The sequence below is a fragment of the Rhizobium sp. WYCCWR 11128 genome, assembly GCF_013416305.1.
Classification (GTDB): domain Bacteria; phylum Pseudomonadota; class Alphaproteobacteria; order Rhizobiales; family Rhizobiaceae; genus Rhizobium; species Rhizobium indicum.
Genome location: NZ_JACCEZ010000001.1, coordinates 1354556 through 1466969, shown reverse-complemented (window position 1 = coordinate 1466969; position 112414 = coordinate 1354556). Strand labels below are relative to the sequence as shown.

The 112414-nt window shown below is 60.5% G+C and carries 109 protein-coding genes, 8 tRNA genes and 4 pseudogenes (2 of these 121 cut by a window edge); 75 read left to right on the top strand and 46 right to left on the bottom strand.

Going from position 1 to position 112414, the window contains the following annotated elements; all coding sequences use genetic code 11:
• Positions 1-122: the start of an ABC transporter permease gene (locus tag HX898_RS07170; protein WP_138390842.1), read on the bottom strand. Its footprint begins 703 nt before the window's first position; 122 of the gene's 825 nt are visible here — the first part of the coding sequence; its start codon is at positions 120-122; its stop codon lies off the left edge, out of view.
• A 121-nt stretch (positions 123-243) separates the two neighbouring features.
• Positions 244-1284 (bottom strand): ABC transporter substrate-binding protein, encoded by a 1041-nt coding sequence (locus tag HX898_RS07165; RefSeq protein ID WP_180194299.1) that lies wholly within the window; start codon positions 1282-1284, stop codon positions 244-246.
• Positions 1285-1478: 194 nt separating this feature from the next.
• On the opposite strand from HX898_RS07165, the pseudogene HX898_RS07160 reads away from it, so the two are divergent.
• A pseudogene (locus tag HX898_RS07160) lies at positions 1479-3433 on the top strand (adenine deaminase C-terminal domain-containing protein).
• A 109-nt stretch (positions 3434-3542) separates the two neighbouring features.
• Positions 3543-3842, top strand: a complete 300-nt coding sequence (locus HX898_RS07155) for a DUF6074 family protein (RefSeq protein ID WP_003538909.1) — start codon at positions 3543-3545, stop codon at positions 3840-3842.
• A gap of 41 nt (positions 3843-3883) precedes the next feature.
• Here HX898_RS07155 and HX898_RS07150 read toward each other — a convergent pair whose 3' ends face one another.
• The 9 genes from HX898_RS07150 to HX898_RS07110 all read right to left on the bottom strand — a co-directional run bounded on the left by HX898_RS07150 (position 3884) and on the right by HX898_RS07110 (position 13266).
• On the bottom strand, positions 3884-4390 hold the full coding sequence (locus HX898_RS07150) for a hypothetical protein (protein ID WP_062944655.1): 507 nt from the start codon (positions 4388-4390) through the stop codon (positions 3884-3886).
• A complete protein-coding gene (locus HX898_RS07145; protein ID WP_180194298.1) occupies positions 4387-5007 on the bottom strand; it encodes a hypothetical protein in 621 nt (206 codons plus the stop codon). The genes HX898_RS07150 and HX898_RS07145 overlap by 4 nt, the downstream gene beginning before the upstream one ends.
• The gene (locus HX898_RS07140) at positions 5004-5621 is read right to left on the bottom strand and encodes a hypothetical protein (protein WP_180194297.1); all 618 of its coding nucleotides are present in this window, start codon (positions 5619-5621) and stop codon (positions 5004-5006) included. Before HX898_RS07140 ends, HX898_RS07145 begins: the two co-directional genes overlap by 4 nt.
• Entirely contained in the window at positions 5618-6376 is a 759-nt protein-coding gene (locus tag HX898_RS07135; RefSeq protein ID WP_180194296.1) for an ABC transporter ATP-binding protein, read from the bottom strand. The genes HX898_RS07140 and HX898_RS07135 overlap by 4 nt, the downstream gene beginning before the upstream one ends.
• Entirely contained in the window at positions 6373-7437 is a 1065-nt protein-coding gene (locus HX898_RS07130; protein ID WP_138329852.1) for an iron ABC transporter permease, read from the bottom strand. The genes HX898_RS07135 and HX898_RS07130 overlap by 4 nt, the downstream gene beginning before the upstream one ends.
• 4 nt (positions 7438-7441) lie before the next feature.
• Positions 7442-8575 carry an ABC transporter substrate-binding protein gene (locus tag HX898_RS07125; protein ID WP_180194295.1) on the bottom strand — a complete coding sequence of 378 codons (1134 nt, stop codon included), beginning with the start codon at positions 8573-8575 and terminating at the stop codon, positions 7442-7444.
• A 56-nt stretch (positions 8576-8631) separates the two neighbouring features.
• Positions 8632-9723, bottom strand: coding sequence for a PHB depolymerase family esterase (locus HX898_RS07120; RefSeq protein WP_180194294.1), 1092 nt, complete (start codon positions 9721-9723; stop codon positions 8632-8634).
• A 335-nt stretch (positions 9724-10058) separates the two neighbouring features.
• Positions 10059-12176, bottom strand: coding sequence for a catalase (locus tag HX898_RS07115; RefSeq protein ID WP_180194293.1), 2118 nt, complete (start codon positions 12174-12176; stop codon positions 10059-10061).
• Between the two features lie 190 nt (positions 12177-12366).
• A complete protein-coding gene (locus tag HX898_RS07110; RefSeq protein WP_171598906.1) occupies positions 12367-13266 on the bottom strand; it encodes a hypothetical protein in 900 nt (299 codons plus the stop codon).
• On the opposite strand from HX898_RS07110, the gene HX898_RS07105 reads away from it, so the two are divergent.
• Together HX898_RS07105 and HX898_RS33145 are read left to right on the top strand one after the other, a co-directional pair.
• Positions 13163-13528 (top strand): hypothetical protein, encoded by a 366-nt coding sequence (locus HX898_RS07105; protein ID WP_180193657.1) that lies wholly within the window; start codon positions 13163-13165, stop codon positions 13526-13528. The two genes, HX898_RS07110 and HX898_RS07105, sit on opposite strands and share 104 nt — an antisense overlap.
• Positions 13529-13601: 73 nt before the next feature.
• Positions 13602-13781 carry a hypothetical protein gene (locus HX898_RS33145; protein WP_246697103.1) on the top strand — a complete coding sequence of 60 codons (180 nt, stop codon included), beginning with the start codon at positions 13602-13604 and terminating at the stop codon, positions 13779-13781.
• Between the two features lie 364 nt (positions 13782-14145).
• Here HX898_RS33145 and HX898_RS07100 read toward each other — a convergent pair whose 3' ends face one another.
• Together HX898_RS07100 and HX898_RS07095 are read right to left on the bottom strand one after the other, a co-directional pair.
• Entirely contained in the window at positions 14146-14400 is a 255-nt protein-coding gene (locus HX898_RS07100; RefSeq protein WP_017991185.1) for a hypothetical protein, read from the bottom strand.
• Between the two features lie 389 nt (positions 14401-14789).
• The gene (locus tag HX898_RS07095; RefSeq protein WP_246697888.1) at positions 14790-15536 is read right to left on the bottom strand and encodes a TylF/MycF family methyltransferase; all 747 of its coding nucleotides are present in this window, start codon (positions 15534-15536) and stop codon (positions 14790-14792) included.
• 636 nt (positions 15537-16172) lie between these two features.
• On the opposite strand from HX898_RS07095, the gene HX898_RS07090 reads away from it, so the two are divergent.
• Positions 16173-16475, top strand: coding sequence for an HNH endonuclease (locus tag HX898_RS07090; RefSeq protein WP_180194292.1), 303 nt, complete (start codon positions 16173-16175; stop codon positions 16473-16475).
• A gap of 556 nt (positions 16476-17031) precedes the next feature.
• Here the strand turns inward: HX898_RS07090 and HX898_RS07085 are convergent.
• Positions 17032-17106, bottom strand: a tRNA-Asn gene (locus HX898_RS07085).
• A 117-nt stretch (positions 17107-17223) separates the two neighbouring features.
• Here HX898_RS07085 and HX898_RS07080 point away from each other — a divergent pair.
• Both HX898_RS07080 and HX898_RS07075 read left to right on the top strand, forming a co-directional pair.
• Positions 17224-17541: a hypothetical protein gene (locus HX898_RS07080; RefSeq protein ID WP_138329838.1), complete on the top strand. Its 318-nt coding sequence runs from the start codon at positions 17224-17226 to the stop codon at positions 17539-17541.
• A gap of 97 nt (positions 17542-17638) precedes the next feature.
• Positions 17639-17962, top strand: coding sequence for a hypothetical protein (locus HX898_RS07075; protein ID WP_081250852.1), 324 nt, complete (start codon positions 17639-17641; stop codon positions 17960-17962).
• On the opposite strand, the gene HX898_RS07070 is transcribed toward HX898_RS07075, so the two are convergent.
• Positions 17959-18297: a KTSC domain-containing protein gene (locus HX898_RS07070; RefSeq protein ID WP_003538940.1), complete on the bottom strand. Its 339-nt coding sequence runs from the start codon at positions 18295-18297 to the stop codon at positions 17959-17961. The two genes, HX898_RS07075 and HX898_RS07070, sit on opposite strands and share 4 nt — an antisense overlap.
• Before the next feature lie 262 nt (positions 18298-18559).
• Between HX898_RS07070 and HX898_RS07065 the strand changes: the two genes are divergently transcribed.
• Positions 18560-18633: transfer RNA gene (locus tag HX898_RS07065), tRNA-Cys, on the top strand.
• A gap of 74 nt (positions 18634-18707) precedes the next feature.
• On the opposite strand, the pseudogene HX898_RS07060 reads toward HX898_RS07065, so the two are convergent.
• Positions 18708-19006: pseudogene (locus HX898_RS07060) on the bottom strand (hypothetical protein); the annotation flags it as partial.
• A 478-nt stretch (positions 19007-19484) separates the two neighbouring features.
• Between HX898_RS07060 and HX898_RS07055 the strand changes: the two are divergent.
• From HX898_RS07055 to exoR, 6 genes are all read left to right on the top strand, one after another.
• Positions 19485-20150 (top strand): protein-L-isoaspartate O-methyltransferase, encoded by a 666-nt coding sequence (locus tag HX898_RS07055; protein ID WP_180194291.1) that lies wholly within the window; start codon positions 19485-19487, stop codon positions 20148-20150.
• A 334-nt stretch (positions 20151-20484) separates the two neighbouring features.
• Positions 20485-21360, top strand: a complete 876-nt coding sequence (locus HX898_RS07050) for a DUF2497 domain-containing protein (RefSeq protein WP_138391126.1) — start codon at positions 20485-20487, stop codon at positions 21358-21360.
• Between the two features lie 116 nt (positions 21361-21476).
• Complete coding sequence (locus HX898_RS07045) at positions 21477-24320, top strand: valine--tRNA ligase (RefSeq protein WP_180194290.1); 2844 nt, start codon at positions 21477-21479, stop codon at positions 24318-24320.
• Positions 24321-24719: 399 nt separating this feature from the next.
• Entirely contained in the window at positions 24720-26000 is a 1281-nt protein-coding gene (locus HX898_RS07040) for an OmpP1/FadL family transporter (RefSeq protein WP_003538954.1), read from the top strand.
• A 230-nt stretch (positions 26001-26230) separates the two neighbouring features.
• Positions 26231-26701 carry a hypothetical protein gene (locus HX898_RS07035; protein ID WP_138329831.1) on the top strand — a complete coding sequence of 157 codons (471 nt, stop codon included), beginning with the start codon at positions 26231-26233 and terminating at the stop codon, positions 26699-26701.
• Positions 26702-26720: 19 nt separating this feature from the next.
• Positions 26721-27524: an exopolysaccharide production regulator ExoR gene (gene exoR / locus HX898_RS07030; RefSeq protein ID WP_138329830.1), complete on the top strand. Its 804-nt coding sequence runs from the start codon at positions 26721-26723 to the stop codon at positions 27522-27524.
• 45 nt (positions 27525-27569) lie between these two features.
• Here exoR and xth read toward each other — a convergent pair whose 3' ends face one another.
• On the bottom strand, positions 27570-28361 hold the full coding sequence (gene xth, locus HX898_RS07025) for an exodeoxyribonuclease III (protein ID WP_180194289.1): 792 nt from the start codon (positions 28359-28361) through the stop codon (positions 27570-27572).
• Positions 28362-28587: 226 nt separating this feature from the next.
• Positions 28588-28920 (bottom strand): iron-sulfur cluster insertion protein ErpA, encoded by a 333-nt coding sequence (gene erpA, locus HX898_RS07020; protein WP_180194288.1) that lies wholly within the window; start codon positions 28918-28920, stop codon positions 28588-28590.
• Positions 28921-29142: 222 nt separating this feature from the next.
• Between erpA and HX898_RS07015 the strand changes: the two genes are divergently transcribed.
• From HX898_RS07015 to HX898_RS06955, 13 genes are all read left to right on the top strand, one after another.
• Entirely contained in the window at positions 29143-30360 is a 1218-nt protein-coding gene (locus HX898_RS07015; RefSeq protein ID WP_138329827.1) for a deoxyguanosinetriphosphate triphosphohydrolase, read from the top strand.
• A gap of 65 nt (positions 30361-30425) precedes the next feature.
• Positions 30426-32183 carry an arginine--tRNA ligase gene (gene argS / locus HX898_RS07010; RefSeq protein WP_180194287.1) on the top strand — a complete coding sequence of 586 codons (1758 nt, stop codon included), beginning with the start codon at positions 30426-30428 and terminating at the stop codon, positions 32181-32183.
• 62 nt (positions 32184-32245) lie between these two features.
• On the top strand, positions 32246-35488 hold the full coding sequence (locus HX898_RS07005; RefSeq protein WP_246697887.1) for an SPOR domain-containing protein: 3243 nt from the start codon (positions 32246-32248) through the stop codon (positions 35486-35488).
• Between the two features lie 110 nt (positions 35489-35598).
• Positions 35599-36612: a beta-N-acetylhexosaminidase gene (nagZ, locus tag HX898_RS07000; protein ID WP_138329821.1), complete on the top strand. Its 1014-nt coding sequence runs from the start codon at positions 35599-35601 to the stop codon at positions 36610-36612.
• An 18-nt stretch (positions 36613-36630) separates the two neighbouring features.
• Complete coding sequence (locus HX898_RS06995) at positions 36631-37488, top strand: ScpA family protein (protein WP_020049690.1); 858 nt, start codon at positions 36631-36633, stop codon at positions 37486-37488.
• Positions 37485-38201, top strand: a complete 717-nt coding sequence (scpB, locus tag HX898_RS06990; protein WP_003538964.1) for an SMC-Scp complex subunit ScpB — start codon at positions 37485-37487, stop codon at positions 38199-38201. Before HX898_RS06995 ends, scpB begins: the two co-directional genes overlap by 4 nt.
• 182 nt (positions 38202-38383) lie before the next feature.
• The gene (locus tag HX898_RS06985; protein ID WP_017960199.1) at positions 38384-38575 is read left to right on the top strand and encodes a twin-arginine translocase TatA/TatE family subunit; all 192 of its coding nucleotides are present in this window, start codon (positions 38384-38386) and stop codon (positions 38573-38575) included.
• 51 nt (positions 38576-38626) lie between these two features.
• The gene (gene tatB / locus HX898_RS06980) at positions 38627-39238 is read left to right on the top strand and encodes a Sec-independent protein translocase protein TatB (protein WP_138391119.1); all 612 of its coding nucleotides are present in this window, start codon (positions 38627-38629) and stop codon (positions 39236-39238) included.
• Positions 39235-40062: a twin-arginine translocase subunit TatC gene (tatC, locus tag HX898_RS06975; protein WP_129420703.1), complete on the top strand. Its 828-nt coding sequence runs from the start codon at positions 39235-39237 to the stop codon at positions 40060-40062. The genes tatB and tatC overlap by 4 nt, the downstream gene beginning before the upstream one ends.
• A gap of 200 nt (positions 40063-40262) precedes the next feature.
• The gene (serS, locus tag HX898_RS06970) at positions 40263-41546 is read left to right on the top strand and encodes a serine--tRNA ligase (RefSeq protein WP_180194285.1); all 1284 of its coding nucleotides are present in this window, start codon (positions 40263-40265) and stop codon (positions 41544-41546) included.
• 4 nt (positions 41547-41550) lie between these two features.
• A complete protein-coding gene (gene surE / locus HX898_RS06965) occupies positions 41551-42324 on the top strand; it encodes a 5'/3'-nucleotidase SurE (protein ID WP_017991200.1) in 774 nt (257 codons plus the stop codon).
• Complete coding sequence (locus HX898_RS06960) at positions 42321-42974, top strand: protein-L-isoaspartate(D-aspartate) O-methyltransferase (protein ID WP_011651660.1); 654 nt, start codon at positions 42321-42323, stop codon at positions 42972-42974. The genes surE and HX898_RS06960 overlap by 4 nt, the downstream gene beginning before the upstream one ends.
• A gap of 242 nt (positions 42975-43216) precedes the next feature.
• Positions 43217-44818 (top strand): M23 family metallopeptidase, encoded by a 1602-nt coding sequence (locus HX898_RS06955; protein ID WP_180194284.1) that lies wholly within the window; start codon positions 43217-43219, stop codon positions 44816-44818.
• A gap of 54 nt (positions 44819-44872) precedes the next feature.
• On the opposite strand, the gene HX898_RS06950 is transcribed toward HX898_RS06955, so the two are convergent.
• The gene (locus HX898_RS06950) at positions 44873-45745 is read right to left on the bottom strand and encodes an ATP-binding protein (RefSeq protein WP_180194283.1); all 873 of its coding nucleotides are present in this window, start codon (positions 45743-45745) and stop codon (positions 44873-44875) included.
• A gap of 310 nt (positions 45746-46055) precedes the next feature.
• Here HX898_RS06950 and yajC point away from each other — a divergent pair, with 310 nt between their 5' ends.
• From yajC to HX898_RS06925, 5 genes are all read left to right on the top strand, one after another.
• Positions 46056-46403, top strand: a complete 348-nt coding sequence (gene yajC, locus HX898_RS06945; RefSeq protein ID WP_003539006.1) for a preprotein translocase subunit YajC — start codon at positions 46056-46058, stop codon at positions 46401-46403.
• Positions 46404-46448: 45 nt separating this feature from the next.
• A complete protein-coding gene (gene secDF, locus HX898_RS06940) occupies positions 46449-48989 on the top strand; it encodes a protein translocase subunit SecDF (protein ID WP_180194282.1) in 2541 nt (846 codons plus the stop codon).
• Positions 48990-48993: 4 nt separating this feature from the next.
• Complete coding sequence (locus HX898_RS06935) at positions 48994-49380, top strand: Mth938-like domain-containing protein (protein ID WP_180194281.1); 387 nt, start codon at positions 48994-48996, stop codon at positions 49378-49380.
• A 2-nt stretch (positions 49381-49382) separates the two neighbouring features.
• Positions 49383-50240, top strand: coding sequence for a phytoene/squalene synthase family protein (locus HX898_RS06930; protein WP_138391113.1), 858 nt, complete (start codon positions 49383-49385; stop codon positions 50238-50240).
• A gap of 71 nt (positions 50241-50311) precedes the next feature.
• Complete coding sequence (locus HX898_RS06925; protein ID WP_138391112.1) at positions 50312-50779, top strand: hypothetical protein; 468 nt, start codon at positions 50312-50314, stop codon at positions 50777-50779.
• Positions 50780-50882: 103 nt separating this feature from the next.
• Here HX898_RS06925 and trmFO read toward each other — a convergent pair whose 3' ends face one another.
• The 3 genes from trmFO to HX898_RS06910 form a co-directional block, all read right to left on the bottom strand.
• Positions 50883-52316 (bottom strand): methylenetetrahydrofolate--tRNA-(uracil(54)-C(5))-methyltransferase (FADH(2)-oxidizing) TrmFO, encoded by a 1434-nt coding sequence (gene trmFO / locus HX898_RS06920; RefSeq protein ID WP_180194280.1) that lies wholly within the window; start codon positions 52314-52316, stop codon positions 50883-50885.
• Positions 52317-52409: 93 nt separating this feature from the next.
• Positions 52410-52553 carry a DUF1127 domain-containing protein gene (locus tag HX898_RS06915; RefSeq protein ID WP_003539017.1) on the bottom strand — a complete coding sequence of 48 codons (144 nt, stop codon included), beginning with the start codon at positions 52551-52553 and terminating at the stop codon, positions 52410-52412.
• A gap of 294 nt (positions 52554-52847) precedes the next feature.
• Entirely contained in the window at positions 52848-52994 is a 147-nt protein-coding gene (locus HX898_RS06910) for a DUF1127 domain-containing protein (RefSeq protein ID WP_003558908.1), read from the bottom strand.
• A 467-nt stretch (positions 52995-53461) separates the two neighbouring features.
• On the opposite strand from HX898_RS06910, the gene HX898_RS33510 reads away from it, so the two are divergent.
• The 6 genes from HX898_RS33510 (at position 53462) to HX898_RS06885 (ending at position 58080) form a co-directional block, all read left to right on the top strand.
• The gene (locus HX898_RS33510) at positions 53462-53653 is read left to right on the top strand and encodes a hypothetical protein (protein ID WP_138391110.1); all 192 of its coding nucleotides are present in this window, start codon (positions 53462-53464) and stop codon (positions 53651-53653) included.
• A 213-nt stretch (positions 53654-53866) separates the two neighbouring features.
• Positions 53867-54970, top strand: a complete 1104-nt coding sequence (locus HX898_RS06905; protein WP_180194279.1) for a DUF2157 domain-containing protein — start codon at positions 53867-53869, stop codon at positions 54968-54970.
• Positions 54967-55557, top strand: coding sequence for a GDYXXLXY domain-containing protein (locus HX898_RS06900; RefSeq protein ID WP_180194278.1), 591 nt, complete (start codon positions 54967-54969; stop codon positions 55555-55557). Before HX898_RS06905 ends, HX898_RS06900 begins: the two co-directional genes overlap by 4 nt.
• A gap of 153 nt (positions 55558-55710) precedes the next feature.
• Positions 55711-55795: transfer RNA gene (locus HX898_RS06895), tRNA-Leu, on the top strand.
• Positions 55796-55995: 200 nt separating this feature from the next.
• Positions 55996-57480, top strand: coding sequence for a trigger factor (gene tig, locus HX898_RS06890; protein ID WP_138391107.1), 1485 nt, complete (start codon positions 55996-55998; stop codon positions 57478-57480).
• Positions 57481-57657: 177 nt separating this feature from the next.
• A complete protein-coding gene (locus HX898_RS06885; protein WP_138329798.1) occupies positions 57658-58080 on the top strand; it encodes a nuclear transport factor 2 family protein in 423 nt (140 codons plus the stop codon).
• A gap of 119 nt (positions 58081-58199) precedes the next feature.
• Here HX898_RS06885 and HX898_RS06880 read toward each other — a convergent pair whose 3' ends face one another.
• The 6 genes and pseudogenes from HX898_RS06880 to map all read right to left on the bottom strand — a co-directional run bounded on the left by HX898_RS06880 (position 58200) and on the right by map (position 65659).
• The gene (locus HX898_RS06880) at positions 58200-59969 is read right to left on the bottom strand and encodes a radical SAM protein (RefSeq protein ID WP_138329796.1); all 1770 of its coding nucleotides are present in this window, start codon (positions 59967-59969) and stop codon (positions 58200-58202) included.
• Between the two features lie 160 nt (positions 59970-60129).
• Positions 60130-60940, bottom strand: a pseudogene (locus HX898_RS06875) (endonuclease/exonuclease/phosphatase family protein).
• A gap of 58 nt (positions 60941-60998) precedes the next feature.
• Positions 60999-62405 (bottom strand): Si-specific NAD(P)(+) transhydrogenase, encoded by a 1407-nt coding sequence (sthA, locus tag HX898_RS06870; RefSeq protein WP_138329790.1) that lies wholly within the window; start codon positions 62403-62405, stop codon positions 60999-61001.
• Between the two features lie 219 nt (positions 62406-62624).
• Positions 62625-63812, bottom strand: a complete 1188-nt coding sequence (locus HX898_RS06865) for an alpha-hydroxy acid oxidase (protein ID WP_171598893.1) — start codon at positions 63810-63812, stop codon at positions 62625-62627.
• Between the two features lie 175 nt (positions 63813-63987).
• Positions 63988-64815, bottom strand: coding sequence for a DNA repair protein RadC (gene radC / locus HX898_RS06860; RefSeq protein ID WP_180194277.1), 828 nt, complete (start codon positions 64813-64815; stop codon positions 63988-63990).
• Between the two features lie 7 nt (positions 64816-64822).
• On the bottom strand, positions 64823-65659 hold the full coding sequence (gene map, locus HX898_RS06855) for a type I methionyl aminopeptidase (protein WP_062944698.1): 837 nt from the start codon (positions 65657-65659) through the stop codon (positions 64823-64825).
• A gap of 248 nt (positions 65660-65907) precedes the next feature.
• Between map and HX898_RS06850 the strand changes: the two genes are divergently transcribed.
• The 3 genes from HX898_RS06850 (at position 65908) to HX898_RS06840 (ending at position 67198) form a co-directional block, all read left to right on the top strand.
• The gene (locus HX898_RS06850) at positions 65908-66567 is read left to right on the top strand and encodes a TetR/AcrR family transcriptional regulator (RefSeq protein ID WP_065279742.1); all 660 of its coding nucleotides are present in this window, start codon (positions 65908-65910) and stop codon (positions 66565-66567) included.
• Positions 66568-66695: 128 nt separating this feature from the next.
• Positions 66696-66869, top strand: coding sequence for a hypothetical protein (locus HX898_RS06845; RefSeq protein ID WP_171598891.1), 174 nt, complete (start codon positions 66696-66698; stop codon positions 66867-66869).
• Entirely contained in the window at positions 66866-67198 is a 333-nt protein-coding gene (locus HX898_RS06840; RefSeq protein WP_138391103.1) for a DUF6105 family protein, read from the top strand. Before HX898_RS06845 ends, HX898_RS06840 begins: the two co-directional genes overlap by 4 nt.
• On the opposite strand, the gene ruvX is transcribed toward HX898_RS06840, so the two are convergent.
• Positions 67135-67629: a Holliday junction resolvase RuvX gene (ruvX, locus tag HX898_RS06835; RefSeq protein WP_064654283.1), complete on the bottom strand. Its 495-nt coding sequence runs from the start codon at positions 67627-67629 to the stop codon at positions 67135-67137. The two genes, HX898_RS06840 and ruvX, sit on opposite strands and share 64 nt — an antisense overlap.
• Positions 67630-67808: 179 nt before the next feature.
• Between ruvX and HX898_RS06830 the strand changes: the two genes are divergently transcribed.
• From HX898_RS06830 to HX898_RS06815, 4 genes are all read left to right on the top strand, one after another.
• Positions 67809-68513, top strand: a complete 705-nt coding sequence (locus tag HX898_RS06830; protein ID WP_011651680.1) for a metal-dependent hydrolase — start codon at positions 67809-67811, stop codon at positions 68511-68513.
• A gap of 69 nt (positions 68514-68582) precedes the next feature.
• Positions 68583-68870, top strand: a complete 288-nt coding sequence (gene gatC / locus HX898_RS06825; protein ID WP_003539052.1) for an Asp-tRNA(Asn)/Glu-tRNA(Gln) amidotransferase subunit GatC — start codon at positions 68583-68585, stop codon at positions 68868-68870.
• A gap of 56 nt (positions 68871-68926) precedes the next feature.
• On the top strand, positions 68927-70408 hold the full coding sequence (gene gatA / locus HX898_RS06820) for an Asp-tRNA(Asn)/Glu-tRNA(Gln) amidotransferase subunit GatA (protein WP_138329783.1): 1482 nt from the start codon (positions 68927-68929) through the stop codon (positions 70406-70408).
• Positions 70409-70515: 107 nt separating this feature from the next.
• Positions 70516-70791: a hypothetical protein gene (locus tag HX898_RS06815; RefSeq protein ID WP_171598889.1), complete on the top strand. Its 276-nt coding sequence runs from the start codon at positions 70516-70518 to the stop codon at positions 70789-70791.
• A gap of 50 nt (positions 70792-70841) precedes the next feature.
• On the opposite strand, the gene HX898_RS06810 is transcribed toward HX898_RS06815, so the two are convergent.
• Positions 70842-71099, bottom strand: a complete 258-nt coding sequence (locus HX898_RS06810) for a YjhX family toxin (protein WP_171598888.1) — start codon at positions 71097-71099, stop codon at positions 70842-70844.
• Positions 71100-71409: 310 nt separating this feature from the next.
• Here HX898_RS06810 and HX898_RS06805 point away from each other — a divergent pair, with 310 nt between their 5' ends.
• A complete protein-coding gene (locus tag HX898_RS06805) occupies positions 71410-71919 on the top strand; it encodes a GNAT family N-acetyltransferase (protein ID WP_138391100.1) in 510 nt (169 codons plus the stop codon).
• A 4-nt stretch (positions 71920-71923) separates the two neighbouring features.
• On the opposite strand, the gene HX898_RS06800 is transcribed toward HX898_RS06805, so the two are convergent.
• Positions 71924-72235 carry a DUF1294 domain-containing protein gene (locus HX898_RS06800; protein WP_138391099.1) on the bottom strand — a complete coding sequence of 104 codons (312 nt, stop codon included), beginning with the start codon at positions 72233-72235 and terminating at the stop codon, positions 71924-71926.
• Between the two features lie 129 nt (positions 72236-72364).
• On the opposite strand from HX898_RS06800, the gene gatB reads away from it, so the two are divergent.
• A complete protein-coding gene (gene gatB, locus HX898_RS06795; protein WP_171598887.1) occupies positions 72365-73867 on the top strand; it encodes an Asp-tRNA(Asn)/Glu-tRNA(Gln) amidotransferase subunit GatB in 1503 nt (500 codons plus the stop codon).
• A 3-nt stretch (positions 73868-73870) separates the two neighbouring features.
• Positions 73871-74371, top strand: a complete 501-nt coding sequence (locus HX898_RS06790; RefSeq protein WP_171598886.1) for a GNAT family N-acetyltransferase — start codon at positions 73871-73873, stop codon at positions 74369-74371.
• On the opposite strand, the gene HX898_RS06785 is transcribed toward HX898_RS06790, so the two are convergent.
• A complete protein-coding gene (locus tag HX898_RS06785) occupies positions 74368-74967 on the bottom strand; it encodes a hypothetical protein (protein WP_171598885.1) in 600 nt (199 codons plus the stop codon). The two genes, HX898_RS06790 and HX898_RS06785, sit on opposite strands and share 4 nt — an antisense overlap.
• Positions 74968-75025: 58 nt before the next feature.
• Here HX898_RS06785 and HX898_RS06780 point away from each other — a divergent pair, with 58 nt between their 5' ends.
• The 3 genes from HX898_RS06780 to HX898_RS06770 all read left to right on the top strand — a co-directional run bounded on the left by HX898_RS06780 (position 75026) and on the right by HX898_RS06770 (position 76542).
• Positions 75026-75490, top strand: a complete 465-nt coding sequence (locus tag HX898_RS06780) for a GNAT family N-acetyltransferase (protein WP_171598884.1) — start codon at positions 75026-75028, stop codon at positions 75488-75490.
• Between the two features lie 103 nt (positions 75491-75593).
• Complete coding sequence (locus HX898_RS06775) at positions 75594-75992, top strand: NADH:ubiquinone oxidoreductase subunit NDUFA12 (protein ID WP_171598883.1); 399 nt, start codon at positions 75594-75596, stop codon at positions 75990-75992.
• Positions 75993-76107: 115 nt separating this feature from the next.
• Positions 76108-76542: a DUF2155 domain-containing protein gene (locus HX898_RS06770; RefSeq protein WP_171598882.1), complete on the top strand. Its 435-nt coding sequence runs from the start codon at positions 76108-76110 to the stop codon at positions 76540-76542.
• A gap of 112 nt (positions 76543-76654) precedes the next feature.
• On the opposite strand, the gene aat is transcribed toward HX898_RS06770, so the two are convergent.
• The 5 genes from aat to HX898_RS06745 all read right to left on the bottom strand — a co-directional run bounded on the left by aat (position 76655) and on the right by HX898_RS06745 (position 80476).
• Entirely contained in the window at positions 76655-77269 is a 615-nt protein-coding gene (gene aat / locus HX898_RS06765) for a leucyl/phenylalanyl-tRNA--protein transferase (RefSeq protein WP_171598881.1), read from the bottom strand.
• Between the two features lie 7 nt (positions 77270-77276).
• Positions 77277-78632, bottom strand: a complete 1356-nt coding sequence (accC, locus tag HX898_RS06760) for an acetyl-CoA carboxylase biotin carboxylase subunit (RefSeq protein ID WP_171598880.1) — start codon at positions 78630-78632, stop codon at positions 77277-77279.
• 4 nt (positions 78633-78636) lie between these two features.
• The gene (gene accB, locus HX898_RS06755; protein WP_003558968.1) at positions 78637-79098 is read right to left on the bottom strand and encodes an acetyl-CoA carboxylase biotin carboxyl carrier protein; all 462 of its coding nucleotides are present in this window, start codon (positions 79096-79098) and stop codon (positions 78637-78639) included.
• A gap of 20 nt (positions 79099-79118) precedes the next feature.
• Positions 79119-79556: a type II 3-dehydroquinate dehydratase gene (gene aroQ, locus HX898_RS06750; protein ID WP_138391093.1), complete on the bottom strand. Its 438-nt coding sequence runs from the start codon at positions 79554-79556 to the stop codon at positions 79119-79121.
• A 161-nt stretch (positions 79557-79717) separates the two neighbouring features.
• On the bottom strand, positions 79718-80476 hold the full coding sequence (locus tag HX898_RS06745) for a DsbA family protein (protein WP_025394372.1): 759 nt from the start codon (positions 80474-80476) through the stop codon (positions 79718-79720).
• 211 nt (positions 80477-80687) lie between these two features.
• Between HX898_RS06745 and HX898_RS06740 the strand changes: the two genes are divergently transcribed.
• Entirely contained in the window at positions 80688-81845 is a 1158-nt protein-coding gene (locus HX898_RS06740) for an aminotransferase class I/II-fold pyridoxal phosphate-dependent enzyme (RefSeq protein ID WP_180194276.1), read from the top strand.
• 29 nt (positions 81846-81874) lie between these two features.
• Here the strand turns inward: HX898_RS06740 and HX898_RS06735 are convergent, their stop codons facing one another.
• A complete protein-coding gene (locus HX898_RS06735; RefSeq protein ID WP_180194275.1) occupies positions 81875-83215 on the bottom strand; it encodes a DUF2778 domain-containing protein in 1341 nt (446 codons plus the stop codon).
• A gap of 207 nt (positions 83216-83422) precedes the next feature.
• Positions 83423-85258: a class I poly(R)-hydroxyalkanoic acid synthase gene (gene phaC, locus HX898_RS06730; protein WP_246413144.1), complete on the bottom strand. Its 1836-nt coding sequence runs from the start codon at positions 85256-85258 to the stop codon at positions 83423-83425.
• A gap of 150 nt (positions 85259-85408) precedes the next feature.
• On the opposite strand from phaC, the gene HX898_RS06725 reads away from it, so the two are divergent.
• The 5 genes from HX898_RS06725 (at position 85409) to recJ (ending at position 90950) form a co-directional block, all read left to right on the top strand.
• Positions 85409-85822 (top strand): hypothetical protein, encoded by a 414-nt coding sequence (locus HX898_RS06725; RefSeq protein WP_138329761.1) that lies wholly within the window; start codon positions 85409-85411, stop codon positions 85820-85822.
• A gap of 210 nt (positions 85823-86032) precedes the next feature.
• Positions 86033-87262, top strand: coding sequence for an LL-diaminopimelate aminotransferase (locus HX898_RS06720; protein ID WP_312883788.1), 1230 nt, complete (start codon positions 86033-86035; stop codon positions 87260-87262).
• A 61-nt stretch (positions 87263-87323) separates the two neighbouring features.
• Positions 87324-88649 carry a homoserine dehydrogenase gene (locus HX898_RS06715; protein ID WP_171598877.1) on the top strand — a complete coding sequence of 442 codons (1326 nt, stop codon included), beginning with the start codon at positions 87324-87326 and terminating at the stop codon, positions 88647-88649.
• A 161-nt stretch (positions 88650-88810) separates the two neighbouring features.
• Complete coding sequence (locus HX898_RS06710) at positions 88811-89068, top strand: hypothetical protein (protein ID WP_138329757.1); 258 nt, start codon at positions 88811-88813, stop codon at positions 89066-89068.
• A gap of 79 nt (positions 89069-89147) precedes the next feature.
• The gene (recJ, locus tag HX898_RS06705; RefSeq protein ID WP_180194274.1) at positions 89148-90950 is read left to right on the top strand and encodes a single-stranded-DNA-specific exonuclease RecJ; all 1803 of its coding nucleotides are present in this window, start codon (positions 89148-89150) and stop codon (positions 90948-90950) included.
• Positions 90951-90999: 49 nt separating this feature from the next.
• Here recJ and HX898_RS06700 read toward each other — a convergent pair.
• Positions 91000-91074: transfer RNA gene (locus HX898_RS06700), tRNA-Glu, on the bottom strand.
• A gap of 355 nt (positions 91075-91429) precedes the next feature.
• Here HX898_RS06700 and HX898_RS06695 point away from each other — a divergent pair.
• The 7 genes from HX898_RS06695 (at position 91430) to HX898_RS06665 (ending at position 99506) form a co-directional block, all read left to right on the top strand.
• A complete protein-coding gene (locus HX898_RS06695; protein WP_180194273.1) occupies positions 91430-92791 on the top strand; it encodes a CapA family protein in 1362 nt (453 codons plus the stop codon).
• A gap of 99 nt (positions 92792-92890) precedes the next feature.
• Positions 92891-93904: an ABC transporter ATP-binding protein gene (locus tag HX898_RS06690; RefSeq protein ID WP_180194272.1), complete on the top strand. Its 1014-nt coding sequence runs from the start codon at positions 92891-92893 to the stop codon at positions 93902-93904.
• A complete protein-coding gene (locus HX898_RS06685) occupies positions 93901-94845 on the top strand; it encodes an ABC transporter ATP-binding protein (RefSeq protein WP_180194271.1) in 945 nt (314 codons plus the stop codon). Before HX898_RS06690 ends, HX898_RS06685 begins: the two co-directional genes overlap by 4 nt.
• Before the next feature lie 4 nt (positions 94846-94849).
• Complete coding sequence (locus tag HX898_RS06680) at positions 94850-95803, top strand: ABC transporter permease (RefSeq protein WP_180194270.1); 954 nt, start codon at positions 94850-94852, stop codon at positions 95801-95803.
• Positions 95800-96750 carry an ABC transporter permease gene (locus tag HX898_RS06675; RefSeq protein ID WP_138329746.1) on the top strand — a complete coding sequence of 317 codons (951 nt, stop codon included), beginning with the start codon at positions 95800-95802 and terminating at the stop codon, positions 96748-96750. Before HX898_RS06680 ends, HX898_RS06675 begins: the two co-directional genes overlap by 4 nt.
• A gap of 33 nt (positions 96751-96783) precedes the next feature.
• Positions 96784-98472, top strand: a complete 1689-nt coding sequence (locus tag HX898_RS06670; protein ID WP_138329744.1) for a peptide ABC transporter substrate-binding protein — start codon at positions 96784-96786, stop codon at positions 98470-98472.
• Positions 98473-98522: 50 nt separating this feature from the next.
• Positions 98523-99506 carry a D-2-hydroxyacid dehydrogenase family protein gene (locus HX898_RS06665; RefSeq protein ID WP_138329743.1) on the top strand — a complete coding sequence of 328 codons (984 nt, stop codon included), beginning with the start codon at positions 98523-98525 and terminating at the stop codon, positions 99504-99506.
• Positions 99507-99575: 69 nt separating this feature from the next.
• Here HX898_RS06665 and HX898_RS06660 read toward each other — a convergent pair whose 3' ends face one another.
• Positions 99576-100487, bottom strand: coding sequence for a LysR substrate-binding domain-containing protein (locus tag HX898_RS06660; protein ID WP_138329741.1), 912 nt, complete (start codon positions 100485-100487; stop codon positions 99576-99578).
• Between the two features lie 118 nt (positions 100488-100605).
• On the opposite strand from HX898_RS06660, the gene HX898_RS06655 reads away from it, so the two are divergent.
• From HX898_RS06655 to HX898_RS06630, 6 genes are all read left to right on the top strand, one after another.
• The gene (locus HX898_RS06655) at positions 100606-100809 is read left to right on the top strand and encodes a rubredoxin (RefSeq protein WP_138389288.1); all 204 of its coding nucleotides are present in this window, start codon (positions 100606-100608) and stop codon (positions 100807-100809) included.
• A 25-nt stretch (positions 100810-100834) separates the two neighbouring features.
• Positions 100835-102046, top strand: a complete 1212-nt coding sequence (locus HX898_RS06650; RefSeq protein WP_180194269.1) for an FAD-dependent oxidoreductase — start codon at positions 100835-100837, stop codon at positions 102044-102046.
• A 52-nt stretch (positions 102047-102098) separates the two neighbouring features.
• On the top strand, positions 102099-102839 hold the full coding sequence (locus tag HX898_RS06645) for a hypothetical protein (protein ID WP_180194268.1): 741 nt from the start codon (positions 102099-102101) through the stop codon (positions 102837-102839).
• Positions 102840-102874: 35 nt separating this feature from the next.
• Positions 102875-103606 carry a transporter substrate-binding domain-containing protein gene (locus tag HX898_RS06640; RefSeq protein WP_180194267.1) on the top strand — a complete coding sequence of 244 codons (732 nt, stop codon included), beginning with the start codon at positions 102875-102877 and terminating at the stop codon, positions 103604-103606.
• A gap of 58 nt (positions 103607-103664) precedes the next feature.
• The gene (locus tag HX898_RS06635; protein ID WP_246697886.1) at positions 103665-105353 is read left to right on the top strand and encodes a carboxylesterase family protein; all 1689 of its coding nucleotides are present in this window, start codon (positions 103665-103667) and stop codon (positions 105351-105353) included.
• A 235-nt stretch (positions 105354-105588) separates the two neighbouring features.
• Positions 105589-106740 (top strand): L-dopachrome tautomerase-related protein, encoded by a 1152-nt coding sequence (locus tag HX898_RS06630; protein ID WP_180194265.1) that lies wholly within the window; start codon positions 105589-105591, stop codon positions 106738-106740.
• A gap of 69 nt (positions 106741-106809) precedes the next feature.
• On the opposite strand, the gene HX898_RS06625 is transcribed toward HX898_RS06630, so the two are convergent.
• From HX898_RS06625 to gloA, 4 genes are all read right to left on the bottom strand, one after another.
• A tRNA-Glu gene (locus HX898_RS06625) sits at positions 106810-106884 on the bottom strand.
• Positions 106885-106958: 74 nt separating this feature from the next.
• Positions 106959-107033, bottom strand: a tRNA-Glu gene (locus HX898_RS06620).
• A gap of 197 nt (positions 107034-107230) precedes the next feature.
• Positions 107231-108307, bottom strand: a complete 1077-nt coding sequence (locus tag HX898_RS06615; RefSeq protein WP_180194264.1) for a D-Ala-D-Ala carboxypeptidase family metallohydrolase — start codon at positions 108305-108307, stop codon at positions 107231-107233.
• Between the two features lie 166 nt (positions 108308-108473).
• Complete coding sequence (gene gloA / locus HX898_RS06610) at positions 108474-108914, bottom strand: lactoylglutathione lyase (protein ID WP_180194263.1); 441 nt, start codon at positions 108912-108914, stop codon at positions 108474-108476.
• Between the two features lie 195 nt (positions 108915-109109).
• Here gloA and HX898_RS06605 point away from each other — a divergent pair, with 195 nt between their 5' ends.
• Complete coding sequence (locus HX898_RS06605) at positions 109110-109688, top strand: cold-shock protein (RefSeq protein ID WP_168308781.1); 579 nt, start codon at positions 109110-109112, stop codon at positions 109686-109688.
• A gap of 2 nt (positions 109689-109690) precedes the next feature.
• Positions 109691-110179, top strand: coding sequence for a DUF192 domain-containing protein (locus tag HX898_RS06600; protein WP_180194262.1), 489 nt, complete (start codon positions 109691-109693; stop codon positions 110177-110179).
• Positions 110180-110242: 63 nt separating this feature from the next.
• On the opposite strand, the gene HX898_RS06595 is transcribed toward HX898_RS06600, so the two are convergent.
• Positions 110243-110319, bottom strand: a tRNA-Pro gene (locus tag HX898_RS06595).
• A 642-nt stretch (positions 110320-110961) separates the two neighbouring features.
• On the opposite strand from HX898_RS06595, the gene HX898_RS06590 reads away from it, so the two are divergent.
• The 3 genes and pseudogenes from HX898_RS06590 to HX898_RS06580 all read left to right on the top strand — a co-directional run.
• Positions 110962-111267 (top strand): ETC complex I subunit, encoded by a 306-nt coding sequence (locus HX898_RS06590; protein ID WP_003539138.1) that lies wholly within the window; start codon positions 110962-110964, stop codon positions 111265-111267.
• A 57-nt stretch (positions 111268-111324) separates the two neighbouring features.
• Positions 111325-111401: transfer RNA gene (locus tag HX898_RS06585), tRNA-Arg, on the top strand.
• Between the two features lie 207 nt (positions 111402-111608).
• Positions 111609-112414: pseudogene (locus HX898_RS06580) on the top strand (isocitrate lyase/phosphoenolpyruvate mutase family protein) (it continues 33 nt past the right edge of the window).

Genomic DNA, 112414 nt, shown 5'->3' with positions numbered 1-112414 from the left:
GCAAACACGCCCTTCGGCTCCGCAAACGTCGCGGCGATGGTGATGGCGACGGGAACGACGAGAAGCACAACGACGGCAATCGTCGCCGGCATCGTCAATCCCCATCTGGCAAAATGCTTCATCTCAAAACTCGTGGCATGTCCTGATATCAGGAGCGCCGCATCTCGGATTCGGATGTGCGGCGCTTCCAGGTCTGGCCCAGGACTGGCAATGAACCGGGCTCAGGCCGGGATATCGCGCAGCTTACTGACCGAAGACTTCGTTCCAGCGGTCGATCCAGTCGGCCTTGGCAGCATTCATCTTGGCATAGTCGATGCGGGTGAGGCTGGCGACCATATCCGGGCCATAGGTCCAGATCTTCGCCTGGTCCGACGTCAGGCTGACCTTTGTCGAGATCGGCGCATCGACGCCTTGTTCGGCTTCAGCCTGCTGGACGTCCTTGGACAGGATGAAGTTGATGAACTGATGGGCGAGTTCGACATTTTCCGAACCCTTCGGGATGTTCACGGTGTTCAGCGTGGCGATATCGCCGTCCGTAAGCTTGGCCCATGTCATCGTCGGAACGGCCGCCTGCATCGATGCCAGGGTAAAGTCCTGGGCCAGCGCAACGCGCACTTCGCCTGTTGATATCAGGTTCACCAGCTCCGAGCCGGTGTTGTAGTTCTTGACGACATTGGGCTTCAAGGCCTCGATTTCCGAGAAGGCCTTGTCGGTGTCTTCATAGGCATCCGCGCCGCCATGCTTGCCGGCTTCCAGAACGACCAGCGGGCCGGCCGTAGTGGTGATTCCGGGCAAGGAGACGGAGCTCTTCAGATCGTCGCGCCACAGGTCGCCCCAAGCGGTGATCGGTGGGTTGACCTTGGCGGAATCATAGACGATGCCGACGCGACCGATCGTGTAGGCGGGGCCGTATTTGCCCTGCGGCGCCTTGCCCAGCTCGTAGATATCCGCGAGGTTGGGGATCTTCGATGCATCGATCTCCTGGAACAATCCCTGTTCGATGCCGAGCTGCGAGAAGCTGTCGGTGAGATAGATGACATCGACGCCCTTGCCATCGCGCAATTTCAGCTTGTTGAGCCGGTCGGCATTGTTGCCGGTTTCGAACACGATCTCGCAGCCGCAAATCTTCTTGAACGGAGTGATGATGTTCGCATTCATCTTCTCGCCGTTATAGCCCCACCAGGAGATGGTCAGCGTCTTCGATTGCGCATGTGCCGCAGCGGTGCCGCCGACGGCGGCAAGCAGCGCAAGAGACAGGATTCGGGCAAAACGTCTGGCCTTCATGAGCAATGTCCTTCTGTGAAAAGCGGCGTTGGCAATCGGGATCGTACCCCCACGATTTGAGGGATACTATTTTTTGATCTGTCAGGCCGCAAGCTCAATAATTGGGCAAATACCCTCTTGTGCGGAGAATTTTCCGGGACCGGCCGATCAACTAACTCTTGGTTGATAACGTCTGGCCATCGCCCACAAAACGTGTGGCTGATCAGCGCTTTACACATTCGGGTGTGGTCTTTACGGTCCGGCGATTCCAGTTCTCACGGGCATTCCATTCATGGCCACTTCGCGCACCGTTCTTCCTGATGATCTGCTGATCAACGCGTCCGACGAGGTTCTGACGCGCCAGGATCTCGTGCTGACGGCGCTCGGACGCCGGCCCGCCGACAGGCTGTTGCGCGTGGGAAGGTTGCTCGATGTCCATACGAGGACGTGGCTTGACGATCAGGAGATCGTCATCAAGGGCCGCCGTATCGCTTATGTCGGCCCCGCCGGCAGTTACGCAGGCGAAGTGAGCGAGCGGTTCTCCGAGCCGGATCTTGCGGCCGTGCCGGGCTTCGGCGAGGCACACAAACATATCGAAAGCTCCCATCTGACGCCGGAATGGGAGGCGGCTTTGGTGATGCCGCATGGCGTGACCTGGACATGCGAGGCGAGCCACGAATTTTCCAACGTCAACGGCGCCCGCAATCTGGAATTCTGGCTGGAAGCGCGCCGGCGCGGATCGCCGATGAAAATCTTTCCCCTGCCTGGCTCCGCCGTCCCTCCGACCGCCTATGAATGGGGTGGCGGCTGGTTCGGCTACGATGAGCAGAAGGCCTTCCTTTCCGAAAGCCTGATGGTCGCCGGGCTCGACGAGGTCATGGACTGGCCGTCCATATCCGATCCCGGCAATCCTTCCTACGATCGGCTGTGGGGCATGATCGGCGCGACCTTCGAGCAGCGCGGCGTGGTCGAAGGCCACGGCGCCGGACTGCGCGACATGGCCTCGATCAATGCCTTCGCCGCAGCGGGTCTCGCCTCCGATCACGAAGGCTGGTTTCTCGATGAAATCTGGCAGAAGCTTCTCCACGGCCTTTTCATCGAGCTCAGGCCGCATTCTCTGCCGGAGGTCATCCGCGGTCTGATCGACAAGGGGCTGACGGACTGGTCGCAGATCGCCCTGGTGACCGACGACCGCAGCGCCTCGGACACACTGAAAATCGGTGCGACCGACCACAATGTCCGGCTCGCCATCGAAAACGGCCTTGCGCCGGAGACCGCCATCCAGTGCGTCACCCTCAATCCGGCACGCCATATGCGGCTGACGCCTTGGGTCGGATCGATAGCGCCGGGCCGTTTCGCCGACATCGTTCTTCTCAGCGACGTCGCCAGCCTGTCGATCGAAAAGGTATGGGCAGACGGGCGTCCTGTGTCCGAGGGCGCGACATTCATTGGCGTGCGCCCTGAAATCGACTGGCCGCAATGGGCGACGCGGACCGTGAAAATAGACCGGACGGTCACATCAGATGATTTCCGCATCGAGGCGCCGCCGAACCGGACCACGGTCAACGCAGCACTTTTGCGGCCGTTTCACTGGCACGACGATTTCATCACCATGGAATTGCCGGTGGAAGAGGGGGCCGTGCAGCGGGATCCCGCGCGCAATGTCACCAAGTTCTCGATTGTCGACCGGTTCTCCGGGGAGGCCAAGGTCTCCAGGATGTTCTGGCTGGGCACCGGACCGCGCACGCCGGAGACGGCGCTCGCCTCCACGCTCGGGCACGACAAGCACAATATCTGGACGGTCGGCTCATCAGACGAGGCGATGGCGATATCAGTCAATGCCCTGAACGAGCAGCAGGGCGGCTGGGTGCTGGTATCCGCAGGCAAGATTCTCGCCCGCGTCCGCTACGAGGTCGGCGGCCTGATGACGGCGCGTTCGGCCGAAGCGCTCGACGCGGAGATGCAGGCTCTTTATGCCGCCGGCGCCGGGATCGACTGGATGTACGAGCCGACCTTTTCGCCTCGATGGTGGCCGGGCTTTCCCGAACGCCTGTCGTTTGCGACGCTGACCTGTTCGCCCTGGCGCTGGGTCCTGGTCGCGCCGTCGGAGCTGGCGCCGGAGGGGTTCGTGAACGTGCTCACCGGCAAAACCCATCCGATTGTCTGGTGACATCGCGGTCCGCTAAATTTCCACCTGATTGATCTTCTTACTGCAGCAAATAGAAAGCATTAACCATAGTCCCGTAGACAACGAACAGGATCAAAGGAACCTGTGTTCGATGGCTACTGAAATGACCCGCCGGCCTGCCGGCGCCAATGAAGGCAAGATTATTGCCTTTCCCGCTGGAACCGGAACTGCCAATGTCGAGCGCTGCGCTCGCGAACTCGGCCGGCGGCACGGCGCAGATGCGATAGAATTCTGGAAGGCCGAATGCCGCAGGCTTGCCGATCAGCTTCTGGCGGCCGGTATGCCGGAGAGCGATGTCGGTCAGCGGGTGCTGCAGTTTCAGCAAGATGTCCAGAGCGAACTCGTCTTCAGCCACCAAAACGGACCACTGCCCAAGTCTCAAAACCGATAGTGGCGATCTTCGGGGAGGTCTGCCGAATCTGAGTGGTCGTCCTATCCCTCTTCGTAAACCGCCTCCGGCGGTAACGCCAGCAGGCGGTCCGCCATCTCCTGCTTTAGCCAGGCGAGACGCTCCTCTTCCTGGGGTGTCCGGTCGGGCTTGCGGCCGAGCATGATGAATTCCTCGCGGACATGGCCGTCGCACAGTTGCAGGGTGACGGTGCGGCCGCGATAGCTGAGTTCGAAGACGTAGCGGGCGAGGATATCGCCGCGCTCCGGCCGGTCGAGTGAGGGGTCGACGCTGTAGCGTCCTTCCGTCAATGCGCGCGTCACCATTTCGAAAGCGTCACGCCCGCCCGGGCCGCGAAAGGCCGTGCGGATCGAGATTTCGCGGCGCTCCGGCGGTCCGTCGGTGCTGAGCAGCGGAAAGGCGCGCTCCATCACCTTGAAGGCATGGGCGACACCACCGGGAAAACCATAGCCGTGATAATGCATGATGTCGGCGAAGCCGTAGGCAAGCGGTTTGCCGTCTTCGAGCACTTCGATCTTCGTTTCGTTCATTCCGATTTTCCCTTGTCCAGTTCCTTGCGCATCCACGGAAGGAAACCATCCAGGAAGCGAGTCGTCGCCGGCATGAAATGCGATCCGTGGTGGAAGCAGGGGTCGAGGCTGGTGATCACCATGCGGCCCGCCGTCGTGACCTCGTCTACATAGAGGATCGGCTTGCCTTCCTCGTTCACGGCCAGAACCTCGACGCCCTCAGGTGGGTCGAACCAGCCGTGAAGGTGCCAGGTCAGATCGTCCTGCCTAAGATGTTCGAACAGCGAATGGCCGGGTGCTGAGATCCTGACGCCGAGATCGGCGCCCTCGGTCAGCCACCACCACCAGTTTGTCGGTTGCGGCGTGAAATGGATCGCTGGCAGGAACGCTTCCCACGCCGTCTCGCCGGTGGCAACGATCGTGCCGCCCTCATCGAGATAGGCGCGCAGTTGCGCCGCATGCGGCGTCATCCGGTCCGCCGGCGTCCGGCAGGGAATGAACAGTACCTTGTGTTCGCTGAGCTCGACCGAGGGCAGCTCCTCCGGGCGCACCAGCCTGTCAAAATGATGCCGGTAACGCGGCGCTTCCAGCGTCTCGATATGGTAGTAGGCGCCGGGATGGATCGCGAGCACGCTCATCGGTTCAGCTCCCCCGCCAGCCAGGCGATAACACGGCCGGCCAGTTGCTTTTTGATGTCGGAATCGTCTCCGCAACCCCAGAACTCGTTTCCAGCATGCGACAATATTTCTCCGCCCACCGGCCGCGCCCAGATCCAGTCGACGGGAACGGCAGCCGATCCGAATGTATTGATCGCAACGGCGCCAGGCGGCATTGGATTGTGTCCGCGGCCGTAGAAACCGGCGACGCCGCGGTTCGTTTCCAGCATCCTCTGGTCGATGCCGGTAAAAACAGGATGGTCGAATTGCCTGACCTGCACGAAGTCGGCTCTTTTCGGCTGCGGCATCGGGATATAGGCGCCGAGTACCGGCAGAATCGGCCGAAGCATGTGGCCGTTGAAGATCCACCGGCCGCCTCGGCCGAGGAAGGATGCCACCGCCGGCGCGTATCTGAGGAAGCCGATCTGATCGAGATGGGTCGTGGTGATGAGGCCGCTTGCGGCGGCGAAATGCGCCTCGGTCAGCTCCATCTCGCGTACGGTGATCAGCTTGCCCTGCGCGGTCGCCTCGGCGAAAGCCGGCGGGTTCATGCTGAAAGGGTCTTGATAATGCGACTGGATCAGAAGGATGCTCATGCGGCGCAAATTCCTGCAAAGGCGGGCAGAACTGCGCGATGCCCGTGGCCTGTCGGACCGACGAGCTCGACCACCCGCATCGGTACCCCGTAAAGCCGTTCGAGATGTTCCGGCGTGATCGTCTCCGCGACCGGACCGAACAGCGATTGACCATCCGGCATCATCAGCAGCGCATCGTCGGCGGCGGCAAGTGCATGGTTCGGATCATGTGTCGTGAAGGCGATTGCCTTGTCGCGCGGTTCGCGCAGGCTTTTGAGCAGGTCGAGCAGCCGCTCCTGGTTGCGAAGGTCGAGGGCGGCGGCTGGCTCGTCGAGGACGATCGCCTCCGACCCGGTGGCGAGCGCTCGCGCCAGAAGCACGAGCTGCCGTTCGCCGCCGGAAAGCCGGTCGAAGAAATGATCGGCAAAGCGGGTGGCCCCCGCACGTTCAAGCGCGGCATGGGCAATCTCGAAATCGGAAGGTCCCGGTTGGCCGAAGAGGCCGAGATGTGCTGCCCGCCCCATGACGGCGACGTCGATGGCGCGGTAACGCTGGTTGCTGCTTCCGGTCTGCGGGACGTAGCCGACAATGGCGGGCGCCACCCGGCTGCCTTCGTCCAGCCGCTGAAAGCCGAGCATGGCTTTCAGCGTGGTCGTCTTACCACGTCCGTTGGGGCCGAGAATGGCGAGCGACCGCCCGACGGGAACTGAGAAAGTCAGGCGGTCGAGGATGGTGCGCACCCCGAACCTGACGACTGCATCCGTCAATCCGATCATGATCCCGTCCTTTCGCGATAGTGATGGCGCAGGAGAGCCGCAAAGATCGGCGCGCCGACAAGGGCGGTGATCACGCCGAGTGGGATTTCCGCGGCCGTTGCCGTGCGGGCGAGGGTGTCGATGCAGACCATGAATCCTGCGCCGAGCACCGCGGCTGCGGGCAGCAGCGCGCGGTGATCATGGCCGACCAGCAGGCGGGCGGCGTGGGGAATGACGATGCCGATCCAGCCGATGATGCCGGAGACTGCGACCTGGCTGCCGACGATGACGGCGATGAGGCAGAAGACCAGCCATCTCTCGCGTATCGTATTGGCGCCGAGGCTGCGGGCTTCGGCTTCGTCGAGCGACAGGATGTTGAGCCGGAAGCGGAGCATCCACAGGAAGCAGCTTCCCAGGATGAGGCCCGGTGCCGCCACCAGCGTGCGTTCCCATGTGGCTGTCGCAAAGGATCCCATCAACCAGTAGACGATGGCGGGAAGCGACGTGTTGGGATCGGCGATGAATTGCAGCAGCGAGACGACCGCCGAGAACATCGAGCTGATGACCAGCCCCGACAGGATCACCGTTACCGTTTCGGAGCGGCCGTTGATGCGCGACAGCAACCCCACCAGGATGACGGCCGCCATTCCGCAGAGGAACACCATGGCAATCAGCGGAAATCCCCAGATGCCGAGCATGATCGCCAGCGCGCCGCCAAAGGCCGCACCCTGGGAAATGCCCAATATATCTGGCGAAACCAGCGGATTTCGAAACACGCCCTGAAGGCCGGCGCCCGAGATGGCAAGCCCGGCGCCGGCAAGTGCAGCAAGCACGACGCGCGGGGCACGCACGAGCAGCACGATGCGTTCGTCGATCCCGGCAAGCTCCCGCGATGGATCAGTGATCCCTTGCCAGATCAGTTCCAGTGCGCGTCCAGCCGGCACCGAGAACCGTCCGACGCAGAGGCTGACGGTGAAGGCGACCACCAGCAGTGCCAGCAGCAAAGTGAAGACCAGTGTCTGCCTGGCGAGGTGAATCCGGCGGGCAGCCGGCGCCATCTCCTCATGCGTCATCGGCGCCATGATGTCACTTTGCCTCGAACTGAGCGTAGTCGGCGGCGGCGCCCTGTTCCTTCAGCCAAAGGATATTGTCGATATCGCTATCGGCCAGGTCGTAGTTGTAAAGGGTCTTGTAGGCCGTCTTCATTTCCGTCCGCAGGTCGTATTTGAAGACCTCGGGATGGAGGAGATTGGCCGTCCACATCCAGGACAACGGCGATTCTTGGCTCGGCGGATCCCAGCGATAGCCGCCGAGCGGCATCTTGTAGACCCGCTTGGATTTGGCGGCATTGGTCAAAGACAGGATCGGATCGTTATAGACCCAGTCGACATTCAGCTTCGCCTCGAAAGCATTGAGGAAGATGACGTCGGGGTTCCACGCTGCGATCTGTTCCTTGTTCACCGAGACCGTGCCGTTGAGTTCGGCCGAGGCATTTCTGCCGCCCGCAAGCTGGATGGACCAGGCATTGTAATTGCCCTTGGTGCCGGAGGCGCTGATATCGGAGAGCGCGCGGCCGAGATAGAGAACGTTCGGCTTCTTGTCGTCGGGGATAGCAGTCGCCTTGGCTTCGATATCCTTCTGGACGCGATCGCGCCATTCCACCAGCTCGCCGATCCGCTCCGGCTTGCCGATCGCCTTCGCGGCCATGGTCATATAATCGCGGGTCAGCTCTTCCGTGCCGTAAAGGATCAGCATCGTGGTGAGCCCGGCATTGGTGATGGGGGCGACGATATCGGCGCCGCGATCACCCCACTGAATGACGAGATCGGGATTGGCAGCGGTGAGCGCCTCGACATTCGGCACGAAATTCGGCGCCGTCACGTCCGACGGAATATCCTTCGCCTCGGGGAAGATCTTTCCGAGAATCCCTTCGACCACGGCGCTCTTTGCCGTCGGGTTCATGCCAATGAGCTTCCGGGTGCTGCCATCCAGCGCGATGACTGTGGAAGCCATTGGGATAACGATCGAGACGACACGTTCGGCAGCCTTTGCCAGCCGCACCTCGCGGTTCCCCTGATCCTTGAAGACAATCTCTTCGGCAAAAGCTGCCGGTGCAAACAGCACGGCGGCAAGTGCGGCCGCCATGCGGCGGCGCAAAGCAGTTGTGATAAAAAGCGAAAGCGGAACCATGGTGTCTCCCCGTATGACGATGAGCGCCATTCCTATTCCGCGTATTTATTCTTGTCTACAAATCTCCACTTTAATTAGCGATATGACTACTTCATCAGCCCAGCGGACCGGAGGGCATCTTCAATGACCTTCTGGATACCGCCACGATCGTTACCTGTGCCGAATCGATCTGCAGCGTTTTCCGGTTGCGCAGCAGAGGGTTTTGCGTCGCGCCGTTTTTCAAATGAGGGGACCAGACCCCAGGACCTGGCAGTTTCGACGGTCGATGAAATTCCGACCTCAAGCATGAAGGGGCCGCTTGCCCCGTATCCGGTGCCGACATCGAGCGGCGTGCCGTGATCCATCCCGGCAATCGTATAGAGCTCGATTACTTCGACACCGTGAGCATCGGTCCAGACCTTTCGCTGGTGTCGTCCGATATCTTCGACACGCCCCGGCGATGCGTCAACGCCGTGGATATTTCTCCATTGCTCTGCGATCGCATTCGCATTGGATGGCACGACGGTTCTGTCTGCGCTCCCCTGCCACAGTGATAGTGTCGGCCACGGGCCTTTGTGCCCTGAAGCGTTTCTCAATCGCAGTTCAAGCTCTTTGGCAGTCGGGCTGCCGTGACCGCGCATTCGGTCAAACGCCTCGGGAATGCTTGCGGCACTTGCATATGGTAGGCCCGCGATGATCGCGCCGCCCGCAAAAACGTCGGGATAGGTGGCGAGCATGGCGGCGGCCATGGCGCCGCCCGCCGAAAGCCCGGTCACGAACACGCGCTTGCCGTCGATACCGTGTTCCGCAACGATCTTTGCGATCATCTGGCGAATGGAAAAGACCTCGCCGTGATCCCGGCTTATGTCTTCTGGGTTAAACCAATTGAAGCAGAGGTTTGGATTGTTTGCCCGTCGTTGTTCGGGAAACAGCAGCGCGAAGCCATAGTCCTCGGCCAATCGTGACCACCCGGACCCGATATCATAGCCGGCGGCAGTCTGGGTGCAGCCGTGCAGGACGACAACCAGGGCCATGTTTTTCCCGCGCTTCGACGGCAAATAGGTGTACCCCCCTAAGGCGCCCGGGTTGGAGCCAAACGTTTCCAAGGCGACGAGGTCGGGGTTGTTCTGCGTGGGGTGGGCGCGAAGGGTTCCTCGCAGCGCAGCAAGGCGTGCGAGCGTGTCTGACATAGATCTCATGAAAGTCTCCGCCAATCAGCAGCCGGGATGGCGGTGATGTTGAACTAAACGCGTCAGTCTACGAAAAGGTTGCTGCAGTGCACAATGTTTTTCGATGGTGCAAACGGATGGGCGTCGACGAATTGATCCGATCGAGCAAGGCAGGAAACCACTGGATTGCGGCTGAGAAGAAAGATGCCGAGGCGATAAGATGGCGAAGTCCGAGATCGTAAAACGGAGAAGATTCCATCACCTAGCTCAATAAGTAGGGCGCCGTAAACGAACATAAAACCCGCGTTTCTGCGGGTTTTATTCTGAAGATTAGCTATTCGCTCGCGGAAATGGCGACGAGCCAGTCAATTCAATTTGACCGATGGCTCCCGGCCCCAGACCCGCAGTTTGCCAAGCGCCATGATAAAAGCCGTGACATCATTCGCCGCTCCGAGCGCAATCACGCCCTCATCCAGTGAATCGGCAATTCCGGCCTTCTGCATCAGCGGCAGCGCTGTTTCCACATAGCCGATGAACTTGCAGTGCACGAAGGCATCCGCCACGAAATCGCGGGCCGTGGCCTCCTTCAGCAGATCGCCGGTTCCCTCGGCCGAGGGGAGGAGGGCGACGGCGTCGTAAAGCACCGAAGGTCCGCCGTCGATCATCTGATGCGCCTCGATCCAATTGCCGTCCGAGAGCGTCACGCCGCCGATCTTTGGCGCGATCACTTCGAATGTTGCCTTCTGCTCGGTGATTTCGGCAAGCAGCGCCTTGAAGATAGCGGCATCGGTGCCATCGCTGACAAGAATGCCGAGCTTGCGTCCTTCGAACCGCTTCGGACCGCGCTCTATGATGCTGAGCGCCGGCGACGGCTCGAGATCCTGCCGCGTCGGCATAGCGGCATCGGCAGGCTTCGGCATCGATTTGAAGCCGAGGGCGTGGCCGACCTTGCTGGCCAGCGTCTCGTCGATGTTCAAGAGATGCGAGACCATACGCTCACGAATGACCGGCGTTTCAACCTTGCTCAGTTCGAAGATCAACGCTGCAGCGATATGACGTTGCTCCGGCGGAGTCTGGCTGATGTAGAATTGTCGGGCCTGGCTGTAGTGATCGGCAAAACTTTCCGGCCGCAGCCGAACCTTGGGACCCTGCTCCTCGGCCGGGAAGTGCCGATAGCCCTGAACCGGCGATTCCCGCGGCCCCTGATTCCAGGAATTCGGCTGGTAATTGACGCGTCCGACAGGATTGCGCATCGCCATATGGCCATCCTGCTGGAAATTGTGGAAGGGACACTTAGGCGCGTTGATCGGCAGATGCGTGAAATTCGGACCGCCCAGACGTTTCAGCTGCGTGTCGAGATAGGAGAAATTCCGTCCCTGCAGCAGTGGATCGTTGCTGAAGTCGATGCCGGGGGGAACGTTCTGCGTCATGAAGGCGACCTGCTCGGTCTCTGCAAAAAAGTTTTCGGGCATTCGGTCGAGCACGAGACGGCCGATCGGTTTGACCGGAAGGATCTCCTCGGGAATGATCTTCGTCGGATCGAGGATGTCGAAGTCGAACGTGTCGGCGAAGTTCTGATCGAAAAGCTGTACACAAAGCTCCCATTCCGGAAAGTTTCCCGACTGGATCGACTGCCAGAGGTCGCGGCGATGGAAATCCGGATCCGCACCATTGATCTTGACTGCCTCGTTCCAGGCGACAGACTGCAGGCCGAGTTTCGGTTTCCAATGGAATTTGACGAAGGTCGATTCATCCGCTGCGTTGACGAAGCGGAAGGTATGAACGCCAAAACCCTCCATGAAACGGAACGATCGCGGAATGGCGCGGTCCGACATCACCCACATGACCATGTGCATGCTTTCGGGCGTAAGGGTGATGAAATCCCAGAAATTGTCATGCGCCGACTGCGCCTGCGGAAATTGCCTGTCGGGCTCCGGCTTTACCGAATGGACGACGTCGGGAAACTTGATCGCATCCTGAATGAAGAAGACTGGGATATTGTTGCCGACGAGATCCCAATTCCCCTGCTGCGTATAGATCTTCACTGCAAAACCGCGCACGTCGCGCGCCAGATCGAAGGAACCCTTGCTGCCGGCAACGGTCGAAAACCGGACGAAGGCTGGCGTCTTTTCGCCGGGCCGCTGGAAAAGATCGGCTCGGGTATAGGCGGCCAGCGATTCGTATGTTTCGAAGTAACCATGGGCGCCGTAACCGCGCGCATGCACGACCCGCTCCGGGATGCGCTCGTGATCGAAATGAAAGATTTTCTCGCGGAAATTGAAGTCATCGATGAGGGCAGGGCCGCGCGCGCCGATGCGAAGCGTATTCTGATCGTCGGAAACGGGGCCGCCTTGCGCTGTAGTCAGCACCGGCATCCCGTCTTCGGCGAACTGATGAAGCTCACCACCTGCACCGCGGTGCAGCTTCTGATCGTGGACCGTTGCATTGTCGGAGGGCGAGGTTTTGGATGTGTTCTTGGCCATCTATATTCTCCGGAAAGGGTTTTACCTAACCGAAGCTCCCCAACGGCCACATGTTCCGCTCGCTGTGAAATAAATCGCAACTTGGACAAGAGGCCGCCTGGGGGAGGCCGATAGTCGACCACTGGAGACCCGTGGCCAACATAAATGGGGCGCGTGGCCTTTCGACCCTGCGCCCCGATTTCCGTCGATCTTAGACCCGGGAGGTAACGATGAGATCTTCCTCTTCGTCGCGTTGCGATCCGCCAAAAGCTGCGGCCGCAGCAGCGATGAAAGCCCCGATCAGAAGTGACAACGAGCCAAGCAAGGCCGTCGTCGAGGCAGCCTTGCGTGCTTCATCGGCGGCTTTCTGGGCGGCGACCTTGGCGTCGTCGATGCGCTTCAGCACAGTGTCGACGCGGGTGCGTGCATCGGCTTCGGAAAGACCGGTGCGAGCAGAGACGATGGTGGCAAGATAGGCCTTGTCATCATCCGGGATCTGGCCGGCGGCCGCACCGTTGAGGAGGATGCGGGAGACCTCGGCCGTTGCAGCAGCAGCATCGGATGTTGCTCCTGTACGGGCCTGTTCAGGACGCAGCAAAGCGTCGGTAAAATAGGCGGTAGGCAGATCCGCGGTCGATGCCGCCGATGACGCTGCTGCCGTACCTGCGGCGCTGGCCGCCGAACCGACGGCTTGTGCGCCAGCACCGGCAAGCGAGGTCAGCGACGAGGCGAGAAATCCGGCGACGAAGATTGTCGCCAGCGCCCAGCTGATGAAGCCATGCGCGGTGTCGCGGAAGAACACCTCATCAGTGTGGACAGCCGCCCACTTGGTGCGCAGCCGGCCGGTGATATAGCCTCCGAGCCCGGAGGAGAGCCATTGGACGACAACGAGCCAGATCGCCGCCGTCACCCCGACCGTGCCGAGTGAACTACTTTGCCCCGACCAGGGCGATACCATCGTCAAGCCAACCCCGGATCCCAGCAGCAAAAGAATGAGGGTCACTCCGATGGCAGCAGCAGCCCCTCCGAAGATGGGCCCCCATGACATGGCGGATTTGGAAGATTCGACCGGAGTAGCAATCTCTCCGGAACCTGTCATTGAAACCGACATGATCTGTTCCTATCGCATAAACAGGGCGAGAAGGATGATGATCGGCAGTGGAACACCAAGCAGCCAAAGAAGAATACCGCGACCCATGAAAGACCTCCTGTCAGAAACTGACGTTACGTGGTTGATGCCACTCAACTTTGAACCAAGGTCTTTGTTCCCGGCCGGCTTGGTCATCGACGATCTTCATGCGGAGCTGATCGAGATCGATAAGAATCTTGCGCGCTCGGAGCTGACGTCCGGCGAAGAGAACGCCATATCTTGAGAGACAAGGTGATCTTGGGGGAGAGAGCAGAAGCTCTCGTCACACGGTCACGGTCTAAACTGGAGAGGAATCGATGAACAAATTTCGGGCATTTGTAACAGCCGGAGCAATCAGTCTTGCCGCCGTGACCTCGGCATGCTCGACGCCGCCGAATTCGTATGGCTCGGCATCGGGATATCAGCCGGGAGATTCAATGAACCCGGCCTGCGCCGATGGATTCCGACCCGGCGACGGCCGTTCGTGCAGCTATTAAAGGTGGCCGTCTCTTTGCCCGTACAAGAAGCGGGATCGTGGAGGAGCGTCGGGCGGGCGCTCCATAAGCGGTCATCCGTTTGATGACAACCCCGACGGCAGCGCCGATCGCGACACCGAACGTGATGCCGATCGCGGTCTCATCGAACAGCATCGGGCCGACTGCGGCGCCTATTCCGATTCCTATCGCCATACTGAGAGCCATGGCCGTGACCCTACCTAGGTGCTGTGGCGACAGTAGGTGTTACGATCGCAATCGACGGTAGCTCTGGCTCACCTTGCCCATATCTCCAACCGACCGCGCCGGGAGGAGTGTCGTTCCTAGGCGCGCGCCGGCCGGTTCTATTGGCTGCCAACCCACTTCATTACCGTTTCTTCCGGAGGTCACCCGGCAGAGCGTCAATGAGCTGATGCACTTTTCCGGTGGCGAACGCGATGTCCTCGCGCGGCAGATGGACTGTTATCTCAATCTCTTCCCACCTGCCGCCATGGTCTTTTGCGAACCTGACGGCGGCTTCCAAAGAGGTGAATTGCACCGCCGGTGCGTTGGCGGTCCAGAACTGCACGCTGCAGTCCGCCGCACTGTAATCTAAAAATGCTTTTTCGGGATCTAGCGCCATGACGTTTTGCTTTACACCGGCGCCGGTTGGTTGGCCAGCGGTTGTCTACCGATCGTAAAAGCGCATGACTAGGCTGACGGCTTGACGGCGATGTGCGCGCGGATGGCGACCCGGGCAGGGATGGTCCTAGATAAAAAGAAAGGGTCGGGCGAATGCTCGCGCCGACCCTTCTTTGATTGCGTCAGCACGGTGCCAGTACATCCGTGGTCACCAGCAAAAGCCATCTGATAGATTGAATTTATGCGCCTCGTGAATTTTCGCAAGGATTAGGGGATGCTGATTTAGGGCTAGGTATGGGCGACCTAGTTGCCCGTCTTGCGGCACTACCAGGTGACAAACCGGCGCACGCCCTCTTGGACACCAAAAATGTCTTCTTGGACGGAGAAGGTTCAGTGCGTTCGGGTCACAAGCATGTGTCCAGCCGAGAGGTCAAAGTCCAGTCCCTCCCGTCCTGCGCGAGAGAAGTAATCGTCTGCCGCCTTTCGGCACCCAGACCAGTCCGAATAGGCGCGAAGTGCGACAGCGCCGCCGACGATGAGATGAGGCATAACCCGCTCTAGACAGGCGCTGACAGGCTCGTACCAATCAACATCGATATTGGCCAAAGCGACCGGCTCGGCGACTGTAAGCGTGTCTTGCACCTTACCCTTTATCAGTTGGACGTTGTTGGACTCGACGGGATAACCAAACCTAGCGAAGTTGTTCGTCACCGTCGCCATCAGGTCATCATCATAGAGATAGTATTGCTCGCCTCCAAGGCCGACGGCTTCGCCGCCTTTGATTTCAGCGTACCGAGCTTTCATGTCGTCGCCATCGTGCTCCGAAGGCGGAGGGAGCATCTCGAACAGGTCGTACACGCGCATAGCGCGCTGAGGCGACTTGGCGGAACACATGAGAATTGCTGAACCGCCGCGCGCGCAACCTGCCTCAATGATCAACGCTCCGCTCGGGGCGGTACGACGCACTACCTCAAGCAATTGATGAAGTTGAGGATCAGTCGTGTAAGAAAGGTATTCGGCGCGCACCCTTGACCAAGCCTGTCGAACGGTCCTCGGGTAGGCAGTCCGACGGGCGCGTTCCAAAAGCGCGTTGAGGCGCCAACGCGCCCCACGCGCAACTCTATCTACTGCTTTCATAACGCCCACATCTACCCGCAACAGCGTCCGCCTCGGCGAAGCCTTACTGAACTCCCTACGACTCCCCTTGGCGGGGGAATCGTGTCTTGCCCTTCTCATCGATGTACTCCTCGTTGGCAAAGCTGATCTGTTTTCATGATACGATCATCTCTGGTCCTCACTCGCATACCTTCAAAGCGTTGACGGATAACTCAGCGGTTCATCAGGACAAAGTAAGCTACGAGGAGGGGGGTGCGGTCTTACATCCATTTCGGAAAAAGATTGACCGTCATCTGCTGCGCGCGGCGTTTCGGGAGCCTCTAATTTCAGAGCCTTCCGATGACTGTACGAAACCGGCGTTCTGCAACGACCTATCGAAAAGCTTTATAGACCCTTAGTAGGTTTCCCTCAACGGCCAATTGACCCGGCTTAGACCGCTTTTCGGCTACGTAGCGGGGCTATCACTACCCGTTTGATTGCATCGGCGCGGCCATTCATCCTCCAATTGGGGGTCTGTTGTTTCGCTCTTCCTGTGAATTGGCCCCCGGTCGATGTTCGGCAGAGAGATATGCTACATCCAACTTATAACTGGTGACATGGCTGGCCGCCCGTTCCGCACGGTCGAAGGAAGCTGTCTCACCGCCTGCGGGAATCCATATGAAGACCGGAGTGAAGCGAGCTTTCGTTCTTGAGCTATTCAACAAGCAGGGCGGGCGCTGTTGTTACTGCGACCGCCTCATGGTCATCCTGCCTCGCGGCAAGGATCAGAACCGACCAGACGCCGCAACGCTCGAGCATCCAATGACAAATCGCCACAGGGGCTGGACGCGACGCGACAACATGGCGGCTGCTTGCCGCGAGTGCAACGGAATGCGCGGATCCGGAATGGATTGGCTGATGTTCAAGACTTATCGCCGCGGCGAGTTCTGGGAGCTCATTGGCGGCTGCAAGGATTTATAGATCGGTCCGCCCTTGGCCGATACGCGGTCTGCCGTTGTCGCCGCATGATGCGGCTGACCGCCACTAATTACCACGCCACCACAAGTGCGCCGTCGGCCTCACCAGCCGGCGGTTTTTCATATTTCCGGCCTAGCACTTCCGACGAGAGCCACCAGAAAAGCTACACCGCGGCGATGTGGTCATATGCTTAAACCTGGGCGATCCGCTGTCGCTACTGTACGACCGGACATAGCGATCGCACTCGGGACAAAGGTATACTGATTGACGTCGGTAAAGCGCGTCCTGGATTTTGCAGTCTTCCAATTTACCCATCAAATTGCGGCGCTTAGCTGAGAGAAGAGGCGGCATGTAATCACCGGATCCCACCGGGTGGCTTTTCGGCGGCTGCTTTGAAATACGAATAGACGGTCTCAACCCATTCGCCACCTGGGACTAGAGTAGCGCTAGCGGCCAGAGAATAAGTTATTCACAGGCCGCCAAAAGTGGGGAGGGAAAGTGGGGAAGTAAGTACCTGCTTTCGGATTTCTCAACAAAAACAGGCACTTATTTCTTAAAATGGCTCCCCGGGCCGGATTCGAACCGGCGACCTGTCGATTAACAGTCGAATGCTCTACCGCTGAGCTACCAGGGATCACTGCTTGGCGCGGTGTGAGTGGGCTAATACAAACGCTTTCCCGATTTGCCAAGCGGTTTTTTCAAAAAAATGAAATGAACTTGTATTTGGGATGCCTGCGCCCATCTCTGGGGAATGACAAATGTGAATGATCGTCAGGAGACAAGAGGCGGCGAGAAGCGCAAGGCACGGGCGGTGCGCTTCGGCATCGATCATGCAAGCGGCAGGCTTGTGCTCGGCTCTTTCAGCATCGGCATGCCGCGTTCGCGCATCGCGCGGATGGCACTCGGCATGGCTCTCATTTTCTGCGGCGTGTTGGGTTTCCTGCCCATCCTCGGCTTCTGGATGCTGCCGCTCGGCTTCCTCGTGCTCTCGCACGATCTGCCGTTCGCGCGCCGGCTTCGCCGGCGGCTGGCGGTCTGGTGGCACAGGCGGAGAAACCCGGCTGGCTGATGGGCAGGGACGGTGTGGAACCCGTGGATCGCTTTTCGCATTCGTGGTTTATGGAATGTAAAACGCAAAATTGCGTCACAATGGTCCAGGTGAGGAAATGAAGGTATCTTTTGTTGTCGTCCTGTCGGCAGCGGCACTTCTCTCAGGTGTTTCCGCCGAGGCCCAAGTAGACAGCGGCGGTTTTGACGCTCGCGGCATCTGTCGCCGTCCTGAAGGCTGCGTGGTCGACCACGGTCAAGGCGGCAGCTACAACGGGCCTCGAAACTATCGCAATTTCAACGGCCGGAATGAGCGCGATGGGAGGAACGACCGCGAGCGGGACAATCGGCGCTACCGTTCTCAGAACAGGAGCGATAATTTCGACGCGGGAACCAGCCGCCTTGTCGCAGGCCCTGAGATTGGGCTGCAAATTCGCGTCTAGTTGGATCTGAGTTCGCTTTCCTCGAAAGTTCCGCCATGGTCCGGATCGAGGCCGGTCGTCATCAGCAGGCTGCAGGCGGCAAGGAGAAGGACGAGCTTCACTGCGTAGGACGCCACGGAGGCCGGTTGTCGAGGGCCCGGTGATACGCGAGACGGCGCTATATAGTACTGGTAATAGAAGTATGGATCGTCCGTTTCCAGCAGGTTCTGGTGGACGTGCGGCGGAATATCCGCATGTTTCACCGGCGGAGAACCAGGGAATTTTACATGCAGATCCCGGGTTTCGGCGTCGTATGCTGCACGCACGCGCTTCGATTTGAGGGCAGCCCAATCCATCGCAAGCTCCTATACCCTCCCGTGGGTAATTGAGTCCCGGACGGTGATCGAAGTCAAGGCAAGAATTTGTTTCAAATGCCATCATTGGCAGGAAATGGGGCATCGTCACGGCCGCGGAAATTCCAGCCCGCGCCCGCTCCGTTTCGGGATGGAAAAATGGTCGTTTCGACAACCGCGGAATAGCGTTTTTCCGAAATGCCCCCTTGCGATTTCCTTACGATCATTCTAAACGCTCGCCACGGCTCAGATAACGAGCGCGTGAGGCCTCGTGGCGGAGTGGTGACGCAGAGGACTGCAAATCCTTGTACCCCGGTTCAATTCCGGGCGAGGCCTCCAAACATCTTCCACATGACATAATCTGTGTGAAACGCTGATGGCTCAGTGGTACGGCATTGGCATTTGCGATGCCACCAGACCTGCTGGCCGGGCGAAAAATCGAACTGTGGCGGATTGATTCCCGTCAGGCGGTAAAGTGCCTTCAGGCCGCCTTTGCGGATTTGCGCCTGATTTGCAGATCGCTCAATTCGGCCCGCTCATCGATGTCGGGACCGGCGCCGAGCAGCCGCCGCATGCCTTGCGGCGAAATGCGGGTGAAGCTGCGAATGTCGCCGCTGCTATATTTGATCAGCAGCAGGCGGGCATCGGCATTGTAGTGCAGCACTTCTATACCGCGCGATTGGATCAGGAAGATTTGCATGCGCACACCCATAGCGGAAGGCGAGGGCGCTGCAACAAAATGGTTGACGTAACGTTAATGCGCGTGCGGCTGTCGGGGCTGGATTTCAAAGGAAACGAACGCATGCCAGACATGCGCCGGGCATCATTGCCGCCAGCGCCAAGCAGGGTATCTCTAAGCGCGTTTAGACGCTTTAACGCTTCCAAGTCGTTTCGCCGTCCAGCAGCCCGCAGCAGAATATGCCGACGAGTGCTGCGACGATGAAGAAATCGAACAGCGTGAAATACTCGAAAATCGCAGACATCGCCTGCTCCTCCTATTTCCTCCGCTGCAGATCATAACATGAAGGGCTAAACGATTCCACGCTGGAGTTGCAGCGTCCGTGCTGCCCCTGTGGCGCGGAAGAGGCGCCTGCCGGATTCTTTTCACCGGCGCCTGCCAAGCCTTGAAAGCATCCGTGGCGGGGATTAAGAGACGAGGGACAGGAACCGCTTTTCAAGAGCGAGAGGACATGATGGATTTCGAAGCAGCGCGCGTAAAGATGGTCGATACCCAGGTTCGCACGACGGACGTTACCTCGCATTCCGTGCTGACGGCGTTTCTCACGGTGCCCCGTGAGGCTTTCGTGCCGGAGAAGGCGAAGCTGCTGGCTTATATCGACAACGACGTCGAGATCTTCGCAGCCGCACCGGGAAAGCCGGCCCGCTTCCTGATGGAAGCGTCGCCGCTTGCCAAGCTGCTGCAGCTGGCCGCGATCACCAAGGACGACTTTGTGCTCGAGGTTGGCTGCGGCACGGGTTACACCTCGGCGCTCTTGTCGATCATTGCCGGCTCCGTCATCGCGCTCGAATGCGACGAGACGCTGGCCACTGAAGCGAAGGCGCAGCTTGCCGGCTACGCCAAGGTCGAGGTCGTGACCGGCCCGCTCGAACAGGGCTACGCTGCCGGTGCTCCCTATGATCTGATCTTCATCAACGGCGCAGTCGAAGAGGTTCCGGCGGCCCTTCTCGGTCAATTGCGCGATGGTGGCCGTCTGATCACCGTCGAAGGTTACGGCAACGCCGCCCGCGCCAAGGTCTTCGTCGCCGAGCGCGGCGCCATTTCGGAAAATGTCTTCTTTAATGCCTCGGTCAAGCCGCTGCCAGGTTTCGCCAAGGCGCGTGAATTCGTTTTCTGACATCGTTCGTGTCGATGACATTCAGCAACGGGCGCCATCGGCGCCCGTTTTTTTTCAACGCCGCTGGAAAGCCTTCACAAACATCATCTACGCTGACGCCGCCACGGCGGCTCGGACGGATGTTATGCGCTTCAACTTCGGTTTCATGGGATGTTTCCGCCGCAAAATCGCAACAGGCTTTGCGCGTGGCTAACATCAGGTAACAAAACTGTGCATGGCCGCATTCATTTGATTCGCGATGATTTTTTTCACGCCTGGGGTATTCTAAGGTCGTGGTGATTCGGATGAATGCTCCACACCATCCGGTCGTTGTTTTGGGATAACGGGGATAGAAATGGCTCAGCCAAGTGTAGCGCGTGAACCGTCCATGGAAGAAATTCTGGCCTCCATCCGCCAGATCATCGAAAGCAATGAGCCCGGCGCCGGCAAGGCGATTTCCGCATCCCTGCCGCCGGTCTACGGCGCCGACGAGGATGACAATGGCTCCGAAATTCATCTGACGGTCGACGATACATATGCCGGCGTGGAATTCCCCGAACCGGTCATGCGCTCCTCCGATCCGCGTTTCGTCGCCGCCAATTCGGCCGGCACCGCCCCCGAAGCAGAAGTTCCGGCCCGCGCTCTGTCGCTTGCCGATGTCGCCGCCCGCGTGCGCGCCGCCTCCGAGCGCAGCGCCGTGCAGGCCGGTCAGGCCCTGCGCGAAATTCCGAGCGGCTTCCGTCAGCCCGAACCGCAACCGGCCGTAATGCCGGAACCGCCGCGCGCCGCGGCACCGCAACCCCAGCCGCAGCCGGCACAGCCTGTTTTCCCGGATGCCGCAGCGTCCATCCGGCATGTTGCGATCCAGCAGCCGGCTGAGCCGGTGTTCACGGAAACGCAAAGGGTTGCCGTCGCCGAGCCTGCGCCTGCCGTCGAAACAGCGCTGCCGGCTATGGAACCCACTCAGTCGTCGACCGAGCGTTTCCTGCCGAGCGTTATGGATGAGGTCCAGCCGACGCTGCTTTCGGAGGGCGCCGGCCTGCAGATCAGCCGCTCCTTCGAGGAGCTCGCCGCCGCGATCGACGGTGCCGAGCGCCGCTCGCTGGACGAGATCGCAGAGGACATGCTGCGCCCGATGCTGCGTGAGTGGCTTGATGATAATCTGCCGACACTGGTCGAGCGGTTGGTGCGCGAGGAAATCGAGCGCGTGGCGCGCGGCCCGCGCCGCTGATCGGATTGCTTTTTCCTGAAAAGCCGCTCCGGTCTCCGGGGCGGCTTTTTTATTGACTTGGCCGTGACCATCCTATTTACAAACGGCCATCCTCGAACCTCGAAATTGGTCAGAAAATGCTCGACAAGACCTATGATTCCGCTGCCGTCGAACCGAAAATCGCCGCGATATGGGATGAGGCGGACGCTTTCCGCGCCGGCGCAAATGCCAAAGCCGGGGCCGAGACCTTCACCATCGTGATCCCGCCGCCGAATGTCACCGGTTCGCTGCACATGGGCCACGCGCTGAACAACACGCTGCAGGACATCCTGGTGCGCTTCGAGCGCATGCGCGGCAAGGACGTGCTCTGGCAGCCGGGCATGGACCACGCCGGCATCGCCACGCAGATGGTCGTCGAGCGCAAGCTGATGGAACAGCAGCTGCCGGGCCGCCGCGACATGGGCCGCGAAGCCTTCATCGACAAGATTTGGGAGTGGAAGGCCGAATCGGGCGGCCTGATCTTCAACCAGCTGAAGCGTCTTGGTGCGTCATGCGACTGGTCGCGCGAACGTTTCACCATGGACGAAGGCCTCTCGAAGGCCGTGCTCGAGGTTTTCGTCACGCTCTACAAGGAAGGGCTGATCTACAAGGACAAGCGTCTGGTCAATTGGGATCCGAAGCTGCTGACGGCGATTTCCGATATCGAAGTCGAGCAGCACGAGGTCAAGGGCAATCTCTGGCACCTGCGCTATCCGCTGGAAAAGGGCGTAACCTACCAATACCCGATTGCATTCGATGAGGAAGGCAAGCCGACCGAATTCGAGACGCGCGATTATGTGGTCGTCGCAACGACACGACCGGAGACCATGCTGGGCGATACCGGTGTTGCCGTCAATCCGAAGGACGAACGCTATCAGGGCATTGTAGGTAAGCATGTCATTCTGCCGATCGTCGGCCGCAGAATTCCGATCGTTGCTGACGATTATGCCGATCCGGCTGCCGGCACCGGCGCGGTGAAGATAACGCCCGCGCACGATTTCAACGACTTCGACGTCGGCAAGCGCGCAGGTCTTCGCGTCATCAATATTATGAACGGCGACGGCACGATCACCATCAAGGACAATGAGGACTTTCTTGAAGGTCTCGACAATCCAGCGGCGCTGCACGGCGCCTGGGACCGCCTGGAAGGGCAGGACCGCTTCTATGCGCGCAAGGTCATCGTCGAGATTTTCGAAGAGGCGGGCCTCGTCGACAAGATCGAGCCGCACAAGCACATGGTTCCGCACGGCGACCGCGGCGGCGTGCCGATCGAGCCGCGGCTGACCGAACAGTGGTATGTGGATGCCAAGACGCTCGCCGAACCGGCGATCGCCTCGGTCCGCGAAGGTCGCACCAGGATGGTGCCTAAGAGCTGGGACAAGACCTATTACGAATGGATGGAAAACATCCAGCCCTGGTGTATCTCCCGTCAGCTCTGGTGGGGTCACCAGATCCCCGCCTGGTACGGCCCGGACGGCCAGGTCTTCGTCGAAAAGACCGAGGAAGAGGCGCTGCAGGCGGCGATCCAGCATTACCTTTCGCATGAGGGGCCGATGAAGGCCTATGTCGAGGACCTGCTTGAAAACTTCAAGCCGGGCGAGATACTGACGCGTGACGAGGACGTGCTCGACACGTGGTTCTCCTCAGCACTCTGGCCTTTCTCGACGCTCGGCTGGCCGGACGAGACGCCCGAACTGGCGCGTTATTACCCGACCAACGTTCTCGTCACCGGCTTCGATATCATCTTCTTCTGGGTTGCCCGCATGATGATGATGGGCCTGCACCTTATGAAGGATGAGGACGGCGAACCCGTCGAGCCCTTCCAGACCGTCTATGTCCACGCGCTGGTGCGCGACAAGAATGGGCAGAAGATGTCGAAGTCGAAGGGCAACGTCATCGATCCCTTGGAACTGATCGACGAATACGGCGCCGACGCGCTGCGGTTCACCCTGGCGATCATGGCGGCGCAGGGCCGCGACGTGAAGCTTGATCCGGCCCGCATCGCCGGCTACCGTAATTTCGGCACCAAGCTCTGGAACGCCACACGCTTCGCCGAGATGAACGGCGCGAAAAGCGACCCGCATTTCGTGCCGGAGGCCGCCGAGCTCACCATCAATCGCTGGATCCTGACGGAACTTGCCCGTACGGAACGTGACGTAACGGAAGCACTCGAAGCCTTCCGCTTCAACGATGCTGCCGGCGCGCTCTACCGCTTCGTCTGGAACGAGGTCTGCGACTGGTATCTCGAACTGTTGAAGCCGGTCTTCAATGGTGAGGACGAGGGCGCCAAGGCCGAAGCCCAGGCCTGCAGCGCCTATATTCTCGAAGAGATCTACAAGCTGCTGCATCCCTTCATGCCGTTCATGACCGAAGAGCTTTGGGCCCATACGGCAGGTGAAGGCAAAGAGCGCGACAGATTGGTCTGCCACGCCGAATGGCCAGCGCCGTCCTATGCCGATGACGGGGCCGCTGACGAGATCAACTGGCTGATCGACCTGGTTTCCGGCATCCGCTCGGTGCGTGCTGAGATGAACGTGCCGCCATCGGCGACGGCCCCGCTCGTCGTCGTCAAGGCCAACAACCTGACGCGTGAACGGCTGTTCCGCCACGACGCCGCCATCAAGCGGCTTGCGCGCGTTGAGGCGATATCGCTGGCTGACGATGCGCCGAAGGGTGCCGCTCAGATCGTCATCGCCGAGGCCACCATCTGCCTGCCGCTCGGCAAGCTGATCGACCTTTCCGCCGAAAAGGCTCGTCTGGAAAAAGCGATTGCCAAGATGGAGGGCGAGATCTCCCGCATCGACGGCAAGCTCTCCAACGAGAAGTTCGTCGCCAATGCCAATCCCGAAGTGGTGGAGGCCGAGCGCGATCGTCTCGATGAACTCAAGGGTCAGATCGCAAGCCTGAGGATCGCTCTTTCCAGGGTGAGCGAAGCCGGGTAAGTTTCATTGGCCCATTTTGGTAAGTTGTTTCAAAGACGCGCCCGCTGCGGGCGCGTCTTTTTGTCGTTTTGGGCGGGCATGATTCGGACCTGAAAGCGGCGGTTTCAGGCGCTGAACCTGTGGATTGTGGCTGGACGGGCAGCCAGTTGGCGAAAACTGCGACTGTTGTCGGATTGATACAGCTTCCGCAATGTTTGGAATGAAAACCCAAAAGCCCATCCGAAACCCGATAACTCTGGAATATAATTTTATTAACCAGATTTTTTGACGTGTCCGTCAATTTCTTTACGTAAGTTTGCCGCTGCAATGCCTGGGAGCGCTGCCGTGGGGCGCGTTGCCATGTCGAGCAAACACTTACTAGAGTGGCGTGACATCAATTGCTGGAGTGGGGGAGACACAATGGCATCGCGTAGGTTTTCCAAGGGCGTAACGTCGCTCGTTCTTTTTTCGTCGCTTGCATCGCCGTCTTTCGCTGGCGGTCTGGAGCGTGGCGGCTATAACATCGATCAGCTGTTCGATACGTCGCCTTTTTCGTTTCAGTCGGGCGTTACCTACGTCACGCCGCAGCGCAAGCTGAAGGACGTCCGTGACACGGATACGTCGACATCTCCAGGCGGTGGCAATCTGAACAGCCGTCCAAACACCGCTGACGATACCTCAAATTACACCATCCCTTATATTGGCTTTAAGGCTGGTTTTGGCGATGCAATCGACTGCCTGGTCGATTATTCAGAGCCCTTCGGCGGGCATACCGACCCCGGTCTGAACTGGGCCGGTGCCAACAATAACATTGAGACAGAGATCAAAACCCGCAACTATGGCGGCACCTGCTCCTATCGTTTTGATGTCGGCCCTGGGCAGCTTCGCTTCATCGGCGGCGCTTTCTATCAGGAAGTCGAAGGCTTCAAGGAACGTCTGGTTTCAACCGTTCCGCTTCTCGTCGGTACGGGCAACGGCGTCGGCCGCCTCGATCTCGAAGATAGTGGCTGGGGTTGGCGCGCCGGTCTCGCCTACGAGATTCCGGAATATGCAATGCGAGCGAGCCTCGTCTATAACAGCCGCGTAAAATACGACAATTTGACCGGTACGGTGGATCTGACGCAGGTGACTGCACCATTTGCACCGCTGAATGGCGCTCCTTATGGAAGGGTCACGGATGTCTTCGGCTCTGCCGAAGCGCCGGATTCGCTTGAGCTTAAGTTGCAAAGCGGTATCGCTCCGGATTGGCTCGCCTTCGGATCGGTAAAGTGGACGAACTGGAGTGTCCTGCAGTCCGTGCCTTTCTGCCCAAAATCGACCAAGGGCTTAGTCGCCTGCACCTCTGGCGGTGCGACGGAGCTGACGTCGCTCGACCTTCTTTACCAGGACGGTTGGACGATCACCGGTGGTGTTGGCCACAAATTCAACGAACAGTGGGCAGGTGCAGTCAGCCTCACCTGGGATCGCGGCACCAGCCAGGGCTATGGCGCGCAGACCGATAGCTGGACGCTGGGGCTCGGTGCAGCCTTCACGCCGACCGAACATATCGAATGGCGCGTTGCCGGTGCCGTGGGCGTGTTGACGAGCGGTTCGTCCGGCGTCGTGACCCAGAATGGCGTCACGTTTGGAGATGATGTCTCCTACTCCTTTGACAACGATCTGGTCGCTGCGCTGTCGACGAGCCTAAAGATCAAGTTCTAATTCCCCGATTTGAAGAATTGAGGAGCCCGGCACTGCCGGGCTCTTCTTTATTCGTGCCCGTTAATCATGCCATTTCCCGATCCCGTTTTGTGACGATTCAGCAACACATTTTTACGACGTTTGGCGTATGGTGGTGGTGGGGTGGATTTGTCCATTTCCCGCCACAAAGAGGGCGCAGCGCTATTTGCGGGCGAGGTGATGGCAGGCGTACGGTGCGTGTAAATAGTAGCATGGGTCGATTTTTTTCCGGTGACATCAAATCGTACGGCGCGATTGGCGACATTCGTTTGATTGCGGTCGTTTCGCTTTCCGAACAAGGCTGTTCCGGCCGCCGATCCGGCCTCGCGATGAAGTCGTCGATCCGTTCATTGTCGCTGTTTTCGACCCGCTCAGATGAGCAGCCCGGCTTTGCCGGAAAGGTCGATACCGGTTTCGTCACATTTACTGTTTACGAATGCGATAGAGGCGGGAAGGCGGATGCCGCACCTGCCGAAAGAGTGCCACGGAGATTGCAGTCGAGCCATGCCGGGAGCCGGGTGGTTCTGAAGGATGGGCTGAGAATATCGCCTTTGAGAAAAGGCCAATGGGCTGGATGCGACGCGGGTAAAGGAGCCATGGAGCTCGCCGCGGGATCGCTCGCCTCGAAGAAATACATCCGCGGGATGCAAGGCATGAGCGCCGTTGCCGCCTGCCTGGGATGAGCGAAAGAAATCGGTTGAAATGGTGACGTCCGAGTTCAAACTGTTCAAATTCATGCTGGTGGGCATGTCTATAGCCGTAGCGCTGGCGCTGTCCGGTCCGTGCCGTGCATTCGACATCAAAGGTGGCGTCAGCAAGGAATCCGGACCGTTCGATCTCTTCAAGTTCGGCTTCAAGGCCTATAAGAACGGCCAGAAGGAAGAGGCGGTAGAAGCCTATAAATACGCTGCCGAAAAGGGGCACACCGGCTCGCGCTGGGCGCTTGCCAATATGTATGCCGATGGCGACGGTGTCACGCAGGACGATTTCGAAGCCTTCAAGATCTACAGCGAGATCGCCCAGCAGGGCGTCGAACCCGGCTCAGAAGATACCGGCTTCTTCGTCAACGCGCTGCTCTCGCTCGCCAGTTACTACAGGCACGGCATTGCCGGCAGTCCGGTCAGGATCGACCTCAGCCAGGCGCGCCAGCTTTATTTTCAGGTGGCCTCCACCTTTGGCGTCCCCGAGGCGCAGTTCCAACTGGCGCAGATGATGCTGGCCGGCGAGGGCGGCAATGCCAGCCCGCAGCAGGCGAAGAAATGGCTGAACCAGGCCCGCAAGAGCGGCCATCCCGGCGCCATGGCGGTCTTCGGCAATATTCTGTTCGACGAAGGCCAGACGGCCCGCGGTCTGGCGCTGATGACGGCAGCACTCGATCGCTGCAAGCCCAAGGACTGCGGCTGGATGGAAGCGCTGCAGGAGCAGGCCTTCTCGGTTGCCAACGAGGCCGACCGCCGCACAGCGGTATCGCTGTCGCACACCATCGCGAGCGGTACCGACGACTAAGCGGCCCAAGTCTATTCGGAGGCGTGAAGCTGCAGGCGGAAAGCCTCAGCCCGCGAAATTGAAATAGGCGATGACAGGCACGTGGTCGGACGGCTTTTCCCAGGCTCGCACATGTTTTTCGATCGCAGCCGACGTCATCCGGTCGGCAGCTTCCGGCGACAGCAGCAGATGGTCGATGCGGATGCCGTTGTTCTTCGGCCAGGCGCCGGCCTGATAATCCCAGAAGGAATAAAACTGCGTCGCATCCGTCGTTGCGCGCACCGCATCCGTCAGGCCGAGATTTTCGAGCCTGCGGAACGCCGCCCGTGTCTGCGGCAGAAACAGTGCATCGTTTTCCCAGACCCTGGGATCGAAGCAGTCGTGCGGTTCCGGGATGACGTTGTAATCGCCGGCAAGGATCAGCATCTCCTCATAGGCCAGCCGTTCGGTGGCGAACGTCTGCAGGCGCTCCATCCAGGCGAGCTTGTAGGGATATTTCTCCGTTTCGACAGGATTGCCGTTGGGCAGGTAGATGCAGCAGACGCGCAGGATTCTCGAGTCGGACAGGGTGAACGCCGCTTCGAGGAAACGCGCCTGTTCGTCCAGCGGATCGCCGGGCAGGCCGCGGTTCACTTCGAAAGGTGAACTCTTGGAGAGGATCGCGACGCCATTGAAGCCCTTCTGGCCGTGCGTCTCGACATGATAGCCGAGCGCCTCGATCTCCAGCCGTGGGAAACCTTCGTCGACCGTCTTGATCTCCTGCAGGCAGACGATATCCGGATCGGAATCCTTCAGCCATTGCGTGAGATTGTCGATGCGCGCCTTGACGCCGTTGATGTTCCAGGTCGCGATCTTCATGGCTCTGTCCCGTTCCGTATAATGCATGTCGCCCAGAAGTGTGCAGCGGGCCTGGGAGACGACAGGCATAAAAACAAAGAGCTAAAGCGCACCGCATGAATCAGTGTCGATCCGGCGCGCTTCAGTGCGCTTCTTTTATCGCGGTCTTTCGCCGCCGGACAAGACGATAAACCGGCCGGAAGGAATTCTTCGGCCGGTTTGATGGGGAGTATGTGCGTTTAGACGTTCAGATCGAGAAACTGGTGCCGCAGCCGCAGCTTGCCACCGCATTCGGGTTCTTGATCTGGAAGGATTGGCCAAGCAGATTGTCGACGAAGTCGATCTCCGAGCCCGCCATATAGACGAGGGAAAGGCTGTCGATCAGCACCTTGGCATCGTTCTTTTCGACGATGATGTCGTCGTCGTCAGCGTTGTCGGCAAGATCGAACTTGTAGGAAAAGCCCGAACAGCCGCCGCCTTCGACAGAAACGCGCAAGGCGCTCTTGCCGGTTTCGGCGCCGACGATCGCAGCGATACGCTTTGCCGCGGCATCTGAAAGGGTTACACTCGTATCCGTCATGTTTCCTCCTGCCGGGGTCAAGATCCGGAGAGAATGGGTTTTGGCACTTGAATGTTCAAATGCCTGATATCAAAGAAACTTACCATGATATCTGCGAAAAGGCGATGATGCGCCGAAGCGGTTAAGAAAGCGCCTCTTTGCCGTTTCATCGGGCTATAGGTATGAAGAGCGTTAGGCGGCGTCAATGGGCAGATGCGGCAACATGCAGGATGACGGTGAAGAATGACGATCGATACGCGTGCTTTGGGTTTTGGCAGCAGTGAGAGGGCGGTCTATGCGGCCGACCCCTGGACGACGCGCGGGCGGCTTTATCAGGAGGACGGAAGCCCGACGCGCTCCGATTTCCAGCGCGACCGCGACCGCATCGTCCACACCACCGCCTTCCGCCGGCTGAAGCACAAGACCCAGGTCTTCATCGCCCAGGATGGCGATCATTACCGCACCCGGCTGACGCACACGATCGAGGTGGCCCAGATCGCCCGCGCGCTTGCCCGCGCCCTGAAGCTCGACGAGGATCTGGCCGAAGGCGTGGCGCTCGTGCACGATTTCGGCCATACGCCGTTCGGTCATACCGGCGAAGACGCGCTGCACGAGGTGCTGCTGCCCTATGGCGGCTTCGATCACAATGCCCAATCGCTGCGCATCGTGACCAAACTGGAGAGGCGTTATGCCGAATTCGACGGCATCAACCTGACCTGGGAAAGCCTCGAAGGTCTTGTCAAGCACAATGGCCCCCTTCTGACGGCTGATGGAGTAGGCACCCGCGGTCCCGTTCCGCAGCCGATCCTTGATTATTGCGAGTTGCACGATCTCGAGCTTGCAACCTATGCCAGCCTTGAGGCCCAGGTCGCGGCGATCGCCGACGACATCGCATATAATACCCACGATATCGACGATGGCCTGCGCTCCGGCTACCTGACTTTCGACATGCTGGAGGAGATCCCGTTTCTTGCCGGGCTGATGGCCGAGGTGAGGGCGCGATATCCACATCTGGAGCCGAGCCGCTTCACCCATGAGATCATGCGCCGCCAGATTACCCGCATGGTCGAAGACGTGATTGGCGTGGCGCAGCAGCGCCTGTCGCTCCTCCGCCCTGAGAATGCGGCCGACATCCGCGCTGCCGACCGGGTTATCGCCACCTTTTCCGAGGGGATGGCCGAGACCGACAGACAGATCAAGGCCATGCTCTTCAAACGCATCTACCGCAATCCCGATATCATGCGCATCCGTGCCGGTGCCGCCCAGATCGTCACCGATCTCTTTGCCGCCTACATGGTCAATCCCAAGGAGATGCAGAGCCATTACTGGGTCGATCATATCGCCGGCCTGTCCGATGCGCCGAAGGCCCGCCATGTCGGCGATTATCTCGCCGGCATGACCGACACATATGCCATCAGCGCCCACAGGCGGTTGTTTGACCACACTCCGGATTTGCGATAGGCAGCGGTCGCCCACGCCGAGGGCCGATTTGAGCCTTTGGCACAGCCTATGCATGGAAGAGTGCGATGAACCTTTTTACCGACTTCGAAGCCAGGATCAAAACCGCCCTTGAACAGATCGATCTGGTCAGGGAAAAGCGATCCGAGCTCGATTTCGGCCGCATCACCGTCGAGCCGCCGCGTGACGCGAGCCATGGCGATGTCGCGACCAATGCCGCAATGGTGCTGGCAAAACCGCTCGGAACCAATCCGCGCGCGCTGGCCGACGTCATCATCGCCAAGCTCAAGGAGGATGCCGACGTCGCCGATGTCTCGGTCGCGGGGCCGGGCTTCATCAACATCCGTCTCGCCGTCGGCTACTGGCAGCGGCTGCTCGCCTCGATGATCGGCTCCGGCACCGATTACGGCCGCTCGGCGCTCGGCGAGGGCAAGAAGGTCAACGTCGAATATGTCTCGGCCAATCCGACCGGCCCTATGCATGTCGGCCATTGCCGTGGCGCCGTCGTCGGCGACGCGCTCGCCAACCTGCTCGCTTTTGCCGGTTACGGCGTCGAGAAGGAATATTACATCAACGATGCCGGCTCGCAGATTGACGTGCTCGCCCGTTCCGTCTTCCTGCGCTATCGCGAAGCGCTCGGCGAAAAGATCGGCGAAATCCCCTCGGGTCTCTATCCCGGCGACTATCTCGTGCCCGTCGGCCAGTCGCTTGCCGCCGATTACGGCGTGCGGCTGCACAACATGCCGGAAGACCAATGGATGCCGATCGTCAAGGATCGCACCATTGATGCGATGATGGTGATGATCCGTGAGGATCTGGCGGCTCTGAACGTCCATCACGACGTCTTCTTCTCCGAACGCACCCTGCATGCCAATGGTGCAGCCGCGATCCGCACGGCGATCAACGACCTGACCTTCAAGGGCTATGTCTACAAGGGCACGCTGCCGCCGCCGAAGGGCCAGCTTCCCGAGGACTGGGAAGATCGCGAACAGACATTGTTCCGTTCGACCGAGGTGGGCGACGATATCGACCGGCCGCTGATCAAGTCGGACGGCTCCTACACCTATTTCGCCGCCGACGTCGCTTACTTCAAGAACAAGTTCGACCGCGGTTTCGACGAGATGATCTATGTGCTCGGCGCCGACCACGGCGGCTACGTCAAGCGCCTGGAAGCGGTTGCACGCGGCGTTTCGGATGGTATGGCGAAGCTGACCGTACTGCTCTGCCAGCTCGTCAAGCTCTATCGCAACGGCGAGCCGGTGAAGATGTCGAAACGCTCGGGCGACTTCGTCACGCTTCGGGACGTCGTCGAAGAAGTCGGCCGTGATTCGGTCCGGTTTATGATGCTTTATCGCAAGAATTCCGAGCCGCTCGACTTCGATTTCGCCAAAGTGACCGAACAGTCGAAAGATAATCCTGTTTTTTATGTGCAGTATGCGCATGCTCGCTGCATGTCGGTCTTCCGGCAGGCGAGGGAGGCTTTTCCCGACCTCGATGTCTCCCACGAGAAACTGGCGAAAACCGTTGCAGGCATTGGCGATCCGGCCGAATTGCAGCTTGTTGCCAAGCTCGCTGAATTTCCGCGTATCGTCGAGGCGGCGGCCCAGTCGCAGGAGCCGCATCGTATCGCTTTTTACCTCTACGACCTCGCCAGTTCCTTCCACGCGCACTGGAACAAAGGTAAAGATCAGCCGGAATTACGATTTGTTAATGATAAAAACCGAGAATCAAGTATTGCCAGACTTGGGCTGGTGTACGCCGTCGCGTCGGTTTTGAAGTCGGGACTTGCCATTACAGGCACTGCCGCACCGGACGAAATGCGATAACGTCACCATTTCCCCACAATGCGCTGGCATTTGAGCGTTGGCGTTTGCGAGTGGGAATAGGCATGGCTGATAAACAACTTGCGTATGATACGCGCGGAAAAAACGATCTGTTTGCCGACGACGATCCGTTGGCTGAACTGGCCCGTATCGTCGGCTTCGAGCCGCGTGTTGCAGCGAATACGGTGACGGAGACCGCGCGCCGCGAGCCCGCCCTCGATCTCGAGGATGAGCTTGGGCGCGAGTTCGACCGCTACGACTCGCCACGTCCGCTTGCGGAGCTCGATCGGCCCGCCGAACCGATCTCTGATGACCTCACGCCTGAAGATTACGTCGAGCCCGTTCTCGATGCTTCTTCCGCTGCCGAACATGCGGAGGCTCCTGAGCCGGTTTCGGTTTCCGTCGCTGCCGTTGAGGCCGAAGAAGCTTTGCCCGCCGCAGGGAATGGGGACGTATCCGCCGCCGACTGGGCGGAGCAGCTTTCTCCCGAGCCCGACGCGTCGGTGCAATCGGCCTTCGGCGGTGCGCGCGACCTGATCGAGGAGCTTGAGCTGTCGATCGGCGCAGCACCGGTCTCTTCGTTGGCGCAGCCCTCCAAGGCGCCGCAATGGTCGGCTGCCAGCATCAGGCTGCCGCTTGCCAATTTCCATGCACCGAGGCGCGAGGAACCGGTTGTTTTGCCGGAGCCTGTGGTCGAAGCTGTCTCCGCACCGGTTGCTGAAGCGCCATCCGCCGATCTTCCTGTGGTCGAGGCTCAACCTGTCGTCGAGCCGCCGACGCTTGTCGCCGCTGTCGAGCCTTCCGAGGAATTTGAATCCGCTTCTCCGTCACTTGGCTTTCCCGCCGAGCTCGATCGCCATGATGAGGTGATCGCGCCGGAAGAGACCGCCGAGGCAGAGGAATTCGTCGAAGTCGAGGAAGAGCTGGAGGACTTCGGGTCCGACGCCGGTTTCGATCTCATCGCCGCCGCCGTCGAAGGCGAGATCCAGGCCGATGCCGCCCTGACCGAGGTCGTGCCGGATGTTCCGCACACCGCCGGCACATTCGATCTCGACGATCTGCTCGCCGACGTCTCGCGTTATCCGGTGCCGCAACGTGCCACTCCGGCGCCCGTCTCGCCGCAACCCGCATCGATCGAGGCAGCGCCCGTTCCCGCCACCCCCGTGGCCACCGCACCCGTCGAGCCCGAGGTGATCGCGCCCGCACCGCTCGCCGCAGCACCCGTCCGGTCTGCTGCGGTCGAGCTGGCCCCTGTCTATGCTGTCGAAGCCGCAAGGCCGATCGCGCCGCAGCTTGCCGAGGTCGTTGCGCCTCAGCCTGCCGCAGCGACATATTCGCCTGCGCCGCAGCCGGTATCGGAAGCCGACGACCCCTTCGCCGGCCATGATTTCGAGCTGGATCTTGCCGGCATCGAGCTGGAACTGACCGATCTCGATTTCTCCGAGCCGTCCGAGCCCGCACCGCAGCCTGAGCCGCCGGCCCCTGCTCCCCAGCAGGCGGCTGCCGTCGCTCCTCGCCCCGCTCCGGTTTTTGCTCCTGAGCCGCCGGCTCCTGCTTTTGAGCAGGCTGCAGCCGCTCCTGCACGGTCCGCTCCGGCCTTCGTTCCCGAGCCACAGGCTCAAGCTCCGGCTCCGGCTTTCAACTGGACGCCTGTCTCCGAATCGACCGAAGACCTGCCATTCGATCCGGCGATGATCTCCGATCCGGAGGATCGTCCCGAGGCCGTCGACGACATGCACGTGCCGGCGCTGCCGCCGGTCGAGCAGCCCGCGCCGGTCGCGAAATCCGCGGATTTCGATTTCGATCTCGACGCCGAGATTGCCAGCTTCTTTGAACCGGCCAAACCGCGGCAAACGCCGACGCCGGTCCGGGATACGGCCGCCGCCGCTGCACAGCCGGTCAAGCCCACCATTGCCGATGGCCTCGATGATTTCGAACGGGCGCTGGAGGAAGATTTCCGCCGCAGCGTGCGCGAGCCGGTCGAGCGCCGCGAGACCTCCGAGGTCCGCATCGAATCGGCAAGCCAGGCCGCTGATTTCAGCCGCGCCCGATCGATGCGCCAGTTGCTTGCCGGGGCCGTCGTGCTCGTGGTCTTTGCCGGCGTCGGCTATGGCGTCTATTCCTCCGTCTGGAACGGCGAGGGGCTCGGCATTGTCGCGTCCGGCGAACCGCGCGTGATCACAGCCGACAAGGAGCCGGTCAAGGTCGTTCCGGAAAATCCTGGCGGCAAGACCGTGCCGAACCAGGATAAGGCCGTCTACGACCGCGTTGCAGGTTCTGCCGAAGAGCCGAAGCAGAAGGCGCTCGTTTCTTCCGATGAGGCGCCCGTCGATGTGGTCCAGCGCACGCTGACACCGGAAGCGCTGCCCGAGGACGACGAGAACGCCAGCGTCGACGATCAGGTCACGCCGACTGCGGTCGGTGAGACGGAGGATCCGCGTCTGCTGCCAACCCAGGACAGCGCCGACAGCGCCTCGGCAACCGACACCGACAAGACGCCGTCCGTTTCGCCGCGCAAGGTCCGCACGATGATCGTCAAGCCTGACGGTACGTTGGTCGCCCGCGAGGAATCGGCGCCCGTCGAAGAGCCGACGCCGTCTGACCAGGCGACACAGTCTGCCCAGGCAACGCCGTCGGCCCAGCCGATGCCGCCAGCTCAGCCGGCGTTGACGGCTCCGTCGACCCCGTCCGCGCAATCGACCCCGGCTGTACCTCCCGTCGGTGGAACGGCCGCAAGCTTCCCGGCAAGCGCCGAGGTTGCTTCCGCCGATGCGCGTTCTGCAGCCCCCGTCGAAACCGCGCCGGTACAGCCGCCGCTCGCCGGCAGTGCCGACGCGCAGGCCGCAAATCCCGCCCCGGTCGCTCCGCCGGTGCGCCCGGTCAAAACCTCGGGGATTGCCGATACCGCTCCGATTCCGACCGCCCGTCCGGTCGATCAGCCCGTCAACGTTGTCGGCACAGTGACCGAGAAGGGCAATGTCCGCCCGACCGCACAGCAGCCGAAGACGACGGAGGTCGCCGTCGCAGCACCCGTCGCCGCAAAGCCGCAGCAGGCCGCATCCGCCGGCGGCTACGGCATCCAGATCGCCTCGCTGCCTTCGGAAGACGAGGCGACCAAATCCTATGCCAACCTGTCGAAGAAATTCGCCAGCGTGCTCGGCGGCCGCAGCCACGAGATCCGCAGGGCCGATATCGCCGGCAAGGGCACTTTCTACCGTGTCCGCATACCGGCCGGTTCCAAGGATGAGGCCGCAGCACTGTGCGAACAGTATCGCGCGGCGGGTGGAAGCTGCCTGATCTCCAGGTAGGATCGCGTCTTTGAATTTCAGAGCGGCGGGCCAGATCGGTCCGCCGCTCTTTTTTGTGCATCGCGCCCGACCTTGCTCGCATTTGGCCGGGCGCCGGCTATGATTCTTACATGACCGAATCAAAAGCGATGATCCTTGGCTGCAGCGGCCTTGCCCTCACATCCGAAGAGAAAGCCTTTTACCGAGGCGAGCGACCCTGGGGCTTCATCCTCTTCGGGCGCAACATCTCCGAAGCACGGCAGATCGCCGATCTCGTCGCCGAACTGCGCGATAGCGTCGGCTGGCATGCGCCGGTGCTGATCGACCAGGAGGGCGGCCGCGTCCAGCGCATCCGCCCACCCATTCTGGCGCGTTATCCTTCCGGCCATGCGCTCGGCGATCTCTATCGCCGCGATCGCGCACTCGGCCTGCGCGCTGCCTGGCTGATGTCGCGGCTGCACGCCTTCGATCTTTCGAGCCTCGGCATCGATGTCGATTGCCTGCCGGTGCTTGATGTGCCGGTCGAGGGCAGCAGTAATGTCATCGGCGACCGCGCCTATGGTGGCGATCCGCAGACCGTCATAGCGATGGGCCGGGCGGCTGCCGAGGGGCTGAAGGCCGGCGGCCTGTTGCCCGTGATGAAGCATATGCCCGGCCACGGTCGCGGCTTTGCCGATTCACATCTGGAGCTGCCCGTCGTCACCGTCCCGCGCGATGAGCTGGAGCTTCATGACTTCCCGCCCTTCATCGCGATGAAGGACGAGTTGATGGCCATGACCTGCCACGTCGTTTTCGCCGCCATCGACCCGGACAATCCGGCGACGACCTCGCGCAAGGTGATCGACGGCATCATCCGCGAGCACATCGGCTTTAACGGTCTGCTGCTCTCCGATGACAGCTCGATGAACGCTCTTTCCGGCACGATCGGTGAACGTGCGGCGAATATCATTGCAGGCGGATGCGATATCGTGCTGCATTGCAATGGCAATATGGACGAGATGCGGGAGGTTGTGGCAAATGTTCCGCCGCTCGCCGGCATATCGCTTGCCCGCGCAAAAGCGGTGGAAGCAGGCTTCGCGGCGCCGGATACCGCCGATGAAGCGGAATTGAGGGCGGAATTCGAAGCGATGTTTGCGACGGTCTGATCGTAAGGGAGCAGCTAGGTGAACACGGTCAAGGGCACGGAACGTCCACAGGCGGCAACGCCGATGGACAAGCTGTGGCAGGATAACGGAGCTGAGCGCGCCAGCCACGAGCCGGCGCTGGTGATCGACGTCGCCGGCTTCGAAGGTCCGCTCGACCTGTTGCTCTATCTTGCCCGCAACCAGAAGGTCGATCTGTCGCGCATTTCGGTGCTGGCGCTCGCCGAGCAATATCTGCTGTTCATCGAAAGCGCCCGGCGTATCCGCATCGAGCTTGCCGCCGATTACCTCGTCATGGCAGCCTGGCTTGCCTATCTCAAGTCGAAGCTGCTCATTCCCCAGCAGGTCAAGGATGACGGCCCTTCCGGCGAGGAACTGGCGGCAACGCTCGCCTTCCGCCTGAAACGCCTCGAAGCCATGCGCCAGGCTGCAGACGGCCTCGTCAACCGCAATCGCCTCGGCCGCGATATCTTCGTGCGCGGCGCGCCCGAGCATATTCCCGACCGCCAGCAATCCGCTTATGCGGCGAGCCTTTACGATCTCCTGACCGCATATGCGGCGCTGCGCCAGCGCCATGCCGTCACCCAGGTGACGATTGAGCGGCGCACCGTCTGGTCGCTGACCGATGCCCGCGAGCTGCTGACCCAGATGATCGGCGAGGTCGCTGACTGGACGGCGATGGAGCATTATCTGCTGCGGTATCTCGCAGCGCCCGAAGAACGCGTCACGGCAATCGCCAGCGCCTTTGCCGCCTCGCTGGAGCTGGTGCGCGAGGGCAAACTCGAAATCCGCCAAGACGGCGCCTTTCAGCCGATATACATGCGCCGCGGTCCGAAACATGCCACGCTGCAGGTGGTCGAACAGGAGCGGCCGGCTTGATCGATCTGAAGGGCGAAGAGGATTTCGAAGGCAATTTCGAAGACAGGAGCCGCGACCTGCAGGCCGAGATCGAGGCCGAGCGCATCGCCGAGGCGCTGGTCTTCGCCTCCTCGCAGCCGGTCTCCGAAGGCTTCCTCGCCGAGCGCCTGCCTGAGAAGACCGACGTGCATGCGATCATGCTGCGCCTGAAGGAGCAATATGCGCCGCGCGGCGTCAATCTCGTGCAGGTCGAAGGAGCATGGGCCTTCCGCACTGCCGCCGACCTGTCCTTCGTCATCCGCCGTGATGACAATGAGGTGAAGAAGCTTTCGCGCGCCGCACTGGAAGTGCTGGCGATCATCGCCTATCACCAGCCGGTGACGCGTGCCGAAATCGAGGATATCCGCGGCGTCCAGACCTCGCGCGGCACGCTCGACGTGCTGATGGAAGCTGGCTGGGTTCGGTTCCGTGGTCGCCGGCGCACGCCGGGCCGGCCGGTGACATTGGGCACGACACGCGATTTCCTCGATCATTTCGGTCTCGAAGAGCTGCGTGACCTGCCCGGTCTCGAAGAGTTGAAGGGAGCGGGCTTGCTGTCGGGCCGCATTCCGGCAAACTTCAATATTCCCTCGCCGTTGATGAACGACGAACTGACCGAGGACGAAGACCCGATCACCCAGATGGACCTCGAGGAACTGGGGTTGCTGGCGCCACGCGGCACCTCTGAAGATTGAGGGGCTTGCGTCTTGCTTTTGCCATGCATGGCGAAAACAATGGAGCCAGCACTTTTCGGCGGGTCAATGGCTTGTCATAAAGGGCGATACCGTGACATTAAGCGCAGTTCAAAGGGCGTGATGTTGGAAACGGTGTCGGAAATCCTTACATCGTGGGAACATAGAAACAGGGAGTTAGCGTAATGGGTGGTTTTAGCATGTGGCACTGGTTGATCGTTCTGGTCATCGTGCTGTTGTTGTTCGGTCGTGGCAAGATTCCGGAACTGATGGGCGACGTTGCCAAGGGCATCAAGAGCTTCAAGAAGGGCATGACGGACGAAGACGCGCCGGATACGGCAAAGACCGTCGATCACAAGGCCGACGAAACGAAGTAACCAAGTCCGGGAAAAAGCGCAGCCCCCGCGCTTCCCGTCCAGGAGCCTTGCATGTTCGATATTGGCTGGACCGAGCTTTTGGTCATCGCGGTCGTACTGATCGTGGTCGTCGGTCCCAAGGATTTGCCGCCGATGCTGCGCGCTTTCGGCAAGATGACGCAGCGCGCCCGCAAGGTTGCGGGTGATTTCCGTGCGCAGTTCGATGAGGCGTTGCGCGAAGCCGAGCTTGACGATGTCCGCCAGACGATCAGCGACGCCCAAAAGCTCAACCCGGTCAACAGCCTGCGCGAGGCGATGAACCCGCTCCGCCAGATGGGCAACGAGATCAAGGCCGACCTGCAGAAGGCGACCACGGTCACGGAAAACAAGACCGAGGTGCCTCCCGATGCTGTCGCAGCCCCGACGCCGTCGATGAGCTTGCCGGAAACGCCGCCATTGGTAGCGACACCTGCGCCGTCGGAACCGGTCGCCGCAGCGATTGTGCAAGCTGATACGGTTGCGGCCAGGCCGAAGGCTGTGCGCAAGCCGCGCGTCAAGCCTGCCGACCAGGTCGATGCTGCGGCCGCCGTTGCCGTGCCTGTGGAAAAGCCGAAACGCACGACGGCGGTCAGGAAGCCTGCAACGCCGAAGAAGCCTGCGCAGACAAAGAAGGACGAGGCATGAGCGGTGATATCGAAGACAAGCCGCAGCCGTTGATCGAGCACCTGATGGAGCTGCGCACGCGGCTGATGTGGTCGATCGGCGCGTTTTTCGTCGCCTTCATCGCATGCTTCTTTTTTGCCAAGAATCTCTTCAATTATCTGGTCATCCCATACAAGACGGCGGTCCAGTGGGCTAATCTCGACGTCGAGAAGGCCCAGCTCATCTACACCGCGCCGCAGGAATTCTTCTTCACGCAGGTCAAGGTGGCGATGTTCGGCGGCCTTGTGGTCGCTTTCCCGATCATCGCCGCCCAGGTCTACAAGTTCGTGGCGCCCGGCCTCTACAAGAACGAGCGTCAGGCTTTCCTGCCGTTCCTGATCGCTTCGCCGGTCCTGTTCCTGATGGGCGGCGCGCTCGTCTATTTCTTCTTCACCCCGATGGTCATGTGGTTCTTCCTGTCGATGCAGCAGGCGCCCGGTCATGACGAGATAGCAATCTCGCTGATGCCGAAGGTCTCGGAATATCTGAGCCTGATCATGACGCTGGTCTTCTCCTTCGGCCTCGTTTTCCAGCTGCCTGTCATCACCACGTTGCTCGCCCGTGTCGGTCTTCTGACGTCGCAATGGCTCGCCGAAAAGCGCAAATTTGCCATCGTCCTCGCCTTCGTCGTCGCCGCCGTGCTGACGCCGCCGGACCCGATGTCCCAGATCGGCCTTGCGATACCGACGATCATTCTCTACGAAATTTCCATCTATGCGGCGCGACTCGTGGAGCGCCAGCGTGCCCGGCAGGCGGTCGAAAAGGAAACCGGATCCGCAGACGTTGCCAAGACGGACAGCGTCTGAGCTGCGATCAGGAAATCCCTTCATGAACGCCGTCGACTGCATAGTCCCTAAATCCGAAACGGTTTAAGGAATTAGGCAGCAATTCAAAGTGTTGCGGTGTCCTTTGCGCGTCTGAAAAGACAGGGCGGCGCTGTAACATCCGGTCGAGGCCCGATCAGGCTTTGGCCGGGCCACCTCTGTTGCAACGACCTGGAACGACGATGCTCGATATCAAATGGATCCGTGAGAATCCCGAAGCGCTCGATGCCGCCCTCGCCAAGCGCGGTGCCGAGCCTCTTGCCCAAAGTCTCGTTGCCCTCGATGAAAAGCGCCGCTCCGCCGTGCAGAAGGCGCAGGACCTGCTGTCCCGCCGCAACCTCGCCTCCAAGGAGATTGGCGCGGCGATGGCCCAGAAGAATAGCGAGCTGGCCGAGAAGCTGAAGGCGGAGGTCTCTGAACTCAAGACCCTGCTGCCGGCGATCGAGGAAGAGGACCGGCAGCTGACGGCCGAACTCAACGACGCGCTCTCGCGCATCCCGAACATCCCCTTCGATGACGTCCCGGTCGGCAAGGACGAGCATGACAATGTCGTCACCCGCACCGTCGGCGAAAAGCCACGCTGGAACCACGCACCGAAGGAGCACTTCGAAATCGGCGAAGCGCTCGGCTATATGGATTTCGAGCGCGCCGCCAAGCTCTCCGGCTCGCGCTTCACGGTTCTGACCGGGCCGCTCGCCAGGCTCGAGCGTGCGCTCGGCCAGTTCATGATCGATCTCCACACCAGCGAGCACGGCTATACCGAAGTCAGCTCGCCGCTGATGGTGCGCGACGAGGCCGTCTATGGTACTGCCCAGCTGCCGAAATTCGCCGAGGATCTCTTCAGGACGACTGATGGACGCTGGTTGATCCCGACGGCCGAAGTGACGCTGACCAATCTGGTGCGCGAGGAAATCCTCGACCAGGATAAGCTGCCGTTGCGCTTTACCGCGCTGACGCCGTCCTTCCGCTCGGAAGCAGGATCCGCCGGCCGCGATACGCGCGGCATGCTGCGCCAGCATCAGTTCTGGAAATGCGAGCTCGTCTCGATCACCGATGCCGAGAGCGCCGTTGCCGAGCATGAGCGCATGACCGCCTGCGCCGAGGAAGTGCTGAAGCGCCTCGGCCTGCATTTCCGCACCATGACGCTTTGCACCGGCGACATGGGCTTCGGCTCGCGCAAGACTTACGATCTCGAAGTCTGGCTGCCGGGGCAGAATGCCTTCCGGGAAATCTCTTCCTGCTCGGTCTGCGGCGATTTCCAGGCTCGGCGGATGAATGCGCGCTACCGCGGCAAGGAAGACAAGAGCAACAGGTTCGTCCATACGCTGAACGGTTCCGGCACGGCGGTCGGCCGCTGCCTGATCGCTATCCTTGAAAATTATCTGAACGAGGATGGTTCGGTCACGATTCCGGACGTTTTGCTGCCTTATATGGGCGGATTGACCAAGATCGAACGGGCGGCCTGAGGCGATGCGCATCCTGCTTACGAATGACGACGGCATTCACGCCGAAGGTCTTGCCGCGCTGGAGCGGATCGCGCGCACGCTGTCCGACGATGTCTGGATCGTGGCGCCTGAGACCGACCAGAGCGGCTTGGCCCATTCGCTGAGCCTTTCCGAACCTTTGCGGCTGCGCAAGATTTCCGACAAGCATTTCGCCCTGCGCGGCACGCCGACCGATTGCGTTATCATGGGCATCAGGCAGGTGATGGACATCAAGCCGGATCTCGTCCTGTCAGGCGTCAATTCAGGCTCGAACGTCGCCGACGACGTGACCTATTCCGGCACGATCGCCGGCGCCATCGAGGGCACGATGCAGGGCGTGCGCTCCTTCGCGCTGAGCCAGGCCTATCTCTATGAGGACGGTGCGCGCATCGTGCCCTGGGAAGTCTGCGAGACGCATGCGCCGGCTCTTCTGGAAAAGCTGATGGTCCTGGACCTGCCGGAGGGCACGTTCCTCAATCTCAACTTCCCGAACTGCCGTCCCGATGAGGTCGACGGCGCCGAGGTGACCATGCAGGGCAAGCTCGCCTTCAATCTGCAGGTGGACGCCCGCTCCGACGGCCGGGGCTTTCCTTACTACTGGCTGAAGTTTGGCGAGCGCGCCGGCGCCTTCGTCGAAGGCACCGATATTCACGCCCTGAAGCATAATAAGATTTCGGTAACGCCTTTGAAACTGGATCTGACCGATTATTCCGTGACGGACCGCGTGGCGCGGGCCTTGGGATACGGAGCACAAGTTTGACGGCAAGACTGGCGGAGAAGGAGGGCTTTGCGGCGCTCGTCCTCAGATTGCGTGCCGAAGGCATCTCGGACCTCGATCTGCTGACGGCGGTTGAGCAGACGCAGCGTTCGTTGTTCGTGCCGCCGCAATTCGCCGACGACGCCTATTCGAGCCGGACCATACCGATCGAATGCGGTTCCTTCCTCGAAGGCATCGATTTTGCCGTCCGCATCCTGCATCACCTGAAGCTCAAGCCCGGCCAGCGCGTCCTGGAGATCGGCACTGGAAGCGGCTTTACCGCCGCCGTGATGGGCCGCCTGGCCGAGCGCGTTCTGTCCATCGACCGCTACAAGACGCTGACATCAGCCGCGCAGCGGCGCATGGAATCGCTTGGTCTGCGCAGCGTCGTCATCCGCCAGGCCGACGGCAGCGCCGGCATGCAGGGTGAGGGCACCTTCGACCGCATCCTGGTGACGGCGGCCTTCAATGCGATGCCGCGCTTTTATACCGACCAGCTCGTTTCCGGCGGCTCGATGATCGCGCCGCTGATGATTTCCGAGAACGAGTGTCGCATGGTGCGGCTGACGAAAACCGGCAGCCGTTTCGAACGCGAGGAACTGTTCGAAGCGCCCTATTTGCCGATCGTTCCGCGTCTTGCCTCGCTGCTGTAGACGTGGATGATTTCAGGCCGGATAGGCCTGAGATTTGACCATCAGAAAAGGGCGCGCATGATCTCGCCCGAGAACCGCTGAGACTTTTCGGCATCACGCTCAGAACACTGCGATTTTTCACCCGTAAGCTATGGTTATCAACTTCTCAAAAAAATCGCACTGATTCCAGCATCTTAACTGCGTGGTAATACTAACGCGTTTTAATAGACTCACAAATGGTTGCGTTCTCAGTGGGTCGAGTCATGCGTTTCAGTCTTTCGCCAAAGTTCGGGAAGTCGGCCGGTAATCTTCTGGTTGTTAGCCTGCTGGCAAGTGCCGCAACGGGCTGCAGTTCCGATGTGACACGGTTTGGCGGCTTGTTTTCCTCCTCCGGGCAGGACCAGATCACCACAAGTTCCATTCCGCGCAGGAATGTGAACGGTTCTCAGGGCGATCCGGTGCCGCGCGCCGATCTTAGCAGCTCGGCCGTTGCCAGTCAGTCGGGCTACGGCGGCGGCAATGACGCGCTGAACCAGCCTTATCCCGCCCGCCAGGGTTACGATCCGACCCGCACGTCGAGCTCGAGCGCTCGTCTCGCTTCCGCGCCGGTCTCGGTGCAGCGTTCAGAGTTGGCCGCGCCGACGGCGGCGGCACCATCCCGGCAGCGGGAAAAGGAAGTTGCGCTCGCCCAGCCTTTCCCATCTGCGCCGCAGGCCGAAAAGCCCCGATTGGTGGCGCCGGCTGCGCCGAAGGTGACGCCTGATACGCTGACGACAGGCACGACGCCGAAGGTTTCAGGCTGGTCCGCGACCAACGCTCCGTCGGTGACACTGCGTCCGGGTGAAAGCATCGCCACGCTCTCCAGGCGTTTCGGCGTACCGGAAAAGGAAATCCTGCGCGTCAATGCTCTGAAGACGGCATCTGCCGCTCAGCCCGGCCAGGCGATCCTGATCCCGACCTTCAACGGCGGCAATGCCGCCAAGGCGGCATCGCAGGCGGCTGACCTTTCCAAGCCCGGCAAAATGCCGGCGCCGAAGGCGCCTGAGCAGAACGTCGCTGTCGTTCCGGGCGCCAATTCTGCCCGCGACAAGACGCTGGCGAGTGGCGATGTCACCGGCAAACTTCCCGCCGGCGCTGGCAAGGATCCGAAGGCGCCTGCCGGCACCTATGTCGTCAAGCAAGGCGATTCGCTGGCAAAGATTGCCAAGGCGACCGGTAGCAATGTCGACGACCTCAAGGCTGCCAACAATCTTTCGGCCAGCTCGCTCCGCATCGGTCAGGCTCTGAAAATCCCGAACGGCACCGCCGACAATATCAAGACCGCCTCGATCCCGGTCGAGAAGGTCGATCCGAAGCCGACCCAGCCGGCGGTTGCCCAGCAGACGGCTTCCGTTCAGCCTGCGCCCTATAAGGCGCCGGCCGCGACTCAGACCGTCGACGATGTGGAGAAGAAGTCGGACGTCAGCTCCGCCGCGCCGGAATCGACCGGCATCGGCAAATATCGCTGGCCGGTGCGCGGCCAGGTCATTGCTTCATACGGCGCCAACGTCAACGGCAACCGCAATGACGGCATCGACATTTCGGTACCGCAGGGCACGCCGATCAAGGCTGCCGAAAACGGCGTCGTCATCTATGCCGGCAACGGCCTGAAGGAACTCGGCAACACGGTTCTCGTCCGTCACGACGACGGCACCGTCACCGTCTACGGCAACGCCGATACGCTGAGCGTCGCCCGCGGCCAGAAGATCCAGCGCGGCCAGACCGTCGCCGTCTCCGGCATGAGCGGCGACGTCAAGCAGCCGCAGGTCCATTTCGAGGTGCGCAAGGATGCGTCCCCAGTCAACCCGATGACTTTCCTGGAATAGGTACAGCGTACCAGGAAACGCAAAAGCCCGGCCACCAGTCGGGCTTTTGTAATTTTATGCCCGGTCGATGTGAACCCGCATGCGTCCGGCCAGGTCCTGAATATACTGCCAGGCGACGCGGCCGGAGCGTGCGCCGCGAGTCGTTGCCCATTCCAGCGCTTCGGCATGCATCTTGTCGCGTTCGAGCCCGAGCTTGAAGTGATCGGCATAGCCGTCGATCATGCCGAGATAGTCCTCCTGGCTGCATTTGTGGAAGCCGAGCCAGAGGCCGAAGCGGTCGGAAAGCGAAACCTTCTCCTCGACCGCCTCCGACGGATTGATCGCCGTCGATTGCTCGTTTTCCATCATGTGGCGCGGCAGGAGATGGCGGCGGTTGGAGGTGGCGTAGAAGAGCACATTGTCCGGCCGCCCTTCGACGCCGCCGTCTAGTGCCGCCTTCAGCGACTTGTAGGCGGTATCGTCGTGATCGAAGGAGAGATCGTCGCAGAAGACGATCACGCGGTAGGGCGTGTCCTTCAAGAGGTCGAGCAGATTGGGAAGGCTGGCGATATCTTCACGATGGACTTCGACCAGTTTCAGCGAGGCGCTGCTTTCGCGCCTGACATTCTCGTGCACGGCCTTGACCAGCGAGGATTTGCCCATGCCGCGCGCGCCCCAGAGCAGCACATTGTTGGCGGCATACCCTTCGGCGAAACGCACCGTATTCTCATGCAGGATGTCTCGCACGTGATCGACGCCGCGGATGAGCGCCAAAGCCACCCGATTCGGCCTCTTGACCGGCTGCAGATGCTGGCGCAGTGGCGCCCAGACGAAACAGTCGGCAGCATCCCAGTCGTTGAGGGCGGGTGCCGGTCCGGCAAGACGCTCGACGGCGTCTGCGAGCCGTTTCAGCTCGGCAAGCAGGGTTGTGTTGATTTCCTCGGTCATCGGTGGCCTCCTGATTTCTCACTGCGGCAATCCGCTTTGATCTTTCGATGCCGCTAATGCATGTCGCCCGGACGTGTGGAGCGGTTCCGGGATAACGACATGCTTGAAAACAAAAGAGCTAAAGCGCGCCGCATCGATCAAGTTCGATGCGACGCGCTTTAGCATGGCGTTTTGACGGCGGAAAGGTTATGAGGCAGCGGAATCGGTACTGTTTCCGGCTGTTTCTGTTGCATTCATCGAAGCCGTAACTATAGTCCGGCAACCTGAAAAGAGAGGCGGAGTTCCGCCGCCCAAGCCTGAGGAGTTTAGCATGTTCATCACCCCGGCATTCGCCCAGAGCGCGACCGATACCGCAACGGGATTCGGCGGCTCCGGTTTCGAAATGATCATCCTGTTCGTGCCGCTGATGGTCGTCTGGTACTTCCTGCTGATCCGTCCGCAGCGCGCACAGGCAAAAAAGCGTGAGGAGACCCTGAAGGCGATCCGTCGCGGCGACCAGGTCGTCACTGGCGGCGGTCTCGTCGGCAAGGTCACCAAGGTGATCGACGAAAAGGAAGTCGAAGTCGAGATCGCCGACGGCGTGCGCGTGCGCATCGTCCGCAGCGGCATCTCCGAAATTCGCGTCAAGGGTGAACCGGTCAAGGCCGACGCGGCGTAACAAGCGATAACGGCAGGACCGCCGGATCGGAAGATCGTCGAGAGAATGTTGCATTTTTCCCGCTGGAAAACACTTCTGATTTGGCTGGTCGCGTTTGCGGCCATCGTCATCGCTGCGCCCAATCTGCTGACCGAGGGGCAGCGATCCTCCCTGCCGGACTGGTTGCGGCACGACCGCGTGGTGCTTGGTCTCGACCTGCAGGGCGGCTCGCATATCGTTCTGAAGGTCGAGCGTTCCGACATCGTCAGGGACCGCCTGGAAGAGCTGGTCGCCAATGTGCGCAACGCGCTGCGTGGCGCCGGCATCCGCTATACCGGGCTGACCGGCAATGACCAGACCGTCACCGTCCGCATCACCGATCCGGCTCAGACACAGGCGGCGGTCGATCTGCTAAAGCCTTGGACGACGGCTGGCGGACATTCGGGAGCTGAGGTCGCGCTGCAGCAGGGCGACCAGGGGCAGCTCTCGCTGCAGATTTCCGACGCCGGCATCACTGCTGACGTCGCTTCCGCCCGGACCCACTCGCTCGATATCGTTGGTCGCCGCATCGCTGGATTGGGCAATGATAATTTCCTCGTTCGCCCCGATGGCGCCGACCGCATCGTCGTGCAGGTGCTGGGATCGGTCGATGCGGAGCGGCTGAAGAACATCGTGAACCAACCGGCCAAGCTTTCCTTTCATCTGATCGACGAAAGCATGTCGGGGCAGGAGGCGCTGAACGGCCGCTGGCCGGCGACATCGCAGGTGCTCTATTCGCTTGACGATCCGCCGGTACCGTATCTCGTCGACCGCACGGCTTTCATCACCGGCAGCAACATGGTCGATATCGAGCCTGTCGTCGATCAACAGACGCAGGATACCTCGATCGCCTACCGTCTCGATGCCGAAGGCACGCAGCGGCTGGCGCAGACGACAGGGCAGAATATCGGCAAGCACCTTGCCATCGTCTTTGACGACCAGGTGATGTCATCACCGGTCATCGATGCGGCGATCACTGGCGGCGAGGGCCGGATTTCGGCAAACTTCTCCGAGGATGGCGTCCGCGACCTTGCGATCATGCTACGGGCCGGCGCCTTGCCGGCGACGCTCACCAGCGTTGAGGAACGCAGCGTCAGCCCGAGATTCGGCGCCGATTCTATCTTCAACGGCCTCGTCGCCGGCCTCGTCGCCGTCGTATTGGTCGCGGCACTGATGATCGCGCTCTATCGCATCCTCGGCATCATCGCCGTCGCATCGCTCTTCCTCAACCTGATCCTCATCGTCGCGGTGCTCAGCCTTGCCGGCGCGACGCTGACCTTGCCGGGGATTGCCGGCATCGTGCTGATCGTCGGCATGGCGGTCGATTCGAACGTTCTGATCTATGAGCGAATCCGCGAAGAGGAAAAAACCACCCATTCCTTTGCAGAGGCGGTCGGTCGCGGTTTCTCGCGCGCATTCGCCACGATCGTCGACGCCAATGTGACGATCTTCATCGCCGCCATCATCCTCTTCTTCCTCGGCAGCGAATCCATCCGCGGTTTCGCGGTAACGCTTGCGGTCGGCATCCTGACGACCGTTTTCACGGCATTCACGCTGACGCGCTCGATCGTTGCCGTCTGGTTGAGAAGGCGCCATCCCCGGCATCTGCCGAAGAGCGTGCTGACGCATCTTTTCGAACACGCCAATATCCGCTTCATGGGGATCCGCCGTTATGTCTTTACGGCGTCGGCGGTCATCTCGCTGATCGCCATGGCCGCCTTTGCCACCGTCGGCCTGCATCTCGGCATTGATTTCACCGGCGGCTCGCTCATCGAGGTGACGGCAAAGCAGGGCAATGCCGACATCGCCGATCTCAGCTCTCGTGTGAATGATCTCAATCTCGGCGATGTCAGTGTCGAGCGCACCGGTGGCCCGTCGAACGCGCGGATCCGCATCGCATCCCAGGGCGGCGGCGAGAATGCCGAGCAGTCGGCGGCGACGCTGGTGCGCGGCGAGCTCCAGGAAGATTATGACTTTCGCCGCGTCGAGGTCGTCGGCCCCGCCATCTCGGGGGAATTGACGATGATGGCGACGCTCGGCGTGCTTGCAGCACTTGCGGCGATCCTCATCTACATCTGGATCCGCTTCGAATGGCAATTCGCGGTCGGCGCCATCATTGCCACGCTGCACGATGTCATCATCATGCTCGGTCTCTTCGTGCTATCAGGCATCGAGTTCAACCTGACGAGCATCGCCGCCGTGCTGACCATCGTCGGTTACTCCCTGAACGATACGGTCGTGGTCTACGACCGAATGCGCGAGAATCTGAAGCGATACAAGAAGATGCCGCTGCCGATCCTGATCGATGCTTCGATCAACCAGACGCTGTCGCGCACCGTTCTGACCGCGGCGACGACGCTGATCGCCTTGCTGGCGCTCTTTCTCTTCGGCGGTGAAGTCATCCGTTCCTTCACCTTTGCGATGCTCTTCGGCGTCGCTCTCGGCACCTTCTCTTCGATCTATATCGCCGCTCCTGTCTTGATCGTCTTCCGGCTGCGGCCGGAGGCTCCCGACGGGGAAGAGAGCAACAAGACGGATGCGGGTGTAAAATCCGGCACGGTGGTTTGAAAACATGGCAAAAGGCATAGAAATCCGCGCCGCACATTTCCCCGGGCGCGCTCCGATCGATGCATACGGCAATGGCGGCTTTCGTTTTGCCGACATGTCGCATCGCGGCTCGATTCTTTGCCTGCCCTCCGGCATTCATGGCTGGGACATGGACATGTCGAAACCGCTGTCGCCTGAAAATTTTCGCCGGGTGCTGGATGAGGCCGCTGATGTCGAGGTTCTGCTCGTCGGTACCGGAACCGAGCTTCGCCGTCTGCCCGAGGAATTGAGGCTGGCGCTGAAGTCGCGCGGCATCTCCTCCGATCCGATGAGCACCGGGGCTGCAGTGCGCACCTTCAATATTATGCTCGCAGAGCAGCGTGCCGTCGCCGCGGCGTTGATTGCGGTCTGACGATGACTGAAGCGCATATTGCGACCAACCAGGATATCTGCCTGGCGATGCTGCGTGACAGCGATCGCGACCGCTATCTCGCCTGTCTGCTGTCACCGGAGGAAAAGCGCGGCGCGCTTGCAGCTCTTTACGCCTTCAATGCCGAGCTTGCCCGCATCCGCGATCTCGTCCACGAGCCCTTGCCCGGTGAGGTGCGGCTGCAATATTGGCACGATCTTCTGGAAGGCAGCGCGCACGGCTCGACGGCGGCCAATCCCGTCGCCGCAGCCCTTCTGATCGCCATCGAAACGCACCGCCTGCCACGCAAGACGCTGATCGACATGATTGAGGCCCGTACCTTTGATCTCTATGACGATCCGATGGAGACACGTCTTTCGCTTGAAGGCTATGCCGGCGAAACGGCATCGGCGCTGATTCAGCTCGCAAGCCTGGTGCTTTCGCCGAAGGAGGCCGCACGCTCGGCCGACGCTGCCGGCCATGCCGGCGTCGCCCAGGCGGTCGCCGGGCTGTTGCTCCTGATGCCGCTTCATCGCCGCCGCGGCCAGATCTATATTCCGCTGCAGATCCTTACCGCCACCGGTCTCGACCGCGATGCCTTCCTCGTCGGCGAAGACAGGCCGCGCATCTCTGCCGCCATCGAGGCTTTTGCCGGCCTCGGTCGCGAACATCTGGCAAAGGCGAGGGCGGCGGGGCCGATTGCGCCGACCGTCTTTCCAGCCTTCCTGCCGGCGACGCTTGCCGAACCGGTGCTCGTCAAGGCGCAGAAACGCGGCGCCTTGCTGCTCGACCGGCCGCTGCAGCCGCCGCAATGGCGCCGCCAGCTGCGGATGGGGCTGGCTGCCGCACGCCGAAAAATCTGATATCGGTCAAATTCGCGCAAGTCTCGCGCGTTACAAGGCTTCCACCGCTACACTTTGAACGGAGACTCGGCGTGGGCATTATCGTCTGGTGCGTCCTTTTCGCCATCGTCATTTTCTTTGCTTTCGTGGCAACGCGTATGGCCGCGCAGAACAAGGAAGATGGCCTGCATGACACGGGCCTCGCCATCATCGAGTTCGGCCGTGCCTTTCCGAACGAGGCGATCCGTCAGCTGCAGGCGACGGAAAACGGCCAGGCCGTCTTTGTGCGCCTGCACGACAACAAGGCCGGCTTCATGCGCAACATGTCGCGCCATTTCTCCTGCCACGTGATCGAGCCTGGTCGGGTGCGCGTCGTCGGCTCGGAAACGGGCAGAGGACTGGTGATCGACTTCCTCGATGCACCCCATCACAACGGCGATTTCGAATTCGCTTCCGCCAAGGAAGCCTCGGAGGTTTCGCTCTGGCTGCTCGGCAATTATATCGCCGAGCCGGATAAGGACCTGCTGCCCGGCAATATTTCGGCGGCGAACAAGCAGTAATGCATGTCGCCCAAAATTGTGCATCGGTTTGGGAGGTCGACATGCCCAAAAGCAAAGACGTCAAGCGGTCGCATGCGCGATGCGACGCGCTTGAAAACGCCGGTCAGGCGCTTTCGGCAAGCGTGGATTCTTGACCGAGCCAGGCCGCGCAGTCGGCAAGCGCGCGCCGCGCGATCAGCTGCCGCTTCATGATCGTCTTGTCCTTGCCACGAAAGCGCTTGACGCCTTCGGGTTTGACGATCGAACCCGGCTGGAGCTCCGGAAACAGCCCGAAATTGATGTTCATCGGCTGGAACGATCGTTTGCCCGGCTCCTCGTCGGTGACGAGGTGCCCACTGGTAATATGACCAAGCAGCGAGCCGAGCGCCGTCGTCGCCGGGGGTAGCGAAATCGCCTCGCCCTTGCGTTCGGCGGCGGCGAAACGCCCGGCCATCAGCCCGACGCTGGCGCTTTCCACATAACCCTCGCAGCCGGTGATCTGTCCGGCAAAACGCAGGCCGGGCCGCGATTTCAGCGTCAGCGACGGGTCGAGCAGGGTGGGGGAGTTGATATAGGTATTGCGGTGCAGACCGCCGAGACGGGCGAATTCGGCATTCTCGAGGCCCGGGATCATCCGAAAGATGTCGGCCTGCGCACCGTATTTCAGCTTCGTCTGGAAGCCGACCATATTATAGAGCGTGCCGAGCGCATTGTCCTGCCGCAGCTGCACGACGGCATAGGCCTTGACCGTCGGATTATGCGCGTTCGTCAGCCCCATCGGCTTCATCGGTCCATGGCGCAGCGTCTCGCGGCCGCGTTCGGCCATCACCTCGATCGGCAGGCAGCCGTCGAAATAAGGCGTGCCCTCCCATTCCTTGAAGCCGACCGTGTCGCCCGCGATCAGCGCGTCGACGAAGGCATTGTACTGCGTCTCGTCCATCGGGCAGTTGATGTAATCCTTGCCGGTGCCGCCGGGCCCGACCTTGTCGTAGCGCGACTGATACCAGCAGATATCCATGTCGATGCTCTCGCGATAGACGATCGGCGCGATAGCGTCGAAGAAGGCGAGCGAATCCTCGCCGGTTTCCGTCTGGATGGCGCTCGCGAGCGACGGCGCCGTCAGCGGTCCGGTGGCGACGATGGCAAGATCCCAGTCACTTGGTGGCAGGCCGGTGACCTCTTCACGCACGACGGTGATGAGCGGGTGGTCATGGACCGCTTTGGTCACCGCCTCGGAGAAGCCATCGCGATCGACGGCGAGCGCACCACCGGCCGGTACCTGGCACCGGTCGGCAGCGGCCATGATCAGCGAGCCCGCCATACGCATCTCGGCATGGATGACGCCGACGGCATTGCTGGTCGCATCATCGGACCGGAAGGAATTGGAGCAGACGAGTTCGGCAAGGCCGTCGGTCTTGTGCGCATCCGTGCCGCGCACCCCGCGCATTTCATGCAGGATGACCGGAACGCCGGAACTGGCGATCTGCCAGGCGGCTTCCGAACCGGCAAGCCCGCCGCCGACGACGTGGATAGGGGAATAGGAGGAGATCGTGTTCATTCCGGGCTGATATCATGTCGGCAGGTGCGATCCAACACCCTGGAATCAAAAACGGCGCCCTGGGGCGCCGTCTTGGAAGCATCGTACTCGCTATTAGCGGAACGAGCGGGATGCGATATTCCGGATGTCGTAGCGGCTGACGCCGATATCGGACAGGGTCTGGTTGGAAAGGCCGCCGAGTTCATTGAGCGTACGACGGTAGCTGAGCCAGCTTCTTGCAATGCGGATCGGGTTCATTGTCTTCTTCCTATGTCCGCGGGACGGCGGGATCGCCTGTCTCTCTGCGGTTGATGTTTATATAGGCGAGAACCGTCCAATTGTGCAGTGCAAATAAAAGGCGTCTGCCATGCAATTGTGCACGATGATGCTCTTCAATTAAGCAGCGGATATTTTTTGAGCGGGCTAATGAGACGGAAAAACCTGCTACCGCCGCGGCAGCCGCATGCAGACAAATGAAAACGCCCGCTGTGGGAGACAGCGGGCGTTTCAATCAAAGACGATCTGCTCGTAAGGAGCAGTCAACCGCCTGAATTAGCGGGCAGAAGCCTCACGGGCAACACGATGGATGTCCGAACGGTCGATGCCGAGATCGTGCAATTCGCGGTTGGTCATGCGGCCGAGTTCCGTGACGGTCTGACGATACTTACGCCAGTTATTGAAAGAGCGAGAGAAGTTCATGTTAAGCCCCTTTCCGAGGGTTTCATCCGCCAGCAGCCACCGATCGGCGCTGACCTCTATTTGATGACTGGAATATATGTTGCGACGCGAAAGACTAAAACAGCCAAGTTTTCAGATCACCTATGCGAGTTATGCAATGCTCAAGAGGTATTTGACGCAGACTTACCGCTTTTTGGTCAACGAATAGGCAGAATGACTTTTGAAAAAGCAGTTTGGTTTGGAGGGACGAAGGGGGTGCCACTCCGGAAAACGCTGCTTGCTCCGATGGTTCCGCCCGTCCATCCGCTGTAAAGAGGCGTTCTGTTTCGGATCGGAAGCCGCCCATCTCTTCGCAGGGTTGGTGGGGCGGTGTGACGACAATGCGGCATTGATGGCGCCACGCGACGAAAATCCTCTCATTGCCAAGGCTTTAATGAAGCTTTGGCTAAACAAAAACGCCCGCCGGGGGAGGATCCGGCGGGCGTGTTATGGTGACTGACAACTGGGAGGAGGAGTGTTGCCAGTCTATCGCAGCGCGCTGGGAGGAGGAGTGCGCAACTGCGAATCTCGTCACGGACAAAGCATCCGCGGGCGTCCGGCTGATGCCGGGCCGGGGCGCCATCCCCGTGCTTCGATGTGTGATCAATAGTATGACTAATGACTATTGTGCAGTGCAATAAATTCATGGGGGATATGCAAGGATCGCATACCTCTCCGTCCATAGGCTTATATTAGCGCTTCTGACGTTAGCGGCCGGTTAACACTCGATACTATTTAGACCAATGAGGAACTTGTATATTTGTCGCAAGAGCGTTTGCGGACACCCGTGCTGCGTCTATAACGGCGTGAGCCGCAGCGCCGCAGTCGGCGTTACGGAAATCGAGGGGTTGAGCATGTATCGCGGCAGATTGGAGCGGGATCTCTCGCTCTGGGTGGGCAAGGGCCTGCTCGGACAGGAAACGGCAGGTGCGCTTCTCGCCGAATATGACAGCCGCCCGGCAAGCTTCAGCCTCGGCAGGGTGCTGATGGCGCTGGCGGCGGTGCTGCTTGCAGCCGCCATCCTGCTGGTCGTCGCCTCCAACTGGGAGGCCATCCCGCGCCTGGTGCGCGTGGGGGGCATCTTTGCCCTGATCTGGGTGGTGCATATCGCCGCCGCCCGGATGCTTGCCCGCGGTGCGACGGCCGCCGCAGGCGGCTTGCTGGTCATCGGCGCTATGAGTTTCGGCGGCGCCATCTCGCTGGTCGGGCAGATGTATCATCTCTCCGGCGACGAGCAGACGGTGATGTATCTCTGGTTCGCGATTGCGACGATCTCGGCGATCCTGTTCCGTTCGGGCGCCGTGGCCGTCGTCGCCGGCTTCCTCTCCTGGGCGTCGTTTGCCGTCTATCTTGAGAATTACGATACGCATTGGATCGGTCTCGATCCCTGGATGGCGCCGGTCATGGCGGTGATCGTCATCGGGCTGGTGCGCTATACCGGCGCCGAGCGGGGCCGCCATCTGGCCTATCTGCTGCTGATCGGCTGGCTTGCCTGGCTCTATACTCTTTATGAGGAGATCGCCGTGGCGCTTGCCTTTGCGATCGGTGGCATGGCGGCCTTCGTCCTGACGGCGTTGCCGCTCCGGCCTATTGCCTCCTTGGTCAGAAGCGCCGGTGCGGCTCCTGCCTTCTACAGCTTCCTCGTCGCCGTAATCGGCTTTCTGCTGCTGCATATCGAGATCGAGGACGGCTGGGGGCTGGTGGTGCTCGGAGTGGCGACGCTTGCCGCTTCCGTGCTGGCAATCGTCCTGCGTGGCAGGGATAATGGCGCGGTGCGATATCTCGCCTATGCGACCTTTGCCGCGGAGATGCTCTATCTCGCCTCCGTCACCGTCGGCTCGATCCTCGGCACGTCGAGCCTCTTCCTGTTCTCCGGTCTCGTGGTGGCACTTGTCGCCTGGATGGTCATCCGTCTTGAACGGCGTTTTTCGGCGAATGCACAGGGGGAGCGGGCATGAACTCGTTCATGGCAAGGCTGCAATCCGGCAAGGGTTATCTCTTTTCGGCGATCATCGTCGCCGGTTTGCAGACCCTCATCCTCGGCACGATCATCCAGAGCCGGGCGTCGATCCTCAGCGATGGCGCCGAGGTGCTGCTGAAGACGGCGCCCGTCGATCCGCGCGATTTCCTGCGCGGCGACTATGTCGTCTTGAACTACGACATTTCCTCGGTGCCGGTGCAGACGGTTTCCGGCGGCATTCCGGCCGAGGCCGGCGAACGGGTGTTGTGGGTCCGGTTGAAGAAGCAGGAGGACGGTTTCTGGACGGTGACCGAATCGTCCTTTCACGAACTGCCTCCGCAGCCGGAGTCCGTCATCCTGCGCAGCCAGCCGTTTTATAGTGGCGGACTTGCCGCCGGCGACAGCATGCGTGTCGAATACGGCATCGAGCGCTACTACGTTCCTGAAGGCGAGGGCAAGCCGATCGAGGAGGCCCGCAATGACGGCAACGTCGCCATCGCAGTGCGTGTTTCCCCTGATGGAAGCGCACAGATTCGCAGCCTTCTCGTTGACGGCAAGCCGGTTTACGACGAGCCGCTCTACTGATCCGGTCACACTTCGGGGCAGGGCGGTTCCGGGGCTGCAAATCCCCTGTCATTTGCCGTTCATTTTTCCTTTGCCTCGACCAAATCGGGTGATATAGAGACGCCGCGCTCCGGAAGGCCTCATGCGCAGGCATAGGCATGCGGTTTTGTGAACGCGGGTATGGTGAAATTGGTAGACACGCCAGATTTAGGTTCTGGTGCCGCAAGGCGTGGGAGTTCAAGTCTCTCTACCCGCACCAAGCTGTTTGCAGGCGGGAGACTAAGAATCGGTTGTTCCAGAACAATTGAGAGTTGTCCCGAATAGCCCGCGAGTGCCATTCCGCTTTGGGCGGAATGATATGGAATTGGGAAAAGCCACGCGCGGCAGGATCGCCGGCGTCGTGCTCATCGAAACGAACGGCGTCTGGGCACGGCCGCCACGAAATGAAGGTAGGAAGACATGCAGGTTATCGAAACGCTCGCTGAAGGGCTGAAGCGCGAAATCAAGGTCGTTATCCCGGCCAAGGACATGCAAGACAAGATGAATGAGCGTCTTGCCGATGTGAAGGACAAAGTTCGCATCAACGGCTTCCGTCCGGGCAAGGTACCCGCTGCTCACCTGAAGAAGGTCTACGGCAAGTCGATCATGGCCGACCTCGTCAACGAGATCGTCCGCGAGCAGCCGGCAGCCATCCTGTCCAGCCGCGGCGAGAAGTCGGCCACGCAGCCGGAAATCGCCATGACGGAAGACAAGGACGAAGCCGACAAGATCCTCGCAGCCGAGCAGGATTTCGAATTCACGCTCTCCTATGAAGTGCTGCCGCCGATCGAACTGAAGTCAGTCAAGGGCATCAAGGTCACGCGCGAAGTCATCGACATCTCGGACGACGAAGTCAACGAGCAGGTCCTGAAGGTCGCCGAAAGCGCCCGCGCTTACGAAACCAAGACCGGCAAGGCCGCCAATGGCGACCGCATCACCATGGATTACGTCGGCAAGGTCGACGGTGAAGCCTTCGAGGGCGGCACCGACCAGGGCGCCGAACTTGTGCTCGGCTCCGGCCGCTTCATTCCGGGCTTCGAAGACCAGCTCGTCGGCGTCAAGGCCGGCGCCGAGAAGACCATCACCGTGACGTTCCCGGCCGACTACCCGGCCAAGAACCTCGCCGGCAAGGAAGCGACCTTCGACGTGTCAGTCAAGGAAGTCGCCGCACCTGCCGATGTCGAGATCAACGACGAACTCGCCTCCAAGCTCGGCATCGAATCGGCCGACCGTCTGAAGGAAATCGTCCGTGGCCAGATCGAATCGCAGTACGGCTCGCTGACCCGCCAGAAGCTGAAGCGTCAGATCCTCGACCAGCTTGACGAGATGTACAAGTTCGAGACCCCGAACTCGCTCGTCGACGCCGAATATAACGGCATCTGGAGCCAGGTGAACAACGACCTCGCCCAGTCCGGCAAGACCTTCGAGGATGAAGACACGACCGAGGAGAAGGCTCGCGAGGAATACAAGACGCTCGCTGAGCGCCGCGTTCGCCTCGGTCTCGTTCTCTCCGAAATCGGCGAAAAGGCTGGCGTCGAAGTCAGCGAAGACGAGATGCAGCGCGCCATCTACGATCAGCTGCGCCAGTATCCGGGCCAGGAAAAGCAGATCCTCGAATTCTTCCGCAGCCAGCCGGGTGCCGCCGCTTCGATCCGCGCGCCGATCTTCGAAGAGAAGGTCATCGATCACCTGCTGACCGAAATCGACGTCACCGACAAGAAGGTGACCAAGGAAGAGCTGCTCGCCGAGGAAGAAGGCGAAGCGAAGGCCGAAACCAAGAAGGCAGCACCGAAGAAGAAGGCTGCCGCCAAGGCCGAAGCAACTGACGCCGGTGAAGGCGAAGAAGCCGCACCGAAGAAGAAGGCTGCTCCGAAGAAGAAGGCGGCTGACGAAAGCGCCGAATAATCGCTTTTCGGTTCTGAAGTTTGGAAGGGCCTCGCCATCGTGCGGGGCCTTTTTCTATTTGTCAGGTCAGTTTATTCTCGAACGCCTACTCCATTGTGTTTATTTATCCGGAACAACAAAGAGTTGCATTAAAGTATAATTAGATGCAGATTTCGCTGATGGTGGAGGGACCTGAAAATGACCGCAAAGCACGACATGAAGAAGCTCGTGGAGGAAATCTATGCTGTGCGTGACCGTGGCGATGTCGAAGCTACGCTGGCGCTGATCGGTGAGCATTGCACCTTTCGCATGGTCGGCAATACCCGGCTGGCGCCTTTTTCGACTGAATCAAGCGGGGATTCTTTTCGCCAGGCGATAACCCAGCTTATCACAGTGTGGGATCTATCGAATATCAGGACAGCCGGCATCTATGTGGACGAGGATGAGCATATGGTCTTTGCCCACCGCGAAGGCGAGGTCAGGCACATCCCATCGGGCGTGAGCTTCCATACGGAATTCGTCGACAAGATCCATTTCCGAGATGGGAAACCGGTCAAGATCGTCGAATTCGTCGACACACTGCAAGTGGCCGAGACGACCAAGATGATCCAAGTCGCTTAAACGGCCACCAAAGTCGGAGCCTTCAAAGCGCGTTCTCAAACTTGATTCATGCGACGCGCTTTAGCGACATGCATTGGCTTAGAGTTTGATGCTGCCAGCCGCCGTTCAAGAATTACCGCTCAATGCGCGGTCAGTTGCGCGACTTTCCTGACATGGCTGACGGCTGCGGCGCCGCCGGCGGTCTGTGTGAAGAGGTGGAGCGTTTCCTCTTCGTCGTCGGCGACAGGCGTCAGGGCCTGATCCATATAGGTCTTCGACTTCGCATCTCTTGAAATCAGGAATGCCGAAATCGTCAGGCCAATGATCGTGCCGGCGAGTGAAGCATGTTTGCTGAAGGTTTCCCAGGCAAAGCGCGGCCAGAAGACCAGCGGATTCTCGCGCGGCAGGTCCGGGCGCCGCTCCGACGGCGTCTTCAGGCGCAGCAGGCCGCTTTGCAGCGGGTGCACGTTTTCCAGCGGCACAGTGGTCGCGAAGGAGACGAGAACCTTGACGAGCCTTGCGAGCGGTACGCCGGTCGCCACGGCGCGGCGCAGCAGCGTCTTCATATGATCAGGCGAATAATAGAGCGCCCAGGCCTCGTGGTAGATGTCTTCCCATTCCTGCTTGCTCATCTTCGGATGCGCCGTGCAGACATGCTCGACATCGTAGATGTTGAGATCGGCATCCATCTCGACGCCCTTCTTCCACAGGACCTGATGATCCTCGGAGCCGGGCAGTGGCGTCAGGATGAAGAATTCGATGACGTCGAGCGGCAACTCTTCCTGGATGATCGTGATGTCGCGGCGGATCGATTCCGGCGTATCGGCGGGGAAGCCCAGGATATAGCCGGCGAGCGTCATGATGCCCTGTGCCTTCCAGGCGAGCAGCATCTTGCGGTATTCGGTGATCTTGTTCTGGTTTTTCTTGGCGGCGGTCAGATTGTCCGGATTGACGTTTTCGAGGCCGATGAAGACGCGAGTAACGCCGGCGCGCCGGGATTTCTCGATGAAATTAGGGATCTTGTGGCAGAGCGTGTCGACCTGGATCATCAGGCCGAGCGGAATGCCGTCCCGCTCCTTGAGCTCGATCAGCCGGTCGAAGATCGCTTCCCAATCCTTGTTGCGGGCGAAATTGTCGTCGGTGATGAAGAATTTGTGGATGCCCTGCGCCCAGTTCATCCGCACCAGCTTTTCGACGTCGTCGGCCGAGCGGAAGCGCGACTTGCGTCCCTGTACGTTGATGATGGTGCAGAACGAGCACTGATAGGGACAGCCACGTCCGGCATCGAAGCTGGTGCTGAGTCCGAGCGTGCGCTGGATATTGTCCTTCGGCAGGAAGGGAACCGGCGTGCCGCCGATACCGGGAAGGTCGTTCATGAAATTATAGAGCGGCTTCAGCTCGCCGGCGGCGGCGTCGCGCAGCACCATGTCGAGCCGGCCCTCGGCTTCGCCGGCAAACATCGAGATGCCCATGTCGCGGCAGGCGTCAAGCCCGACGGCCTTGCCATCCAGCATCGACAGGCAGCCGGAAACATGGAAGCCGCCGATCGAAACCGGCAGGCCGGCATCGCGGAAGGGACGGGCGATATCGAGGGCGCGCGGATACTGGTTGGTCTGGACGCCGACGAGCGAAATCATGCCGAAATTGTCGTGACGCTTGAACTGCGCCAGCAGTCCGGCGACATCGATCCGCGTATTGGTCTCGTCGATCACAGTGATGTCGATGGCCGTATCGTCGCCGAGCACCTTGCGCTCGGCACATTCGGCGGCAATGCCGTAGAGCGCCGCAAGCGAATTGGAGGGGATCATCGCCCGCCACCAGCGGATGACGTAGCCGTCATCGTCATAATGCGACGGCTTGATCAAGATCAGCTGAAAACGTCTGCGCGCAACTTCCAAGACATGGGACAAGAGTATCTATCTTTCTTTAGAAGCTTTTGCCCGAAGGCAAAATGGCGTTGAAGGCAGCTATCAGGCACCACATATCAATGCGATTTAGGAGGTCGAACTAAGGCGTAAAAAAACGGCACGGCGCGCAAACGCTTCGCGAAGTGTATTATTCCTCAATATACTACCCGATATCGAGCAGCAATGCGCGATGGTCGGAGACTTCGGGCGCCGCGACCACCTCGAATTTGGCAACCTTCACCCCTGGCGTCACCAGCATGTAGTCGGCAAAGCGGCCCTGCTTCAGATAGTAGGAGGTTCGCGTGTCTACAAGGCCGCTTCCGGTGACGAGGTCGGAAAGCCCGAGTCTGGCGAGAATCGCAAAGGTTGCGCTATCAGGCAGCACGTTGAAATCGCCGCAGACGATGAGCCCTTCGTCACCGGGCCAGACCCGCTCGATGAGCCCGACTAGCGCCGCGGCCTGCTTTTCACGCGCCGCCGTGTCGCCCTTGCCTGCGGGATCGCGCAGGCCATGCATGTGGGCGATGGTCACGGTAGAAGCGCACTCATGGCTGAAGAGACGGATGCAATGGGCGTTTCGCGGTCGCGGATGTTCGCCCCAGCCATCAGCCGAAAAACGGGCCGTGCACGAAGTCCAGCCCTTGGGCGATGACGGAATGCGTTTTGCGCACGAAGGTGGCCAGCCCGAATTCGGCGACAATGGCGGTATCGCCATCGAAAAGCTCGCCTCTCGAGGTCGGGCAGAAGAAACCGTCGTGGCCGGGCATGGCGGTGCTTATCTCGGTAAAGAGATTGAAGCGCTGCGGCAATTCGACATCGCCGTCCCGATAGACCGACCAGCCCGAGTGGGTACCGGGTGCGCGCAAAACCTCCTGCAGGCACAGCACGTCGGGATCGGCCGCCGTCACATATTCAATCAGCGCTTGATGAAGCCTGCCGCCCCATGCGTTCAAGGAAATGATGCGCAATATCATTCGGCTCCGTTTTGGCGGCCGGACTGAGACGGCCGTTCCCTCGACGACGCGACGGACTTTAGAGCTCCGACTTGATGTCGCCCATCCGGTTCCAGGCATCGAGCCCGGCGATCTTGTAGGCTTCGGCGAGCGTCGGATAGTTGAAGGTGTTCTCGACGAAGTATTCGACCGTGCCCTTGAGGTTGAGCACCGCCTGGCCGATATGCACCAGCTCGGTGGCGCCTTCGCCGACGATATGCACGCCGAGCAGGCGGCGGGTCTTCAGCGAGAAGATCAGCTTCAGAAGCCCGGTGTCGAGGCCCATGATATGACCGCGCGACGTCTCGCGGAAGCGGGCAATGCCGCATTCATAGGGAATACCGCGCTCCTTCATCTCTTCTTCAGTCAGGCCGCAGGTCGAAATCTCCGGCACGGCATAGATGCCATAGGGGAAATATTTCGGCGGCTCCTTGGCGACCGCGCCGACCGCGACGCGGGCGGCGATGCGGCCCTGTTCCATCGAGGTCGAGGCAAGGCTCGGAAAGCCGACGACATCGCCGGCGGCATAGATGTTGGCAACCGATGTCTGGAAGGTTTCCGGATTGACCTTGAGACGGCCGCGGCTGTCGGCTTCGAGGCCGATCGCCTGAAGGTTCAGCGCATCAGTCGCCCCCATGCGGCCGGCGGCGAAAAGCACCATGTCGGTCGTCAGGCGCCGGCCACTGTCGAGCGTCAGTTCGACCTTGCCGTTTTCGAGCCTCTCCACCTTGTCGGCCTTCTGGCCGAGCAGCAGCTTCATGTTGCGGTCGCGCAGCTGATAGGTAAAATCCTCGATGATTTCCTTGTCGATGAAGTCGAGCATTGTCGTCTTCGGGTCGATGACGGTGACGGCCGTGTCGAGCGCGCTGAAGATCGTCGCATATTCGATGCCGATGACGCCGGCGCCGATGACGACCATCGATCGCGGCAGATCCTGGATGTCGAGCAGTTCGTCGCTGTCGAGAACGGTCTTGCCGTCGAAGGGCATGTAATCGGGGCGGAACGGTTTTGTGCCGACGGCGAGCAGCACGCTGGCGGCGGTGACCTGCGTGGTCTCGCCGTCATCCTTGATCACCTGCAGCGTCGACGCATCGATGAAGCTCGCCTTGCCGCGAATATGCTGCACGCGGTTGCGGGCGAACTGGTGTTCCAGCACCTCGACCTCGTGGTTGAGCGTAATCAGCAGGCGACGCCGCAGGTCATCTGCACTGATCTCTTCCTTGACGCGGTAAGACCGGCCGTAGAAGCCGCGTTCGCGCCAGCCGGAAAGATTAAGCGCAGTCTCGCGCAGCGTTTTGGAAGGGATGGTGCCGGTATGCACGGATACGCCGCCGACGCGTTTGCCCTGCTCGATGACAAGCACTTTCTTGCCGAGTTTTGACGCCTGGATCGCGCCGCGGCGCCCTGCGGGACCGCTGCCCACCACAACGAGATCGTACTGAAGCATCATCAAGCCCCGGATTGGAAAGGAATCATATTGCGACGCAAAATGTCGCCCGTCCATCGTTAGCCGGTCAATGTTACAGATTGTTTTACGGCCACCTGATTGGTCCTGACGGGTGCTTTTTCGGGCAAGTGAGCCCTGCGAGAAACAGCTTTACACCATGGGTCGTAGCTGACGAAGACCGGCACAGGCGCTTGCCATGCTCTGTGGCTCGACGACTTTTCATGCACGGGTGATGTAGTCCGCGGAAATATCGCCCACCTTGGTGACGCCGAGCAATGCCATATTGCTATGCAGTTCCGTCTTCAGGATATCGGCCGCCTTGAGCACACCCGGTAGGCCCGCGACGGCTGCGGCATAAAGGAACGGCCTGCCCACGAACACGAAACAGGCCCCGAGTGCGAGGGCCTTCATGATGTCCGTTCCACGCCTGAAACCGCCATCGACCATGACGGCAACGCTGTCTCCAACACGGGACGCAATCTCCGGAAGGACCTGAAGGGGAGATGCGGTGCCGTCGAGCTGGCGGCCGCCATGGTTGGAGACGATCACGCCATCCGCTCCGGTGTCGACAGCCCGCGCCGCGTCGTCAGGATGCATGATCCCCTTGACCACGAGTTTGCCGGACCACCTGTTGCGTATCCGCTCCAGATGGTTCCAGTTGAGATGGTCGCGCCTGCCGAAATCGCGCGTCACATTCGAGGAGATGATCGGCGCGCCCCTTGTGGCATAGGAATTTTCAAAATGCGGAATGCCGTGCCGGACGATCGTGCGCAGGAATGTGTCGGTGGTCCAGCGCGGGTGCGAGATGCCCTGCCATGCCAGGCGGAGACCGGGACGCAGAGGCGTCGAAAACCCGGCCCTTACATTGTTTTCACGATTTGGCAGCGTGGCTGTGTCCACGGTCAGCAGAAGTGTCTGCAAGCCGGCCGCGCCGACGCGATCGATGAGAGCGTCGATACGGTCGGGTTCGCCGGGGAGATAGGCCTGAAACCATGCTTGCGGCGAAACCGCAGCGATCTCTTCCAAAGGGATAAGCGATGAACCGCTTATGATCATCGGGATTCCCGATTGATCCGCTCCTTGCGCGAGCACGATGTCACCTCGATAGGCCATCAGCGCGCTGATACCCATCGGCGCGATGCCGAATGGCGCGGCATGGGTCTTGCCGAAGAGGCTCGTCTCGGTACTGCGTTTCGAGACGTCCCGAAGGACACGAGGCCGGAAGGCATAGGCCTGGAAAGCCTCTGCATTATGCCGTAGCGACGCATTGGTCTCGGTTGCGCCGGCGACGTAACCGAACAGAGGCTTTGGCAGATGTCGCCGCGCCTTTATTTCAAAGTCATCGAGGCAGAGCATGTCGCGGCAGAGCCGGGTCGATCGATCGGTGTTGCCGCTGCGGATCGTCATGGAGCTTCATCTTCTCGGTATTCGGGCGGGCATTGTCCAGGCTGTGATGGCGGGACTGCATACAATCCCGCACCACCTGCTGCTGTCAACTCCAGCATTTCTCAGTCTTCTCGCGGGGATGGACCAGGACGCGCCGGGGCTCTGCATCTCGTCGGCGACCGGCCGCAGTGTTTGTTCAGATCAGCTTCAGCCCCTTCAGGCTGACATGGCCATCCTTGCCGATGATGACGTGGTCGTGGACGGTGATATCGAGCGCCTTGGCCGCATCGATGATCACCTTCGTCATGTCGATGTCGGCGCGCGATGGCGTGGGATCGCCGGAGGGGTGGTTGTGGACCAGGATCATCGCCGTTGCCGAAAGCTCGAGCGCGCGTTTGACCACCTCGCGCGGATAGACCGGCGTATGGTCGACCGTGCCGCGGCCCTGCACCTCGTCGGCGATCAGCACATTGCGCTTGTCGAGGAAGAGGATGCGGAACTGCTCGCGGGTCTCGTGCGCCATGGCGGCATGGCAATACTGGATGACCGAAGACCACGAGGACAGGACCTGTTTGCTCCTGAGTTCGCTCTTCAGCGTCCGGTGGGCGACAGTCGAGATCAGCTTCAGGTCGAGCGCCACGGCCTCGCCGACGCCCTTGACCTCCATCAGCAGCGCCTGAGGCGCACCGAAGACGCCGGAGAGCGAGCCGAACCGCTCGATCAGTGCCTTGGCGATCGGCTTGGTGTCACGCCGCGGGATCAGGCGGAAAAGCAGCAGTTCGAGGATTTCGTAGTCGGCAAGCGCGGTGTCGCCGAGCTCCCGGAAGCGGTCACGCAACCGCTCGCGATGGCCGTGATAATGCTCTTGGCCGGCAAGCGAGGCGGGCAGGGCGGCCCTGGCATTCGGCGCGGACGGATTTCGCGGCTGGCCTGCAAAGAACGAACGTTCGTCGGCGGCAATCGGCTCTCGCGTCTCGAAAGGCAGCTCGTCGTCGGAAGATGTCGAAACAGGCCCATTCGCCATCGGATCGTCACCCGTTGTGCGACGGCAGGCCGGGGCGGTCGAGCCCACCCGGCGACAGCGTGAAGATCTCGCAGCCATCGGAGGTGACGCCGACGGTATGTTCGTACTGCGCCGACAGCGAGCGGTCGCGGGTGACTGCCGTCCAGCCGTCGGCCAGCACCTTCACATGCGGTCGGCCGAGGTTGATCATCGGCTCGATGGTGAAGATCATGCCTTCGCGCAGCTCCGGCCCCTCGTTGGCGCGACCGTAATGCAGGATATTCGGCGAATCGTGGAACAGCCTGCCGACACCATGGCCGCAGAAATCGCGCACCACCGAACAGCGCTCGGCCTCTGCATAGGTCTGGATCGCCTCGCCGATCGCGCCGGTGCGGGCGCCAGGCCTGACGGCTGCAATGCCGCGCATCAGCGATTCATAGGTGACCTCGAGCAGCCGCTCGGCAGCACGCTTGACGACGCCGACGGGATACATCCGGCTGGAATCGCCGTGCCAGCCGTCGAGCACGAAGGTGACGTCGATATTGACGATATCGCCGTCGCGCAGCGGCTTGTCGTTCGGAATGCCATGGCAGACGACATGGTTGATCGAGGTGCAGGTCGATTTGGTATAGCCGCGATAGTTCAGCGTGGCCGGATAGGCGCCGTGATCCATGCCGAAATCGAAGACGAACCTGTCGATCTCATCGGTCAGCAGGCCGGGCTTGACGATGTCGGCAAGCGCATCGAGGCAGCGCGCGGTCAGCTGGCATGCCTTGCGCATGCCCTCGAATGCTTGCGCGTCATAAAGCCGGATGGCGCCCGTATTCTTCGGGGGCGCAGTAGAGGCTTCGATATAGTTCACCATTGCAGGGCCTTAGCGGAGATTGTTAGATTTGTTCATAATGTAGCTATGCCGGGTTCGTCCATCACGATCAACCGCCAGGACGAGATTTCTGAGCGGATCCGATCCGCCCAACGTGCAGCCTTCCGCATCCGTTCGACGGACAATCAACGGTCCGGCTGGAATATCCACAATCTTCCCAAAGGGATAGGATTGATTGCGTGAAGTCACGCCGCTACTCACCGATTGGTGACAGTGGGGAAGGGTCGATCATGCTGAATGAAGCCGTAAATCTTGAAAATTCACCCGGGACCGGCGAGGGGCCGGAACGGCGGGTGCGGGATCGCGGCGCCACCGAGCGCGCCATCCTTGCCGCCGCCAAGGGGCTGCTCGCCGAGGAAGGCTTCCAGAACTTCGGCATCAATGCGGTCGCCCGCCGCGCCGGTTGCGACAAGCAGCTGATCTATCGTTACTATGGCGGCCTCGACGGTTTGGTCGAGGCGATCGGCGCCGATCTCGGCACATGGGTGAAGGATCGCATTCCGGAAGACGCCGGCGGCATGTTCCTGCTCACCTATGGCGACCTGATGGAGCGGCTGTCGCTTCTACTCCTCGACGCCTTGAGAAACGATCCGCTGATGCGCCGCATCCTCGCCTGGGAGATATCGGAAAACACCGAGCAGGTGAGGCGCTTGTCCGAGGCGCGTTCGAAGGCGCTCGCCTTGTGGCTCGAGCGCATGCGCGGCTCGCTGGCGCCGCCGAAGGGGGTGGATGCGGCAGCCGTCAACGCCGTCGTCATCGCCGCGATCCAGCACCTTGTGCTCGCCGCCGCAGCCGGCGGGCAGTGCGCCGGCCTGTCGCTGAAAACACCCAAGGACTGGGAGAAGGCGGCAACGGCGCTGAAGCGCATCGTGCGTGGCGTCTACGGCTGATACCTGGCTCATCCACAGGGGGCGGGGCCTGCGTTAACCTTAACAAATGGTTTACGTTGCATGGGGGTGGTTAACCCGACAGTGTGGCGGTGAGCAGAGATGTATGAGTAGAGCCCGAGTTGACGCCCATGGGAACCAAGATCGCTAAAGCCGCGTTTCTGGTGACGGCGATGATGTTTTTCGCAGTCCTGGCGGTGGATATCGCAATTCCGACGCTGGTGCTTTGCATCATGGCATCGTCGACCTGGTTGGTCTCCCTCGATCTGCCCGTCGCGCGCAAGCATGGAGGAGAGGCCGCATGAAGTGGTTTCTGATCTTCTGGGCCGGCCCCATCGTCTTTCTGGGCGGATGGTACTGGCTCTCCTATTACGACATGAGTTTCGGCATCTTCATGCTGAGCCGGCAGGTCCATGACCTGACCTTCGAGCTTTACGGCAAGGCGCTCGGCATTCCACCGGAGACCATCCCGCCGCTCGTTGCGCGCGCGATCGCAGTCGACAGCCTCGTCGTCTTCGCCATCCTGGCCTTCCGGAAGCGCAAGTCGATCATCGGCTGGTGGAGGGCGCGTCAGGCGCTGAATTCGTCTCCATCAGACCTTGCCAGCAAGGAAAGCCTGTCGAGCGCGCCCTGAAGGATGAAGCTTGCCGCGGCCGAATCGATCCGTTCGGCCCGCTTGGCGCGCGAGACGTCCATTTCGAGCAACGTCCGTTCGGCCGCAACCGTCGAAAGCCGCTCATCCCAATAGACAAAGGGCAGCGCCGTCTTCTGCTCCATGTTGCGCACGAAGGCGCGCGTTGCCTGCACGCGCGGACCCGCCGATCCATCCATGTTCATCGGCAGGCCGATGATGAAGCCTGCGACCTTTTCCGCCGTCGCGAAATCCAGCAGCGCCTGGGCATCGATGGTGAACTTGACGCGGCGGATCACCGTGCGCGGCGTGGCGAAACGCCGCCCGAGATCGGACATCGAAAGCCCGATTGTTTTGGTGCCGAGATCGAGGCCGGCAATCGCCTGTCGCGGGGCAAGCGTCTCGGCCATTTCCTCGATTGTCAGCACCGTCATCGCCGTTTCATCCCGTCAAAACAAATTGAAGTCGCCGCCGCTTTTCTTTGCGGCCGCATAAGATATGTCCTTAGGGCATGACGCCGAAAAGTGTGAGCGGTTTTCGGACGACATCATGCTCTCATTCTTTGATGTGGCATCGAAACTGGCTTTGCATCACGTAATAAAGGAGACATTTCATGAAGATCACCTGGCTCGGCCATTCCGCCTTCCGCATCGAGACATCAAAGGCGAAGATCCTGCTCGATCCATTCCTCAGCTATAACGCCTCCTTTTCCGGCCAGGATATCAAGGATGTGTCCGCCGGCATCACCCACATCCTGTTGACGCATGGCCATGGCGATCATGTCGGCGATACCGTGGCACTCGCCAAGGAAACCGGTGCCGTGGTTCTCGCCAATGCCGATCTCGCCGCCTGGCTCGGCTCCAAGGGCGTCGACAAGATCGAGATGGGCAATACCGGCGGCACGATCGCGCTCGGCAGCTTCTCGGCAACTTTCACCAATGCGCTGCACTCCTCCGCCCAGATCACCGAGGACGGCGTCTCGCATGCGCTCGGCAACGCCAACGGCCTGATGCTGCATTTCGACGACGAAGCCTCGATCCTTGCCATGGGCGATACCGACATCTTCTCCGACATGGCGCTGATCAACGAATTGCACCAGCCTGATATCGGCTTCGTGCCGGTTGGCGACCGCTTCACCATGGGCGGCGCTGTGGCAGCACTTGCCTGCCGGCGCTATTTCAACTTCAAGACCGCGATCCCCTGCCACTACGGCACCTTTCCGATCATCGACCAGACGGCTGAAAAATTCGTTGCCGGCATGGACGGATCGAAGACGGATGTGAAGGCGATCAGGCCTTCCGAGAGCCTGTCGATCTGACGAAATCCCGTTGCACACGGCGGACATGGCCTTTATAGCGGGTAGGAAAAATCCTATCCGGAGAATGCCATGTCCGTCGATCTTGCCACCGTGAAGCGCGTCGCCCGCCTTGCCCGTATTGCCGTCTCCGAGGACGAGGCAAATCGCATGGTCGGCGAGCTGAACGGCATCCTTGGCTTCGTCGAGCAACTCTCCGAAGTGAATGTCGACGGCGTCGAGGCGATGACGTCGGTGACCCCGACGGCGATGAAGAAGCGGACCGATGAGGTGACCGACGGCAGCAAGGCAGCCGATATCGTCGCCAATGCGCCCGTCACCGACCACAATTTTTTCCTGGTGCCGAAAGTCGTTGAATAAGGCTTCGAAGCCTCTTTCCGACCCTGTTGCCATTCCAGATCTGAAGCGAAAACACGATGAGCGAACTTACCAGCCTGACCATTGCCGAAGCCCGCCAGAAGCTGCGCGCCAAGGAAATCACCGCGATCGAACTGACCGAAGCCTATATCTCGGCGATCGATGCGGCCAATGGCCGGCTTAACGCCTATATCAAGGTCACGCCGGATCTCGCCCGCGTCATGGCGAAGAACTCCGACGAGCGCATCGCCGCCGGCAAGGCAGGCGAACTCGAAGGCATTCCGCTCGGCATCAAGGATCTCTTTGCCACCGTCGGCGTTCACACCCAGGCCTGCAGCCACATTCTCGATGGTTTCGAGCCGCGTTATGAATCGACCGTGACGCAGAACCTCTGGGATGACGGCGCCGTCATGCTCGGCAAGCTGAACATGGACGAGTTCGCCATGGGCTCCTCCAACGAGACCTCGCATTACGGCGCGGTGATCAATCCCTGGCGTGCCGCGGGCTCCAACCAGCAGCTCGTGCCCGGCGGCTCGTCGGGTGGCTCGGCTTCAGCCGTCGCCGCGCATCTTTGCGCCGGCGCAACCGCGACCGATACCGGCGGCTCGATCCGCCAGCCGGCCGCCTTCACCGGCACCGTCGGCATCAAGCCGACCTATGGCCGCTGCTCGCGCTGGGGCACCGTCGCCTTCGCCTCTTCGCTCGACCAGGCAGGCCCGATCGCCCGCGACGTACGCGATGCCGCGATTCTTTTGAAGTCGATGGCAAGCGTCGACGCAAAGGACACGACATCGGTAGATCTGCCGGTGCCGGATTACGAAGCAGCTCTCGGCCAATCGCTGAAGGGCATGAAGATCGGCATTCCGAACGAATACCGTGTCGATGGCATGCCGGATGAGATCGAGACGCTCTGGCGCCAGGGCATCGCCTGGCTGAAGGATGCCGGCGCCGAGATCGTCGACATCTCGCTGCCGCATACCAAATACGCCCTTCCGGCCTATTACATCGTCGCTCCCGCCGAGGCATCCTCGAACCTCGCGCGTTACGACGGCGTGCGCTACGGCCTGCGCGTCGACGGCAAGGATATCGTCGACATGTATGAGAAGACGCGTGCCGCGGGCTTCGGCAAGGAAGTCAAGCGCCGCATCATGATCGGCACCTATGTGCTGTCGGCCGGTTATTACGATGCCTATTACATCCGCGCCCAGAAGGTGCGCACGCTGATCAAGCGCGATTTCGAACTCGCATTCGACGCCGGCGTCGATGCCATCCTGACGCCGGCAACGCCGTCGTCTGCTTTTGGCGTTGCCGATGAGAACCTCGCCGCCGATCCGGTGAAAATGTATCTGAACGACATCTTCACGGTGACGGTCAACATGGCGGGCCTGCCCGGCATCGCCGTGCCGGCCGGCCTCGACCATAAGGGCCTGCCGCTCGGCCTGCAGCTGATCGGCAAGCCCTTCGATGAAGAAACCCTCTTCAAGACCGCCCACGTCATCGAGCGGGCAGCCGGCCGGTTTACGCCGGCCAAGTGGTGGTAATGGACCTAACGATCCGAAAGATAGCGGCTGCCGACCACGAAGCGGTCGGCGCCGTCGGCTTTGCCGCATGCTTGACTGATTGATAGCCGGAACCAGGAGAAGGTTTTATGGCCAGCAATGATCTTGTGCGATTGATCGAGGCAGTTGATCGCCTTGCTGCCGGCGGTTTCACCATGGGCGCGGATTGGCAGGCGGTCCACGACATCTGCCAGCGCCACGAAGGCGAACAGCCGTTCGATTGGGGGCACGCCCTTTGCCATCGCATCGAGGGCGATGACTGGAACGCCGACTACTGGTATCGCCGCGCCGGCAAGGCGCGCGGCACGGGCACGATGGCCGACGAGTGGTCGGCGATGCGGACGGAAATCTCTGCAAAGGTTTGAGGCGATACCCCCGATCGCGCCCGTTCGAGACGCGATCGGGAGTGCCACTATTACCTGTTGTTCAGCTGCGACCTGACCAACCTCAGCCCTCTTTCGGTGATCCGGTAGGGGTGGCCGCCTGAGGACTTGATTGCCTTCAGTCGCTTCAGCCTGCAGAAGAGATCGAGGTCGACGCCGGGATAGAGCCAGCCGTCGCGGGTGAAGCAACTGACCGCCTCGATCTTCCTGTCGTGGTCGCGGGTAATTTCGATGCGGCCGCCTTGGGCCATGAGATGCAGGATTCGCTGCACCGTGCGAGAAATGTCCATATGTTGAGATCCGGTATCGCGCCCGGTAGGGCGCACAAAAACGATCTGGCGCTCATTCGAACGTCAGGGCTTCGTTTTTTCGGGCCCATGCGCGCAAGAAAACTTGCGGGCAGGGCCTTTACCGGGTCTCAGGCAGGCTCAACATAAAACACCTCGATAAGACCTATTATTCAGCCCGGGAAATTCGGTCAAGAGCGTACTTGTCTCTCAAAACCAGTCGAAAACCGCAGTTTCGGTCGATCATCCCGTTGGAGCTACTGGTAAAATCCGCGACTCAATGGTCTAGTTGACGGGTAACGCGGAGGTGTCGTTGATCCACATTCGCAATGCCCGCGACGGTGAAGCGGAGCTATTGAGCGAGATCGGGCTCAGGGCCTGGCAAAAGGCGATGGCGTCGATCGGCGAATCGGACGCGATGATCGACGCAGCGCGCAACGCCTTCCGGAATTTCGTGGAAAACGACTGGCTGACCATCACCGTCGTCGAGCAGAACGGCCAGGTCGCAGGCTGGGCAGCGCGCGAGGGATTGGACGAAACCATCTCGGATTTCTGGATCGATCCCGCCTTCAACCGCCAGGGCCTCGGTTCGGCCCTTCTCGTCCGCATCGAAAAGGAGATCGCCGATCAGGGCTTCGAGAAGGCGGGGATGCAGACCCATTCCGGCAACAGCGAGGCGATCGGCTTTTTTCAGAAGCACGGCTATAGCATCCACTGGCTCTCGGTCGCCTACAATCCGAAGCTTGATCGCGACGTACCCTCCGTCGGACTGACGAAACAGCTCGTTTCGGACGGCCAAGGTGGATATGGGCAGGAATTCTGACGCTTCAAAAGTCCTGAGGAAGCAGAAGACTCCATTGCGGCACGAAGGCCAGGATAGCAATCAGTGCGCCATGCAGGATCAGGATCGCCGCCAGGATTGACCGGAACGGCTCCTTTCTCGTCTTGTGCCGCAACAGCTGCTGTGCCGCCACCGCGCCAAGGCTGCCGCCGATCAGCGCCAGCATGAGAAGCGTGCGCTCGCTGATGCGCCGCCTGCCGTGGCGCGCCGCCTGCTTGTCGAAGAAATAGATCGAGAACACCAAGAGGTTCAGCGCCAGAAACAGCAAGGCCCATTTGATAATATCGATCATCGTCATAGGGGAACCCTACCGCGGCTCCGTTAATGGACGGCAAAACCGCGATGCGCGCCATGGCGAAAGCCTTGCACCGGCACGCCATTTCCTTTACCTCACCAGTGGAAAAGAACAGCCTGCAAAGAGCATCAGATGACCCTTGTCGACGTCCGCACGCCTGATCCGAAACGCTTCATCCCCGGCGCCACCGGCGACTGGGAAGTCATCGTCGGCATGGAAGTCCATGCCCAGGTCCTGTCCAATTCGAAGCTCTTCTCCGGCGCCTCGACGGAATTCGGCAAGCCGCAGAATTCGAATGTCTCGATGGTCGACGCCGCCATGCCCGGCATGCTGCCCGTCATCAACGAGGAATGTGTCAGGCAGGCCGTTCGCACCGGCCTCGGCCTGAAAGCCCAGATCAACAAGCGCTCCCTGTTTGATCGGAAGAACTATTTCTATCCCGACCTGCCGCAGGGCTATCAGATCTCGCAGTTCAAGGATCCGATCGTCGGCGAGGGCAAGATCGTCATTTCACTCGGGCCGGACCGCCAGGGCCAGTTCGAGGATATCGAGATCGGCATCGAGCGCCTGCATCTGGAACAGGATGCCGGCAAGTCGATGCATGACCAGCACGCGACCATGTCCTATGTCGATCTCAACCGTTCCGGCGTTGCCCTGATGGAGATCGTCTCCAAGCCCGACATGCGCTCGTCCGACGAGGCCAAGGCCTATATGACCAAGCTGCGCTCGATCGTTCGTTATCTCGGCACCTGCGACGGCAACATGGACGAGGGCTCGATGCGCGCCGACGTCAACGTCTCCGTCCGCCGTCCGGGCGAGGATTTTGGCACGCGTTGCGAGATCAAGAACGTCAACTCCATCCGTTTCATCGGCCAGGCGATCGAATATGAAGCCCGTCGCCAGATCGGCATTCTGGAGGACGGTGGCAAGATCGATCAGGAGACTCGCCTCTTCGACCCGAACAAGGGCGAGACGCGCTCGATGCGCTCCAAGGAGGATGCGCACGACTATCGTTATTTCCCCGATCCTGATCTGCTGCCGCTCGAATTCGACGATGCCTTCATCAAGGCGCTCGAAGCCGATCTGCCGGAATTGCCTGACGACAAGAAGGAGCGCTTCGTGCGCGAGCTCGGGCTGTCGATCTACGACGCCTCGGTGCTCGTTTCCGAAAAAGCGATCGCCGATTATTTCGAAGCCGTCGCCGCAGGCCGTGACGGCAAGACGGCCGCCAACTGGGTGATCAACGATCTGCTCGGCGCACTGAACCGCACCGGCAAGGACATCGAGCAGACGCCGGTTTCGCCGGCCCAGCTCGGCGCCATCATCGATCTCATCAAGGCGGGAACCATATCCGGCAAGATCGCCAAGGATCTCTTCGAGATCGTGCTCGCCGAAGGCGGCGATCCTGCCGAGATCGTCGAGGCGCGCGGCATGAAGCAGGTGACGGATACCGGCGCGATCGAAAAGGCCGTGGACGAGATCATCGCCGCCAATCCCGATCAGGTCGAAAAGGTCAAGGCGAAACCGACCATGGCAGCATGGTTCGTCGGCCAGGTGATGAAGGCGACCGGCGGCAAGGCCAATCCGCAGGCTGTCCAGGCCCTCGTCAAGGCGAAGCTCGGCATCGAGGAGTAAGCGGTGTATTTCGTCCGCACCGCCGGTGAGCGCGACCTGGAGAAGGTGCGCGCCCTCTTGGTGGAGAGCTTCCATGCCATCTATGACGGCCTGCATGGCAGAGCCAAGGTGGAGGATCTGATCGTCCATCTCTTTTCGCCGGCGGCGCTGAAGACGCGGCTGGTGCGAAAGGATGCCGAATTCCTCGTTGCCGATGACGGCAGCAATATCGGCGGCATGGGTTATGCGGCAATGTCGCAGCAATTGACGAAGACGGTCATGCTGCATCTCCTCTATGTCCGGCCGGCGCTGCAGCGCCAGGGTATCGGCCGCGATATCTTCGCCGAGCTCGAAACTTGCTTTCCCGATGCGGAGATCATGCGCCTCGAAGTCGAACCGCAGAATGCCGCGGCGATCGCCTTCTATCGCACGCATGGCTTCACCGAGATCGGTCGCAACGAGAATGACGGGGCCGGACAATCCGGCATTCCGGCGTTGGTGTTGGAGAAGCGCTTGGCGGGTTAAACGCCTGTATCGTTGAGTGCCTTGTGGTGGGTGTGGTAGGTCTGAAGCAGTTGTATCAGGCGCTCCTTGCTGACGGTAAGACCACTCGTTTCGATGCGCAGTTGCCGAAGATCATTCGTGGCACGTGCGGTACGGAATAGTGAGAACATCGGTTTGCGACCCTGAATGCCGTCTGGTCGGCACCAGACAGCGATTGTATCTCCGGTGCCTTCTGCGTCCGTTCCCGGCGATGCGGACAACAGGTTGCCCAGAACCAGAAAAATTGTTCGCAAAATCCTTTGCGCCAGCGTGGGTGCCGCGGCCTCGATGCGTGCGACTGCCGGCCACGGAATTAATTCTTGCATTAGCCGAAGATCTTTGAAGCCATTTGGGCCTATCGCAATGATCGTCTTATTGGATGAAAAGATCAGGACATAAAGATTGCAAAATAGGTAGTACGCGATTGGCGGCCCAAAGAGGAGAGACAGGAAAAACGAATTCAATGTCCTATCGAAAATCCAGAAGCCGAAGACAATTATCACCAGTGTTGATAGTGCAATTCTAAGCCGAATATCCCTGGCGGAGTATCCGATCTCACGGATATCGCTCAAGAACATCCGTCTTTTTCCTTCCGCAACAATCATCGTCCGATTTTTACATAGGTAGAAAAGTGTGATGCCACAAGATTTGAATATCCGTGAAGCTCGCAAGGACGACCTGCCGGCACTCGTGGCGATGTTTGCCGCCGATGCACTCGGCGGTCACGGCGATACCACGGAAGCTGAAGCCTTTCCCGATTATCTCAGGGCCTTCGCCGTCATCGAGGCCTCGCCCGACCAGACGCTTTACGTCGCAGAGCGTGGCGCCGAGGTCGTCGGTACGTTCCAGACGATGGTGACGACTTCGCTCACTGGCCGTGGCTCCTCGGCGATGATTATCGAGGCGGTGCAGACACGCGCCGATATGCGCGGGCTGGGGGTCGGCGGACTGATGATCGAATTCGCCATTGCCGAGGCAAAAGGCCGCGGTATCGGGCGGGTAGCGTTGACCTCGAATGCAGTACGCAAGGATGCCCATCGTTTCTATGAAAGGCTGGGCTTCAAGCCCTCGCATCTGGGCTTCAAGATGGCTTTGAAATGACCCGTGACTGTCGCGGAATCGCTGGACAATTCGGCTTGGCGACGGCATAAGCGAGGAAACGAATTCTGGTTTGGCTCGCATCTGGCGGGCACAAGGAAAAGACATGTGGAATCTTCTGGTTCAGACCTTTACCTGGTGGAACGGTCAGACGATGGGCACGCGTTTTGCGACCTGGCGTTATGGCAAGCGCGTCGGCGAGGATGAATTCGGCAACGTCTACTATGAAGGCGGCATGTCTTCCTACGGTCTGCCGAAGCGCTGGGTGATCTACAAGGGTTATGCCGAAGCTTCCGCCATTCCGCCGGGTTGGCATGGCTGGATGCATCATCGCACCGATGTTCCCCCGTCCAAGGAGAGCTACGTCGCCAAGGATTGGCAGAAGCCACACCGGCCCAACCATACCGGTTCGCCGCAGGCCTATCGTCCGCCCGGCTCTATCGCCGTTCCGGGCGAACGTCCGCGCGTCACAGGCGATTACGATGCTTGGACGCCGGGCAACTGAGACGGCTCGACCGGGCGATCCCAAGACCCGGCTTTTGGCCACAATTGACCTTTACCCGCAGGTTGGCCGCGCTTGACCGCGGCCGTGAACTGAAAATGTCTGGAGACGGGTACATATGAAGCTCTTCACGCGGAACATGGTCCTGCGTGCCGCCGGATCGCTGCTGGCGCTCTCGGCCCTGCTTCCGCCAGTTGCGGCACATGCCGCACGCATCGAAAATCCGGTTGCCGTCTTTTCCGGCCTCGACAAGATCACTGGCCGCATCACGACCTTCGACGTCTATGTCAATGAGACGGTACAGTTCGGTGCGCTGCAGGTGACACCGAAGGCCTGTTATTCGCGCGACCAGTCGGAGGCACAGAAGATCGACGGTTTCGTCGAGGTCGACGAGATCACCCTCGACCGCAAGATCCGCCGCATCTTCACCGGCTGGATGTTCGCCGCCAGCCCCGGCCTCAACGCCGTCGAGCACCCGATCTATGACGTCTGGCTGAAGGATTGCAAGGCAAACTCGGATGTCCCGGCTCCTGAAGGTGCCAAGGCGAAATAGCTGCATCTTCGTTAGGCTGGCATCTCCCTATGCGCCTGATCCTCATGTGCTATCCGCAGGATCATCTCGGAGGATCGTCCCGCTCGATCAAACCTCCGTCGGATAATGATCGTCAGAAAGCCAGGTGCGGCGATTCCATCGCCGCAGCAAGCATCGCGGCGTAATCGGCCTTCGGAACGTCGATCGCTCCGAACGTCTTCAGGTGCTCGGTGGTGAACTGGGTGTCGAGCAGGGTGAAGCCCCTTTCCCGCAGCCGGTCGACCAAGTGAACGAGGCAGATCTTCGAGGCATCTGTCCGGCGCGAAAACATGCTTTCGCCGAAGAATGCCGAGCCGAGCGAGACGCCGTAGAGGCCGCCGACCAATTCATCGTTCTCCCAGGCTTCGACGGTATGGGCATGGCCCATGTCGAAGAGCGTCGAGTAGAGCGATCTGATCGTCCTGTTGATCCAGGTGCTCGGGCGCCCGGACGTCTCCTCCGCACAGGCGGCGATGACCTGATCGAAAGCGTGATCGAAACGGATCTCGAAGGGATTCTTGCGCACCGTCTTGGCAAGGCTTTTCGACACATGGAAATGGTCGAACGGCAGCACGCCGCGCAGTTCCGGTTCGACCCAGAAGATCTCCGGGTCGTCGGCGGATTCGGCCATCGGGAAGAGGCCGATGGAATAGGCGCGCAGGAGAATGTCAGGGGTTATGCCTGGTGACTTCCTGCGCGATCCTGCCATTCCTGTCCTATGCCGCCGGTGTGTTGGCGAGGTAGTCTTCCAGCCAGTGGATGTCGTAGTCGCCGTTGGCGATATCCTGATTGGAGACGAGATCCTGGAACAGCGGCAGCGTCGTATTGATGCCGTCGACGACGAATTCGTCGAGCGCCCGGCGCAGGCGCATCATGCATTCGACGCGGGTACGGCCGTGCACGATCAGCTTGCCGATGAGGCTGTCGTAATAAGGCGGGATCTTGTAGCCCTGATAGGCACCGGAATCGATGCGCACGCCGAGGCCGCCCGGCGCGTGGAAATGCGTGATTGTACCGGGCGAAGGCACGAAGGTGCGCGGGTGCTCGGCATTGATACGGCATTCGATGGCGTGACCGGAAAAATGCACTTCGTCCTGCGTCACCGAGAGACCGCCGCCGGAAGCGACGCGGATCTGCTCGTGCACGAGGTCGATGCCGGTGATCGCTTCGGTGATCGGATGCTCCACTTGCAGGCGGGTGTTCATTTCGATGAAATAGAACTCGCCGTTTTCGTAGAGGAATTCGATCGTGCCGGCGCCGCGATATTTCAGCTTCTTCATGGCGTCTGCGCAGATCTGGCCGATCTTCATGCGCTGCTCGACGTTGAGCGCCGGCGAATTCGCCTCTTCCCAGACCTTCTGATGGCGCCGCTGCAGCGAGCAGTCGCGCTCGCCGAGATGGATGGCATTGCCTTCGCCGTCGCCGAACACCTGGATTTCGATGTGGCGCGGTTTGCCGAGATATTTTTCCATGTAGACTGCATCGTTGCCGAAGGCGGCTGCCGCTTCCGTGCGCGCCGTCGACCAGGCCTCAATCACGTCGGCCTCGCTCTTGGCGACTTTCATGCCGCGTCCGCCGCCGCCGGCCGTTGCCTTGATCAGCACGGGATAGCCGATTTCGGCGGCCGTCTTCACCGCATCCTCTTCGGTCTTCACTTCGCCGTCCGAGCCTGGAACGACGGGAATGCCGAGTTCCAGCGCCGTCGTCTTGGCGGTGATCTTGTCGCCCATGATGCGGATATGGTCGGCCGTCGGCCCGATGAAGGTGATGCCGTGGGCTTCGAGGATATCGGCGAACTTGGCATTCTCCGACAGAAAGCCATAGCCCGGATGCACGGCGTCGGCGCCGGTGATCTCGCAGGCGGCGACGATCTGGTGGATGTTGAGATAGCTCTCGCGCGAGGAGGGCGGGCCGATGCAGACACTTTCGTCGGCAAGACGCACATGCATGGCATCGGCGTCGGCGGTGGAATGAACCGCGACGCAGGCGATGCCGAGCTCTTTGCAGGCCCGGAGCACGCGAAGGGCGATTTCCCCGCGATTGGCGATGAGGATTTTCGAAATCATGGGCATCGGCCTATTCGATGACGACGAGGGCTTGGCCGTATTCGACGGGATGTCCGTCATCGACGAGGATTTCGGTCACCTTGCCTGACTTCGGTGAGGGAATCTGGTTCATTGTCTTCATCGCTTCGATGATGATCAGCGTCTGGCCTTCCTTGACGGTCGCGCCGACTTCGATGAAGGGACGCGCGCCCGGCGCCGGCGCCATATAGACGGTGCCCACCATCGGTGCATTGACGACATTGGCCGGGTTGCGGCTGGGAGCTGCGGCTGGCGCGGCAGCGGCTGCCGCAGCGGGCGCGGCAAAGGCCGGTGCCGCAATCGGCGCCTGAACATATTGCGGCGTGCCTGCACGCGATACGCGGATACGCAGGTCGTCCTGCTCGACCTCGATCTCCGTCAGATCCGTTTCGTTGAGAATATTGGCGAGATCGCGGATCAGTGCCTGGTCGATACCCGATTTCTTTTCAGCCATGGTGTTGCCCTGTCTTATTCTTATGCCGTGATGTTCTTCAGCGCGTGGAGCGCCAGGATGTAGCTGTGAGGCCCGAAGCCGCAGATCACGCCTTTGCATGCCGGCGCGATCATCGACTTGTGGCGGAATTCTTCCCGTGCATGCACGTTGGATATGTGGAGCTCGACGACGGGAATGGAGATAGCGCGGATCGCATCATGCAGCGCGACCGATGTATGCGTATAGGCGCCTGCATTGATGGCAACGCCGACGGCCTTTTCGTCGGCCTCATGGAACCAGTCGACGAGCGTGCCTTCGTGGTTGCTCTGACGGAAGTCGATATCGAGGCCGAGTTCGCGGCCTGCAGCCTTGCAATCTACCTCGATGTCCCTGAGCGTCTTGCCGCCATAAATGCCGGGCTCTCGTTTGCCCAGCATGTTCAGGTTGGGGCCGTTCAGGACAAAAATCGTTTGCGTCATCGAATGTTCCGTAAAATGTACGACGGCAACCTATAGACTCCGCGAAGGCTGAATGAAAGCCCTTACGGATTGGCCAGCGGCAATCGTGCCACATTTGTCCACATGGTTGAAACACTTCGATTTTGGCGATTTGATGGGCTGCTGGCTGGCGGCTGCTTGGCTCAGCAGGCGGTCTTGCCGCAGCTGCGCATGTTCTTGACCTTGGCTTCGAGATCGTCGAGCCCGACGGCGCCGGGCACCAGTTCGCTGCCGATCACATAGGAGGGCGTGCCGCTGATGCCGAGACTGGAGGCGAGCTGGTAGGTCGCCTGGACTATACCGTCATTCGGGCTCTTTGCCATCTCGGCGCGGATCTTGTCCTCACTGACGCCGAGCGAAGCGGCGACCGCGACCGCTGTTTCGTCGGAGGCGCGGCCTTCGGTGCCGAGAAGGGCGACGTGGAAATCGGCATATTTCTCCGGTGCGAGCTTGCGGAAGGCGTCTGCCACCTTGTGGGCGGCGACTGAATCCGGCCCGAGGATCGGGAATTCCTTGAGGACGAAACGGACGTTTTTGTCCTTCTTCAGCATCGCCTGCATGTCGGGAAGCGCATGGCGGCAGTAGCTGCAATTATAATCGAAGAATTCGACCACAGTGACGTCGCCCTTGGGATTGCCGAGCGTGACGTCGTTCTTCGATTCGAAGATGTCGGTGGCGTTCTCTTCGATCGCCATATTGGCCTTAACCGACCGCTGGGCCTCCTGCTTCTTCTGCAGCGCATCCTGAACTTCCAGCATGATCTCGGGGTTCTCGATCAGGTATTGCTTGATGAATTCGCCGAACTCCTTCTTCTGCTGGTCGTCGAGCGCTGCCGCCGGAAGCGGAAGGGCGATCGATGCGGCAAGCGCCAGTGCGGTGAAGGTCTTCGGGAAGAATGCCATGATATCCTCGTCATCGGCGATATGGTCGTCTCTTCATCGAAAAGACCGTCGCCGGGTTAATGGACTTGAATGCGTCGCGTCAAGGTACGGTGCGTTCGGTTCTGCTCAAACCAGAATTTTTCGTCCCCGCGCGGCCCTCGCGGGATTGTGATGAGCCGATTAATGCGGCAATTGTCGGGCCGTGATTGCAGAAGCTAAGCGAGAAACGATCTTGTTTTCCATATCGAAACGCAGCGAAGTCGAGCCTTTTCACGCCATGGACGTCCTGGCGGAGGCCACGAAGCGGCGTGCGGCCGGCCATCCCGTGATCTCGATGGCGGTTGGCCAGCCTTCGCATCCGGCGCCTCTAGCGGCCCTCGAAGCGGCGCGCGCAGCCCTTGCCGAAGGTCGGATCGGCTATACCGATGCGCTGGGGACGGCACGGCTTAAATCGGCGCTCGCCTGGCACTACAAGGATCGCCACGGCCTGGAGATTGATCCCAATCGCATCGCCATCACCACAGGTTCCTCGGCCGGCTTCAATCTCGCCTTCCTGTCGCTCTTCGATGCCGGCGATGCGGTGGCGATCGCAAGACCCGGTTATCCCGCCTATCGCAATATCCTCGGCGCGCTGGGCCTGAAGGTCCTCGAAGTGCCGGTAACGGCCGAGACCCACTTCACCCTGACGCCGCAAAGCCTCGAAGCGGCGCAGAAGGAAAGCGGCATGAGGCTGAAAGGCGTGCTGCTTGCAAGCCCCGCCAATCCGACTGGCACGGTGACCGGCCGCGAGGGGCTGGAGGCGCTTTCGGATTACTGCGCGGCCCAATCCATCGCTTTCATCTCCGATGAAATCTACCACGGGCTGACCTTCGCCGGCGAGGAGGCGAGTGCGCTGGAGCTGACCGACGAGGCGATCGTCATCAACTCCTTCTCTAAATATTATTGCATGACCGGCTGGCGAATCGGCTGGATGGTGCTTCCCGAGCGCCTGGTTCGGCCGATCGAGCGGGTAGCGCAGAGCCTCTATATTTCCCCGCCCGAGCTTTCCCAGATCGCCGCCACGGCCGCTTTGAGCGCCGGCGCCGAGCTCGATCGTTACAAGGCCAGTTACGCCGCCAACCGCGATTTGCTGATGCAGCGCCTGCCGCAGATCGGGCTTTCGATCGCCTCGCCGATGGACGGGGCTTTCTACGCCTATCTCGACGTCACACGCTTCACCAATGACAGCATGGGCTTTGCCAAACGCATGCTCGCGGAAATCGACGTCGCCGCAACGCCCGGTCTCGACTTCGATCCGCTGGAGGGACATCGAACGCTGCGTCTGTCCTATGCGGGCTCGCAGGCGGAAATCGCCGAGGCGGCGGAGCGAATCGCAGCCTGGTTGAAATAGCAGCTCGCGGCCGGTCGCACTCTTATCGTTCAGCTGCGCGATGAAAACAGCGAGGCAAGCGTCGAAGACGGCTTGTTGTTCAGGCGCGGCACCACCACGAGCTGCTTTATGTCGCCGCGCTTGTAGGCGGCGAGGAAGCGGCGGTAATCCTTGAAGGAGACGCAGCCGTTGGAATCACCGTTCTTGCCGAGCATGTAGGTGTGGGCGAGCAGACCGACACGGTCATAGATGGCGTCCGAACCCTCGATCGGTGTTAGCCGCAGCGCCTCGACGCCGTGGAAAAGGCTCTCGCGCATGGTAAGAACATAGGTGTGCGGCGGCGTCGGTCCGCGCATCTTCTTATTGGCGAAACGCGGTTTGTCGCGCATCTTACCGAGCCCGGAATGGGCCTCGAGCCGCTCGCCGTTCGGCAGATAGACGATGCTGTTTTCGATATCGTAGATCGCCACGCCTGCGCGCAGCTTCGGCGAGAAGACCGGCTTGTCGTAGCGCGGCACTGCATCGTCCTCGTCATCCTCGATCGGCGAGTTCGGCTGGGCGTAGGCAAGCACAGGCTCGGCAGAGCGCTCAGAACCCTTGGAGGCCGGTGTCGGTTTGCCGATGAGTCCGTCAGGACGCGCCATCGGCAGCGGCACCGAACCTTCGTCCGGCGCCAGCACGAGATCGAAGGGTGGCGCGTCTTCCGCGGCGGCGACGACCACCGGCGCTGGTTCCGATGCGGGAATGGAGGCCGTTTTGAGGGGAGATGCGGTTGGCTCGACCGGAGCCGGCGCGATTTGCCGGGATCCGGCATCGGCAAGAGCAAGCAGGGTCGGGAGTTCGGCTGCGGCAACCGCCTCCTTCGAGGGGACGATGATCCGGTCACCGTCGTCTTCTTCCGTCTCTGCCGAGGCGAGCTCGACCGGCGCCGCCGCGATCACGTCGTCCTTGCGGAATTTGGCGCTGTCGGAGATCGCCGCCACGACCGGTTGTTCGGCAGCCATGGCGAGCCGGTTGTTTTTGGCGAGAACCGCAAGCGCCGTTGCAGCGGCGGCGGTCTTTTCGGCATGGGATTGAATGAGGCTCGCCGTCAGCGGGGCCTTCGGCTTCGCATCGAAGGCGGCCAGCCGATCGGCCTTGCCGACATGGATCAGCCTCTCATGGCGCGGTGAAGGCGCCACCTTCGGCGCATCGCCGAGCTGTGCCAGGCGATCGGACGGAGAATAGGGAGCGGCTATCGAATGCATCGTCGCGAAGGTCGCGATCAGCCATGTGGAGGTCAGAAATCCGGCGCCGACAACACCGTAAAGGAAACTGCGAGATCTGCGCCAACGGAAAGCAGATCCGCCAAGAGGGGTGACGTCATCGAACGTCCCGACCGCACACGCCATACTACACTCGTCTTTCAAACTCGCTACGCAGGCCGGCGGCACTGACTGACTACACTTCGCCGGGGCCGGTACAGGCGCAAATGGGCCGAATTTAGACCACCCACGACGTCCGACTGTCTCGCAAGGATGACGAATTATGGTTTCTAATTTGTTTACGCGGCGTCGCTCTGTCTCTCGACGTCTCAAAAAGAGATGTGTTGGGCCTTCTCAGGCGCGCTCCATCACATAACTTCCCGGCGCTTCCTCGATTGCGTTCAACGCATCGCCGCCAGGTTTGCGGGCCGGCACGCGTCTGCCCTCATGCGTCTCGATCCAGGCCTGCCAATGCGGCCACCATGATCCCGGAGTCTCCGTCGCCTGCTCGAGCCAGGTCTCGTAGTCTCCCTTGGCGGGGCCGCCCGTCCAGAATTGATACTTCTTCCTGTCGGGCGGGTTGACGACGCCGGCGATGTGTCCGGAGCCGGTCACGACGAATTCCACCTTGCCGCCGAAGAACCGGCTGCCGAGGAAGACGGACTTGGCAGGTGCGATGTGATCCTCGCGGGTGGCGAGATTATAGATCGGGATCTTCACGTCCTTCAGCGACACGGACTTGCCGTCGAGGACCATCTCGTTCTGCGTCAGCGCATTCTTGAGATAGCAATTGCGCAGGTAGAAGGCATGGTTTGCCGCTGCCATGCGGGTCGAATCGGCGTTCCAGAACAACAGGTCGAAGGGCAGGGGATCCTGGCCCTTGAGGTAGTTGTTGACGAAATAAGGCCATATCAGCTCGGAGGCGCGCAACATGTTGAAGGCCATCGACATCTTCGTGCCGTCCAGATAGCCGGCCGCCTGCATATGCTCTTCGAGCGATTCAAGCTGCTCCTCGTCGACGAAGACCTTGAGGTCGCCGGCATGGGTGAAGTCGACCTGGGTGGTGAAGAGTGTCGCGGTTTTGATGCGCTTGTTCTTCTCCTTGGCATGCAGCGCCAGTGTCGCGGCAAGCAGCGTGCCGCCGACGCAGTAGCCGACGGCGTTGACGTCCTTCTCGCCGGTCGCCTTCTCGACCGTTGCCAGCGCGAAATCGATGCCCTCGCGGGCATAGGCCGCCCAGTCCTTGTCGGCGTGGCGCGCATCCGGATTGACCCAGGAAATGACGAAGACCGTCTGCCCCTGGTCGACGCACCATTTGATGAAGGATTTTTGCGGGTTGAGGTCGAGAATATAGAACTTGTTGATCCAGGGCGGGCAGATCAGAAGCGGCCGCTTCAGCACGGTTTCGGTCGAAGCCTCGTACTGGATGATCTGGCAGATGTCGTTCTGGGCGATCACCTTGCCTGGCGTCAGTGCCATGTCGCGGCCGACGGCGAATTTCGTCATGTCGGTCTGGCGAAGGCGAAGGTCGCCATGTCCGGCTGCGATATCCTCGGCCAGCATCTTCATCCCCCGCACCAGATTGGCGCCGCTGGTCGCGATCGTCTCGCGGTAGAGCTGCGGATTGGTGGCGATGAAGTTGGTCGGCGAAAGCGCTGCCGTGATCTGCTTCACGTAGAAGCCGGCCTTGTGTTTGGTGTGCTCGTCGAGGCCTTCGGTCTCCGACACCAGCTTTTCCACCCAGTCGGTCGTGACGAAATAGACCTGGCGGAGAAAATCGAAGAACGGATTCTTCTGCCAGTCCTCGTCCGAAAAGCGTTTGTCCTTGCGGGTGTCCGGCTCGGGTGGCGTGGGATCGCCTTGCATGCGCTGCATCGAGCGCATCCAGATGCCGAAGAACGAGGACATCAGCTGCGTCTGTGCCTCGAAGGTGCGGCGCGGATCGGAAATCCAGTATTCGGTGACCTTGGAAAGCGTCTTGACCATGTCGGTCATCGGATCGGCGGCGCTTTCGCTGATCTCGCCGCGTTCGCGCGGCGCAAGCCAGGCAGACGCTGCTTGTCCGAGATTTTCGAGCGCCCGGGCAAAATTCATCGCCATGGCCTCAGGATCCTTCAACAGATAGGGATCGAGATCGGTCGCGTCGAAGCCGGCCTTGCCGCCATTCTCCTGCTTGCTGTCGGTCACCATTTCCTCCGGCGGCAGCACCACTCTTTTTATCCATTCGTTGTACATCGTGATCGAACGAGAAAACAAGTTCCACCCGCGTCGGCTCATGCTATTGCTTTGTGGCTGCGACAAATTTAACAGTCGAAGCAGTCAAAACTGGATTTTTGAGGCATGACGAAGAACGGCATTCGGCGCATCGCAACCTTCAACCGCACCGCACTGATCTGCGCCGCGGCGGCGATGGCGCTTGCCGGATGCAATCTGACGGCGGAACAAAAAGCCGCAGCCGCCGCCAAACGAGCGGCGCCGACCGCCGTCGTCATGCCGGCCACCAAGGGCGAGGCGGCCGAGGGCGGCCTTGCAAAATACCCGGACGGCTATCCGAATTTCGGCGCGCCGCTGACCGCCGCCAATGTCCAGATGAGCGACGAGCAGGCGGCCGAACTGCAGCATCAGCTGACGGCACTTGGCGCCCGGCGCAAGGCCGGCACCATCTCGGAAGCCGAATATCAGGCCAAGGTCGCCGAGATGCGGCGTCTGGCCGCCGAGCACGGCACTGATACGCTCTCGGAAATCTCCAAATAGACCTTGCCTTTCAGGCAATTTGGACGCAAAGCCATTCCGAATGGATCGGAAGATGCAATTTTCCTGATAATGCGCGTTACGCGGCCTTTCCGTCAAAGATTCGCCGCGTCGCTTGGGTCTGATGAATACGGCGTTGCGATTCTGAAGTTCGTGTCGCAGCCGCCGGGAGACGGAACGAACTTCGACTGCGGCCCGAAATGCCGCCTTTCCATGGGGAATGAGATGGAAGAGTTTCACAAAGTCCGGCGTTTGCCGCCTTATGTTTTCGAACAGGTCAACCGTTTGAAGGCAAGCGCGCGAGCGGGCGGCGCCGATATCATCGATCTCGGCATGGGAAACCCCGACCTTCCCACTCCCCAGTCGATCGTCGACAAGCTGTGCGAGGTCGTGCAGGATCCGCGCACGCACCGTTATTCCTCCTCCAAGGGCATTCCGGGCCTGCGCCGCGCCCAGGCCGCCTATTATGCCCGCCGTTTCGGCGTCAAGCTCAACCCGGATACCCAGGTGGTTGCCACCTTGGGCTCCAAGGAAGGCTTCGCCAACATGGCGCAGGCAATCACCGCGCCTGGCGACGTGATCCTCTGCCCGAACCCTACCTATCCGATCCATGCCTTCGGCTTCCTGATGGCGGGCGGCGTGATCCGTTCCATGTCGGTGGAGCCGGATGCGAGCTTCTTCGAGCCGCTCGAGCGTGCCGTCCGGCATTCGATCCCGAAGCCGCTGGCGCTGGTTCTCAATTATCCCTCGAACCCGACGGCCTATGTCGCGACGCTCGATTTCTACAAGGACGTCATCGCCTTTGCGAAAAAGCACGACATCATCGTGCTTTCCGACCTTGCCTATTCGGAAATCTACTTCGACGGCGCCCCGCCGCCGTCGGTTCTCGAAGTGCCGGGCGCGATGGACGTGACCGTCGAGTTCACCTCGATGTCGAAAACCTTCTCCATGCCCGGCTGGCGCATGGGCTTTGCCGTCGGCAACGAGCGGCTGATCGCGGCGCTCACCCGCGTCAAGTCCTATCTCGACTACGGCGCCTTCACGCCGATCCAGGTGGCGGCGACGCATGCGCTGAACGGCGATGGCTCCGACATTGCGGAAGTCCGCAACGTCTATAAGCGCCGTCGCGACGTCATGGTCGAAAGCTTCGGCAAGGCCGGATTCGACGTGCCGCCGCCGGCTGCGACGATGTTCGCCTGGGCGAAGATCCCGGAAAAGTTCCGTCATCTCGGTTCGCTGGAATTCTCCAAGCTGCTGGTCGAGAAGGCCGACGTCGCCGTTGCCCCGGGCATCGGCTTCGGCGAAATGGGCGACGACTACGTCCGTCTAGCACTTGTCGAGAACGAACACCGCATTCGCCAGGCTGCGCGCAACATCAAGAAGTTCATGTCGACGGCAGACGAGACGATGCACAACGTCATCTCGCTGAACGCACACCGCTAATCCAACCGTTGGGCAGCCGCGTCATGCGGCTGCCGCCACACAGACATTTCAGGATCGATCCATGGCAGATGCCCTCAAAATCGGCATTGCGGGCTTGGGCACCGTTGGCGCCTCGCTTGTCCGCATCATTCAGCAGAAAAGCAACGAGCTTGCCGTTACCTGCGGGCGTCCGATCACCATCACGGCCGTCTCGGCACGTGACAGGGCGAGGGACCGCGGCATCGATCTTTCCACTGTTACCTGGTTCGACCGGCCGGAAGAGCTTGCCGAAAAAGGCGATATCGACGTCTTCGTCGAACTGATGGGCGGCGCCGAAGGGGCTGCCAACGTCTCCGTGCGCGCTGCACTCCAGCGTGGTCTCCATGTGGTGACAGCCAACAAGGCGCTGCTTGCCTATCACGGCGTCGAGCTTGCGACGATCGCCGAGGAGAAGGGGTCGCTGCTGAACTTCGAGGCGGCAGTCGCCGGCGGCATCCCGGTCATCAAGGCGCTGCGTGAATCGCTGACGGGCAATTCCGTCTCGCGCATCTATGGCATCATGAACGGCACCTGCAATTATATCCTGACCAAGATGGAGAAGGAGGGGCTTTCCTTCGCCGAATGCCTGAAGGAAGCGCAGCGGCTGGGTTATGCCGAGGCCGATCCGGCCTTCGATATCGAGGGCAACGACACGGCCCACAAGCTTTCCATCCTGACGACGCTCGCCTTCGGCAATCAGATCGCGGCCGACGACATCTATCTCGAAGGCATCACCAACATTTCGATCGAGGATATCCACGCCGCTGCCGAGCTCGGTTATCGCATCAAGCTCTTGGGCGTTGCTCAGCGCACCGATACCGGCATCGAGCAGCGCGTCCATCCCACAATGGTGCCGGTCGATTCGGTCATCGCCCAGGTCGACGGCGTCACCAATGCGGTGGCGATCGAATCCGACGTGCTCGGCGAACTGCTGATGGTCGGCCCTGGCGCCGGCGGCAACGCCACGGCCTCGTCGGTGCTTGGCGATATCGCCGATATCGCCAAGAGCCAGCCAGGCGCCCAGCGCGTGCCGGTGCTCGGCCATCCCGCAGCGACGCTGGAGCCCTACCGCAAGGCGCAGATGCAGAGCCACGAGGGCGGCTATTTCATCCGCCTGACCGTGCTCGACCGCACCGGCGTCTTTGCCAGCGTCGCAACCCGCATGGCCGAAAACAACATCTCGCTGGAATCGATCGTCCAGCGCTCCAAGCAGCACCTGGCGCCATCGCACCACCAGACGATTATTCTCGTCACCCATGCGACGATGGAAGAGTCAGTGCGCAAGGCGGTCGCCTCGATCAAGTCGGAAGGTTACCTCTTCGGCGAGCCGCAGGTGATTCGCATCGAGCGGCCGAAAGAGGAAGGCTGACCTCTTTTTTGCCACAATCCGGGATAGCTGACCCGCTCTGTGCACGCAGGGCGGGTTTTTTTATGCCTGTTTAACCGATCTCACGAAAACTTATATTAACAGATACCGAAACATTGATATAAATAAGCCGGGAGAGGGAGTCGCCGGCTTTGGAGAATTTCGTGAACAAGGACAGCCATGCCGGGAAGGGGTATGGTCGTTCGGAAGAAGAACCTCCCGATCATCCTGATGTGTTTGAGGAAGTTCGTGAAACGGACCATGATGTGGTTCGTTACCAAATCCCCGGGGCCTCCAGCGAGGCCCCTGATGACGACGAAAGCCCTGAAGGCCGCAACTGGGCCATTCTTCTTACCCTGTTTTCCGTCATTCTCGTGCAGATAACCGGCATCGCCCTGATCGTCTGGGCGGTATTCTGGTAAAAATCCGTGTCTGCAAATCCATCGCTATGTTATCTCCGCTGCTCCTGTAGAAGAGCAGATGAAGTCAGCGGAGTGTGGCATGGCAGATCTCGTCGACCCCGTACAGCGCGCGTTTCTCGGCGTGGAGAAATCCGCGCTCGACAATCGCTGGGTCGCGCGGCTCGATCAGGCAGGGCAGAACCGCGCGCTCGCCATGTCGCAGATCCACGGACTGCCGGATCTGATCGCCCGGGTGCTCGCCGGGCGCGGCGTGACGGTAGACGAGGCGATCGAATTCCTCGACCCGACGATCCGCAGCCTGATGCCCGATCCCCATAGGCTGACCGATTGCGAAAAGGCCGCGACCCGCCTCCTGCGCGCGATCGAGCGCGGCGAGAGCGTCGCTATCTTCGGCGACTACGACGTCGACGGCGCAGCCTCCTCGGCACTGATGTTCCGCTTTCTCAGCCATTTTGGCGTCAGGGCGACCATCTATATCCCCGACCGAGTCTTCGAAGGTTACGGCCCCAATCCGGCGGCGATCAATCAGTTGATCGATAACGGCGCTCAGCTGATCGTCACCGTCGATTGCGGCTCCACCAGCCACGAGGCGCTGGCCGCCGCTGCCGCGCGCAATATCGATGTCGTCGTCATCGATCACCACCAGGTTACACATGAGCTGCCGCCCTGCCATGCGCTTGTCAACCCGAACCGCGAGGACGATCTCTCGGGGCAGGGGCATCTTTGCGCGGCTGGCGTCGTCTTCATGGTGCTGGTCGCGACGCTCCGGCTGCTGCGCGCGGCCGGCAACAAGCGCATCCTGGCGATCGACCTGCTGCAATGGCTGGATATCGTGGCTCTTGCGACGGTCTGCGATGTCGTGCCGCTGAAGGGCCTCAACCGCGCCTATGTGGTGAAGGGGCTGGTCGCTGCCCGCCACCAGAGCAATGCCGGGCTTGCCGCACTGTTCCGCAAGGCGGGGCTCGCCGGCCCGGTGACACCCTATCATTTCGGCTTCCTGATCGGCCCGCGCATCAATGCCGGCGGGCGGATCGGCGACGCGGCACTCGGAAGCCGGCTGCTGACGCTTGATGACGCCGGCGAGGCGGATGTGATCGCGCAGCGCCTCGACGAGCTCAATCGCGAACGCCAGGCGATGGAGGCGATCATGCTGCAGGAGGCCGAAGCCGAGGCACTTGCCGAATATGGCGACGGCGAGGGCGCCTCCGTCATCGTCACCGCCCATGAGAAATGGCATCCCGGTATCGTCGGGCTGATCGCGGCGCGGCTGAAGGAGAAGTTCAAACGGCCTGCTTTTGCGATCGCCTTCGATCCCTCCGGCCGCGGCACCGGCTCGGGCCGCTCCATCAACGGCTTCGACATGGGCAGGATGGTCCGGGCTGCTGTCGACGAGGGGCTGCTCGTCAAGGGCGGCGGCCACGCCATGGCCGCGGGTCTGACGGTCGAGCGCGCCGATCTCGGCAGGCTGAGGACCTTCTTCACGGAGAAGGCCGAGAGGACGGTGGCCAGCCTCGTCGCCAACGAAACGCTGAAGATCGACGGCGCGATCGGCGCAAGCGGCGCCACCCTCGAACTCATCGACCGCCTGGAGGCCGCCGGCCCCTATGGCTCTGGCCACGCACAGCCGCTCTTTGCCGTACCGGCGCATAGGGTGCGAGACGCCCGCCTGGTCGGTGAGAAACATGTGAAGGTGACGCTGGAGGCCATGGACGGATCGCGGCTCGACGGCATCGCCTTTCGCGCCGCCGATACGCCGCTTGGCAATCTTCTCATCAATTCACGCGGTGCCAGCCTGCATGTCGCCGGTTCGCTCGGTGCCGACCACTACCAGGGCGCACGCCGCATCCAGTTGCGCGTCTGCGATGCTGCGCCGGCGAAATAGAGTAGTCGCGCAAAAGCGCTGACGATGGGAAGTGCCAAGGGAGAGAAAGTGGTACGCCCTAGGGGAGTCGAACCCCTCTTCCCAGAATGAAAATCTGGTGTCCTAACCGATAGACGAAGGGCGCTTCCTTCGTGGTGGCGCCCTTATAGTCAGCGCCTTCGAAGGCCGCAAGCGCCAAGGCGCGAAAAAATCATCGTTTTCGCCGATTTATTTCGGCTGTGGAAAATCACGGTACCGCTTACTGCCGACGCGCAGCCCAGGCTGGTCAACGACGTGTATCGACACCGAGAGATATGCCGAAACGGCATTTCTGAAAGGCAATCGACGAAACTAGTGATAGCTGCCCGGAGTGCTATGTTCGATATGCGACGGGAGTGAGAAATGTCGCTTTGGGAGATTTTCAAGCTCACGAATATGAGAACGGCAGTCGGACGAACGCAGGCTCTCTGTGCCGGCGTCTCGTCGGCTCAGGAGGTTTTATGGTGTCGACACGGAACTGGAAAGTGGCGTTGGCGGGCGAGTGCATGGTGTGTCGCCCATTTGCCATGCACGACGAGCCTCAATTTACCGAGGTTTGGGACGTCCTTAAGGACGCCGATGTCACTTACGGTCATCTGGAAATGAATTTCGCCGACTACGACGAGCTCAAGTGGCCGGCCCGCGGCCAAGGCATCGGAAGTTTCATGATGGCGGATCCCGAGATTGCCAAGGATCTCAAGTGGGCCGGCTTTGATATCATGTCCACCGCGCATAACCACAGTTTCGATTTCGGAGCCGAAGGTCTGATCGCGACAAAGAAGCACATGAGGGCCGCGGGCATCGTCACAGCCGGCACCGGCGCGGATCTCGAGCTCGCCAGCGAGCCGGGCTACGTCGACAAGAAAAACGGACGTGTCGCACTCGTCTCGACAAGTTCCGGCAATCAACATTTCATGTGGGCGGGCATGCCGAAGGGTGCGCTACGCGGCCGCCCTGGCGTCAATCCCCAACGCCTCACCTTTGAATTCATGGTGGACGAGCAGACCGCCAGGAATCTCAAGGACTTTGGCGAGAAGTTCAATTTCATGAAGAAGCCGAAGCATGGCCGCGAGGGGTCTTTCGGCGTTCAAATTCCCGGCGCCCAGCAATGGGGCGATCCCGAATCCTTCTTCGTGAGCGACCGCTGCGAAGTCATCAGCCGATGCCACAAACGCGACCTCGAACGCAACCTTCGTTCCGTCCACGAGGCGCGCTCCATGGCAGACCTGGTGATCGTGGCGCATCATTTCAGCGTCTCGGATGGTCCGCGGGGCGATACGCCGCCTGGCTTCGTCAAGGAGTTCGCTCACGCCGTCATCGACGGCGGCGCCGATATCTACATCGGCCACGGCTGGCATCGGACATTGGGCATCGAGATCTACAATGGCAGACCGATATTCTACGGCATTGGCAACTTCTTTGCTCAATCCGAGTTCATCCAGCGCGTCCCTTATGACAGCTACGATGCCTGGGGACATGACGTCGACCGTCTCGCAATGCTGACGCCCGCCGCCCATCCACTTCATCCCGGCCTTGATACGCCCACCGACACCTGGTGGAGTTCCGCCGTCATCAAGCTCGATATGGAGGGGGAGAGGCTGAAACGCATTCTGCTCCATCCGGTCGAAATGGGGCGCGACACCTCGCCTGATGTCAAACAGACCCGGCGCACCGGCAAGGGCGACCATCACAATACTGAAGGGCGGCCGATGGTTGCCAAGGGAGAGGATGCCGTGCGCATCATCGATCGCTATCGTCGCCTGTCTGAACCTTTCGGGACGAAGATCGAAATCAGAAGCGGCGTCGGCGTTATCGAGCTGTAACGAGAATGCGCCTGCTGCGGTGGAGGCCGCGGTAGGCAACACATGCGAATAGAAGAACTGTGCCTGGTACGGGCCAGACATTCGAAAGGGAGGTGACGAATGCTGCATGTCAACGGCGCTGTCGTTGGTGACGGAGCTGCGTCGACCACCGAAAACTCCGCGCCCTTGCTGGACGTCCAGGATCTGAAAGTCTCCTTTCCAGGTCCGCACGGCGCTGTCGAGATCGTGCGAGGTCTGAGCTACAGCATAGCGCGCGGCAAAACCTTGGGAATCGTCGGCGAAAGTGGCTGCGGTAAGACGATGACGTCGCTTGCTCTTCTCGGGCTTGTTGCCGGCGGTGGCAGGGTCGACGGCACCATCGATTTCAATGGCCGGGATCTGGCAAAGTTTACGCAGCGCCAATGGCAGCAGGTTCGCGGCCGCGAGATCGCGATGATCTTTCAGGAGCCGATGACTGCCATGAACCCGGTAATGCCGGTCGGACGGCAGATCGCCGAGGTTCTCGTCAAGCATGAGAAGCTCCGCAAGGGCGCAGCGCATGGCCGCGCGGTCGATCTGCTTGCGCAGGTCGGAATCCCGTCGCCGGCTCGGCGCGCGGAGGACTATCCGCATCAGCTCTCTGGCGGCATGCGCCAGCGTGCGATGATCGCGATGGCGCTGGCCTGTCGTCCGCAGTTGCTGATCGCCGACGAGCCGACGACCGCGCTCGACGTCACGATCCAGGCGCAGATACTCGATCTTATGTTGACGCTGCAGGACGACGCCCAGATGTCGATCCAGTTCATCAGCCACAATCTCGCTGTCATATCGGAGATCGCCGACTCCATCATGATGATGTATGCCGGCACGGCCGTTGAATATGCGCCCGCCGACGAGCTCTTCGCCAATCCGCTTCATCCCTACACCCAGGGACTGATTCAGACGCTTCCGGATCCCGACAAGCGGGTAGAGCGTCTCTACGTCATTCCTGGGCGCGTCACGTCCGATATAACGACGGGTTGCCGTTTTGCCAGGCGCTGTCCCTTTGCAGACGACGGCTGCCGACAGATCGAGCCTGATCTTCTCGAAGTCGCTCCCGGCCATAAGGTCGCCTGCCACAAGGTTAAGCCATGACCGAACTCCTGAATCTCGAGCATATCAACGTCGATATTCCGATCGGTGGCGGTTTTCTAAAACCAGCGGTCTGGCTGCAAGCGGTCAATGACGTATCGCTGAGCGTCTTGAAGGGTGAAACACTCGCGCTTGTCGGCGAAAGCGGCAGCGGCAAGTCGACGCTTGGATATGTCGTGGCCGGATTGCGCAAGCAGACCGCCGGGACCGTGACGTTCAACAGCGCCAGGCCGGGCGGCGAAGGACACACACCGGTGCAAGTCATCTTCCAGGACCCGTTTTCCGCGCTCGATCCGCGGATGGTGGTCGGAGAGATCGTTGCAGAGCCGCTGAGGCTGAAGGGCGTCCCGGCCGACAAGCGGCAAGCCAGGGCAGTCGACGTCTTAGGACAGGTCGGCCTGCCGCCGGAAGCGGCGCGTCGCTATCCTCATCAGTTCTCCGGCGGCCAGCGCCAAAGGATTGCGATTGCGCGTGCCCTGATCGCCGAACCGGAAATGATCGTCGCCGACGAGCCGCTTTCCGCCCTTGATGTCTCGATCCAGAGCCAGGTGCTCAACCTGCTCGATGACATCAAGAAGCAGCATGGCATCAGCTATCTGTTCATCAGCCACGATCTCGGCGTCGTGCGGCACCTCGCGGACCGTGTCGCCGTTCTCTATCTCGGGCGGTTGATGGAGGTGGCGGCCTCGGAGGATCTCTTCCAGACACCCAGCCACCCCTATACCCAAGCCCTGCTGGCGGCCGTTCCACGCATCGGCCGGGGACGACGAAAGAAAGAACAGATCCTTCGGGGCGAGATCCCTTCGCCCTTGGCCCCACCCTCCGGCTGCGTGTTTCATACCCGTTGTCTAAAGGCGCAGGACATCTGCAAGAGCCAAAGACCTGCGCTTCTGCCCGCATCTGGCCGGCCCACGCAACTTTCCGCCTGTCATTTCAAGGATTGAGCCGATGTTGAGATATACGATTTCACGTCTCCTCCAGGCAGTCCTCGTCACTCTTGTGATGTCGCTTCTGCTGTTCGTCCTGATCGGGCTCATGCCTGGCGACCCTGTCGAGACCATGCTGGAGGGTAATCCATCGCTGACGCCGGAGACGATGGCGCAGATGCGGGCGCTCTACGGAATGGATCAGCCGCTTTTTGCCCGCTATGGTCACTGGCTTTACCAGGCGCTTCATGGCGATCTCGGCTATTCCAGCGTCTATTTCAAGCCGGTCCTGGACGTCCTCTGGCCAGCCGTGATTCAGACCGCGAAGCTTCTCGTCGCGACCGAAATCGTCAGTATCCCGCTTGCGATGCTTCTCGGTGCGCTGGCTGCCCGCAAGCCGGGCGGATGGACGGACAACGTCATCAGTCTTATCGCCTTCGCCAGCATTTCGTTGCCCGGGTTCTGGACCTCGCTCATTCTGATCATCGTATTCTCAGTCAAGCTCGGCTGGCTTCCGGCGAGCGGCACGCCCTTGATGAGCGACGCTCCGGTCGGCGAACAGATCGTCCATATGATCCTGCCGGTGGTCGTCCTGACATTCTTCCATGTCGGCCCGCTGGTGCGATATGTGAGAGCATCGATGATCGAGACGCTCAATTCGGACTTTGTCCGGACAGCGCGGGCCAAGGGTCTTTCGGAAACGGCTGTCGTCATGCGTCACGCGCTCCGCAACGCTCTGATCCCGATGGTGACGGTGCTTGCCCTCGGCTTCGGCTCGCTATTCTCAGGGGCGCTCGTCGTGGAGACGATCTTCGGCATGCTGGGTATGGGCAAAGTCATCTACGACGCGATCAGCAACATCGACTTCAATCTGGCGCTCGTCGGCCTTCTGCTGGCGACCATCGTCACCCTGTTTTCAAGCCTTCTTGCCGACCTCGCCTATGCGTGGCTTGACCCGAGGATTACCCTGAAATGAGCATCGTCACCGCAGATACGGCGCCAGCGGGCGCCAGCTCGAATTCGGTCTGGAGCAAGCGCTGGCAGCGCTTCCGGGACAACAAGCTCGCGATGATCTCGCTGGTTTTCGTGGTCCTTCTCATGCTTTCCTGCGCCATGGCCGGGCCCATCGCCTATTTGACGGGAATAGACGCCAACGCCACCAATCTCCTGCGCCGGTTCAAGCCGCCGTCAGCGCAGCACTGGCTCGGCACCGACGACCTTGGCCGCGACGTACTGCTGCGGCTCCTCTATGGCGGCCAGGTATCCATTGCCGTCGGTCTGCTCGCCACCTTCATTACCGGGATCATCGGCATCGGGATCGGCGTCACTGCGGGCTACATCGGCGGCAGGTTCGACAACGTGCTCATGCGGATGACGGATTGCATCATCGCTCTGCCGCTCATCCCGGTGCTGATCGTCCTGGGCGCCGTCGATCTGACGAAACTCGGCCTCAGCCAGGCTGCGGCGACGTCGCCTGCCGCCGTCTTCTTGAGGATCGTCATCATCATCGCTCTCGTCGACTGGACGACGATCGCCAGAATAGCCAGGGCCGGCACCATCACGTTACGCGATGTCGATTACATCAGGGCAGCAAGTGTCAGCGGAGCCAAGGGTCGATATAACATTTTCGTCCACATTTTGCCGAACATCGCCACACCTCTGATCGTCGCGATGACCTTGTCGGTCGGCCGCATCATCCTGTTCGAATCGACGCTGAGCTTCCTTGGCTTTGGCATCGTTCCGCCAACGCCGACATGGGGGAACATGCTGACCAATGCGCAGCAGCTCATCATCTCGGCCCCGATGCTTGCCGTCTATCCCGGCCTGCTGATCTTCACCACCGTAATGGCGGTCAATTTCGTCGGCGATGGCGTTCGCTCGGCCTTCGATCCTCGCTCGGAGACGAGCAAGGGATCGCACTGAAGAAAACAAAAACAAAGTCTGATGGAGGATAAAATGACATCTGCCGGGAAGAGACTAAAATCGTTCGTCACCGTGGCACTCGCCACGGCTGCGCTGACCTCGCTGTCGAGTGCCAGCGCTATGGCTCAGGCAAAGGATCAACTGGTCGTCGGACAGTTGCAGTTCCTGACGAATTTTCATCCGCTGGTTCAAGTCAACAATACCAAGCGCCTCGTCATCAACTATTCCCTCCGACCGATAACGGCATTCGACGAGAACGTCGTCAATCACTGTATCCTTTGCGAAACGCTGCCGACCATCGACAACGGTCTTGCCAAGATCGTCGATCTTCCCGATGGCAAGAAGGGAATGAAGGTCACGTTCAAGCTCAGGGAGGGGCTTGCCTGGGGAGACGGCGTGCCGGTTACCTCGAAGGATATCGAGTTCACCTGGAAAATGGCGCGCGATCCCAAGATCGGCTTCTCCAACTACAATTCCTGGACGCGGGCATCTGCGCTGGAGATCGTCGACGAGCGAACCGTCGTGCTGACGATCCCGCAGATCATTTCGAGCTATAATTCCTGGGACCAGGTCATTCCGGAGCACCTGGAAGGTCCGGTCTATGCGGCCAATCCAACGCTCGACACCTATGTCAAGCAATCGCTCTACAATCTGCAGCCGACCAATCCCGGCCTGTGGAACGGCTCGTTCCTGCTCAGCGACTATCAGATCGGAACACGCATCGTGTTCACGCCCAATCCGAAGTGGCCGGGAGATAAGCCCCATCTGCAGCGGATAATCCTGAGCTATCGCGACAATTCGTCTTCGTTGCTTCAGAATCTGCTCGCTGGATCGGTCGATGCGGTCCCTGTCAGCCCCGGCGGAATCAGCTTCTCGCAGATGCTCGATCTCAAGAACCAGCAGCCTGACAAGTTCACCTACCATCTTGCCTACGGAACGAACGTCGAGCGCATCGCTGTCAATTTCGACAATCCGATCCTCAAGGATAAGGCGGTGCGCCAGGCCATCCTCTACGCAATCGACCGCCAGGCGATAAGCGACGAACTGTTCGGAGGGCTGCAGCCCGTCGCCAACGGCATCCTGAGCAGCGAGAATGCCTATTACAACAAGGATATGACGCTCTACTCATATGACGCTGAGAAGTCTAAAGAGCTGCTCGAAAGCGCTGGTTGGAAACCGGGCAGTGACGGCATCTGTGTCAATGACAAAGGCGAGCGTCTTTCGCTCGAGCTTGTCTCCACTGCGGGCAATCAGACCAGAGAGCAGATTGCTCAGGTCATCCAGAGCCAGTTGAAGGATGTCTGCATCGAGATCACCAACAACTTCGTGCCCCTGCAGGAATTCAATGGCGAGATGGCGCGCAAGCGGAAGTTCAAAGCTCTGATGATGTCCTCGATCGACTTTTCTCCATCCGTTTCGCCGCGGATCGCGCTCGGATCCGACGCCATTCCGGGTCCAAAAAACAATGGCGTCGGCAACAATTTCTCAGCCTATGCAAATCCGGAGATGGACAAGGCCATATCCGAGCTCGAGGCGGCGCTCGATCCTGAGACGGCAAAGCAGAAATGGGCGGCGGTCCAGAAAATCTTTGCCGACGATCTGCCGATGTTGCCGCTCTATTTCTACCCGCGCGCCTACGTCACCGTCACCGGCCTTACGAACTTCCGGCAGGGAACGCTCGACCCGTTGCAGATCTGGTCGGAGGAATGGCAGCGGCAATGAGCAGGGCCGTTTAAGCCAGACTATCCGAAGATCATTTGCGTGGGATATCTATGAAACCGAACATCGCCATTCTTGACGATTATCTGGGTATTTCTCAGGAGGTCGCCGATTGGGGAGGTTTGAAATCCCGCGCCAATGTCGTCGTCTTCGACCGTCCGCTGGCGCTGCCGGATGAGGCCGCGCGCGAACTCGCTGGATTCGACATAATCTGCACTCTCCGTGAGAGGATGCCGATTCCAGGGGAGTTGATCAATCGGCTGCCGCGCCTGAAGTACATCGTCGTGACCGGCAAGCGCTACGATACGGTGGACATCGCGACAGCCGCGAGCCGCGGCGTCCTCGTCTCGAACACTCCCGTCAGCGGGGCTGGCGCCGGCGGCGTTGCCGAACTCGTCTGGGGTCTGATCTTGTCGGCAACGAGACATATCGCTTCGGAGGATCGCAGCATGCGCCGCGGAGGCTGGCAGACCCAGGCGGGAACGACGGTAGGAGGCAAGGTGCTCGGCATTCTTGGCCTCGGCAGCCTCGGCAGAAGGGTCGCGGAGATCGGCAAGGTATTCGGCATGGAGCTCCAGGCCTGGAGCCAGAACATGACGGCGGAGCAGGCGGAGGCAGCCGGTGCGCGTCTGGTATCGAAGCAAGAGCTCTTTGCCACCAGCGACGTCGTCACGATCCATCTGGCGTTGAGCGACCGAACGCGAGGCATCGTCGGCGCGACCGATCTGCAGGCGATGAAAAAGACCGCCTACATCATCAATACCGCCCGCGGCGCCATCGTTGACGAGCCCGCGCTTATTGCCGCGTTGCGCTCAAGATCGATTGCGGGAGCGGGGCTGGACGTCTACGAAAAAGAGCCGCTGCCGGTCGACCATCCATTCCGCAGCCTGTCGAACGTCGTGATCACCCCGCACCTTGGATATTTCACCAGGGACATGTTGGGTACCTACTACGGAGACGCCGTCCGCCTCATCGAAGCATTTTTGGATGGGCGCCCTGAGCGTGTCGTCAATATGGGCCTGGATACCGGATGCTGACGTTCTGCCGCTCTTGCCGAGAATAGCGCCTCCGCGGTTTCACCCGGAAGAGCATTCCAGGGAGCGCCTTCAGGTCGGCTTGCCTCCCAGGAGATCCATGCTGAGGTCGCGCAATATACGAAAAGCCGCTTCGTGCAGCCTGTTCGACAATCGGCGAGCGGGCTGCACAAGTTGAACGGAGAGGATCAATTCGGGTCCGACGATTTTGCGCAGTTCCAATCCATGCCGCGCGTCCGGACCCTTGGATGCCAGCGTGCGGATCGACGCCACCGTGAAGCCGTAGCCGTCCCTCACAAGATCGAACATCGTATCGAGAGGGTCCAATTCAAAGACGATATTGAGCTTCTGGCCGAGCCGTGCGAGTTCGGAATCGAGCAGGACCCTCGTGCTGTTGGGCCTGCAGGCGATGACCATTGGCACGTCGGCAATTGATTCCAGATGTACCGGCTTGTCATCTTTGAACGCGCCTTCGCGGCCAATGAGATAGAGGTTCTCCTCGACAAGGTCGTGGATTTCCAACATCGGGGACGATGGAGCGTCGTACATGATCGCCATGTCGAGGCGGCCGGACAGGATCCATTCCTGAAGCTGGTTTGATCGTCCGTGGACGAGCATCACCTGAGCATCCGACAATTCCTCTCTCAGCTTGCGTATGAGCGCGGTCGCGATTGCAGTCGAGATCGTAGCAGGTAAACCTATTCCGACCTTCCCGGATTTCCCTGTTCGAGAATTCTCGATGTCCTCGTAGGTGCGCTCGATTTGCCGAAGAATGCCACGCGCATTGTCGAGCAGACGTTCGCCGGCCTCGGTGAGCTCGACGCCTCGTCCATTGCGAAGCAGGAGCCGTTCCTTCAACTCCGTCTCCAGGTTTCGGACCTGTCGGCTCAGTGCGGGCTGGGCGATGTGCAGGAAAGCCGATGCGCGGCTGAAGCTTCCGAGTTCCGCCACGCGGACGAAATAAGCGAGTTGGCGGATGTCCATGTCGTCTTCTCCCTGAGATATGCCGAAATGCTATGACTGATAGTATGGCAGAACATCTGGAGATACCAAGATCCTTGAGGTAGCTTCGCTCAAATTCGAGTTTGTGGGAGGAAAAACAATGGTTCCGTCCGCGGAGGTCGCCGCCCGGAGCGGCTTCAAGGTGTGGCAGTGCGTCCTGTGCGCGTATGTCTACGACGAGGCGCTTGGAGATGCCGATGGCGGCGTCCCGCCGGGCACCCGCTGGGAAGATGTGCCCGACGATTGGGTTTGCCCGGAGTGCGGCGCTCGAAAAAGCGAGTTCGACATGGTGGTCGTCGGATGACAGCGATCGGATCGGTGAACCCTTGATGTCTGATATCTTGATCATTGGTGCGTCCCATTCCGGGGTCGCTGTTGCGGCCGCATTGCGAAGCTCCAAATATGATGGCTCCATCATGCTGGTGACGCAGGAGAACGTCCTTCCCTACCATCGTCCGCCGCTCTCGAAAGAAGCGTTGTCGAAGGACGACTATGCTCTGACGCCGCTCCGCCCGGAGACCTTCTACGCCTCGAATCGGATCGACCTCGTTCAGGCTGTGAAGATCGTCGCGCTGAATGTGGCGGAAAGCTATGCGCTCTCCGAGGATGGAACGCGCTTTTCCTACGGGTGCCTGATCCTCGCCTGCGGGGCCGAACCCCGTCGTCTGCCCACGTCTGTGGATGCCAACGGCGTCGCCCACACCCTGCGCACGCATCACGATCTGATCGGATTGAAGGCACGCCTTGCCGGTGCCAAGTCGGTCGCGATCATCGGCGGCGGATTGATCGGCATGGAAATCGCCGCAATGGCTTTGGCAAAGGGGCTCGACGTCACGGTCATCGAGGCCGGTTCGAGGCTGATGGAGCGGACGGTCAGCAAGTCGATTGCCAATTACGTGCTCGACCGGCATCTGAACCAGGGGCTTCATGTTCGCTTCGGCGCCACGGTCACGACGATCGCCCGCGACGGTGGCCGGGGTATCGATCTGGTCACCTTAGGCGATGGCGAGCAGATCGAGGCTGATATTGTCGTCGTGGCGATCGGGGCGGCGCCCCATGAAAAATTGGCGCGCGACGCGGGCCTTGAGGTGAACAACGGCATTCTCGTTTCGGAGATCGGGCGTTCATCGCACCCGGCCGTCTATGCGGTTGGCGATTGCTCCGCTTGGTACGATCCGGTGCTTGGACGCCACGTCCGAAACGAAGCGGTCAATCCCGGGCAGGATCAGGCGAAGATCGTTGCTGCGGCAATCACCGGGGCGTCACCGCCACCCAAGCGTCTGCCGCGCTATTGGTCGCATCAGGCTGCCATCCAGATCCAGATGTCGGGCGAGGTGAACGGCGCCGACATGGAAGCGGTGCTGAACGCACCGGCCAGCGGAGCATTTTCGGTTCTGGGCTTCAAGCGCGATCGTCTCGTTGCCGTCCAGACGATCAACGCCCCGCAGCAGTTCGGCAAGTTGCACGAGATGATCGGGATAGACCGAGACGCGGTTGCCGCGGCACTCGATGTCGAGTTTCCGCCACCCCATCACCATTGAAGCGCATCACCATTAAAGCAAATCGGCGCGACGGCCCAAGGAGGATCAATCGATGCAAACTGCGTCCTACACCGAAAAAGAACCGACCCGTTTTCGCCGCGGCCAATCCTGGAAGATCAACATGTTCGGCAAGAACTCGGACATTGCAGCGCCTGATCCACAGGCCTTCCGGCTCGATTTGAACGCTCATCAAAAGCTCGACTCGCATTTCCACATCGTCGACCAGTTCCAGGTCTTCATCGCCGGAAGCGGCACGATCGGCCGTGACGAAGTGCGTCTCGTTACCGTGCATTACGCCGACCATCACACCGGCTATGGCCCGCTGATCGCCAGCGAACAGGGACTGTCATACCTGACTTTGCGCAGCAAGACCGATGCCGGGCTCGTCTACCTGACGACGCCGAACGTTCGCGAAAAGCTCAAACCCACCAAACGCCGTCATCGCACGTCGGGTGCAGTGGCGCTGTCGATCGAGCCGGTTCTCCGCAATCGCACCGAGTTGACCGTCGACACCATCATCGAGGAGCAGCCGGGTGATGATGGCATGAACTGCAAGGTGTTCCGGCTGGGACCGGCCATGGCGGTGCAGGCACCCGATCCGAGCGGCAGCGGCGGCCAGTACCTGATCGTGCTCAACGGCAGTCTCATCCATGAAGGGCAGATTTATCAGCCCTTCTCGCTGATGTTCGTGCGGTTCGACGATCCTGCGCCGACCATCACGGCTGGCGAGGATGGGCTAGAGCTGATGATCACGCAGTTCCCGACCGAAGATGAGTGGATGAAATCCATCTAGTCCTGAAGGCATGCGTTCAACTGGAGGAGGAAACCGTGACCTATTTTGACCTTGAGGCGATCCGCAGGGAGATCGCTCCTTCCGGAATGCTGGTCTGCGCCCTCAATCACGGCAATGTCGTGCTGGTTCGGCGCGGCCCGACGGACGAGACGCCGACGGGCGTGTCGGTGGACCTCGCACGGTCGCTTGCAGAGGAACTCTCGCTCCCGATCCGCTTTCGACATTACGACAAAGCCGGCGATGTTTCCGCAAGTGTCGGCACGGGGGAGTGGGACGTGTGTTTCCTCGCAATCGATCCGCAGCGAGCCGAGCGCATTGCCTATAGCGACCCTTATGTCCAGATCGAAGGCGCATTTCTGATACGCCGCGCTGCGGGGCCGTTGGGCCTGAAGGACGTGGACCGGCTGCGACTGAAAATCGGCGCCGTTAGGGGAAGTGCCTACGAACTCTTTCTTTCAAGACAGGGCGGGGCCGGCGAACTGATCCGTTTCGACAGTTTTCCGGAAGCGGTGGCGGCTTTGACGGGCGGGGATCTCGATGGTCTGGCGGGCGTGCGGCAGGCCATGTCGATCGTTGCTCGCGACCAGCCCGACTTTGCAGTGTTGCAGGAACCGTTCATGGCCATTCCCCAGGCCGTTGGCATCAGTGCGGATCGCCCTGCCGCAGCCGCGTTCACGCGCGCTTTCGTCCAGGAGCAGAAGGCGAGCGGTTTCGTTCGCCTGTCTCTGGTGCAGAGCGGACACGCCGATGTCGTCGTGCCACCCTGATTGGCACCTGCTGTTCCACGCGGCGATAGAGCAATCAACCTGGGAGGAAGGCATGAGAATGAGTGGAAAGTTCAAGGCTGTCGTCGGCAAGAGTAGAACGGGTGCTGTCGTCCTGATGGCAAGCCTGTCGCTGAGCGCGGCAAACAATGCGAACGCGACCGACGGAACCGCGCCAATCACGTTGGCGACTGTTACGGGAGGCCGGGTCGAGGGCGTACCGAGCGACACACCCGGCGTTACCCAATTCCTCGGCATTCCATTCGCCGGAAATGTTAGTGGGGAAAACCGTTGGAAGCCAGCGCCGCCGGTGAAGCCATGGGATGGTGTTCTCACGGCTGACAAGTGGGGCGACCAGATGCTCCAGAACCCGAACAGTCTCGGCCGGGCGCCGATCAGCGACAACGGCTTGAACCTTGCTGTCTGGACCCCGGCCCACAGCATCGGCGATCGGCTCCCCATCTATATGCTTATCCACGGCGGCGCCAACCGCCTGGGTTCAAGCGAGATGAAAGACCTCTATGCGGCGCAGTTGGCTGCGAAAGGCGTGGTCGTCGTCTCTGTTCAATATCGCCTTGGAGCGATGGGATGGCTGTCGCTGCCGGAGATGGGCAAGGACAGTGGCAAGGGCCCGAAAGGCAATTTCGGGGTCCTCGATCTCGTCGATGCTCTTCACTGGATCCAAAAGAACGCGGAGGCGTTCGGAGGGGATCCGAAGACCGTGACGATCGGCGGCCAGTCGGCGGGTGGCGAAAACACGGTTGCGCTCCTCCGGACGCCCCTGGCAAAGGGTCTCTTCAAGCGCGCATTCATTCAGTCGAGCTTCACCGGCTTCCTGCCGGGGAAGGTTGTCGACTTCGCCAAGAAGTCTGAGCAAAACCAGGAGGCTGTAAACAAGCTCCTTGGCAAGGAGGTGACGCTTGCCGACCTTCGGGCGATCGACAGCAAGACCTGGCTGGAGAATTGGCAGGGCGGAAAGGAAACGCTCTACGGTGCAATGACAGGCGCCGTCGCAACGAACCAGTTCTATACCATCGACGACTACGTGTTCACCAAGGAATCGGTAAACCTGGTTCAACCGGGCGATTTCGACGGTCTGGATATCATCATCGGTCAGACGGCGGACGAATATACCGGACTACGGCCGAACGACCTGAAAATGACGGAGGGCGAGCAGCATGAGGCGATGCTGGCGGCGATCCGACCGCACCAGGCGGGCAATGTCGACGACGCCGTCTTTCCGCTCTACGAAACCAACGACCCGGTGGAAGCCTATCGATTGTCGCTGCGGATGTTGAACGACTATATGTTCGAGTATGTGCGCGTCGGGGCGGAATTCGCCAAAGCCCACAGCAGCGCCAACGTCTATCTCTACTATTGGGACCACTGGCCGCCGGGCAAGGATCAGGGCTTTCGTCGCGCTTGGCACGCGGGAGACAACTGGTACTTCAACGGTTCGCTGCGCCCTGGAAACCGTGACCAGCTTCCGTGGACCGACCCGGATTTCGCCATGCGCGACATGGCCATTACCTATCTCGCAAACTTCATCAAGACTGGCGATCCGAACGGTAACAGCGTCCCGCACTGGGGGCAGGTGACCCCTCAGTCAGGCGGCCAGTTCATTCGGTTTCATGAGGGGGAAGCTGCCATGCGGACCTCGACGCTCTACCCAAGCCGTGACGCCTACCTGCGGAAAAAGATTCTAGAGGGTATCGGCATGACGGAGAGGGATATCGCTGAAAAACCCTGATCGCGCGGCCGAGCGGCAGGCCGATCTACAAAACTCGCAGAGCTGATAGAGGCCATCGATCCTGCCAATAAAACGGCTCCAGCCTTAAGAATTGGCGGGTCGTTCCCAGGCTTTCCACGGCGTCATTTCAGCTGTCGCGGCCTCCCACGCGCACGCAAAGCGCGGGGCGTTTGCACGCCGATTCGATGGCGGTCGTTTGCTTGCCGTCGTGTGACCTTACCAAGAGGAGGATATCATGAAAATTGGACGTCGGAGATTTATGACTGCTGCTGCCTGCACTGCGGCTTCAGGCTTGCTGCCGGCAAGAGGTGTATCGGCGGCAGGGGCAGAGCTTATTCACACCGTGGCGGCAGAAATTCCATGGTTCTGCAATCAGGTGGCGCTGACAGCCAAAGGAGACATGTTCTTCGGCCTGCCGCGCTATCCGGACTACGACCAGACGCCCTGTCTCGCAAAGCGGGGTGCGGACGGAAAGCCAGCCGCCTTTCCGGGAAACGCCTGGAACGAATGGAAGCCCGGTGACGACGGATTTGATAGCTTCGTCTATGTCAACTCGATCCATGTCTTCAAGGACGGGACTGTCTGGGCGGTGGACCAGGGAGCACTGCGCGCAGACTCCTATCCGCCTGCGCTTTCCGAGCCTCACAAGGGCGCACAGAAGCTTGTTCAATTGGATGCGGACTCCGGCGAGGTGCTGCGGGTTCTGCGCTTCGGCGACGATATTCTGCCGAAGGGCGCGAAATTGAACGATCTGCGCGTGTTCGGCGACTATGTCTACGTCACGGACTCCGGGTTGGGCGCTTTGATCTATCATGACCTCAAGACCGGCGTTACGCTTCGCCGGATGTCCGGTTCTCCTGAGATGCAGGCAAAGGTCGAACCGAATATGCAGCAGGGGAGTCACCAGACCCCGAAGATCGACATGATCGAGGTCAGCGACGACGGGGAGTGGCTTTATGCTGCAGCACCGACCGGCCCATTCATCAGGATCAAGACCGCAGCGTTGCGCGACGCGTCGCTTTCGGATGACGACCTCGCCGAACAGGTCGAGGAATACGCGACGATCGCACGCAGCGGCGGCTGCGCCCTTGATACGAACGGTAACCTCTATCTCTCGGAACTGGACAACAAGCGGGTGACGATCTTGTCACCGACCGGAGAGACTGCGGTGCTGACGTCGGATGACGAGTTCATCAGTCCGGACGGATCGTTCATCAGTGTCGATCGCAAGCTCTATATTCCGGTCACGCAATCCCGCCGAACGAGGCTGTTCGGCAACAAGCAGGACATGGTGAAACGGCCTTGGAAGATCTACGTCGTCGATCTGCCCGAAACATTCGGAGGCATCAAGCTCGGTGCCTCTTTGAATGGACCGTCGCTCCCCTGATGCATATCGGAGCAGCCGAGCCCTGGTCCGGTCGAATAGCACGCCGAGAATGGCTTGTGTGGCCAGGAGTGGTACGCCCTAGGGGAGTCGAACCCCTCTTTACAGAATGAGAATCTGTCGTCCTAACCGATAGACGAAGGGCGCAGGCAGCCTCGTTAAAATAGGAGCGCGCGCCGGCTTCTGCAAGCGGAAGTGTTGGCTTCCATATGGAGAGAAAGTGGTACGCCCTAGGGGAGTCGAACCCCTCTTCCCAGAATGAAAATCTGGTGTCCTAACCGATAGACGAAGGGCGCTTCCTTCGTGGTGGCGCCCTTATAGTCAGGCGTTTTGAATCCCGCAAGCGGAATTGCGGTTTTCTTTCAAAAAAATGACAGGAAATCCGAGTGCGTTCGAGAAGCCGATTATTGAAGCTGAATCAATAGGCTGCCGGTTGGTTCTTTAACGAGACGAAGCGCCGCTTCCGTAACGTAATGTTGAAATCGCGCGGCCTTCAGATCGCTCTTGCCGTCGTTATCGGTGCGCGCTTGCCGCCGCAGCCCCAGTTCCAGTCACGGGTTTTGCCGGTATCGAGGTGAACCGAATCCGTGTGGCAGTAGGTGCCGACGCCGCCGCGGTCCGGCAACGAGCGGATATAGGTGGCGATATCCCATTTCGTAACGCCGTCGATCTGGATGTCGGCCGCCTCGCAGCTCTTGTGCATCGATTCGTCAGCGCCGCCGACGAGGCGGTTATGCTCGTCGTCACGGTAGCCGGAGGTGACGATGACCGGCCGGCCGAAATGATTTTCGACCATCTTGATCACTTTCAGCAGGTCGGGCTTGAAGCAGCCGACCTCGACCTTGTCGTTCTGGAGATGTAGCCCGTTCGGCGCGATACGCGTCATGCCGGGCAGGGCGGCCTTGTGCAGCAGGCCCGAGAGGCTGCCGAGCAGGTTCTGCTTCGGCGCGCTGTAGAGCGCGTTCATCGTCGAGGTCGGAATGCTGCCCGTCGCCAGCGACGCCGTTTGCACGGGTGCAAGCTGCGTGCTGTTATTCTGCGAGGATTGCTGCGGCAGCACCGGTTCTGCCGGTTGTTGGGGCACGGGCGGCTGGCTGTAGACGCTGCTTCGCGCAGGTGCTGCACCTTCCACCGGCACATAGGCCTGCGGCTGAATGACGGTGGACGTGCTGTTGTTCTGCGGCGCCGGCTGGTGATCGGAAAAGATGCTCATCGCCTGCGCGTTGATCCGGGTCGACTGCAGGACGAGCCCGCCAATATTGGCAGGCGCCGCCGTTGCCGAGCCGGCGGGCGGGACGGCTGTATTCGGATCTTGTGCCACGACCTGAGGCGCGCCCTGGACGCCGGAGACGTTGACGAGCCGGGGATCGGTATAGACCGAACGTGGGGCAGGGCTTGCAGGCGCTGCCGTGGCCAGCTGCGGTGCTGCGGCTTGTGCCGCCGGAGCCACCGGAACTGCCGCCGCCGAATCGAGCGCCTTCTTATCCGACGCGCAGCCGGACAGCGCCAGCATCGAGGTGGCGATCAGCAAAGCGCCCGTCACGGGCATCCGCATCTGCATCTTACGCAAGCGACAGTCTCCAGTTGATGCGGAAAATAAGCGAAAAACGCTTCTCTTCCGCTTCGAGTCGCCAGGAGATTGCCTGCGGTGTGGGATCGCGGCAAGCGCCGAGGCGCCGGCCGGACCCGAAATCGAAAAAGCCGCAAGCCTCGCAAAAGCCTTGCGGCGAAAACCCTTACCAGGCGCCAGTATTGCCCATCGAGGCCCAAGGCTCGGCGGCCGGAAGCGGGCTGCCCTTCTGCAGGATTTCGATCGAGATGCCGTCGGGCGAGCGCACGAAGGCCATGTTGCCGTCGCGCGGCGGCCGGTTGATGGTGATGCCGTTGTCCATCAGATTCTGGCAGGTCGCGTAAATGTCGTCGACCTCATAGGCGAGGTGGCCGAAATTGCGTCCTCCGCTATAATCTTCCGTGTCCCAGTTGTAGGTCAGCTCGAGGCAGGGGGCTTTTTCGGTGCGCGCACGGTCGAGATCGTCGCGAGCAGCCAGGAAAACCAGGGTGAAGCGGCCCTTCTCGTTTTCGTGGCGGCGAATCTCCTCCAGCCCGAAAAGCGTAGTGTAAAAGGCGAGAGAGGCGTCCAGGTCTTTGACGCGAACCATTGTATGAAGATAACGCATTCTATTTACTCCTTTATTGGGGCTGGCTTTTTTCGGCGAACCGAGGTCAGCTTCGGGCAAGTCATCTTTATAAAATGTGCAGCTGGGAATAACCGAAAACTAGGACTTGCGCTTATCCGTTACCAAGATGTTAATCTTGATTTCAAGAATCAGTTAACCGTAACAGTGTGACGCGTATTCGAGGGGCTGGCGACAATGGCTGATAGGATTTCATCGAACGAATACTCCGACCTCGACGAGCTATCGGGAGAGCCGGTCGATCTTGTTGAAATCACCGGCGTCGTCAAGTGGTTTGACGTCGCCAAGGGTTTCGGCTTCATCGTGCCCGACAACGGCTTGCAGGATGTTCTCCTGCACGTGACCTGCCTGCGCCGCGACGGTTACCAGACGATCCTTGAGGGAACGCGCATCGTCGCCCTCATCCAGCGCCGCGAGCGCGGCTACCAGGCTTTCAAGATCCTCTCGATGGACCAGTCGACCGCGGTTCATCCCTCGCAGCTGCCGCCGGTACGCACCCATGTGCAGGTTACCGCGACGAGCGGGCTTGAGCGTGCGCTAGTCAAGTGGTTCAACCGCACTAAGGGCTTTGGCTTCCTGACGCGCGGCGAGGGCACCGAGGATATCTTCGTGCATATGGAGACATTGCGCCGCTTCGGCTTGACGGAACTCCGCCCCGGCCAGGTGGTTCTCGTCCGCTTCGGCGACGGAGAAAAGGGCCTGATGGCCGCAGAGATCCATCCCGACGTTCCGAGCCCGGCAAGCCGGTCGCACTGAATATGCGCGGCCTAATCCTATTTGATGCTATTAGAAGCGCCATCCTGGCGCTTTTTTTCATGGTTGCGCTGCCGGCGTTCGCTGACGAGCAGATGCGGTTCGATAAGGAGCCGCTGCTGATCCAGACCGCTGCGGGCAAGGTACTGCATTTCACTGTCGAAATCGCCTCGACCCCGGATCAGCGCGCCCACGGCCTGATGTTTCGCAAGACGATGGCCGATGATGCCGGCATGATCTTCGATTTCGACCAGCCGCGGCGCGTCACCATGTGGATGGAAAACACCATCCTGCCGCTCGACATGCTTTTTGCCGACGACACCGGCACGATCCGCCACATCAAGGAAAAGGCAGTGCCCTATTCGCGCGACATCATCGATTCGATGGTTGCGGTGAAATACGTCGTCGAACTCAACGCCGGCATCGTCGCCAAACTGGGAATCAAGCCCGGCGACAGGATCGTCAGCGCCACGACGACGAAGAAGGCGAAGTGACGGCGCGCGACCACGAACAGGGGTGCGCCTGTCAAGGAATTCAACAATATCGGGATATTTGAATGGTCGGAGTGGAGAGATTCGAACTCCCGACCCTCTGGTCCCAAACCAGATGCGCTACCAGGCTGCGCTACACTCCGTGCCGTGAATGGCAGGGGAGATACACGGTTCACTTCGCCGTCGCAACCCATAAATCCAGCTCTGGCCGAAGATTCCTCGCCGGACCTGTGGATGCAAGACAGAAAAATCTTGATAGGTCGCCAGCCTGCTTGCCGGGCGCACGAGTTCGGTCTGCCTGGCGCAATGGTACGTCAGCACAAGGCTACCTTAGCCGCGGGCGATCAGGCCGATATATTGGGCGTAGCTGATGACAACGTAGAAGAACGCCGTGATGCTAGCGCCTATGACAATGGCATTGAACTCCGCCGAACGTCTCATCATGAGCTGCAAATCCACTGAAATCGATTGAGCCGTAAACTAGTGCCGAGGGAAGGCAGCGGCAATCAGGTTGTGATCACAAGGTGAGACAAGCGGAAATATTGCGAAATCCGGCCGACAATCACCGGATTTGAAAGGGAGGCGGTGTCGGCCGTCATGCGAACGGAGTCGGCAGCCGTGTCGCACGCCGCCTTTTTTCTTGAAAAAGCGGGGATTCGCGGCTAAGCAAAATTCATCTCTTGGCATTATCCTCAGCGATGATGCCAAGGCCCGAGAACGGGCCGGCAACGGGATTGAGACCATGAAAGGCGGGCGCTGCCCGCATAGTCGGAGACGCTGCAGTCATGTCTGCCAAGATCTATCGTCCAGCCAAGACCGCCATGCAGTCCGGCAAGGCCAAGACCCATCTCTGGGTGCTTGAATACGATCAGGAGTCGGCGCGCAAGATCGATCCGATCATGGGCTACACTTCCTCGGGCGATATGCGCCAGCAGGTGAAGCTCACCTTCGAAACGCAGGAACTCGCCGAAGCCTACGCCCAGCGCAATGGCATCGAATACCGCGTCATCGCACCGAAGGATCCGGTCCGCCAGGTCGTCGCCTATCCGGACAATTTCCGCTATACGCGCACGCAGCCCTGGACGCATTGAGATTTCTGGTCCAGATATGCCGCATCCGGTCGCGCTCGTGAGACGCGGCCGCCGGACGGCCCCTTAGCTCAGCTGGATAGAGCACCTGCCTTCTAAGCAGGTTGTCGCAGGTTCGATTCCTGCAGGGGTCGCCACTATTTCAAAGTCCATACCGAAGACATGGTAACAGCTGGTTTCGGCCTCTGCTGCGGACTCATGTCTAGTCCAGGAGCGTGAGACTGACGGAAATGCGCACCAATAGCGCATCGTCGCTATTCTCTCCTAAGCTAGTTCGCGCAACTCGTTCACATTTCGTTCCCGTGATGCTAGTCTCGCCCTCAGTGAAACGTGAGGGGGCATTTATGGATCAAAGGGCCAAGTTCGAGCGACTGAAGGCACTTCACCAGGGGGACAGTGCCTTTGTCATCCCGAACCCGTGGGACGCCGGTTCGGCTCGCCTTCTCGCAAGCCTTGGCTTCGAGGCGCTCGCGACCACCAGCGCGGGTTACGCCTTTTCCAAGGGCAAGTTGGATTCATTCGCGAGCCTTGGACGGGATGAGGTTCTTGAGAACGCTGCCGAGATCGTTGGCGCTGCTGATCTTCCTGTCTCTGCCGACCTTGACGATGGCTTCGGTGCGTCGCCAGAAGCCTGTGCGGAAACCATCCGCTTGGCATGCGAAACCGGACTTGTCGGCGGATCGATCGAAGACGCAACAGGCAATCCTGCTGCCCCGATCTACGAGCTGTCGCAAGCCGTCGAACGCATCCATGCTGCAGCAGAGGCTGCGCGCGGTCTGCCTTTTCTTCTCACGGCGCGGGCGGAGAATTATCTTTGGGAGAGACCCGATCTTGACGACACCATCGAACGGCTGCAAGCATTTTCGGCCGCTGGGGCAGATGTGCTTTACGCACCCGGCTTGCCTGACATCGAGGCAATCAGAACCGTTTGCGCGGCCGTGGACAAGCCAGTCAACGTGGTCATGGGTTTGAAAGGGCGAAAATACTCTGTTGCCGAACTGTCGAGCGTCGGCGTGCGCCGCGTGAGTGTCGGCGGCTCTTTCGCGCGGCCGCTCTGGGGGCGTTGTTGCGCGCCGCTATGGAGGTGAAAACAGCGGGTACGTTTGGATATGCCGACGACGCGCTCTCTGCTGCAGCGGTTAGCCAACTG

Coding starts and splice junctions, on each gene's coding strand:
- HX898_RS06865 (WP_171598893.1), bottom strand. CDS start 63,812: ATGACGATCCGCAGCGGCAACACCGATCGATCGACCCGGCTCTGCCGC.
- HX898_RS06680 (WP_180194270.1), top strand. CDS start 94,850: ATGTTGAGATATACGATTTCACGTCTCCTCCAGGCAGTCCTCGTCACT.
- HX898_RS06695 (WP_180194273.1), top strand. CDS start 91,430: ATGGTGTCGACACGGAACTGGAAAGTGGCGTTGGCGGGCGAGTGCATG.
- HX898_RS06600 (WP_180194262.1), top strand. CDS start 109,691: ATGCGCGGCCTAATCCTATTTGATGCTATTAGAAGCGCCATCCTGGCG.
- HX898_RS07155 (WP_003538909.1), top strand. CDS start 3,543: ATGGCTACTGAAATGACCCGCCGGCCTGCCGGCGCCAATGAAGGCAAG.
- trmFO (WP_180194280.1), bottom strand. CDS start 52,316: ATGAACACGATCTCCTCCTATTCCCCTATCCACGTCGTCGGCGGCGGG.
- HX898_RS07035 (WP_138329831.1), top strand. CDS start 26,231: ATGGGTCGATTTTTTTCCGGTGACATCAAATCGTACGGCGCGATTGGC.
- gatA (WP_138329783.1), top strand. CDS start 68,927: ATGAGCGAACTTACCAGCCTGACCATTGCCGAAGCCCGCCAGAAGCTG.
- HX898_RS06635 (WP_246697886.1), top strand. CDS start 103,665: ATGAGTGGAAAGTTCAAGGCTGTCGTCGGCAAGAGTAGAACGGGTGCT.
- HX898_RS06830 (WP_011651680.1), top strand. CDS start 67,809: ATGAAGATCACCTGGCTCGGCCATTCCGCCTTCCGCATCGAGACATCA.
- HX898_RS07115 (WP_180194293.1), bottom strand. CDS start 12,176: ATGGCCAAGAACACATCCAAAACCTCGCCCTCCGACAATGCAACGGTC.
- argS (WP_180194287.1), top strand. CDS start 30,426: ATGAACCTTTTTACCGACTTCGAAGCCAGGATCAAAACCGCCCTTGAA.
- HX898_RS06770 (WP_171598882.1), top strand. CDS start 76,108: ATGAAGCTCTTCACGCGGAACATGGTCCTGCGTGCCGCCGGATCGCTG.
- HX898_RS07140 (WP_180194297.1), bottom strand. CDS start 5,621: ATGAGCATCCTTCTGATCCAGTCGCATTATCAAGACCCTTTCAGCATG.
- tatC (WP_129420703.1), top strand. CDS start 39,235: ATGAGCGGTGATATCGAAGACAAGCCGCAGCCGTTGATCGAGCACCTG.
- nagZ (WP_138329821.1), top strand. CDS start 35,599: ATGACCGAATCAAAAGCGATGATCCTTGGCTGCAGCGGCCTTGCCCTC.
- HX898_RS06885 (WP_138329798.1), top strand. CDS start 57,658: ATGACCGCAAAGCACGACATGAAGAAGCTCGTGGAGGAAATCTATGCT.
- HX898_RS06840 (WP_138391103.1), top strand. CDS start 66,866: ATGAAGTGGTTTCTGATCTTCTGGGCCGGCCCCATCGTCTTTCTGGGC.
- aat (WP_171598881.1), bottom strand. CDS start 77,269: ATGGCAGGATCGCGCAGGAAGTCACCAGGCATAACCCCTGACATTCTC.
- radC (WP_180194277.1), bottom strand. CDS start 64,815: ATGGCGAATGGGCCTGTTTCGACATCTTCCGACGACGAGCTGCCTTTC.
- HX898_RS06685 (WP_180194271.1), top strand. CDS start 93,901: ATGACCGAACTCCTGAATCTCGAGCATATCAACGTCGATATTCCGATC.
- HX898_RS06850 (WP_065279742.1), top strand. CDS start 65,908: ATGCTGAATGAAGCCGTAAATCTTGAAAATTCACCCGGGACCGGCGAG.
- HX898_RS06660 (WP_138329741.1), bottom strand. CDS start 100,487: ATGGACATCCGCCAACTCGCTTATTTCGTCCGCGTGGCGGAACTCGGA.
- HX898_RS06690 (WP_180194272.1), top strand. CDS start 92,891: ATGCTGCATGTCAACGGCGCTGTCGTTGGTGACGGAGCTGCGTCGACC.
- HX898_RS07050 (WP_138391126.1), top strand. CDS start 20,485: ATGGCTCAGCCAAGTGTAGCGCGTGAACCGTCCATGGAAGAAATTCTG.
- HX898_RS06800 (WP_138391099.1), bottom strand. CDS start 72,235: ATGACGATGATCGATATTATCAAATGGGCCTTGCTGTTTCTGGCGCTG.
- sthA (WP_138329790.1), bottom strand. CDS start 62,405: ATGCTTCAGTACGATCTCGTTGTGGTGGGCAGCGGTCCCGCAGGGCGC.
- HX898_RS06930 (WP_138391113.1), top strand. CDS start 49,383: ATGACTGAAGCGCATATTGCGACCAACCAGGATATCTGCCTGGCGATG.
- accB (WP_003558968.1), bottom strand. CDS start 79,098: ATGGCTGAAAAGAAATCGGGTATCGACCAGGCACTGATCCGCGATCTC.
- map (WP_062944698.1), bottom strand. CDS start 65,659: ATGGTGAACTATATCGAAGCCTCTACTGCGCCCCCGAAGAATACGGGC.
- HX898_RS07145 (WP_180194298.1), bottom strand. CDS start 5,007: ATGAGCGTGCTCGCGATCCATCCCGGCGCCTACTACCATATCGAGACG.
- HX898_RS07055 (WP_180194291.1), top strand. CDS start 19,485: ATGATGGATTTCGAAGCAGCGCGCGTAAAGATGGTCGATACCCAGGTT.
- gloA (WP_180194263.1), bottom strand. CDS start 108,914: ATGCGTTATCTTCATACAATGGTTCGCGTCAAAGACCTGGACGCCTCT.
- ruvX (WP_064654283.1), bottom strand. CDS start 67,629: ATGACGGTGCTGACAATCGAGGAAATGGCCGAGACGCTTGCCCCGCGA.
- HX898_RS06935 (WP_180194281.1), top strand. CDS start 48,994: ATGGCAAAAGGCATAGAAATCCGCGCCGCACATTTCCCCGGGCGCGCT.
- HX898_RS07070 (WP_003538940.1), bottom strand. CDS start 18,297: ATGGATTGGGCTGCCCTCAAATCGAAGCGCGTGCGTGCAGCATACGAC.
- HX898_RS07105 (WP_180193657.1), top strand. CDS start 13,163: ATGGCAGCAGCAGCCCCTCCGAAGATGGGCCCCCATGACATGGCGGAT.
- HX898_RS06915 (WP_003539017.1), bottom strand. CDS start 52,553: ATGAACCCGATCCGCATTGCAAGAAGCTGGCTCAGCTACCGTCGTACG.
- HX898_RS06910 (WP_003558908.1), bottom strand. CDS start 52,994: ATGAACTTCTCTCGCTCTTTCAATAACTGGCGTAAGTATCGTCAGACC.
- HX898_RS07130 (WP_138329852.1), bottom strand. CDS start 7,437: ATGGCGCCGATGACGCATGAGGAGATGGCGCCGGCTGCCCGCCGGATT.
- recJ (WP_180194274.1), top strand. CDS start 89,148: ATGGCAGATCTCGTCGACCCCGTACAGCGCGCGTTTCTCGGCGTGGAG.
- HX898_RS06775 (WP_171598883.1), top strand. CDS start 75,594: ATGTGGAATCTTCTGGTTCAGACCTTTACCTGGTGGAACGGTCAGACG.
- HX898_RS07125 (WP_180194295.1), bottom strand. CDS start 8,575: ATGGCGCTCATCGTCATACGGGGAGACACCATGGTTCCGCTTTCGCTT.
- HX898_RS07150 (WP_062944655.1), bottom strand. CDS start 4,390: ATGAACGAAACGAAGATCGAAGTGCTCGAAGACGGCAAACCGCTTGCC.
- tig (WP_138391107.1), top strand. CDS start 55,996: ATGCAGGTTATCGAAACGCTCGCTGAAGGGCTGAAGCGCGAAATCAAG.
- HX898_RS06725 (WP_138329761.1), top strand. CDS start 85,409: ATGACGAAGAACGGCATTCGGCGCATCGCAACCTTCAACCGCACCGCA.
- gatB (WP_171598887.1), top strand. CDS start 72,365: ATGACCCTTGTCGACGTCCGCACGCCTGATCCGAAACGCTTCATCCCC.
- HX898_RS07015 (WP_138329827.1), top strand. CDS start 29,143: ATGACGATCGATACGCGTGCTTTGGGTTTTGGCAGCAGTGAGAGGGCG.
- HX898_RS06590 (WP_003539138.1), top strand. CDS start 110,962: ATGTCTGCCAAGATCTATCGTCCAGCCAAGACCGCCATGCAGTCCGGC.
- HX898_RS06985 (WP_017960199.1), top strand. CDS start 38,384: ATGGGTGGTTTTAGCATGTGGCACTGGTTGATCGTTCTGGTCATCGTG.
- HX898_RS07135 (WP_180194296.1), bottom strand. CDS start 6,376: ATGATCGGATTGACGGATGCAGTCGTCAGGTTCGGGGTGCGCACCATC.
- HX898_RS06720 (WP_312883788.1), top strand. CDS start 86,033: ATGGGGAATGAGATGGAAGAGTTTCACAAAGTCCGGCGTTTGCCGCCT.
- secDF (WP_180194282.1), top strand. CDS start 46,449: ATGTTGCATTTTTCCCGCTGGAAAACACTTCTGATTTGGCTGGTCGCG.
- HX898_RS06735 (WP_180194275.1), bottom strand. CDS start 83,215: ATGGCGTGTGCGGTCGGGACGTTCGATGACGTCACCCCTCTTGGCGGA.
- serS (WP_180194285.1), top strand. CDS start 40,263: ATGCTCGATATCAAATGGATCCGTGAGAATCCCGAAGCGCTCGATGCC.
- HX898_RS06715 (WP_171598877.1), top strand. CDS start 87,324: ATGGCAGATGCCCTCAAAATCGGCATTGCGGGCTTGGGCACCGTTGGC.
- HX898_RS06810 (WP_171598888.1), bottom strand. CDS start 71,099: ATGGACATTTCTCGCACGGTGCAGCGAATCCTGCATCTCATGGCCCAA.
- HX898_RS06905 (WP_180194279.1), top strand. CDS start 53,867: ATGTATCGCGGCAGATTGGAGCGGGATCTCTCGCTCTGGGTGGGCAAG.
- HX898_RS07110 (WP_171598906.1), bottom strand. CDS start 13,266: ATGTCGGTTTCAATGACAGGTTCCGGAGAGATTGCTACTCCGGTCGAA.
- HX898_RS06950 (WP_180194283.1), bottom strand. CDS start 45,745: ATGACCGAGGAAATCAACACAACCCTGCTTGCCGAGCTGAAACGGCTC.
- HX898_RS06665 (WP_138329743.1), top strand. CDS start 98,523: ATGAAACCGAACATCGCCATTCTTGACGATTATCTGGGTATTTCTCAG.
- erpA (WP_180194288.1), bottom strand. CDS start 28,920: ATGACGGATACGAGTGTAACCCTTTCAGATGCCGCGGCAAAGCGTATC.
- HX898_RS07100 (WP_017991185.1), bottom strand. CDS start 14,400: ATGGCGCTAGATCCCGAAAAAGCATTTTTAGATTACAGTGCGGCGGAC.
- HX898_RS06745 (WP_025394372.1), bottom strand. CDS start 80,476: ATGGCATTCTTCCCGAAGACCTTCACCGCACTGGCGCTTGCCGCATCG.
- HX898_RS06645 (WP_180194268.1), top strand. CDS start 102,099: ATGCAAACTGCGTCCTACACCGAAAAAGAACCGACCCGTTTTCGCCGC.
- HX898_RS33145 (WP_246697103.1), top strand. CDS start 13,602: ATGAACAAATTTCGGGCATTTGTAACAGCCGGAGCAATCAGTCTTGCC.
- exoR (WP_138329830.1), top strand. CDS start 26,721: ATGGTGACGTCCGAGTTCAAACTGTTCAAATTCATGCTGGTGGGCATG.
- HX898_RS07165 (WP_180194299.1), bottom strand. CDS start 1,284: ATGAAGGCCAGACGTTTTGCCCGAATCCTGTCTCTTGCGCTGCTTGCC.
- HX898_RS06780 (WP_171598884.1), top strand. CDS start 75,026: ATGCCACAAGATTTGAATATCCGTGAAGCTCGCAAGGACGACCTGCCG.
- HX898_RS33510 (WP_138391110.1), top strand. CDS start 53,462: ATGGTGACTGACAACTGGGAGGAGGAGTGTTGCCAGTCTATCGCAGCG.
- HX898_RS07120 (WP_180194294.1), bottom strand. CDS start 9,723: ATGAGATCTATGTCAGACACGCTCGCACGCCTTGCTGCGCTGCGAGGA.
- HX898_RS06650 (WP_180194269.1), top strand. CDS start 100,835: ATGTCTGATATCTTGATCATTGGTGCGTCCCATTCCGGGGTCGCTGTT.
- HX898_RS06785 (WP_171598885.1), bottom strand. CDS start 74,967: ATGTTCTTGAGCGATATCCGTGAGATCGGATACTCCGCCAGGGATATT.
- accC (WP_171598880.1), bottom strand. CDS start 78,632: ATGCCCATGATTTCGAAAATCCTCATCGCCAATCGCGGGGAAATCGCC.
- gatC (WP_003539052.1), top strand. CDS start 68,583: ATGTCCGTCGATCTTGCCACCGTGAAGCGCGTCGCCCGCCTTGCCCGT.
- HX898_RS07080 (WP_138329838.1), top strand. CDS start 17,224: ATGACAAATGTGAATGATCGTCAGGAGACAAGAGGCGGCGAGAAGCGC.
- aroQ (WP_138391093.1), bottom strand. CDS start 79,556: ATGACGCAAACGATTTTTGTCCTGAACGGCCCCAACCTGAACATGCTG.
- HX898_RS07095 (WP_246697888.1), bottom strand. CDS start 15,536: ATGAAAGCAGTAGATAGAGTTGCGCGTGGGGCGCGTTGGCGCCTCAAC.
- HX898_RS06670 (WP_138329744.1), top strand. CDS start 96,784: ATGACATCTGCCGGGAAGAGACTAAAATCGTTCGTCACCGTGGCACTC.
- HX898_RS06655 (WP_138389288.1), top strand. CDS start 100,606: ATGGTTCCGTCCGCGGAGGTCGCCGCCCGGAGCGGCTTCAAGGTGTGG.
- HX898_RS06605 (WP_168308781.1), top strand. CDS start 109,110: ATGGCTGATAGGATTTCATCGAACGAATACTCCGACCTCGACGAGCTA.
- HX898_RS07045 (WP_180194290.1), top strand. CDS start 21,477: ATGCTCGACAAGACCTATGATTCCGCTGCCGTCGAACCGAAAATCGCC.
- HX898_RS07005 (WP_246697887.1), top strand. CDS start 32,246: ATGGCTGATAAACAACTTGCGTATGATACGCGCGGAAAAAACGATCTG.
- HX898_RS06675 (WP_138329746.1), top strand. CDS start 95,800: ATGAGCATCGTCACCGCAGATACGGCGCCAGCGGGCGCCAGCTCGAAT.
- yajC (WP_003539006.1), top strand. CDS start 46,056: ATGTTCATCACCCCGGCATTCGCCCAGAGCGCGACCGATACCGCAACG.
- HX898_RS06845 (WP_171598891.1), top strand. CDS start 66,696: ATGGGAACCAAGATCGCTAAAGCCGCGTTTCTGGTGACGGCGATGATG.
- HX898_RS06955 (WP_180194284.1), top strand. CDS start 43,217: ATGCGTTTCAGTCTTTCGCCAAAGTTCGGGAAGTCGGCCGGTAATCTT.
- HX898_RS07090 (WP_180194292.1), top strand. CDS start 16,173: ATGAAGACCGGAGTGAAGCGAGCTTTCGTTCTTGAGCTATTCAACAAG.
- phaC (WP_246413144.1), bottom strand. CDS start 85,258: ATGGTGACCGACAGCAAGCAGGAGAATGGCGGCAAGGCCGGCTTCGAC.
- HX898_RS06630 (WP_180194265.1), top strand. CDS start 105,589: ATGAAAATTGGACGTCGGAGATTTATGACTGCTGCTGCCTGCACTGCG.
- HX898_RS06900 (WP_180194278.1), top strand. CDS start 54,967: ATGAACTCGTTCATGGCAAGGCTGCAATCCGGCAAGGGTTATCTCTTT.
- tatB (WP_138391119.1), top strand. CDS start 38,627: ATGTTCGATATTGGCTGGACCGAGCTTTTGGTCATCGCGGTCGTACTG.
- HX898_RS07075 (WP_081250852.1), top strand. CDS start 17,639: ATGAAGGTATCTTTTGTTGTCGTCCTGTCGGCAGCGGCACTTCTCTCA.
- HX898_RS06815 (WP_171598889.1), top strand. CDS start 70,516: ATGGCCAGCAATGATCTTGTGCGATTGATCGAGGCAGTTGATCGCCTT.
- xth (WP_180194289.1), bottom strand. CDS start 28,361: ATGAAGATCGCGACCTGGAACATCAACGGCGTCAAGGCGCGCATCGAC.
- surE (WP_017991200.1), top strand. CDS start 41,551: ATGCGCATCCTGCTTACGAATGACGACGGCATTCACGCCGAAGGTCTT.
- HX898_RS07040 (WP_003538954.1), top strand. CDS start 24,720: ATGGCATCGCGTAGGTTTTCCAAGGGCGTAACGTCGCTCGTTCTTTTT.